Origin of the sequence: Ruegeria sp. HKCCA6837, from assembly GCF_013034475.1 — a bacterium.
GTDB lineage: Bacteria > Pseudomonadota > Alphaproteobacteria > Rhodobacterales > Rhodobacteraceae > Ruegeria.
Window position 1 is genome coordinate 168,699 of the sequence record NZ_WQGD01000005.1, and the last position, 102,734, is coordinate 271,432.

At 57.2% G+C, this 102,734-nt stretch carries 97 protein-coding genes, 1 pseudogene and 1 riboswitch (1 of these 99 only partly in view); of the genes and pseudogenes, 44 read left to right on the top strand and 54 right to left on the bottom strand.

Annotated elements, in window-relative coordinates:
• From GOV91_RS09680 to GOV91_RS09690, 3 genes are all read left to right on the top strand, one after another.
• On the top strand, window positions 1-124 hold the 3' end of the coding sequence (locus tag GOV91_RS09680) for a urate hydroxylase PuuD (RefSeq protein ID WP_171094284.1). It extends 1,100 nt beyond the left edge of the window; only the last 124 of its 1,224 coding nucleotides appear in the window; its start codon lies off the left edge, out of view; its stop codon occupies window positions 122-124.
• A 141-nt stretch (window positions 125-265) separates the two neighbouring features.
• The gene (locus GOV91_RS09685; protein ID WP_171235340.1) at window positions 266-2,071 is read left to right on the top strand and encodes an autotransporter assembly complex family protein; all 1,806 of its coding nucleotides are present in this window, start codon (window positions 266-268) and stop codon (window positions 2,069-2,071) included.
• Window positions 2,068-6,156 carry a translocation/assembly module TamB domain-containing protein gene (locus GOV91_RS09690; protein ID WP_254440639.1) on the top strand — a complete coding sequence of 1,363 codons (4,089 nt, stop codon included), beginning with the start codon at window positions 2,068-2,070 and terminating at the stop codon, window positions 6,154-6,156. Before GOV91_RS09685 ends, GOV91_RS09690 begins: the two co-directional genes overlap by 4 nt.
• A gap of 4 nt (window positions 6,157-6,160) precedes the next feature.
• Here GOV91_RS09690 and GOV91_RS09695 read toward each other — a convergent pair whose 3' ends face one another.
• The 5 genes from GOV91_RS09695 to GOV91_RS09715 form a co-directional block, all read right to left on the bottom strand.
• Window positions 6,161-6,682 carry a thioesterase family protein gene (locus tag GOV91_RS09695; protein ID WP_171235341.1) on the bottom strand — a complete coding sequence of 174 codons (522 nt, stop codon included), beginning with the start codon at window positions 6,680-6,682 and terminating at the stop codon, window positions 6,161-6,163.
• A gap of 13 nt (window positions 6,683-6,695) precedes the next feature.
• Window positions 6,696-7,481, bottom strand: a complete 786-nt coding sequence (locus GOV91_RS09700) for a cyclase family protein (RefSeq protein WP_171235342.1) — start codon at window positions 7,479-7,481, stop codon at window positions 6,696-6,698.
• Window positions 7,482-7,595: 114 nt separating this feature from the next.
• On the bottom strand, window positions 7,596-10,379 hold the full coding sequence (gene fdhF / locus GOV91_RS09705) for a formate dehydrogenase subunit alpha (protein ID WP_171235343.1): 2,784 nt from the start codon (window positions 10,377-10,379) through the stop codon (window positions 7,596-7,598).
• A 13-nt stretch (window positions 10,380-10,392) separates the two neighbouring features.
• On the bottom strand, window positions 10,393-12,096 hold the full coding sequence (locus GOV91_RS09710; RefSeq protein WP_171235344.1) for an NAD(P)H-dependent oxidoreductase subunit E: 1,704 nt from the start codon (window positions 12,094-12,096) through the stop codon (window positions 10,393-10,395).
• 85 nt (window positions 12,097-12,181) lie between these two features.
• Window positions 12,182-13,063, bottom strand: coding sequence for a LysR family transcriptional regulator (locus GOV91_RS09715; protein ID WP_171235345.1), 882 nt, complete (start codon window positions 13,061-13,063; stop codon window positions 12,182-12,184).
• A 144-nt stretch (window positions 13,064-13,207) separates the two neighbouring features.
• Between GOV91_RS09715 and GOV91_RS09720 the strand changes: the two genes are divergently transcribed.
• Window positions 13,208-13,702, top strand: coding sequence for a MaoC family dehydratase (locus tag GOV91_RS09720; RefSeq protein ID WP_174836653.1), 495 nt, complete (start codon window positions 13,208-13,210; stop codon window positions 13,700-13,702).
• The gene (locus GOV91_RS09725; protein ID WP_171235346.1) at window positions 13,699-14,055 is read left to right on the top strand and encodes a DUF4440 domain-containing protein; all 357 of its coding nucleotides are present in this window, start codon (window positions 13,699-13,701) and stop codon (window positions 14,053-14,055) included. The genes GOV91_RS09720 and GOV91_RS09725 overlap by 4 nt, the downstream gene beginning before the upstream one ends.
• A 22-nt stretch (window positions 14,056-14,077) precedes the next feature.
• Here the strand turns inward: GOV91_RS09725 and ychF are convergent, their stop codons facing one another.
• Window positions 14,078-15,175 (bottom strand): redox-regulated ATPase YchF, encoded by a 1,098-nt coding sequence (ychF, locus tag GOV91_RS09730; RefSeq protein ID WP_171235347.1) that lies wholly within the window; start codon window positions 15,173-15,175, stop codon window positions 14,078-14,080.
• Window positions 15,176-15,375: 200 nt separating this feature from the next.
• Between ychF and GOV91_RS09735 the strand changes: the two genes are divergently transcribed.
• The 7 genes from GOV91_RS09735 to GOV91_RS09765 all read left to right on the top strand — a co-directional run bounded on the left by GOV91_RS09735 (window position 15,376) and on the right by GOV91_RS09765 (window position 21,386).
• Window positions 15,376-15,864, top strand: coding sequence for an acyloxyacyl hydrolase (locus GOV91_RS09735; protein ID WP_171235348.1), 489 nt, complete (start codon window positions 15,376-15,378; stop codon window positions 15,862-15,864).
• A gap of 78 nt (window positions 15,865-15,942) precedes the next feature.
• On the top strand, window positions 15,943-16,734 hold the full coding sequence (gene trpA, locus GOV91_RS09740) for a tryptophan synthase subunit alpha (RefSeq protein WP_171235349.1): 792 nt from the start codon (window positions 15,943-15,945) through the stop codon (window positions 16,732-16,734).
• Between the two features lie 146 nt (window positions 16,735-16,880).
• Entirely contained in the window at window positions 16,881-18,047 is a 1,167-nt protein-coding gene (locus GOV91_RS09745) for an alpha-hydroxy acid oxidase (protein ID WP_171235350.1), read from the top strand.
• Between the two features lie 247 nt (window positions 18,048-18,294).
• Window positions 18,295-18,948, top strand: a complete 654-nt coding sequence (locus GOV91_RS09750; protein ID WP_171178062.1) for a 50S ribosomal protein L25/general stress protein Ctc — start codon at window positions 18,295-18,297, stop codon at window positions 18,946-18,948.
• 126 nt (window positions 18,949-19,074) lie between these two features.
• Entirely contained in the window at window positions 19,075-19,755 is a 681-nt protein-coding gene (pth, locus tag GOV91_RS09755; RefSeq protein ID WP_171235351.1) for an aminoacyl-tRNA hydrolase, read from the top strand.
• 83 nt (window positions 19,756-19,838) lie between these two features.
• Window positions 19,839-21,002 (top strand): serine hydrolase, encoded by a 1,164-nt coding sequence (locus tag GOV91_RS09760; RefSeq protein WP_171235352.1) that lies wholly within the window; start codon window positions 19,839-19,841, stop codon window positions 21,000-21,002.
• A gap of 9 nt (window positions 21,003-21,011) precedes the next feature.
• Window positions 21,012-21,386 carry a DUF2237 family protein gene (locus GOV91_RS09765; protein WP_171235353.1) on the top strand — a complete coding sequence of 125 codons (375 nt, stop codon included), beginning with the start codon at window positions 21,012-21,014 and terminating at the stop codon, window positions 21,384-21,386.
• 28 nt (window positions 21,387-21,414) lie between these two features.
• On the opposite strand, the gene GOV91_RS09770 is transcribed toward GOV91_RS09765, so the two are convergent.
• From GOV91_RS09770 to GOV91_RS09815, 10 genes are all read right to left on the bottom strand, one after another.
• On the bottom strand, window positions 21,415-23,064 hold the full coding sequence (locus GOV91_RS09770; RefSeq protein WP_171235354.1) for an Ig-like domain-containing protein: 1,650 nt from the start codon (window positions 23,062-23,064) through the stop codon (window positions 21,415-21,417).
• 521 nt (window positions 23,065-23,585) lie between these two features.
• Window positions 23,586-24,833, bottom strand: coding sequence for a tryptophan synthase subunit beta (gene trpB, locus GOV91_RS09775; protein ID WP_171235355.1), 1,248 nt, complete (start codon window positions 24,831-24,833; stop codon window positions 23,586-23,588).
• Window positions 24,834-24,902: 69 nt separating this feature from the next.
• Window positions 24,903-25,238, bottom strand: a complete 336-nt coding sequence (locus GOV91_RS09780; RefSeq protein ID WP_171235356.1) for a hypothetical protein — start codon at window positions 25,236-25,238, stop codon at window positions 24,903-24,905.
• Window positions 25,239-25,285: 47 nt separating this feature from the next.
• Window positions 25,286-25,927, bottom strand: a complete 642-nt coding sequence (locus tag GOV91_RS09785) for a phosphoribosylanthranilate isomerase (RefSeq protein WP_171235357.1) — start codon at window positions 25,925-25,927, stop codon at window positions 25,286-25,288.
• An 11-nt stretch (window positions 25,928-25,938) separates the two neighbouring features.
• On the bottom strand, window positions 25,939-26,289 hold the full coding sequence (locus tag GOV91_RS09790) for a lipopolysaccharide assembly protein LapA domain-containing protein (protein ID WP_171235358.1): 351 nt from the start codon (window positions 26,287-26,289) through the stop codon (window positions 25,939-25,941).
• Window positions 26,290-26,296: 7 nt separating this feature from the next.
• A complete protein-coding gene (gene ihfB, locus GOV91_RS09795; RefSeq protein WP_050603110.1) occupies window positions 26,297-26,581 on the bottom strand; it encodes an integration host factor subunit beta in 285 nt (94 codons plus the stop codon).
• A 270-nt stretch (window positions 26,582-26,851) separates the two neighbouring features.
• Window positions 26,852-28,528, bottom strand: a complete 1,677-nt coding sequence (gene rpsA / locus GOV91_RS09800; RefSeq protein ID WP_068337749.1) for a 30S ribosomal protein S1 — start codon at window positions 28,526-28,528, stop codon at window positions 26,852-26,854.
• Between the two features lie 263 nt (window positions 28,529-28,791).
• A complete protein-coding gene (locus GOV91_RS09805) occupies window positions 28,792-29,076 on the bottom strand; it encodes a DUF6525 family protein (protein ID WP_256369231.1) in 285 nt (94 codons plus the stop codon).
• A 164-nt stretch (window positions 29,077-29,240) separates the two neighbouring features.
• On the bottom strand, window positions 29,241-30,926 hold the full coding sequence (locus GOV91_RS09810) for a tryptophan halogenase family protein (RefSeq protein ID WP_171235360.1): 1,686 nt from the start codon (window positions 30,924-30,926) through the stop codon (window positions 29,241-29,243).
• Between the two features lie 310 nt (window positions 30,927-31,236).
• Window positions 31,237-31,785 carry a hypothetical protein gene (locus tag GOV91_RS09815; RefSeq protein WP_171181430.1) on the bottom strand — a complete coding sequence of 183 codons (549 nt, stop codon included), beginning with the start codon at window positions 31,783-31,785 and terminating at the stop codon, window positions 31,237-31,239.
• 218 nt (window positions 31,786-32,003) lie between these two features.
• On the opposite strand from GOV91_RS09815, the gene GOV91_RS09820 reads away from it, so the two are divergent.
• Window positions 32,004-32,480: a YHS domain-containing (seleno)protein gene (locus GOV91_RS09820; RefSeq protein WP_171181432.1), complete on the top strand. Its 477-nt coding sequence runs from the start codon at window positions 32,004-32,006 to the stop codon at window positions 32,478-32,480.
• A gap of 24 nt (window positions 32,481-32,504) precedes the next feature.
• Here the strand turns inward: GOV91_RS09820 and cmk are convergent, their stop codons facing one another.
• The 11 genes from cmk to miaB all read right to left on the bottom strand — a co-directional run bounded on the left by cmk (window position 32,505) and on the right by miaB (window position 44,157).
• Window positions 32,505-33,122 carry a (d)CMP kinase gene (gene cmk, locus GOV91_RS09825; protein ID WP_171181433.1) on the bottom strand — a complete coding sequence of 206 codons (618 nt, stop codon included), beginning with the start codon at window positions 33,120-33,122 and terminating at the stop codon, window positions 32,505-32,507.
• Window positions 33,119-34,465: a 3-phosphoshikimate 1-carboxyvinyltransferase gene (gene aroA, locus GOV91_RS09830; RefSeq protein WP_171235361.1), complete on the bottom strand. Its 1,347-nt coding sequence runs from the start codon at window positions 34,463-34,465 to the stop codon at window positions 33,119-33,121. The genes cmk and aroA overlap by 4 nt, the downstream gene beginning before the upstream one ends.
• An 85-nt stretch (window positions 34,466-34,550) precedes the next feature.
• Window positions 34,551-35,624: an amidohydrolase family protein gene (locus GOV91_RS09835; RefSeq protein ID WP_171235362.1), complete on the bottom strand. Its 1,074-nt coding sequence runs from the start codon at window positions 35,622-35,624 to the stop codon at window positions 34,551-34,553.
• 85 nt (window positions 35,625-35,709) lie between these two features.
• Window positions 35,710-36,423 carry a tRNA (guanosine(46)-N7)-methyltransferase TrmB gene (gene trmB, locus GOV91_RS09840; RefSeq protein WP_171235363.1) on the bottom strand — a complete coding sequence of 238 codons (714 nt, stop codon included), beginning with the start codon at window positions 36,421-36,423 and terminating at the stop codon, window positions 35,710-35,712.
• Between the two features lie 97 nt (window positions 36,424-36,520).
• Window positions 36,521-37,702, bottom strand: a complete 1,182-nt coding sequence (gene metK / locus GOV91_RS09845) for a methionine adenosyltransferase (protein ID WP_171181442.1) — start codon at window positions 37,700-37,702, stop codon at window positions 36,521-36,523.
• A 5-nt stretch (window positions 37,703-37,707) separates the two neighbouring features.
• A riboswitch (SAM-SAH riboswitch) is annotated at window positions 37,708-37,756 on the bottom strand.
• Between the two features lie 37 nt (window positions 37,757-37,793).
• On the bottom strand, window positions 37,794-39,302 hold the full coding sequence (lnt, locus tag GOV91_RS09850) for an apolipoprotein N-acyltransferase (protein WP_171235364.1): 1,509 nt from the start codon (window positions 39,300-39,302) through the stop codon (window positions 37,794-37,796).
• Window positions 39,299-40,186, bottom strand: coding sequence for a hemolysin family protein (locus tag GOV91_RS09855; protein WP_171181446.1), 888 nt, complete (start codon window positions 40,184-40,186; stop codon window positions 39,299-39,301). Before GOV91_RS09855 ends, lnt begins: the two co-directional genes overlap by 4 nt.
• 35 nt (window positions 40,187-40,221) lie before the next feature.
• Window positions 40,222-40,716 (bottom strand): rRNA maturation RNase YbeY, encoded by a 495-nt coding sequence (gene ybeY, locus GOV91_RS09860; protein ID WP_171181455.1) that lies wholly within the window; start codon window positions 40,714-40,716, stop codon window positions 40,222-40,224.
• A 36-nt stretch (window positions 40,717-40,752) separates the two neighbouring features.
• Entirely contained in the window at window positions 40,753-41,775 is a 1,023-nt protein-coding gene (locus GOV91_RS09865) for a PhoH family protein (protein ID WP_171181457.1), read from the bottom strand.
• A 124-nt stretch (window positions 41,776-41,899) separates the two neighbouring features.
• Window positions 41,900-42,664: an outer membrane beta-barrel protein gene (locus GOV91_RS09870; protein ID WP_348540065.1), complete on the bottom strand. Its 765-nt coding sequence runs from the start codon at window positions 42,662-42,664 to the stop codon at window positions 41,900-41,902.
• Between the two features lie 173 nt (window positions 42,665-42,837).
• A complete protein-coding gene (miaB, locus tag GOV91_RS09875; RefSeq protein WP_171235365.1) occupies window positions 42,838-44,157 on the bottom strand; it encodes a tRNA (N6-isopentenyl adenosine(37)-C2)-methylthiotransferase MiaB in 1,320 nt (439 codons plus the stop codon).
• A gap of 122 nt (window positions 44,158-44,279) precedes the next feature.
• Here miaB and GOV91_RS09880 point away from each other — a divergent pair, with 122 nt between their 5' ends.
• Window positions 44,280-45,143, top strand: coding sequence for a hypothetical protein (locus GOV91_RS09880; RefSeq protein ID WP_171235366.1), 864 nt, complete (start codon window positions 44,280-44,282; stop codon window positions 45,141-45,143).
• Window positions 45,144-45,149: 6 nt separating this feature from the next.
• On the opposite strand, the gene GOV91_RS09885 is transcribed toward GOV91_RS09880, so the two are convergent.
• On the bottom strand, window positions 45,150-45,947 hold the full coding sequence (locus tag GOV91_RS09885; protein ID WP_171235367.1) for a phytanoyl-CoA dioxygenase family protein: 798 nt from the start codon (window positions 45,945-45,947) through the stop codon (window positions 45,150-45,152).
• Window positions 45,948-46,031: 84 nt separating this feature from the next.
• On the opposite strand from GOV91_RS09885, the gene GOV91_RS09890 reads away from it, so the two are divergent.
• Window positions 46,032-46,928, top strand: coding sequence for a LysR family transcriptional regulator (locus GOV91_RS09890; protein ID WP_171235368.1), 897 nt, complete (start codon window positions 46,032-46,034; stop codon window positions 46,926-46,928).
• A 4-nt stretch (window positions 46,929-46,932) separates the two neighbouring features.
• Here GOV91_RS09890 and irrA read toward each other — a convergent pair whose 3' ends face one another.
• Window positions 46,933-47,349, bottom strand: coding sequence for an iron response transcriptional regulator IrrA (gene irrA, locus GOV91_RS09895; protein ID WP_171235369.1), 417 nt, complete (start codon window positions 47,347-47,349; stop codon window positions 46,933-46,935).
• 188 nt (window positions 47,350-47,537) lie between these two features.
• Between irrA and fabA the strand changes: the two genes are divergently transcribed.
• From fabA to GOV91_RS09915, 4 genes are read left to right on the top strand one after another with little or no spacing between them, the layout of a single operon-like run.
• The gene (gene fabA / locus GOV91_RS09900; protein ID WP_171235370.1) at window positions 47,538-48,047 is read left to right on the top strand and encodes a bifunctional 3-hydroxydecanoyl-ACP dehydratase/trans-2-decenoyl-ACP isomerase; all 510 of its coding nucleotides are present in this window, start codon (window positions 47,538-47,540) and stop codon (window positions 48,045-48,047) included.
• 48 nt (window positions 48,048-48,095) lie between these two features.
• On the top strand, window positions 48,096-49,325 hold the full coding sequence (gene fabB, locus GOV91_RS09905) for a beta-ketoacyl-ACP synthase I (RefSeq protein WP_171181469.1): 1,230 nt from the start codon (window positions 48,096-48,098) through the stop codon (window positions 49,323-49,325).
• A gap of 5 nt (window positions 49,326-49,330) precedes the next feature.
• Window positions 49,331-50,122: an enoyl-ACP reductase gene (locus GOV91_RS09910; RefSeq protein WP_171235371.1), complete on the top strand. Its 792-nt coding sequence runs from the start codon at window positions 49,331-49,333 to the stop codon at window positions 50,120-50,122.
• A 58-nt stretch (window positions 50,123-50,180) separates the two neighbouring features.
• Window positions 50,181-50,360, top strand: a complete 180-nt coding sequence (locus GOV91_RS09915; protein WP_171235372.1) for a hypothetical protein — start codon at window positions 50,181-50,183, stop codon at window positions 50,358-50,360.
• 33 nt (window positions 50,361-50,393) lie between these two features.
• Here the strand turns inward: GOV91_RS09915 and GOV91_RS09920 are convergent, their stop codons facing one another.
• Window positions 50,394-50,822, bottom strand: a complete 429-nt coding sequence (locus tag GOV91_RS09920; protein ID WP_171235373.1) for a peptidylprolyl isomerase — start codon at window positions 50,820-50,822, stop codon at window positions 50,394-50,396.
• Window positions 50,823-50,948: 126 nt separating this feature from the next.
• Here GOV91_RS09920 and GOV91_RS09925 point away from each other — a divergent pair, with 126 nt between their 5' ends.
• From GOV91_RS09925 to GOV91_RS09965, 9 genes are all read left to right on the top strand, one after another.
• Window positions 50,949-51,635, top strand: coding sequence for a haloacid dehalogenase type II (locus GOV91_RS09925; protein WP_171235374.1), 687 nt, complete (start codon window positions 50,949-50,951; stop codon window positions 51,633-51,635).
• Complete coding sequence (locus GOV91_RS09930; protein ID WP_171235375.1) at window positions 51,635-52,465, top strand: alpha/beta fold hydrolase; 831 nt, start codon at window positions 51,635-51,637, stop codon at window positions 52,463-52,465. The genes GOV91_RS09925 and GOV91_RS09930 overlap by 1 nt, the downstream gene beginning before the upstream one ends.
• Window positions 52,462-53,436, top strand: a complete 975-nt coding sequence (locus GOV91_RS09935) for a threonine/serine dehydratase (RefSeq protein ID WP_171235376.1) — start codon at window positions 52,462-52,464, stop codon at window positions 53,434-53,436. Before GOV91_RS09930 ends, GOV91_RS09935 begins: the two co-directional genes overlap by 4 nt.
• A gap of 61 nt (window positions 53,437-53,497) precedes the next feature.
• Window positions 53,498-54,286 (top strand): 3-oxoadipate enol-lactonase, encoded by a 789-nt coding sequence (pcaD, locus tag GOV91_RS09940; protein WP_171235377.1) that lies wholly within the window; start codon window positions 53,498-53,500, stop codon window positions 54,284-54,286.
• Window positions 54,287-54,298: 12 nt separating this feature from the next.
• Window positions 54,299-55,015: an alpha/beta fold hydrolase gene (locus tag GOV91_RS09945; protein WP_171235378.1), complete on the top strand. Its 717-nt coding sequence runs from the start codon at window positions 54,299-54,301 to the stop codon at window positions 55,013-55,015.
• Between the two features lie 96 nt (window positions 55,016-55,111).
• Window positions 55,112-56,311 (top strand): TCR/Tet family MFS transporter, encoded by a 1,200-nt coding sequence (locus GOV91_RS09950; RefSeq protein WP_171235379.1) that lies wholly within the window; start codon window positions 55,112-55,114, stop codon window positions 56,309-56,311.
• Window positions 56,312-56,393: 82 nt separating this feature from the next.
• The gene (locus tag GOV91_RS09955) at window positions 56,394-57,488 is read left to right on the top strand and encodes a Zn-dependent alcohol dehydrogenase (RefSeq protein ID WP_171181489.1); all 1,095 of its coding nucleotides are present in this window, start codon (window positions 56,394-56,396) and stop codon (window positions 57,486-57,488) included.
• A 19-nt stretch (window positions 57,489-57,507) separates the two neighbouring features.
• A complete protein-coding gene (locus tag GOV91_RS09960; RefSeq protein ID WP_171235380.1) occupies window positions 57,508-58,740 on the top strand; it encodes a mandelate racemase/muconate lactonizing enzyme family protein in 1,233 nt (410 codons plus the stop codon).
• 112 nt (window positions 58,741-58,852) lie between these two features.
• A complete protein-coding gene (locus GOV91_RS09965; protein ID WP_171181572.1) occupies window positions 58,853-59,140 on the top strand; it encodes a helix-turn-helix transcriptional regulator in 288 nt (95 codons plus the stop codon).
• Window positions 59,141-59,144: 4 nt separating this feature from the next.
• Here GOV91_RS09965 and GOV91_RS09970 read toward each other — a convergent pair whose 3' ends face one another.
• A complete protein-coding gene (locus GOV91_RS09970; RefSeq protein WP_171235420.1) occupies window positions 59,145-62,141 on the bottom strand; it encodes an ABC transporter transmembrane domain-containing protein in 2,997 nt (998 codons plus the stop codon).
• Window positions 62,142-62,356: 215 nt separating this feature from the next.
• Here GOV91_RS09970 and GOV91_RS09975 point away from each other — a divergent pair, with 215 nt between their 5' ends.
• Window positions 62,357-62,749 (top strand): DUF3307 domain-containing protein, encoded by a 393-nt coding sequence (locus GOV91_RS09975; RefSeq protein ID WP_371732295.1) that lies wholly within the window; start codon window positions 62,357-62,359, stop codon window positions 62,747-62,749.
• A gap of 5 nt (window positions 62,750-62,754) precedes the next feature.
• On the opposite strand, the gene GOV91_RS09980 is transcribed toward GOV91_RS09975, so the two are convergent.
• The 7 genes from GOV91_RS09980 to GOV91_RS10010 form a co-directional block, all read right to left on the bottom strand.
• The gene (locus GOV91_RS09980) at window positions 62,755-63,486 is read right to left on the bottom strand and encodes a hypothetical protein (RefSeq protein ID WP_171235381.1); all 732 of its coding nucleotides are present in this window, start codon (window positions 63,484-63,486) and stop codon (window positions 62,755-62,757) included.
• Window positions 63,487-63,542: 56 nt separating this feature from the next.
• Window positions 63,543-64,847, bottom strand: a complete 1,305-nt coding sequence (locus GOV91_RS09985; RefSeq protein WP_171235382.1) for an FAD-binding oxidoreductase — start codon at window positions 64,845-64,847, stop codon at window positions 63,543-63,545.
• On the bottom strand, window positions 64,844-65,518 hold the full coding sequence (locus GOV91_RS09990; RefSeq protein WP_171235383.1) for a TetR/AcrR family transcriptional regulator: 675 nt from the start codon (window positions 65,516-65,518) through the stop codon (window positions 64,844-64,846). The genes GOV91_RS09985 and GOV91_RS09990 overlap by 4 nt, the downstream gene beginning before the upstream one ends.
• The gene (locus tag GOV91_RS09995; RefSeq protein WP_171235384.1) at window positions 65,519-67,063 is read right to left on the bottom strand and encodes a trimethylamine methyltransferase family protein; all 1,545 of its coding nucleotides are present in this window, start codon (window positions 67,061-67,063) and stop codon (window positions 65,519-65,521) included.
• Between the two features lie 2 nt (window positions 67,064-67,065).
• On the bottom strand, window positions 67,066-69,468 hold the full coding sequence (locus GOV91_RS10000) for an FAD-dependent oxidoreductase (RefSeq protein WP_171235385.1): 2,403 nt from the start codon (window positions 69,466-69,468) through the stop codon (window positions 67,066-67,068).
• Window positions 69,469-69,581: 113 nt separating this feature from the next.
• Window positions 69,582-70,211, bottom strand: coding sequence for a glutathione S-transferase family protein (locus GOV91_RS10005; RefSeq protein WP_171235386.1), 630 nt, complete (start codon window positions 70,209-70,211; stop codon window positions 69,582-69,584).
• Window positions 70,212-70,229: 18 nt separating this feature from the next.
• Complete coding sequence (locus GOV91_RS10010; RefSeq protein ID WP_348540064.1) at window positions 70,230-70,727, bottom strand: class I SAM-dependent methyltransferase; 498 nt, start codon at window positions 70,725-70,727, stop codon at window positions 70,230-70,232.
• A gap of 233 nt (window positions 70,728-70,960) precedes the next feature.
• Here GOV91_RS10010 and GOV91_RS10015 point away from each other — a divergent pair, with 233 nt between their 5' ends.
• Genes GOV91_RS10015 through GOV91_RS10035 form a run of 5 tightly spaced genes read left to right on the top strand, consistent with a single transcriptional unit; the run spans window position 70,961 to window position 78,185 of the window.
• On the top strand, window positions 70,961-72,733 hold the full coding sequence (locus GOV91_RS10015; RefSeq protein WP_171235387.1) for an ABC transporter ATP-binding protein: 1,773 nt from the start codon (window positions 70,961-70,963) through the stop codon (window positions 72,731-72,733).
• Window positions 72,726-74,639 carry an ABC transporter substrate-binding protein gene (locus GOV91_RS10020; RefSeq protein ID WP_171235388.1) on the top strand — a complete coding sequence of 638 codons (1,914 nt, stop codon included), beginning with the start codon at window positions 72,726-72,728 and terminating at the stop codon, window positions 74,637-74,639. Before GOV91_RS10015 ends, GOV91_RS10020 begins: the two co-directional genes overlap by 8 nt.
• Before the next feature lie 14 nt (window positions 74,640-74,653).
• Window positions 74,654-75,682 carry an ABC transporter permease gene (locus GOV91_RS10025; RefSeq protein ID WP_171235389.1) on the top strand — a complete coding sequence of 343 codons (1,029 nt, stop codon included), beginning with the start codon at window positions 74,654-74,656 and terminating at the stop codon, window positions 75,680-75,682.
• Window positions 75,679-76,833, top strand: a complete 1,155-nt coding sequence (locus tag GOV91_RS10030; protein ID WP_171235390.1) for an ABC transporter permease — start codon at window positions 75,679-75,681, stop codon at window positions 76,831-76,833. The genes GOV91_RS10025 and GOV91_RS10030 overlap by 4 nt, the downstream gene beginning before the upstream one ends.
• Window positions 76,830-78,185: a CoA transferase gene (locus tag GOV91_RS10035; RefSeq protein WP_171235391.1), complete on the top strand. Its 1,356-nt coding sequence runs from the start codon at window positions 76,830-76,832 to the stop codon at window positions 78,183-78,185. The genes GOV91_RS10030 and GOV91_RS10035 overlap by 4 nt, the downstream gene beginning before the upstream one ends.
• Before the next feature lie 87 nt (window positions 78,186-78,272).
• Here the strand turns inward: GOV91_RS10035 and GOV91_RS10040 are convergent, their stop codons facing one another.
• Window positions 78,273-80,654 (bottom strand): mechanosensitive ion channel family protein, encoded by a 2,382-nt coding sequence (locus tag GOV91_RS10040; RefSeq protein WP_171235392.1) that lies wholly within the window; start codon window positions 80,652-80,654, stop codon window positions 78,273-78,275.
• 393 nt (window positions 80,655-81,047) lie between these two features.
• Here GOV91_RS10040 and GOV91_RS10045 point away from each other — a divergent pair, with 393 nt between their 5' ends.
• The 7 genes from GOV91_RS10045 to GOV91_RS10075 are packed head-to-tail and all read left to right on the top strand — an operon-like array spanning window position 81,048 to window position 87,541.
• On the top strand, window positions 81,048-82,262 hold the full coding sequence (locus GOV91_RS10045; RefSeq protein ID WP_171181516.1) for a glycosyltransferase family protein: 1,215 nt from the start codon (window positions 81,048-81,050) through the stop codon (window positions 82,260-82,262).
• Window positions 82,259-83,506 carry a glycosyltransferase family 4 protein gene (locus GOV91_RS10050; RefSeq protein ID WP_171181518.1) on the top strand — a complete coding sequence of 416 codons (1,248 nt, stop codon included), beginning with the start codon at window positions 82,259-82,261 and terminating at the stop codon, window positions 83,504-83,506. Before GOV91_RS10045 ends, GOV91_RS10050 begins: the two co-directional genes overlap by 4 nt.
• Complete coding sequence (locus GOV91_RS10055; RefSeq protein WP_171235422.1) at window positions 83,506-84,582, top strand: glycosyltransferase family 4 protein; 1,077 nt, start codon at window positions 83,506-83,508, stop codon at window positions 84,580-84,582. The genes GOV91_RS10050 and GOV91_RS10055 overlap by 1 nt, the downstream gene beginning before the upstream one ends.
• A complete protein-coding gene (locus GOV91_RS10060; RefSeq protein ID WP_171235393.1) occupies window positions 84,579-85,163 on the top strand; it encodes a histidine phosphatase family protein in 585 nt (194 codons plus the stop codon). Before GOV91_RS10055 ends, GOV91_RS10060 begins: the two co-directional genes overlap by 4 nt.
• The gene (locus GOV91_RS10065) at window positions 85,160-86,302 is read left to right on the top strand and encodes a glycosyltransferase family protein (protein WP_171235394.1); all 1,143 of its coding nucleotides are present in this window, start codon (window positions 85,160-85,162) and stop codon (window positions 86,300-86,302) included. The genes GOV91_RS10060 and GOV91_RS10065 overlap by 4 nt, the downstream gene beginning before the upstream one ends.
• Entirely contained in the window at window positions 86,299-87,054 is a 756-nt protein-coding gene (locus tag GOV91_RS10070; RefSeq protein ID WP_171235395.1) for a polysaccharide deacetylase family protein, read from the top strand. Before GOV91_RS10065 ends, GOV91_RS10070 begins: the two co-directional genes overlap by 4 nt.
• A gap of 10 nt (window positions 87,055-87,064) precedes the next feature.
• Window positions 87,065-87,541 (top strand): class I SAM-dependent methyltransferase, encoded by a 477-nt coding sequence (locus GOV91_RS10075; protein WP_171235396.1) that lies wholly within the window; start codon window positions 87,065-87,067, stop codon window positions 87,539-87,541.
• Here GOV91_RS10075 and GOV91_RS10080 read toward each other — a convergent pair whose 3' ends face one another.
• Window positions 87,542-88,684, bottom strand: a complete 1,143-nt coding sequence (locus GOV91_RS10080) for an alpha-D-ribose 1-methylphosphonate 5-triphosphate diphosphatase (protein ID WP_171235397.1) — start codon at window positions 88,682-88,684, stop codon at window positions 87,542-87,544.
• 52 nt (window positions 88,685-88,736) lie between these two features.
• Between GOV91_RS10080 and GOV91_RS10085 the strand changes: the two genes are divergently transcribed.
• Window positions 88,737-89,420, top strand: a complete 684-nt coding sequence (locus GOV91_RS10085) for a DUF1045 domain-containing protein (protein WP_171235398.1) — start codon at window positions 88,737-88,739, stop codon at window positions 89,418-89,420.
• Here GOV91_RS10085 and phnN read toward each other — a convergent pair.
• Genes phnN through phnG form a run of 8 tightly spaced genes read right to left on the bottom strand, consistent with a single transcriptional unit; the run spans window position 89,402 to window position 94,998 of the window.
• Window positions 89,402-89,950 (bottom strand): phosphonate metabolism protein/1,5-bisphosphokinase (PRPP-forming) PhnN, encoded by a 549-nt coding sequence (phnN, locus tag GOV91_RS10090; protein WP_171181533.1) that lies wholly within the window; start codon window positions 89,948-89,950, stop codon window positions 89,402-89,404. The genes GOV91_RS10085 and phnN overlap by 19 nt on opposite strands.
• Entirely contained in the window at window positions 89,947-90,630 is a 684-nt protein-coding gene (phnL, locus tag GOV91_RS10095; protein ID WP_171235399.1) for a phosphonate C-P lyase system protein PhnL, read from the bottom strand. The genes phnN and phnL overlap by 4 nt, the downstream gene beginning before the upstream one ends.
• A 22-nt stretch (window positions 90,631-90,652) precedes the next feature.
• The gene (gene phnK, locus GOV91_RS10100; protein WP_171181538.1) at window positions 90,653-91,423 is read right to left on the bottom strand and encodes a phosphonate C-P lyase system protein PhnK; all 771 of its coding nucleotides are present in this window, start codon (window positions 91,421-91,423) and stop codon (window positions 90,653-90,655) included.
• Entirely contained in the window at window positions 91,420-92,280 is an 861-nt protein-coding gene (locus GOV91_RS10105; RefSeq protein WP_171181540.1) for an alpha-D-ribose 1-methylphosphonate 5-phosphate C-P-lyase PhnJ, read from the bottom strand. Before GOV91_RS10105 ends, phnK begins: the two co-directional genes overlap by 4 nt.
• Window positions 92,277-92,873 (bottom strand): HAD family phosphatase, encoded by a 597-nt coding sequence (locus GOV91_RS10110; RefSeq protein WP_171235400.1) that lies wholly within the window; start codon window positions 92,871-92,873, stop codon window positions 92,277-92,279. The genes GOV91_RS10105 and GOV91_RS10110 overlap by 4 nt, the downstream gene beginning before the upstream one ends.
• Window positions 92,870-93,961, bottom strand: a complete 1,092-nt coding sequence (locus tag GOV91_RS10115) for a carbon-phosphorus lyase complex subunit PhnI (protein ID WP_171181544.1) — start codon at window positions 93,959-93,961, stop codon at window positions 92,870-92,872. Before GOV91_RS10115 ends, GOV91_RS10110 begins: the two co-directional genes overlap by 4 nt.
• 3 nt (window positions 93,962-93,964) lie before the next feature.
• Window positions 93,965-94,540 carry a phosphonate C-P lyase system protein PhnH gene (gene phnH, locus GOV91_RS10120; protein ID WP_171235401.1) on the bottom strand — a complete coding sequence of 192 codons (576 nt, stop codon included), beginning with the start codon at window positions 94,538-94,540 and terminating at the stop codon, window positions 93,965-93,967.
• Window positions 94,540-94,998, bottom strand: a complete 459-nt coding sequence (phnG, locus tag GOV91_RS10125; protein ID WP_171235402.1) for a phosphonate C-P lyase system protein PhnG — start codon at window positions 94,996-94,998, stop codon at window positions 94,540-94,542. Before phnG ends, phnH begins: the two co-directional genes overlap by 1 nt.
• Window positions 94,999-95,101: 103 nt before the next feature.
• Between phnG and phnF the strand changes: the two genes are divergently transcribed.
• Complete coding sequence (phnF, locus tag GOV91_RS10130) at window positions 95,102-95,812, top strand: phosphonate metabolism transcriptional regulator PhnF (protein WP_171235403.1); 711 nt, start codon at window positions 95,102-95,104, stop codon at window positions 95,810-95,812.
• A 44-nt stretch (window positions 95,813-95,856) separates the two neighbouring features.
• Here the strand turns inward: phnF and GOV91_RS10135 are convergent, their stop codons facing one another.
• The 5 genes from GOV91_RS10135 to phnC all read right to left on the bottom strand — a co-directional run bounded on the left by GOV91_RS10135 (window position 95,857) and on the right by phnC (window position 100,594).
• Window positions 95,857-96,471: a chloramphenicol acetyltransferase gene (locus GOV91_RS10135; protein ID WP_171181553.1), complete on the bottom strand. Its 615-nt coding sequence runs from the start codon at window positions 96,469-96,471 to the stop codon at window positions 95,857-95,859.
• 19 nt (window positions 96,472-96,490) lie between these two features.
• Window positions 96,491-97,858, bottom strand: coding sequence for a phosphonate ABC transporter, permease protein PhnE (phnE, locus tag GOV91_RS10140; protein WP_171235404.1), 1,368 nt, complete (start codon window positions 97,856-97,858; stop codon window positions 96,491-96,493).
• Window positions 97,855-98,736 carry a phosphonate ABC transporter, permease protein PhnE gene (gene phnE / locus GOV91_RS10145; RefSeq protein ID WP_171235405.1) on the bottom strand — a complete coding sequence of 294 codons (882 nt, stop codon included), beginning with the start codon at window positions 98,734-98,736 and terminating at the stop codon, window positions 97,855-97,857. Before phnE (GOV91_RS10145) ends, phnE (GOV91_RS10140) begins: the two co-directional genes overlap by 4 nt.
• Window positions 98,737-98,803: 67 nt before the next feature.
• Entirely contained in the window at window positions 98,804-99,706 is a 903-nt protein-coding gene (gene phnD, locus GOV91_RS10150) for a phosphonate ABC transporter substrate-binding protein (protein ID WP_171235406.1), read from the bottom strand.
• A 66-nt stretch (window positions 99,707-99,772) separates the two neighbouring features.
• On the bottom strand, window positions 99,773-100,594 hold the full coding sequence (gene phnC / locus GOV91_RS10155) for a phosphonate ABC transporter ATP-binding protein (RefSeq protein WP_171235407.1): 822 nt from the start codon (window positions 100,592-100,594) through the stop codon (window positions 99,773-99,775).
• 163 nt (window positions 100,595-100,757) lie between these two features.
• On the opposite strand from phnC, the gene rpe reads away from it, so the two are divergent.
• Window positions 100,758-101,447 carry a ribulose-phosphate 3-epimerase gene (rpe, locus tag GOV91_RS10160; RefSeq protein ID WP_171235408.1) on the top strand — a complete coding sequence of 230 codons (690 nt, stop codon included), beginning with the start codon at window positions 100,758-100,760 and terminating at the stop codon, window positions 101,445-101,447.
• Between the two features lie 67 nt (window positions 101,448-101,514).
• Here the strand turns inward: rpe and yghX are convergent.
• A pseudogene (gene yghX / locus GOV91_RS10165) lies at window positions 101,515-102,419 on the bottom strand (YghX family hydrolase).
• Window positions 102,420-102,734 lie beyond the last annotated feature (315 nt).

Below are 102,734 nucleotides of genomic sequence, written 5' to 3' on the forward strand. Positions count from 1 at the left end.
AAACGCGCAGCAAATCTATCTGCAGGCTGGTGTGACGCATGCGATGCCTCCGGCAAACGTAACCTATATGGAACCTGAAGACCGCCAAGCCATCATCAGATGGGTGCGCAACGCCGGACTGTAGCACAAACGCAATTTACCCTAAATTTTCGCGTCAGGCGCATAATCTCTTTCCCAGATCGCATTCAGATGCTCTAACCTGAATGCAAAGGACCGTGGCAAACGCGGTGTATGATATTTGGAACTGGGACATTTGGGGCAACACATGCAAGGGAGCAAGCCGCAAGGCCGTCTGAGGCGCTGGCTGAGTGTCGCTGTTGTGGCGTTGGCCCCAAACATGTCACTGGCATTGGAAACCTCCCTGACAGCACCGGGTGCGTCCAAAGAGTTGGTGGAGCGCCTGAAAGAGACGTCATCCGTCACCACCGCCGAAGAGCGCGGCCTGGATACCCCGCTTGAAATCCTGTCCGCCGCACTGTCGGATTACCGCACGATTGTGCAGATCCTGTATGACGAGGGGTATTTCAGCCCGGTTGTCAGCATCAAACTGGACGGCCAGGAAGCCGCGGAAATGAGTTCGCTGACCGTTCCGGCAAAGATCGACCGGGCAGCGATTAATGTTGAAACCGGGCCCAGCTTTAAATTCGGCACTGCCACTGTACAGCCGTTGGCGCCTGACACCGTTCTGCCGGAAGAGTTCGCAACCGGCAAACTGGCAACAACCGGTGCTATTCAAAAGGCCACGTCAGCTGGTGTGCAGGGGTGGCGGGATGCAGGCCATGCCAAGGCTGCGGTAGAGGGGCAAACCGTCATCGCGCGTCATTCACAGGCGCAGCTGGACGCTCAAGTCACGCTGGAACCTGGGCGCAGGCTGACATTTGGCAAGATGTTCATCAAGGGCGACACAGATGTGCGCCACAGATCCATCGAAAAGATCGCTGGTTTCCCAAGTGGCGAGGTTTATTCGCCTGAAAAGATCCAAAAGGTCGGAACGCGTCTGCGCCGCACCGGCACGTTCAACGTCGTCTCGCTGCAAGAGCGCGAGACACCAAACTCGGATGGAACGCTGGACTTCGACGCCACGTTCGAGGACCTGCCCAAGCGACGGTTGACCTTCGGGGTCGAACTGGCCTCGCGCGATGGCGTTGACGTCACCGCGACCTGGACCCATCGCAACATGTTCAAACGTGCCGAGCGTTTGCGCTTTGAAGCGGCGATACGCAATATCGGCGGGGCCGAGGATATCGATGGCCGGATCGGGTTGCGCCTGGATCAACCGGATCGCCTCGGGCCGGACGACAACACGTTCTGGAGCGCATTGCTGGAACGGCGCAACACGGAAAACTACAACGTATCGGTTGCGTCCTTGGCCTATGGTGCACGCCGCACCTTTTCCGACAATTTGTATGCCGAGGCGTCCGCCGGATTTCAACTTTCAAACGCCGATGACGCCTATGGCAGCGGTCGCAAGTTCAGGTATTTCATCCTGCCCTTCCGATCTGAATGGGACCAACGCGACAGCAAAGTAAGCGCCACGCGGGGGTTTTATCTGGATTCGCAAGTCATGCCCTTTGTCGGAATTTCCGGAACGGACACCGGTATCCGCCTGTTCTTTGATGGCCGGGCTTATACAAGCCTAGGGACCAGCGGTCGGATCGTTCTGGCCGGGCGGGCACAATTGGGCTCAGTCATCGGCCCGCCTGCAGATGGCGTAACGCCCGATTTTCTGTTCTTCTCGGGCGGCGCGGGCACTGTTCGCGGGCAACCCTTCGAAAGCCTTGGCATTCCAGTCGGAACCGGCATCGCAGGCGGCAAGTCGTTTATCGGTTTGTCTGGCGAAATCCGCGGCAAGATCACTGATAGCCTGTCACTGGTCGGGTTTTATGACTACGGTGTTGTCGATACGTCCTCGTTCATTGGCAGCGGTGCAGAAGATCACGCCGGCGCCGGTATCGGCGTAAGATATGATCTGGGCGGATTTGGACCTTTACGACTTGATCTCGCCTATCCGGTGAGTGGCCCCACCGGGGACGGCCTGCAGTTTTACATCGGGATCGGACAGGCATTTTGAAACGGCACCTTTCATACACTCTGCTGATCGGAACGCTGACGTTTGCACCTGTCGCCGGACTGGCGCAGGAGGATGAAGGCGGCAGCATGATCGAAAGGTTCCTGCAGGACACGCTGTCAGGAGACGATCAAAACGTGACGGTCTCGGGTCTGCAAGGCGCTCTGAGTTCGCGGGCTACAATCGACGAGATCACAGTTGCCGATGACGAGGGGGTCTGGCTGACCATCAAAGATGCCGTGCTGGACTGGAACCGACTGGCATTGATCCGTGGCCGGTTTTCCGTCAACGCCTTGACTGCACAGGAAATTGACATCGCCCGCACCCCGGGCACAACCACCAAAGATACGCCGCCCCCAGCAGCCGAAACGCAAGCCTTTCAACTGCCCGAACTTCCCGTCGCCATTGAAATCGGTGAAATCAGCATCAGCGAACTGTCTCTGGGCGAGCCGCTGATCGGCGTTGCGGCAGAGTTGGCAGTGAATGGTAACCTGTCGTTGGCGGATGGCACGCTGGACACCAATCTTGATATCACGCGCCTGGACCGCGCCGGGGACGAAATCAAGCTAAGCGCTGGATTTCAGAACGCCGACAGCCAGATCGACCTTGACCTACAAGTGACCGAGGCGGCGGGCGGCCTGATTTCGACGGCTCTCAATATCCCAGACAGCCCACCCATTGGGTTGACCGCAAAAGGGTCTGGGCCAGTAAGCGACTTCACCGCCGATATTGGTCTCAGCAGCGATGGCCAGCCGCGTGTGACCGGGCAGGTCCGACTCCGTTCAGCCCCGAACGCTGCGGCAAGCGCAGATGAAGGCATTGCCTTTACCGCCGATCTGGGCGGTGATCTAACACCCTTTGTCGCCGACAACATGGATACGTTTTTCGGCACCAAAACACAGTTGTTCGTGGACGGTCGAACCGAGCCGGATGGCGCGCTGAACATCAGTGACCTTGAGCTGACATCGCAAGCGCTGAACCTCGAAGGTGAACTGCAACTCGCTGCTGGTGGCCAACTGCAATTGGCCGCTTTGCAGGGGCGGATCACGCCGCCGGAAGGGCAAAGCGTGGTTTTGCCGGTTTCGGGCGGCGAAACATCTATTGAGGCGGCACAGATTTCAGCGCTGTTTGACGAGAAAAACGGCAATCTTTGGGACCTGAGCCTTACGGCCAACGGAATAAAGACGCCACAGATCGATTTGCAACGCGCGCAAATCTCGGCACAGGGGACGCTGGAACAAGGGACGGCCCCGCAACTGGATGGCGATCTTCAGGCTGTTCTGGACGGGATCGACCTGGCTGACGATGCGCTGAACGCAGCCGTCGGCGAACGCATCACGCTGGATGGTGTGTTCGCCTATGGCAGTGATCAAACGGTCAATCTGTCTGGCGTGGAGCTGGTTGGTTCTGATTATGAACTGGGGCTGTACGCGGTGATCAGCGGCCTGTCCACCGGTTTGGCCGTAGATGGCACAGCCACGTTGCAGGCGACGGACTTGTCACGGTTTTCGGATCTCGCGCAGATGGAGCTTGGCGGTCGAGCCTCTGCCCGGCTTGTCGGGAAAGGCTCTCCTCTGGAGGGCAGCTTTGATGGCAAGCTCGAGGTAGAGGGTAATGACCTGTCCACAGGGCGTGATGACATCGATCCCGTCATTCGCGGCGACACCAAAATCACTGTCGACGCTAAGCGTAGTGCAGATGGGATTACGATCCGGGACTTCATCCTGATCGGCGACACCCTGCGCGCGCAAGCTGATGGCGCAGTGACGACCCCCGGCGGCAATCTGACCATCGACGGGCAGGCCACGGTTAATGCCCAGGATCTTTCCATCTTCTCCGACCTTGCAAATCGCGAGCTTGGCGGTGCCATACAAGCACAGCTGAGCGGTAAAGGCGCAGTTCAGACGCTGGAATTCGACGGCACCGCCAGCGTAACAAGCCGAGACATCAAAACTGGTATGTCCGAGATCGACCCCCTACTTGTTGGTCGGACCGAGATTACCTTTGATGGCGCGCTAAGCCAGGATCAAATCGTGATCCGGGACGCCAAGGTGAACGGAACCGCCCTAACGGCCCAAGCGGCAGCTACGATCGACGATCCGACAAACGCGCTGGCTGTGGATGGACAAGCCAGCCTGAATGTCCCGAACCTGTCTTTGTTCTCGGGCCTTGCCAAACGCGATCTGGCCGGATCGATCAAAACCGACCTTTCGGGCAAAGGTGCTGTAGGCAGCAAGAGCTTTGACGTGAAAGGCAATCTTGATGCGAATGATATCAAAACCGGAATCGACACTGTTGACAAACTGATCCAAGGGCGCACGACCTTGACCGTGGATGCGCAGAATGGCGATGAAGGGCTTGATATCCGCAGCTTCCGATTGAAGGGAACCGCCCTGTCGGCTGAGGCATCCGGCAAACTGGACCGCGAAGCCGGAGGGTTAAGCTTTACAGCCGCCCTGGACGATCTGGGCCGACTGTCTGAAACCGTTACAGGCCCATTGAAACTGGATGGAAACGTTGCGCCCACAAGCACTGGTTTCGAAGGCACTGCCAATTTGCAGGGGCCTGACAGCTCTTATGCCAAAGTCGCGGGTTCAGTTGACACGAATGGCGCAGCGGACCTGGATTTCGACGCAAAGTTCAACCGTATCGAAAGGTTTGTGCCTGAATTCCCGGGCACCATCGCAGCTTCGGGCAACGCAAAGCGGGAAAATGGGCTTTGGACCATCGACGCCAAAGCCGAAGGGCCGGCTGACATCACCAGTACCGTAGCCGGAACCTTTGATGAAACCAGCACCCAGGCGGATCTGACCGCGCAGGGCGGGGTCAATCTTGGGATTGCAAATATCTTTATAACGCCCAACAAGATCGAAGGGTCGGCACGTTTCGACCTGGCCTTGAATGGCGCACCGTCTTTGGCTTCTCTCAGCGGGTCGATCACCACATCTGGCACATCACTTGCCATTCCCGGTGCTGGCCAGACAATCACCGGTATCAGCGGTCAGATCGATCTTGCGCAAAGCCGTGCAACCATCAACCTCAGCGGTGGTGTGCGGGCTGGTGGTGGTTTTACCGTCAGCGGCCCTGTTGACCTCGCGCCACCGTTTAACGCTCAGATCACCACCGCGTTGAACAGTCTCGTGCTAACGGATCAGTTGCTTTACGAAACCACCTTGAACGGCCAGATCGCAATGACCGGGGCCTTGGCCGGAAACAGTTCACTGGCCGGGCAAATCACGTTCGACGAAACAAACATCAATCTTGCAGCCGCCTCAGGCGCGGTCGGCGCAGCCCCAATCCCCGAGATAAAGCATATCAACGAAAGCCGCTCTGCTTTTGTTACGCGTGAACGCGCGGGGCTGGTTGTCACAGAAGAAGCTAGCCAAAGCAATTCCAGAATTGCGCTGGACATCAGCCTGCTGGCCCCCAAAGCCGTGTTTGTTCGTGGGCGGGGCGTGAACGCAGAGCTGGGCGGACGCATTTTCATCGGTGGCACCACCGCTGCTGTCGTTCCATCGGGTCAGATCGAATTGATCCGAGGCAATTTCGACATTCTGGGCCGTAGGCTGGCCCTGACCAAAGGCATCGTCACGCTGCAGGGCGACTTGACGCCTTACATCGAGTTCGAATCCTCGGCCAGCACCTCTGATGGCACCGCAACAATTGAGATTGCGGGACCGTTGGATTCACCTGAAGTGGATGTGTTCTCTGATCCCGAACGCCCGGCTGAAGAGGCGTTGGCAATGCTGCTGTTTGGAAATCGGTTCTCAGAAATATCGCCATTCCTGATCGCACAGATGGCAGCGTCGCTGGCACAACTCAGCGGCGCGGGTGGCGACGCAACCAAGGGTCTGCGTGAATCCACCGGCGTGGATACAATTGATGTCGGCGCATCGGAAAGTGGTGCTGGCCGGTTGGGGGCTGGCGCCTATCTGGGTGAGAACCTGTATACCGACTTTACCGTCAACACCGAAGGTGACACCGAAGTGAACCTGAACTTGGATGTGACTGACAACTTTACCGTCAAAGGCACAGTTGATGGCCGCGGCGAAACCGGCATCGGGGTGTTTTTCGAACGCGATTACTAAGGCGTCATTTTCGGCGAATACCAATCGGCTGCCCAATCTGGGGCGCGGGTGGCAAAGACGCGTGATCCGACACCATCCGTGCCAACCGAGTGACCGCCCAATCCGGATAGGGTTCAGAGCGACCCGTTCTGTGGCTGACATTCATGAACAGCACTTCTTGCGTGGCACATACAGTCTGGTCGGGGGCCGAGATCATCTGACCGAAATAGTGCCCACGTTTGTGATCTGCATCCAACAATCGAAACTGGAAATAGATCGTCATGTCGTCGGTCACCTCACGCAGGAACTGCATGTGGGATTGCAGGACGTACGGCCCCTGCCCCAACGCCTGGACCTGGGGCTCGCCAAGACCCAATTGATCGACAAGCAGCCGTTCGAAGGCCATGTCGAACGCGACGCCATAGTAGCCGACATTCATATGCCCGTTGTAATCGATCCAGTCTGGTTGCAGCGCAAACTCGTGAATTTCAACAGGCGCATCGTACGGGCCATCATGACCACCTAACGGCTGTGTATCTTGTGACATGGCTGAACAGTCCTCACTCGTCCGGATCTTCAAAGATCGCAACGGCGCGGATGAACCCTGCCGAGGCACCTTTGATCTTGAAAGGGAAACAGGAAATTTCAAACCCTGTCGGCGGAAGCGTTTCCAAATTGGTCAGCTTTTCCATGTGGCAATACCCAATCTCCATCGAGGCGCGGTGCCCTTCCCAGATGATCGAGGGGTCTTTGGTATCTGCATATTCCTGCGCGGTCAGCGGGAAGGGTGCGTCCCAACTCCAGGCATCTGTTCCGGTCACCCGCACCCCGCGTTCTGTCAGGTACAAGGTCGCCTCACGTCCCATACCGCAGCCTTTCATCAGATAGTCAGGTTGGCCATACTGTGTCCCTGCAGACGTATTGACCACCACGATATCCAACGAGTTCAGCGTATGACCGATCCGCTTCAGTTCGGCCTCGACATCCGCTGCGGTAACCACATAGCCATCCTCGAAATGACGGAAATCCAGTTTGACACCGGGGTTCATGCACCATTCCAGCGGCACCTCATCAATGGTGATCGCCCTCTCGCCTTTGTTCATTGTGGAATGGTGGTGGTAGGGCGCGTCCAGATGGGTGCCGTTGTGCGTCGCGATTTGCAAACGTTCCAGCGCCCAACCCTCGCCACCTGGCAGGTCTTCTTTCGCAAGGCCGGGGAAAAAGGCCATGACCTGCTCGGCGGTCTGGTCATGGGTCAGGTATTCGATCTCGGGCAGCATGATCGGCGGGTCCGATACAATGCCGGTTTCCAGCGGAACGGACAAATCGACGAAACGGCGAGGCATATGCAACTCCATCAGAAGAACAGCCACAGGGTTGGCCGCGCGTAAGCTGCTGTCAAGACGCGAAAAAGGCGGCCCGCTAAGACCGCCTTTTCGAAAGATTGATTGGCGCAGAGGTTATTCCGCTGCGATGGCGTCTTCGATCTTTTCGACCTTGATCGCCGAGAACTTGAACTCGGGGATCTTGCCATAGGGGTCGATGGCCGAATTGGTCAGCATGTTCGCAGCCGCCTCGACATAGGCAAACGGGATGAACACCATATCCTCGGCGATCGCCCGGTCGGCACGCACCATGATCTCGATGGAACCGCGACGGGTCGTCAGACGGATCATTTCACCCGGTTCGATTTCCATCAGCTTGAGCGTACGCGGGTTCATCGAGCAGTTCGCCTCGGGTTCGACCGCATCCAGAACAGTGGCGCGGCGGGTCATAGAACCCGTATGCCAATGCTCCAACTGGCGACCCGTTGTGGCTATCATCGGATACTCTTCATCCGGAGCTTCATCCGGTGGGATGATACTGGCCGGGGTGAACCTGGCCTTGCCATCAGCCCGTGGGAAACCGTCGCCAAACACGATGGACTGGCCCGGATCGGTTTCGCTGAGCGACGGGTAGGTGATCGTCTCGGTTTCCAGACGCTCCCACGTGATGTTGTCCAGTGACTGCATGGTCAGCTTCATTTCGTTGAAGACCTGAGACACATCTGTGTAATCCCAGTTCAGACCGATACGCTGCGCCAACTCGACAGTGATCGCCCAATCCTCGCGCGCCTCACCCGGAGGTGCCACGGCCGGGCGTACACGCTGTACCTGGCGGTTGGTGTTCGACACCGTCCCGTTCTTTTCATAGAGCGCCGAGGCCGGCAGGATGATGTCGGCATAGTTCGCCGTCTCGGTCAGGAAGATGTCCTGCACGATCATCAGATCCAGCTTGGCCAACGCATCACGGGCGTGGTTTACATCCGGGTCGGACATGGCCGGGTTTTCGCCCAGAATATACATACCCTTGATGTTGCGCGCATAGATCTGATCGATGATCTCGGTAACTGTCAGGCCCTTCTCATTCGAGAAATCATCCGAGCCCCAGACCTCGGTGAACTGAGCCCGGATATTGTCATCCGTGACCGTCTTGTAATCCGGCAGGAACATCGGGATCAGGCCCGCATCAGATGCGCCTTGAACGTTGTTCTGACCACGCAGCGGGTGCAGACCTGCGCCGGGCTTACCGACGTTGCCGGTCATCAGAGCAAGGCTGATCAGGCAGCGCGAGTTGTCGGTGCCGTGGATATGCTGGCTGACGCCCATGCCCCAAAAGATCAGACCGGCCTTGGCCTGCGCAAAGGTGCGCGCGACGCGGCGTAGCTGATCGGGCTCGATGCCACAGATCGGAGCCATTGCCTCTGGCGTGAACTGGCGCAGATGTTCTTTCTCGGCCTCCCAGTTCTCGGTCCAGCGGTGGATGTACTGGCTGTCGTAGAGTTCCTCTTCGACAATCACGTTCATGATCGCGTTGAGCATCGAAACATCAGCACCCGGGCGGAATTGCAGCATTTCGTCAGCGAATTTGCGCATGCCGACACCGCGCGGATCCATCACAATCAGCTTGCCACCGCGTTTGGTGAATTGCTTGAAATAGGTCGCTGCAACGGGATGGTTTTCAATCGGGTTCGCCCCGATGATGATCGCCACATCCGCGTTTTCGATCTCGTTGAAGGTTGCGGTTACAGCACCCGAGCCAACGTTCTCGATCAGAGCCGCAACAGACGATGCGTGGCACAAACGGGTGCAGTGGTCGACATTGTTGTGCTTGAATCCCTGACGGATGAACTTCTGGAACAGATAGGCTTCTTCGTTGGTACACTTGGCCGAGCCAAAGCCCGCAACGCTGCGCGGATCTTCGTCGCGCAAGGCTTTTAGCTTGGTGGCGGCCAAATCCATCGCCTCTTCCCAGGTCGCTTCGCGGAAATGGGTCGACAGGTCCGATGGATCGACGTTCAGGCCCTTTTCAGGGGCGTCTTCGCGCCGGATCAGCGGCTTGGTCAGGCGGTGCGGGTGGTGGATGTAGTCAAAGCCAAAGCGGCCTTTGACACACAAACGGCCTTCGTTAGCGGGGCCGTTGATGCCCTCAACATATTTGACCTTACCGTCTTTAACTTTCAGCGAGACCTTGCAGCCCACACCGCAGAACGGGCAGACGCTTTCGGTTTCGCTGTCGTAGTCTTTGCTATCGCCAAGTTGCTGATCATCCAGCACCGTGGCGGGCATCAGCGCGCCGGTCGGGCAGGCTTGAACACATTCGCCACAGGCCACGCAAGTTGATGCGCCCATTGGGTCATTCTGGTCAAACACCACCTGCGCGGTGTGGCCGCGACCGGCCATGCCGATCACGTCATTCACCTGCACGTCGCGGCAAGCGCGAACGCAGAGGTTGCAGTTGATGCAGGCGTCCAGATTAACGCGCATCGCAACGTGGCTGTCATCCAGCAGCGGGATTTTCTCGGCCTCTTTCGCCGGGAAACGGCTGTCGCTGACATCGTTCAGCTTGGCCATATCCCAGAAATGGCTGGACGCATCGTGCGGCTGCTCGGGCTGATCGGCCACCAACAGTTCCATGACCATAGCGCGGGACTTCTCGGCGCGGTCAGTGTCGGTTTTGACAACCATCCCCTCGGCCGCCGGTCGGATGCACGAAGCGACCAGAGTGCGCTCGCCTTCCACTTCGACCATACAGGCGCGGCAGTTGCCGTCTGGTTTGTAGCCGGGTGCCGGTTTGTGGCACAGGTGCGGGATCACCAGTCCACGGCCATTGGCCGCTTCCCAGATCGTGGTGCCCTCGGGCACAGTGACGTCATCGCCGTTCAGGTTGAAGGTGACGGTCTTGGTTGGGCTTGCGTCAAGCATGGCTCTGTCTCCCTCAGATTTCGTCAGCGAAATGTTTCATGACCAGGCGGATCGGATTCGGAGCCGCCTGCCCCAGACCGCAGATCGAGGCATCTCCCATTACCTGGCACAGATCTTCCAACAGTTCGGTGTCCCATTTGTCGGCCTGCATCAGCTTCACCGCCTTTTCGCAACCTGCACGGCAGGGCGTGCACTGACCGCAGCTTTCATCTTCGAAGAACCGCAGCATGTTCAGCGCAGCGTCGCGGGCGGTGTCCTGATCTGACAGAACCACAACCGCAGCGGAGCCGATGAAGGTGCCCAGCGGTTGCAGAGTATCAAAGTCGAGCGGGACGTCATCGATGCTGGAGGGGAGAAGACCTGACGACGGCCCGCCCGGTTGATACGCCTTGAACACATGGCCTTCGGCCATGCCGCCGGCGGCATCAATCACATCCAGAATGGTCGAACCTGCCGGCAGCAGGTACACACCGGGCTTTGCAACCCGGCCCGAGACCGAATAGCTGCGCAGGCCCTTGCGGCCATTCTTTTCAACAGAATTCAGGATCTGCGGCCCTTCGCGGCAGATCTTCGAGACCCAATACAGCGTCTCGACATTGTGCACCAAGGTCGGACGGTTAAAGACCCCAACCTGCGCCACGAACGGAGGACGGTGACGCGGCAGGCCCTTCTTGCCTTCAATCGACTCGATCATCGCGGATTCTTCACCGCAGATATAGGCACCAGCACCCCGGCGCAGGTCGATGTAACCCTTGGCGACGATCCCGGCCTCTTCCAGCGCGGCGATCTCACGGCGTAGGATTTCCAGCACCGCAGGGTATTCGTCGCGCATATAGATAAAGCAGGTCTCGGCCTCGACCGCCCAGGCGGCGATCAACATGCCCTCAAGGAAGACATGCGGCGTGCGTTCCAGATAGTAACGGTCCTTGAACGTGCCGGGTTCGCCTTCATCCCCGTTTACGGCCAGATAGCGCGGACCTTCGTTCATACGAACAAAGCCCCATTTCTTGCCAGACGGGAAACCGGCGCCACCCAGACCACGCAGGCCCGAGGACAGCACGTCCTCTTGCACCTTTTCCCAATCACCGCCGTCGCGCAGCTCTTTCAGCTTGGCGTAACCGCCATTGGCTTGATAGGCGGCGAAGGCTTCATAGTCGGGCAGATGGGCATGGGTGTCGCCCGCAGCAATCGCAGCCTGTACCTTTTCGGGTGTCGCATGATCGATATGGTTGTGACCGATCTCCAACACCGGAGCGGTATCACAACGGCCCATGCACGGCGCACGAACAACGCGGACCTCAGCCGGATCCAAGCCATCTTCCAGAGCTTTCTGCAACTGCTGGGCACCAGCCATTTCACAAGACAGGGAATCACAGACCCGGATCGTCAGCGCGGGCGGAGGCGCCTCGTCTTCTTTGACCACATCGAAATGGGCATAGAAGGTGGCGGTCTCGTAGATTTCCGCCTGACCGATGCGCATCTCAACCGCCAAAGCTGCAATGTGGTCGGCACTGATATGACCGTGCGCGTCCTGGATCAAATGCAGGAATTCAATCAGCAAATCGCGGCGGCGCGGGCGATCGCCCAGCAGGCGGTGAATCTCAGCCTGCGCCTCATCCGTGAACTGACGGCCCTTGGGCGTATGCCGCCCCTTGCCTTTACCTGACTTCCAGACGCCCTTGGGTGCGCCTGATGGCTTGGTGTCTAATGGTGCCATGATGCCCTCCGATTGAGGCCCCGTGTCTCATCAGATCAGCATATCGTCAAATCGCATTTGGCAATCGCACGATAACGACAGTTTATCACCGTAAAGACGCCACCACGCTGCGCAACGCGCCGACCGTTGGCAGTTCTGGGTCGCGACTGAGGGTGGCCAGGCAAATGGGTTTGCTGACAATGGGATCGACCAGCGGCAACACACGGGTCCCCTTCAAATCGCCCAGCGCGCGCACAAGGACCCGAGGCACGACAGTGGCCGCCAGCCCCTCTCTCGCCATGACCATTGAAGCGGTGAAGCCGCTGGTTTCGGCCACGACGTCAGGATGCAGGCCCTGCTCCGCAAAAATCCGGTCCAGGATACGGCGATTCTGCATCTGCGGCTCAAGCAGGCTCAACGGGAAATCGGCGACTTGAGCCCAGGGAATCGGGCCAGTTTCCTCGGTCATGTTGGATGGTACCAACAGGACATAGGTTTCCTCGTACAAGGGCTGCACCTGCCGCAGGTCCGTGCCGATACTGTCGCCATAAGTTATCCCTGCATCCAGGCTGCCTTCGTCCAGTCGGTGCTGAATCGCGGTGGCGGACATGGTTTCAATCCGGGTCACGATCCGGGGATGGGCCATACGCAGACGTTTAATCAGGCGGCCGGTGAACGCGATCGCTGTGGGGATCACGCCCAAAATCAACGTCCCTGTGATCTCACCCTTGGCTGCTAGCACCTGCTGCTCCAGCGCCTTGGTGTCATCGAGGATACGTCGCGCCCGTTGGACAATCATCTCGCCCTCTTCCGTGAGACCGTGAAACCGGTTTGCGCGGCGGACTATGGATAGGCCAAGCCGATCCTCGAGATTGCGGATACGCATCGAGAACGCGGGCTGCGAAATCCCGCATTCCTCGGCCGCTTTGGCAAAATGGCGATGACGCGCCAAAGCGCTGAGCAATTGCAGGTCGCGGATTTCGATCATTTCTAGTCGGTCCAACTTGAGAGCAAACGGCAGATTAACGCGTTTTTACCTGCATAGAAATGCGCTTCATCCACGAACTTCAGAGAGTTTCTTTTTGAACCTGTCAGCGATACTATAAAAGACGCGGTTGATGCGAGTATTGGGATGATTAAGGGCAAATATCTCGATGATCTGATGCTTGGAGACTCCTTCGAGACCGGAGGCGTAACTCTTACAGAGGGCGCGATCGTGGATTTTGCCCTCGTGCACGATCCGCAACCATTCCACATAGACAAGATCGCTGCGGCAGAGTCCATTTTTGGCGGCCTTATCGCAAGCGGCTTTCAAACCATCGCGCTTACCTTCCGGCTATTTCGCGACACTGGTGTGCTTAACGGTACAAATCTTGGCGGCCACGGCATGGACGAAGTGCGCTGGCTCGCACCGGTTTTCGCGGGGGATACTATCTGCGTGCGCGTAACGGTCGAGGCGATCACGCCGTCACATTCAAAGCCTGACAGAGGTACGGTGCGTTTCCGGTATCGTACATACAACCAAAAAGGCATCGAAGTACTCAGCTTCATCATTGACCATGTGATGGCACGGCGGGGACAAGCAGACTCAGCAAGACCGACGAGAGAAGCGAAGCGCACAAAATGACTGTGACCCTAGAATTTCAGAAACTGTTTGATGGCTATGTCGAATGTTATCGATCCAAGGACCCAGCGGGATGCGCGACCTATTTCACAGACAATGCAGAACTCTTCTCACCGTATGGGCCTGCGGCAAAGGGTCGGAAGGCGATCGAAGCGGCGCATGCCGCGTGGATAGAAGAAGATGCCAAGTCCAAAGCTATCGAGGTCGTACAAGCCGATATCAACGGCCATATTGGCTGGTGCCTTGCGCGTTTCAGCGAAGGCGAAGCCGATCATGGGACATCGCTCAACGTGTTATACAAGCAGCCGGACGGCAGGTGGCTGATCACCCACTGCAGTCTGAACGAAACGCCCTGAAATACGCGTTTACCAAGCGACCTCAAGTATTAAACAAGAAATGCATCACATCGCCGTCCTTGACGATGTAGCCCTTACCCTCTGCCCGCATCTTGCCCGCCTCTTTCGCGCCCTGCTCGCCATTGGCGGCGATATAGTCGTCATAGGCGATTGTCTCGGCGCGGATGAAGCCGTTCTCGAAGTCACCGTGGATCACGCCAGCGGCCTGTGGCGCGGCGGTGCCGGTGCGGATCGTCCAGGCGCGGGCCTCTTTCGGGCCGACGGTGAAATAGGTTTCCAGCTTCAGCAGGTCGTAACCAGCGCGGATCAGACGGTCGAGGCCGGGTTCTTCCAGACCCATCTCTTCCAGGAACATCTGGGCTTCGTCTTCTTCCAGCAGGCTGATCTCTTCTTCGATCTTAGCGCTGATAATGACGTGGGAATTGCCCTGCGCCGCAGCCATCTCGGCCACTTTCGCTGAATACTCGTTGCCCTCAGCAGCTTCTTCTTCGGACACGTTGCATACATAAAGCACCGGTTTGGTGGTCAGCAGTTGCAGCATCTTCCATGCCTTTGCGTCTTCGTCGCTCACTTCGACCAACCGCGCCGGCTTACCGTTTTCCAGCACAGCTTGCGCCTCGGCCAACAGGCGATCCTGCTGCTGCGCTTCTTTGTCGTTGCCCTTGAGCTTGCGCACCAGGTTCGCGCGGCGCTTTTCGATGCTTTCCAGATCGGCCAGCATAAGCTCGGTCTCAATCGTATCAGCATCGGCCACCGGATCGACACGGCCATCCACGTGGGTCACGTCGCCGTCTTCGAAACAACGCAGCACATGCGCAATGGCGTCAGTCTCGCGGATGTTGGCCAGAAACTGGTTACCCAGACCCTCACCCTTTGAGGCGCCTTTGACTAGGCCGGCAATATCCACGAACGTCATCCGCGTTGGGATGATCTGCTTGGACGACGCTATCGCGGCCAGCTTGTCCAGTCGATCATCTGGCACAGCCACGTCGCCCACGTTGGGCTCGATGGTGCAAAACGGGAAGTTCGCCGCCTGCGCGGCTGCGGTTTTGGTCAACGCGTTGAACAGGGTCGACTTGCCTACATTCGGCAGACCCACGATTCCCATTTTAAAGCCCATCACGGCCTCCTGCATAGAATACGAACGCAGCTTCTATGCAGGTCAGCCTAAATGCGCAAGCCATTGCTGGGCTTGCCACGGCTGAGTCCAAATCGTCACATCACAAAAACGTTCCAAAAACGTGTTCTTGGCTGAATTGAAAAAATGCCCCTACGATAACCAACTAGCATTGAACGACGAGAATTCACTGGCAGAATAAAATGAAACAGCTCTTACTTGCGACCGCGTTGACAGTATCCGCATATGCGACAGCCCAAGCCCAACAAGTCATATTTGGCGCTGGATATGCAAACTTCTCTGACAATGCATCCGAGGACCAAGCGCTTTTCTCCCTTGAATACCACCATAAGCCGTTTCATCAGGCGACCCGGTTCAGCGTAGGTTGGGGAACAGCATTGTCTCTTCATGAGAATGGCGATTTTCACATCGGCTTGGGGGTGGTCGGACTGTATGCGCTGAACGAACGCTGGTTTGTGGAAGGCAGCGTCATGCCAGGGTATTTTAACCCAAGTATTGATCTGAACGACTTGGGGGGTGACTTTCAGATCCGCAGTCTCCTTGGCCTGGGCTATGCACTGGACAACGGAAACAGCGTGTCGCTCGCGATCACACATAAATCCAACGCCAGCACAAACGACGATAACCCTGGCGTAAACGCGGTGCTTCTGCGCTATCATCTGGGCTTCTGATCTATTCCTGCCCTGGCGGGATTGATTTTCGGTCAAAGTTTCTGCACACGGGTCGAAACCCGAGTGCAAGGACATCCGATGACCCGTATCGACGCCAAGTTCGCCGCCCTGAAAGCCGAAGGTAAAAAGGCTTTTGTCGCCTATATCATGGCCGGAGACCCGGACTATGACACTTCGTTAGAGGTAGTCAAAGGCTTGCCGGGTGCTGGAGTGGACATCATCGAACTGGGTTTGCCCTTCACCGACCCGATGGCAGATGGCCCCACGATTCAAGCCGCGGGGCAACGCGCGCTGGATGGTGGAATGACTTTGCAACGCACATTGGATTTGGCACGTGCGTTCCGGGAAACCGACGATACGACTCCGATTGTCCTGATGGGGTATTACAACCCGATTTACAGCCGGGGCGTTGACGCATTTCTGGCGGATGCCAAAGAAGCCGGAATCGACGGTCTGATCGTTGTCGACCTTCCCCCCGAGGAAGACGAAGAACTGTGCCTGCCCGCACAGGCAGCAGGTTTGAATTTCATCCGTCTGGCAACCCCCACCACAGATGACAAACGTCTGCCACGCGTTCTGCAAAATACATCGGGCTTCGTATATTACGTCTCGATCACCGGGATCACCGGCGCAGCCGAGGCTCAGGCGACAGACGTCGGCCCCGAGGTCGCCCGCATAAAGGCCGCAACAGATTTGCCCGTGATCGTAGGCTTTGGCATCAACACGCCCGAGAAGTCCCGCAATATCGCATCAGTGTCCGACGGTGCTGTAGTCGGATCCGCCATTGTCAGCCAAATCGCCGCGGGCAAGCCTGTCGCTGAAGTCTTGGATTTCGTAAAATCCCTGTCGGACGGGGCACACAGCGTCTGATCTCAGCGATACATCTCAAAGCTCAAAAAACCCGCCGCAGTGCCTTGTGCGGCGGGTTTTTGACACCCAGGCACAGGGTCAATCCGTTGCAGGCGGCGCGCTGGATTGGTAAGAAAAAATAACCAGACAGCCCGGAGGTCCGCCGCATGCCCGTAATAACCAATATCGAAGACCTCAGGCGCATATACGAACGCCGTGTACCCCGGATGTTCTATGATTACGCTGAAAGTGGCAGTTGGACAGAACAAACCTTCCGCGAAAACAGCAGCGATTTTGAACAGATCCGCCTGCGCCAGCGGGTTGCGGTCGATATGTCCGGGCGCTCGACGGCCTCACATATGATTGGCGAGGATGTCTCGATGCCGGTCGCGCTGGCTCCGGTCGGGTTGACAGGAATGCAACACGCGGACGGAGAGATGAAGGCCGCAAAAGCGGCCGAGGAATTTGGCGTACCCTTCACGCTTTCGACCATGTCAATCAACTCGATCGAAGACGTGGCTGAACACACCAACAAGCCATTCTGGTTTCAGCTTTATACGATGAAGGACACGGATTACGTCAGCCGACTGATCCAGCGCGCCAAAGACGCCAAATGTTCAGCGCTGGTGATCACTCTGGATCTGCAGATTCTGGGCCAACGTCATAAGGATCTGAAAAACGGCCTTTCCGCCCCGCCGAAGCTGACTGCCAAAACCATTGCAAACCTGATGACAAAATGGGCTTGGGGAATAGAAATGCTGGGTGCCCAAAGGCGTGAGTTCGGCAATATCGTCGGCCATGTCGACGGGATATCGGATGCGTCTTCCCTTGGTGCCTGGACCGCAGAACAGTTCGATCCCAGCCTGGATTGGGCCAAGGTCGAAAAACTGATGGAACAATGGGGCGGCAAAGTAATCCTGAAAGGTATCCTGGACGCAGAGGATGCAAAAATGGCGGCCAAGCTGGGCGCAGAAGCCATAGTCGTATCAAACCACGGCGGTCGTCAGCTTGACGGCGCACTCAGCTCGATCCGCGTCCTGCCCGAGATCATGGACGCCGTTGGCAGTGATATCGAGGTTCATCTCGACAGTGGTATCCGATCTGGTCAGGACGTGCTTAAGGCTTTGGCGCTTGGGGCCAAAGGTACCTATATCGGCCGTGCTTTTGTCTATGGCCTTGGCGCAATGGGTCAGAAAGGCGTGACCACCGCGCTTGAGGTGATCCAGAAGGAATTGGACACGACAATGGCGCTCTGCGGTGAAAAAACTATCGAAGGGCTGGGGCGTCACAACCTGCTTGTCCCCGAAGACTTCGGAGGCCGTTGGCAAGGCTGAACCGGCTGGACATTGGGGGCTCTGCCCCCGTCGCCCTAAGGGCGCCTCCCCCGAGGTATTTTCCGCCAGATGAAGTAGGGATCCTGTATTCATCTGGCTAAAAATACCTCGGAGCGCGAGGCAGAGCCTCGCAAAACAAAAAACGGACTAAAACCCCCTTTCCAAACCAATTGAATCAAGCTAAGGACGCGGCTTCACGCGGGCATACAGCCTTGGAGGATGCCCGCCCTAACATTGGAGAATTATCATGGCTGGAGAGATTCCTGATCTCGTAGCTCTGGAACGGACGGGGACAGGCAAGGGCGCCGCTCGTCAGGCACGCCGCGACGGCATGGTTCCGGGCATTGTTTTTGGTGGCGATAAAGAGCCGCTTCCGATTCAGATCCCGTTCAACGAGTTGTTCAAGCGCCTGAAAGCGGGCCGCTTCAAGTCGACACTGTGGAACCTGAAGGTTGACGGTCACGAAGATGTCCGCGTCATCTGCCGCGATGTCCAGCGTGATATCGTCAAAGATCTGCCGACCCACCTGGACCTGATGCGTCTGCGCCGGACCACCAAAATCGCGCTGTTCATCCCCGTTGAGTTCATCAACGAAGACGAAGCGCCCGGCATCAAGAAGGGCGGCGTTCTGACTGTTGTCCGCCCTGAAGTCGAACTGGTCTGCACCGCGGGTGATATCCCTGAGAAGATCACCGTTGATGTGACCGGTCTGAACATCAACGACGTTGTCACCATTTCGTCGGTTGACCTGCCCGCAGGCACCAAGCCGACCATCGACCGTGATTTCGTGATTGCCAACATCTCGGCACCCACAGGTCTGTCCACAAGCGACGACGAAGAAGGTGAAGAAGTGGCAGCTGACGAGGTTGAAGTCGTCGGTCAGGACGCTGCAGAAGAATAAGCTCGAACTTCAAGAGTTCGGATTTGTAAACGGGGCCCTGTTGGGTCCCGTTTTCTTTTGCCGCTCGGGCTGGAAACAGGTGGCATTCCGTGCCATCAACCACCTGCATCGCACAAGGATGAGACTATGAAACTGTTTGTCGGATTGGGGAACCCAGGGTCGAAATACGCCCGCAACCGGCACAATATTGGCTTCATGGCCGTGGAGCGGATCGCCGAGGATCACGGCTTTGGCCCATGGAAATCCAAATTCCAGGCCGAAATCGCTGAGGGGCGTTTGGGCGATGAAAAAGTTCTGCTGATCAAACCACAGACCTTCATGAACCGGTCGGGTCAGTCGGTGGGAGAAGCGATGCGGTTCTACAAACTGGATTCGACCGATGTGACCATCTTTCACGACGAGCTGGACCTCGCCCCTGGCAAAGTCCGTGTGAAGGCGGGTGGCGGCCATGCCGGACATAATGGCCTGCGCTCGATCCACGATCATATCAGCCCGGCCTATGACCGCGTTCGGTTGGGGATCGGGCATCCAGGGCGGAAAGAGATGGTCTCACCCTATGTTCTGGGTGATTTCGCCAAGGCGGATGCCGACTGGCTGGATGATGTTCTACGCGGGGTTTCAGACGGCGCTGCATATTTGGCAAACGGAGATGGAGGCAAATTCATGAACGCAGTCGCGCTGCGCACTGCTCCGCCGCGATCTTCAAAGACCCCGACTCCGAAATCCCAAAAAAAGCCTGATACACCAACCGAACCCGAAGTAGATTACCGTTCTGCCATGCAGAAGCTGTTGGACAAATTCAAATAGCAGATCCAAAACGTTCCGTTACGTAGCCATTGCAGAATGAAGGCGTCCGCGATCCAATACCCAAGAATAAGGGAGGCTATGCGATGAGATCCATCTTGAAATGGGTGCTGCGCATCGTTTTGGCGCTGGCTCTGGCTGGTGTTGTCGTTGGGCTGTGGAAACGTGAAGAATTGCAGCGTCTGATGGCTGTGAACTCTCTGTTTTCAGCAGAAAAGATCGTTCATAATTTTTCGCATATGGACGAGGCTTTTTTAACCGTTGACCTGCCTCGTGGCGACGCCCCTACTTGGGAGTTGCCTTATGGGGATGGGTTCGATCCGCCGGACGGCACTGACGCCTGGATCGAAGAGCGCTCTGTAACCTCGTTGTTGGTGATGCAGGGAGGAAGTATCCGGTTCGAGGAGTACTATCTGGGAACAGGCCCGGATGATCGTCGAATCTCCTGGTCGGTGGCAAAAAGCTATTTGTCAGCTCTGTTTGGGATTTTACTGGATGAGGGCGCAATCGAGTCGCTTGATGACCCGGTGGTAAAATACGCGCCAAAACTCAAGGGCAGCGCCTATGATGCCGCGACAATCCGCAATGTGTTGAACATGGCCAGCGGGGTCACGTTTGACGAGGATTACCTGGACCCAAACTCTGACATCAACCGCATGGGTCGCGTGATCGCCTTGGGCGGTGAACTGGACGATTTTGCGGCATCTTTGAAAGACAGCTTTGCGACACCGGGCGAAACCTGGCAATACGTCTCGATCGATACGCATGTGTTGGGCATGGTGATACGCGGCGCGACAGGACGAGGCGTGGCAGAGTTGTTGATTGAAAAAGTCATTCAGCCCTTGGGCCTGGAACGCGACGGATACTATGTTACCGACGGTGCCGGCGTTGCTTTTGTGTTGGGCGGCCTGAACTTCACCACGCGCGATTTCGCTCGGTTTGGGCAAATGATCCTACAGGACGGTAAAGTGAATGGGCTACAACTGGTCCCCGCCGAATGGATATTTGAGGCCACGCAACCCAGCGCCCCCACAGCACAGGGCAAGATCGGGTATGGCTATCAATGGTGGATACCCCGCGGCGCACATGAGGGTGAGTTTCTGGCACGTGGCGTTTACGGTCAGTATATCTATTTCAATCAGCCCCGCGGCGTTTTGATTGTCTCAACCGGTGCAGACCGACTGTTCCGTGAACCTGGCGTGAATGATCAGAACATCGAAATGTTCCGCAAGATCGCAGAAAGCCTGTAAGGTAGCCTCATGCAAAAGCAAGACACTATCAATGTGCTGGGTGGCGTCCTCGCCCCCTGCTCAAGAAACCCCTTAACCGGCTTTTTCCGCGACGGCGCGTGCAACACCTGCCCCGAAGATCAGGGCAGCCACACCGTCTGTGCAGTGATGACGGCCGAGTTTCTGGCGTTTTCAAAATATGTCGGCAATGATCTGAGCACGGCTCGGCCCGAATTCGACTTTCCGGGTCTCAAACCCGGTGACAGCTGGTGCCTGTGTGCCAGCCGCTTTATGCAAGCGCATGACGAAGGATGTGCGCCGCAGGTCCATCTGGAGGCCACACATCAGCGCGCGTTAGAGATTGTGCCATTGGATGTTCTGCAACAGTACATAGCCGAAGAGTAGCGATTCTCTGCGGCGCACCTAAGTTGGTTCAGAAGGACATTTGCCAGATCAGGCTGAGGCTGTAGTTTTCGAACCCGCTTTCACCAATGCCGTCATAGAACACATTGGCCGCAAGCAAGCTGTTGTTTTCCAAGAGGTAGTCAAAGCCCAGATCCGCACGCGCACGCGCCGTGTCGCCAATCGGCGTTACGCCGGGGACAGTGCCCGTGCCCGAAGTCGTGCTCCATATGCCTGACAGGCCACCCGTCAGCATAAAGTCACCGCGCGAAACCTGAACGGGGTGTGTGAAATCCATACCCAACCGCGCCGTGGTTAGACTGAAGTCCTGCTGCGGTATCAGGTTCCCCAGACTGTCGGTGTAGCTTTCTTGATCATCGCTGGCATAGCTGACGTCCAGCAGTGGCATCAGCGTCAGTGCACCGCGTTTGATTTCGCCGGTCACACGTGATTGCACCAACCAACGCTCGCTGTCGAAACTGTCAGTATAGGTCCCAAGTGGAGAGATGTCGTTGTCAGCCTGTCCATACAGAGCGCGCCCTTCAAAAAACACCGGCTGGCTGGGCAACTTGGCGACCACGTAAGGGCCAATCAGCCACCCTGTACCGTCCACACTGGCCGGTCCGTTATCCGTTTCTGCATAGTCGAGTTGCAGCATGGCCCCGACCAACAGGTTCGCGTTGATCTGACGATGTGCCCCCAAAACAGCCAACGCATAGGAGCTGTCGAAATCGCCCTGAGAGCTCCAGTTACCGGTCAAATTGAACCAGACCGGGTTGGATGGATCTGAAGCAAAATTCAGATAACCCGAACCTTGCGTCACTGACGTGTCCAACACGCCGGAACCCGACCGCTGCAAGAACCGGGTCAATCCCGGCTGGTTGGTTGCAAGGCTGGTAGCCCGCGCGTTCTGAAACGCCTGTATCAGACGCTGCGTATTTGTCACCGCCTGAACCGACGTCACTGTGTTAGATGCAAGGTTTAGGTTGCCTGCTGCGTCAGTGAATACACCGGCTGGAATGAACAGTTCGATGGTGCCGTTATTCTGCGGTGTCAGCGTTGCGACATAGTTGGTCCCTGACCCTGCTAGGGTAGCCGTTGCGTTCGTCACCGACAGGTCCCCCACCGTGAAATCGGTGCTGGGTTCGCTCAGTGTGATAGACGCTTGAAACGTACCGTTTCCGGTGGCTGTCAGTGCACCGATTGTGGCCGTCGGTTGGGTTGTGTCCACAAGCGTTCGTGTGTTGATTGGAACCGTGTTCGTCACACCGGACAGCGCGAATTCGTACCGATAAAGCGGCCCGCCTGCGGTTTCCTGCGCTGTGAATACAAACCCCATGTATCCATCTGCTGCATAAGTCGAATCCGCCCCATCCTGGCTGATAATAGTCGGGTTGATCCAACCAAGCCCTGTCAGCGTGGCAGGCGTGATTGCTGGCAGCGCAGTAGATACGGATCCGAAGTTGTAAAACGTGCCTGCCGGGACAGCACCTCCAGCAGAAACGAAGGCCAAGGACAGTGCCGGATTATTGGAAATCACCACATTGCCGCCGCTGGGCGTCGGGTTGTTCTGCGTTATAAAATTGGTGCCAAATGCTGCACCCTGTTTCGTTCCACCAAGCAAAAGCGCTGCAACCAGAAGCACGAGGCTCAAAAACCTCAACATAGCAGACCTTACCATTTTACCTCCTACAGCATTCCATGGGCGCCAAACAAAGAGTGGCTTGAGTCAAAACAGCAACCCAAGCGTGTCACCTCTTGTTCCAACAAGTAGAGACATCCCCAAAAAACCGGCCGCATAAGCCGATTATCAAAACGTTAAAACAATTCTTATAAGTTGTATAGAATTTGAAGTCGCTCGACTGAACACTTAGTGCAGCGAATGTGTTTTGCTTGTTTTGCAGTACACAAGCGCCACGCAATACAAATGGCCATAATTGATTGATTTGGGATTAAAACCACCGCGTAGCAACGTACACAGAAGCGCCTACAAAAGTACAATCGAACCCGGCAAAAACTAGCAAAATTGCAACAGTTGAAGGGATTGCGTCAGTCTTTGTCCGATCAGGAAACACGCGTGTTCATGCCAACTGCTAGCTGAGAACCACGCGCTTCCGGGCTTCAGACGACTCAATCAAAAGAAGAGTTCCACAGTGCAGCTGCCCGGAAATGAAAAACCGTGGCAACATCTGCGGCTTTACTTTAGTCAGCCGTGCGGCCTTCGGTGTCAGACATGTCGAAATTCAGATATTTCGCCACTGTCTGAACGTCTTTGTCGCCTCGACCGCACATGTTCATGCAGATCAGGTGATCCTTGGGCAGATCCGGCGCAATCTTCATCACATGAGCCAGCGCGTGGCTGGGCTCCAGCGCGGGGATGATGCCTTCGGTCGCACAACACAACTGGAACGCCTCAAGCGCCTCTTTGTCGGTGATCGAGACATAATTGGCGCGACCAATGTCATTCAACCAGGAATGCTCGGGCCCGATTCCCGGATAATCCAGACCAGCCGAAATCGAATAGCCCTCAAGTATCTGACCATCATCATCCTGCAGCAGATAGGTGCGGTTACCGTGCAGCACGCCCGGACGGCCTCCGGTCAGCGAAGCGCAATGCTCCATCTTCTCGTTCACACCTTTGCCACCAGCTTCAACACCGATGATGTTCACCTCTTTGTCGTCGAGGAAGGGGTAGAACAGACCCATCGCATTCGACCCACCACCGATGGCAGCGATGATCGTATCGGGCAGACGGCCTTCGGCCTTCATCATCTGCTCTTTCGCTTCTTTTCCGATGATCGACTGAAAATCGCGGACCATCGCCGGATAGGGATGCGGACCGGCCACGGTACCAATGCAGTAGAACGTGTCGCGCACATTGGTCACCCAATCACGCAGAGCGTCGTTCATCGCATCTTTCAGCGTACCACGACCCGAGGTTACTGGAATCACCTCGGCCCCCAGCAGACGCATGCGGAACACGTTCGGGGCCTGACGCTGAACGTCATGCGCACCCATGTACACGATGCATTTCAGACCAAACTTGGCGCAAACGGTTGCAGTTGCCACGCCGTGCTGCCCTGCCCCAGTTTCAGCTATGATCCGGGTTTTGCCCATGCGCCGCGCCAGAATGATCTGGCCCAACACGTTGTTAATCTTGTGCGCGCCGGTATGGTTCAGCTCGTCACGCTTCAGGTAGATCTTTGCGCCACCCAGATGCTCGGTCAGGCGTTCCGCAAAATACAGCGGCGAAGGGCGACCAACGTAATTCGCCCAAAGATCATCCATCTCGGCCCAGAAGGTGGGGTCATCCTTGGCTTTGTTGTATTCCTCTTCCAGCGACAGGATCAGCGGCATCAGCGTTTCGCTGACAAATCGCCCGCCGAAGATGCCAAAGCGGCCTTGCTCGTCAGGGCCGGACATGAAGGAATTGAAAAGATCGTTGGCCATGGGTGTCTCCACTCGTCGTACCCGTTGTTCATAGGTTGTGGCGACAAGATTTGCCATGGGCAAAACGCATCATTCCGCAACCCGTATGTTTTGTCGCCAGACCTGAATTGCCTGTTCCGCAGAGGGCACGCCTATGCACGGAAAGTGGTAGAACCGGTTCACATCCGCCAGCCGATCGGCTGCCAGCATGACACGTCGATGAGGACCCGATTGTGCAAACGTCAGCATCGCCTCGATATCGTGCCAAACGCTCAGCGAAAAATAGAGCCCATCCTGCCGGAACACAGCTGCGTGCAGACACAACGGGTCGCCTTTTGCTTGCCTGTACGCCTGACCCGCGCGCCAGAAAAATTCGGGCGCGTTGTACCAGTGTCTCAGGGAAACACCACCTATTGCCGCCAACATACTGTCTTCCTCCCCAAACGGGGATACGCGGCAACTAAAGGATCAGATCACTGCAAAGCGGCTGCAAATTCGCCGATCAGGGTTGCGTCCTTTACACCCGGCGCGCTTTCCACGCCCGAAGAGACATCGACCTGCCGCGCGCCGGTCATCCTGGCAGCTTCAGCAACGTTCTGCGGCGTCAGACCACCGGCCAGCATCCAAGGACGCCGCCAGTATTTCCGACCGGCCAGCAAGCGCCAGTCAAACGCCAGCCCGTTGCCTCCTGGCAGTTCCGCGCCCCGAGGCGGCTTTGCGTCGATCAACAATTGATCGGCCACTTCGGAATACAGATCTATTGCGTCCAGATCCTCGGCCTCGGCAACACCTATCGCCTTCATCACAGGCAAACCGAACCGGTCCCGGACCTCAGAAACCCGTTCAGGACTCTCTTTACCGTGTAACTGCAGCATATCCAGCGGAACCGCAGACACGATGCTGTCCAGCTCTTCGTCAGTGGCGTTTACCACCAACGCCACCTTGGCGACGCCGGGCGGAACCATTTGGGCCAGTTCCGCAGCCTGCGCAACGTCCAAATGGCGAGGTGATTTCGGAAAGAAAACAAAACCGACATAGCCTGCCCCGGCCTCAACGGCTGCACGCACGTGATCAGATGCGGTCAAGCCGCAGATTTTGAACCTAACATCGGACATGGGAATTGGGCTCAGCTTGCCTCATCCAGAAGGGCCAGAACGTCATCTTTGCCCTCGTTTTGCTTTTTCTTGAGCTTGTTGACCTCTCGCTCGAGCTTGCGCACTTCGCTTTTCTTCGCGGTCGCGTCACGGCGATGCTTGTGTTCACGCATCCATTCCCAAATGAAGCCAATGATCAGACCGGCCACAACACCACCCAGAACCACCAGGAACAACGGAAGCGAAGCGGTCAGATTGAATCCCAACAACTCAGCCAGCGGATCCGGCATCAGCTTGAGTTCAACCGACTCAACATTGGCCAGAGACACCGAAATCAGGATGATCCCAAGCGTCCCAAGAAAAGCATATCGAATGTAGCGCATCATACGGTCAGGCTTTACCGTTCAATCGGTCCCTAAGCAACTTACCAGTTTTGAAAAACGGTACACATTTTTCCTCGACCTGCACCGTCTCTCCTGTGCGTGGGTTACGCCCCACACGCGCATCGCGCTTTTTGACCGAAAACGCGCCGAAACCACGCAGTTCAACACGATCGCCGCGGGCCATGGCGTCGGTGACTTCTTCGAACACGGTATTCACAATCCGCTCAACATCACGCTGATAGAGATGTGGGTTTTCGTCAGCGATTTTCTGAATCAATTCTGAACGGATCATGCGTGATACCCTCCCAGGCAGCCGGTGTGTCAGGTCTACTGATTTGACAGTATAGGAAAAAATCCGGTTTGGGGGAACGCATACTCTGCGCGCTGAGGCTTTATTTTGCCATATTCTCACGCGATTTTTTGCCGGACAGGGGTTTTTCCGCACTTAAAGCGCAAACATTACCGAAATTAACACGGCCGATTGGAACACCTTGATTCGCAACAAAAACGGCCCCGCGCTGAAGCGCGAGGCCGAAAAGCTTGTTTGGGATGTGTCCCGGAATTAGTCGCCCGACTTCAGCGCTGCACCCAGGATATCGCCCAGCGACGCGCCCGAATCGGAAGAACCGTACTGTTCCACGGCCTCTTTCTCTTCGGCGATCTCGCGTGCCTTGATCGACAGGCCCAGACGGCGGGTCTTGCTGTCAACGTTGGTGACGCGGACGTCGACCTTGTCACCGACCGAGAAACGCTCGGGGCGCTGTTCGGCACGGTCACGCGACAGGTCGGAACGACGGATGAACGACTTCATGCCTTCGTACTCGACCTCGATGCCGCCATCTTCGATTGCGGTCACTTCGACAGTGATAACCGAGCCACGTTTCACGCCGCCCACGGCTTCGGCGAACTTGTCACCGCCCAGGGCTTTGATCGACAGCGAAATACGCTCTTTCTCGACATCCACTTCCGAGACAACCGCCTGAACGACGTCGCCTTTGCGGTAGTTCTGGATCGCATCCTCGCCACGCTCGTCCCAGGACAGATCCGACAGGTGAACCATGCCGTCGATGTCGCCTTCGAGGCCAATGAACAGACCGAATTCGGTGATGTTCTTGACTTCGCCTTCGACCTCGGTGCCCTCGGGGTGAGTTTCTGCAAACACTTCCCATGGGTTGCGCTGAGTCTGCTTCAGGCCCAGAGACACGCGACGCTTGGCGCCGTCGATTTCCAGAACCATGACGTCGACTTCCTGGCTGGTCGAAACGATCTTGCCGGGGTGGACGTTTTTCTTGGTCCAGGACATCTCGGAGACGTGCACCAGACCTTCGACACCGGCTTCCAGCTCGACGAACGCGCCGTAGTCGGTGATGTTGGTGACGCGACCCTGATGAACAGAGCCCAGCGGGTATTTCGCAGCAACCAGATCCCACGGATCTTCCTGCAGCTGCTTCATGCCCAGGCTGATGCGGTGGGTTTCTTTGTTGATCTTGATGACCTGAACCTTGATGGTTTCGCCGATCGTCAGGATCTCGGACGGGTGGTTCACACGACGCCATGCCATGTCGGTGACGTGCAGCAGGCCGTCAACGCCGCCCAGGTCAACGAATGCACCGTATTCGGTGATGTTCTTGACAACACCCTCGACGGTCTGACCTTCGGACAGGTTGCCGATGACTTCGGCGCGCTGTTCGGCACGCGATTCTTCCAGGATTGCGCGGCGCGAAACAACGATGTTGCCACGGCGGCGGTCCATTTTCAGAATCTGGAACGGCTGCTTCAGACCCATCAGCGGGCCAGCATCGCGCACAGGGCGAACATCAACCTGCGAACCGGGCAGGAACGCAACTGCGCCACCCAGATCGACAGTGAAGCCACCTTTGACGCGGCCAAAGATTGCACCTTCGACGCGCTGGTCGTCGGCATATGCTTTTTCCAGACGGTCCCATGCCTCTTCACGGCGGGCCATCTCACGCGAGATGACGGCTTCGCCACGGGCGTTTTCTGCGGCGCGCAGGTAGACTTCGACCTCGTCACCAACAGCGATTTCAGGGGCTTCGCCGGGATTTGCGAATTCTTTCAGATCAACGCGGCCTTCCATTTTGTAGCCTACGTCGATGATGGCCTGGCCGGCTTCGATCGCCAGAACCTTGCCTTTGACAACAGAACCCTCTTCGGGTGTGTCCATTTCGAAGCTTTCGTTAAGGAGGGCTTCGAATTCCTCCATGGATGCGTTAGCCATGTGGCGTTGTTTTCCTTTACAGTACGTTTTTGCTGGCCGAGCGGTTGTCTCCGCCGGTCTTGTTTCATGATGCCGTCTGGCGTGACCCGGTGCGCCCCTGAGCAAACAAACACAAAGGGCCGAGGTAACCCGGCCCTGCTCAGAAACGTCATCCGGACGTTGACCGCCCTTGTATCGACAGCGCGCGTATAGGCGGATTCCTCGACATGTGCAAGGGTAAAGCCCATGTTTTCAAGGTTCGGCAGGTCTTTGCAGAGGGCTGTTCAGCGTTTGGCGCTCCAAACCCCGGCATCGCGCTGCAACATCGCCTGTTCTATCTCATCCAAGCGCATCAACGCGGCAGACGGATCGCGTGCACCTCCGGCCCGGTTCCATACTTTCTGAGCGGACACCGGACTCCACGGCAAACTGGCAGCAGCCAACCATTGCCGCAACCCCGGCGGCAGCGAGTCATAAACCTGCATCGGTGCAGTTTCTCTTTGCCGACGTTTGAGGCCGCTCCGCAGATTTCGGCGGAATTTGCAGCCGTGATCTGACTGTCTTTGCAATGCACATATCCTTCACATCCATTATGTAATTACATAACGATAATAGGCTGCGCAAGTGCCTACTAGGCTGCTTTTTCGCCCACCCAAGACGAGCTTGAGGCAGGGGCGTTCACCCCAACCTTCATTTTTGCCAAAGTGGGTTCTGCCCCGGGCTCAAAGGGCCTCTAGAACAACTGCAGATCTTTTGCACCGCTTTGGATTTCTGCAAAGTTCGGCATGTTCTGAATCCTAACAGGCGCTGGCGTGGTGCCGGGCATCGCAACAGTCGGTTGCGCTACCTTCGCCTTGCCAAAGGCAGGGCGCTCCAGCTCGCCGCGGATATCGCGCAGCAGCGTTTTGTGGTCAGGCATTGATCTGATGATCTGAGCAAGATCTTCCTTCGCGCGCTGCATACCCTGATACCAGATCACCTTCTTCAATGGTCGCACTCGATCCCGGATGCCTGGCCCATACCCCGTATCATAGACCTGCTTGCCCAACAGAACCGTCTGATACACGCGGTGGTCAAAAAGCGTGGCGAATTCCACATCGTGATCCATTGGCAGGCGGTGCTGCCATAGCTCCAAATTCTCGGCCAACCGGTCCGGCACCTTCATCTGTGTCCGCGCATCGATCCAATAGGGATCGTCCGTGCGATTGCCCAAACGGTAGTGCAGGCAGATAAACTCCAGCACCTCGTTGTACATCTTGTCCATCTGCCGATTGTATCTTGCCCGCAGCGATGGCTCGATGGCGCGCGTTGGCAAATGCTCGGCGAACCAGCGCACCGCATGATCAATCATGTGGATCGCGGTACTTTCCAGCGGTTCGATGAACCCGCCAGACAGACCAATAGCGACACAGTTCTTGACCCAGGCATTGCGCACACGTCCAACGCGCATCGGAATGACACGCGGCGTCAAACCCTTGCCGCTGTCCCCAAGCCATTCGAGGTACTCATCCGCCGCATGATCATCGGTTCGATGCGCCGATGAGAACACATACCCTGTACCCACACGGTTGTAGAGCGGCACCCGCCATGTCCAGCCCGCGCCAAGTGCGGTGGATCGTGTCAGGCTCTCGATCTTTTTCGGATTCGGATGCTCGATCTGCAACGCCATGGCGCGATCATTGGGCAGGTAATCCGAGTAATCCAAAAACGGCTCGCCCAGCGCCTTGTTGATGATCAATCCGCGGAAACCGGTGCAGTCAATAACCATCTCGATCTCATGGCGACCCCTACGCTCGAGCGTCAGATGGCTGACATTGCCCTGTTCATCCAGTTCAACTGATTGCACCTCATCCCGGATATGTTCAACACCTCGATCTGTGCAGACCTTGGTCAGCATCCCGGCAAATTTCACTGCATCCAGATGGTAAGCGTAACCAAACCGCTGCTCAAACTCAGGCTGGCCCAACTGTCTTGCGCCCTTGCACAGCCGACCCAGATCGTCGTGCGGCGAGATTGACTGGGTAAAGTCCCGATCCCCATTGCCGAACCGCAGGAAATACTCGGCAGCATCCAAACCTTCCAACATCTGGCCGTGTGCAAAGGGATTCACATAGTCGATACGATTACCCTTGCGGTCCTTGTTCCAATTGCAGAACTTCACGCCCAGCTTGAAGGATGCGTTGGTTTCGCGGAAAAAATCCCGCTCTGTAATGCCTGCCTGGCGCAGCGTCACAGGCATGCGGGGCACCGTGGCCTCGCCCACCCCGACGGTCGATATATTGGGGCTTTCAATCAGGCAGATCCGTGGGCGATCTTTTTGCGACGACGTTCGGGAAAACACCATGTCCAGGATCAGCGCGGTCATCCATCCCGCCGTGCCGCCGCCCACGATGGTGATTTGGTTCAGACGATTATTCATGTGGTTTTGTCCCTGTTGGCTCGGGGGATTTTGCAGCTGCTTCCCCCTTTTTTGGGGTTATTTGGCAGCTTTCCCTTTTTTGCTTGAGGGAAACTATAACAGCTTTCCAGCGTCCATCTAGGGCTTATCGCGGCATATTGCGCACGCATATGCGACCGGCTTGAACCGTATCTGCGGGTAAGCGACTTTTCTTGGCGGGCACGACGCGATCTGTGGCATGTGGAATCTTTCCTGGCCGCGCAAATAACGCAGCAGAGCGGTACGAATGAAGCGGATTAAGATAAGGACATGCGCTGGGTTCAGGCGCCGGTCAGATTTCTTCACCCTTCTTCAAAAGCTCTTCGATCAGGGCACGTTGCAGATCCGTACTGTCACCCCCACCAAATTCCGCAGCCCCGCCGGAATAAAGCGTGCCATACGTCTTCGCGATATTCACCGTCTGCGCCAACCCCGAGATTAGCTGATCCTTTTCCAGCAACGACAAAGGGTGGATAAACGCAGCCCACAATATGCCATTTGCAATCGCATAACGCGCGTCCAAAGTGCTGTCGAAATTGGCCTGCATCACCCGGATCAAGTCTTCTTCGGACAGATCTGCGGCATTGCCGACCGCAACCATGGCTCGCATCCGATCTGCATTGATGTCAGTGATGACCAAAACCTGAACACCGGCCACTGTCATCTGAAATCCAGGCCCATGGGGCTGTGCTTCGGGGTCCAGTGCAAAAAGGATATTACCCAGCCGCTCGTATGTCATTGGAGGCTCGGCATTTAAGCCATCAGGCGAGGCTTCGGGCGCGACCTCCTGCGCAGCAAGGCTTCCGGCGGCGAAAATCAGAAAGATGGCTATGCGAAACATGAGGTCACTCCTGCAGACATGCTTTGACAATAAGTAGTGAAGCTCAAACTGGCCAAACAAAGCTTAGTGATCTGCGAAGCCCAATAATTCTGTCAATTGTACGATCTGCAAAATAACGCGTTCTTTCTGAGATTACACGTTCAGAAGCTTAACCTTAACTGTTTTTCATCGGTCGACACACCGGTCGGTCCGAAACTGAAATCAAAAGGAAAACCACTATGAAATCGCTCATCCTGCCCGTTCTTGCGGCTGCTGTCGCCCTATCCACACCGGCCTTTGCCGCTGACGAGATCAACGTCTCCAACGGCATCTCGGCCGCAGGTGCGCCGCTGGCCGCGCACGGCGTTGATCTGGTTGCACTGGTCAATGACGGCAATCCCGTGGAAGGCTTCGCAACCCACTCAGCAACTTATGACGGTGCTTCTTACTACTTCACGACCGCAGCTAACCGGGAAGCGTTTGAGGCGAACCCGGCGGCTTTCTTGCCGCAGCATGGCGGCTTCTGCTCGTTCGGCGTATCAGTTGGTAAGAAATTTGACGGCGATCCGGATCAGTACCTGGTGGCAGACGGCAAACTGTACCTTTTCCTGAATGCTGAAACCCGCGCAGCCTTTCTGAAAGACGTTGTCAATACGGCAAAAACTGCTGACGATCAGTGGGCAAACATCAAAAGCGTTGCCGTGGGCGAGCTGTAAGCTCTGTCCCCTTTGCCTGCGGTGTTAACGCGCCGCAGGCAGTTTAGCGTTGATGACCTCAAGCGCTTTTGCCAATGCCGCGTCGATGCTCAGTTCGGTTGTGTCCAAGTGAACCGCATCTTCCGCAGGTTTCATCGGAGCAGTGCTGCGCTCAGCATCGCGCGCGTCGCGTTCTTTGACATCTGCCAGAACCCGTCCGCGCGTCACGTCAGCACCCTTGGCGCTGAGCTCAAGATACCGGCGTTCGGCACGCACTTCGGCGCTGGCCGTCACAAACAACTTCACCTCGGCATTAGGACAAATCACCGTCCCGATATCACGCCCATCCAAAACAGCCCCCCCAGCCCTACGGGCAAAGGCGCGTTGAAAATCCACCAACGCGGCGCGGACCTCGGGAATGACTGCCACTTTGGACGCGGCTTGTGCGATTTCGGCAGTGCGCAGATCGCCTTGCGACAATTCTTCGGCGGTCAAAGCCTTTGCCGCGTCGACAGGATCGACACCCTTCAAAACGCGTCGACCCACCGCACGATAGAGCAGCCCTGTGTCCAGATGGGCAAACCCAAAATGCGCTGCAACGGCCTTTGAGATTGTGCCCTTGCCCGCTGCCGCAGGCCCGTCAATCGCGACTGTGAAGCTCACGAGCGTTCGACCTTAGCACCCAGCGATGCCATCAACGGTTCAAAAATCGGGAAAGACGTTGCAATCGGGCCGCCATCGTCCACGCTAACTGGCTTCTGCGCGCCCATGCCCATCACCATGAAAGACATGGCAATGCGGTGATCCAGAAAGCTTTCGCAGGTGCCGGCCCCGGGAACGTTGCCGATACCCAGCCCTTCGACCGACCACCAATCGTCACCCTCGTGTACCGTCACACCGTTTGCGCGCAGGCCGCGCGCCATGGCGTCGATGCGGTCGCTTTCTTTCACCCGCAACTCTCTTACACCGCCCATCATCGTGGTACCGGTGGCGTTTGCCGCAACCACGGAAAGAATCGGGTATTCATCGATCATCGAGGCCGCGCGCTCGGGCGGCACGGTGATCCCCTTCATGTTCGGCGAAAATTTTGCGCGCAGATCGGCAACAGGCTCGCCACCCTCTTCACGCTCATTCTCGTAAGTCAGGTCTGCACCCATCTCACGCAATGTGGTGAACAAGCCAGCGCGGGTCGGGTTCAGGCCAATGCCGGGCACCAGCACATCCGAGCCAGGTGTGACCAGCGCAGCGCACACCGGGAAGGCTGCGCTGGACGGGTCGCGTGGTACCGCAATGACCTGCGGCTTCAATTCAGGGCGTCCTGTCAGGGTAATGACACGACCTTCATCGGTATCTTCAACCGTGATCTCAGCGCCGAAGCCAGCCAGCATACGCTCAGAATGGTCGCGGGTCGCTTCTTTCTCGATCACAACGGTTTTGCCGGGGGCATTCAATCCCGCCAGCAACACAGCAGATTTGACCTGAGCCGAGGGTACGGGCACTTCATACCGCACCGGGGTCGGGTCCGCTGCGCCCACGATGGTCATTGGCAGACGCCCCCCGGACCGACCAACCGATTGCGCACCAAACAGGGCCAGAGGGTCAGTCACCCGCGCCATCGGACGTTTGTTCAGGCTGGCGTCGCCCGTAAAGGTCGCCGTGATCGGAGAGGTTGCCATAGCGCCCATGATCAGTCGCACGCCGGTGCCTGAGTTGCCGCAATCGATCACCTGATCCGGTTCGGCAAATCCGCCAACGCCCACCCCATGCACGGTCCATTCCCCGCCACCGTGATCCGTAACCTCAGCCCCAAAGGCCCGCATCGCCTTGGCCGTGTCCAAAACGTCTTCGCCCTCCAGCAGGCCCGAGATTTTGGTCTCACCCACTGCCATCGCGCCAAGGATCAGCGATCGGTGCGAGATCGACTTGTCACCCGGCACCTCGGCCGTGCCGGTCAGCGGGCCGCAGGGATGCGAAGTCATCGGGATGGGCGTACCGTGTCCGGACATGGGGGCTCCTTTTGCGCTATCAGTTCAAGGCGGATTAGCGAATTGGAGCGGCTTGGTCCAGCGGCAATGAGTGCAAAGCGGTCTCTCAGGCTTCACCCAGCCATTTCGCCGGGTTTTCTTCAGCGATCTGCCGGAAAATCTCCTCGCCCAAGATGTTGCGCAGCCGGAAACAGACCGCCTTTTCTGACAGCGCTTCTTGCCGGGTCATGTAGTAATCTGATCCAAACAGGACACGCGACCTGAGGCGCTCACCTTCTTCATCCTCGCCGGTTAGAAAAATGCGCAAGAAGGGGGCGTAATCCTCGAACTGGAACAATGTGTAAGAGATATCCGTCCAGAGGCCCGGGTAACTTCCGCTGCCGATCATCTGCCGGATCGCCACCTGCCAGTTCCTGTTGAAGGCGTCGTCCAGCAGGTTCTTGCGATCCGGATTGACATAGGCGTCCCAGTCCCGCTGCCCGCCAAAATGCGCCAGGCAAATCCGTAGCTTGGGATGAGCGCGCATTACGGGAATAAATGCCTCTGGCTCGGTATAGCGGTCGGCCCAATAGTTCGAAAGAAAGCGCCCCTGAACGCCGCCGCGTGAGCAATGCGACATGACCGGCAGGTTCAACTCTTCCAACCGTGGGTAAACATGCTGCATTAGAACCGGATCGTCCGGTGCGAATCCAAGACGCGGATAGAGTTTTAGGCCGCGAAACTTCAGACCATCTATGGCCCGCCAGAGTTCTGTGGCCTGTGGATCCGCCCGCGGGTCAATCGTTGCAAAGGGTATCACTGATCGGCCGACCTCTGGGTCGCCAGACAGCTTCGCCAACTCGTCATGTTGCGCGCTCAAGGAAACCTCTGGCGTCCCAAAGCCAAAGGCTGACATCTCCATTGGCAGGACGACAAAGCGGGTATCGCTCGGATAGTGTCGCCTCAGGTTGTCCAGAATATCACGCTGGCTGCCCGCGTCTGTTTCCTGCTGAAAGCGATAGAGCCTGTCCAGTTTCTCGGCGGCTGTATGCTGACCAACCAGACGGGCACCAAATGCCAGGGCTTTGATCAGCCAAGGCATCTTCTTGAATGGCCTGAGCGCCGGATAAGGGTAATCCTCGGGCACATGGCGCGCGTGAAACAGGTGCGTGTGGCAGTTCGTGATCCGTATGTCAGACATGGCAATCCTGAAAAAAACAATGCTGAAATGCGTACTCCGCACACAGACTAACATAGTGTTCAGGATTACAGAAATTTGAAACTGATCAGGAATCAATCCGACGGAAGGTCAGGTAATGTGGCACCCGCCCTTCCCGCAGGGCCTTTTGTTCGTATCGGGTTGAAATCCAATCGTCCCAAGGCTCACGCCAGTCGGCCGGGCGTTCCGCCAACCATTCAAATCCTGCGCGTGGAACTTCTTCCAGCGTTTGGCGCACATAGTCGGGAATGTCGGTGGCAACGCGAAAGATCGCACCCGGCTTCAACACCTTTGCCAAAGGCTCCAGATGTTCAGGCGTCACAAAACGGCGGCGATGATGGCGAGTCTTTGGCCAAGGGTCCGGATAGAGCAGGAAGGCGCGCGAGATGCTGGCTTCGGGCAACACATCGAACAGATCGCGCGCATCGCCGGGATGTACGGCCAGGTTCTCGACCCCCGCTTGCCGGATTTTACCCAGCAGCATCGCAACACCGTTGATATAAGGTTCTGCCCCGATGATGCCGATATCCGGGTTGCTTTGCGCCTGATGCACCAGATGTTCACCGCCGCCAAAGCCAATTTCAAGCCAAACAGGCTTGCCTCCGAACAGCCCATCCAAGTCCAATGGGTTGCGTTCGGGATTAGTTTCCCAATCCACCGCTCCGGGCGACAGCGCGGCCAAGTCTTCATTCAGATAAGTCTTTTGGCTGGGCTTCAGGGTCTTACCCTTTAAGCGGCCATAGAAATTTCTGCGCGGGCGTTGTGGGGTCTCGGTGCTCATGGCGGTGGCCATACTGCGCGGGCCTTGGCGTTGCAAGTGCGCGACGTGCCCGCAACAAAAAAGCGCGCCCGACAGGCGCGCTTTCTTTCTGTTTGGATCAGACTGCGGCTTTCAGCGCGTCAACCAGGTCAGTGCGTTCCCAGCTAAAGCCGCCATCTGCATCAGGTTCACGCCCAAAATGGCCGTAAGCTGCAGTGCGCTGATAGATCGGCTTGTTCATTTGCAGATGCTCACGAATGCCGCGCGGTGTCAGATCCATGACCTGCCCAACGGCCTTTTCGATAACTTCATCTGAAACGTGACCTGTTCCATACGTGTCAGCATAAATCGACAGCGGCTTGGAAACGCCAATCGCATAGCTCAGCTGGATCGTGCAACGCTCTGCCATGCCAGCAGCGACAACGTTCTTAGCCAGGTAACGTGCGGCATAAGCAGCGGAACGGTCCACCTTGGTCGGGTCTTTGCCCGAGAACGCGCCGCCGCCATGCGGGGCCGCGCCACCATATGTGTCAACAATGATCTTGCGACCGGTCAGACCTGCGTCGCCATCCGGGCCACCAATCACGAATTTGCCCGTTGGATTCACATGCCATTCAGTATCAGCAGACAACCAGCCTTCGGGCAGAGTTTCGCGAATATAGGGTTCAACGATTTCGCGGATGTCGTCGGATGTCAGCGCTTCATCCAGATGCTGCGTCGACAAAACGACCGAGCTTACGCCGACCGGCTTGCCATCATTATAGATGACGGACAATTGTGACTTGGCATCGGGGCCCAGCGCAGGTTCGGCACCGCTTTTGCGCACTTCGGCTAGACGACGCAGGATAGCGTGCGAGTACTGGATCGGTGCGGGCATAAGCGCGGGGGTTTCGGTTGTGGCGTAACCAAACATGATGCCCTGGTCGCCTGCACCTTCGTCTTTGTTATCCGCAGCATCAACACCTTGTGCAATGTGAGCGGATTGTTCGTGCAGCAGGTTTGTTACCTCGACGGTTTCGTGGTGAAACTTGTCCTGCTCATAGCCAATATCTTTGATACAATCGCGGGCAATCTCTTCTATACGACCCATGTAGTCGTGCAGCTTGTCTTTATCCGACAGGCCGACTTCGCCGCCAATAACGACACGGTTGGTCGTGGCAAAGGTCTCGCAGGCCACACGTGCTTCGGGTTCTTCATTCAGAAATGCGTCAAGGACGGCATCCGAAATGCGGTCACAGACCTTGTCAGGGTGCCCTTCGGAAACGGACTCCGAAGTAAAAGTATAGTTCTGTCGGGACATAAATGTGCTCCATTAGGGTTTCTCTGCCACGCCAGGAAGCCGTTGTGACAGGTCAAAGACGCATACGCCCACGTGCAGGTGCGGTCAATCTCTAATATTTCTCGCGCAAGCGAGCACTAAATAGGATGATGGCGCCAAGAAACAAAAGGATCACAAGAACAGCACTGTCTCCTGTCCGCGAATAAATAGTCGACTGTTGCGGCAATGGAAGGACGGCATCGAGATATCCGGCCTCGCCCAAAGACAAAGAGGCCGTGACACGGCCCAGAGGGTCGATCATGGCCGATATACCAGTATTCGCTGAACGGACCATCGGCAGGCCCTGTTCGATCGCCCTCATCCGAGCTTGAACCATATGCTGATACGGGCCAGATCGGGTTCCGAACCAGGCATCATTGGTGATCTGCAAAAGGAAATCCGCCCGCCCCGATGCACCGTTTACATCTTGTGGAAAAACGGCTTCGTAGCAGATCAGCGGCAGAGCATTCCCCAGCTCTCCCATATCCATCAATTCGGGGCCAGGGCCCGCGCTGAATCCATGGCCCGTCGTTGCTGCCATTCCGTGAATGCCAAAACGCCCCAACAGGTCGCCGAAAGGAACATATTCTCCGAAAGGGGCCAAATGGTGTTTGTCATAGAGTCCTGCCTGCTGCCCGTTGGCATCAAGTTGGATCATCGAGTTGAAAATCCTCGGCCCGTCTCCGCGCTGTATGCCCAGTACAACCGGGGTTCCCTGCGCGGCATCTGCAATCGCGGCTAAAAACGGTTGTGCACTGCCAAGCCAAGCGGGCACAGCAGTTTCAGGCCAAACGATCAGATCAGGCTCTGGCCGGGCAGCGGTGTACTCAATCTGCCTTGAAAAGAACAAAGGGGCGTATGCCGGATCCCATTTTTGATGCTGAGGCGCATTTGGTTGCACAACCCGAACGACGTGCGGGCCGTCGTGAACCGTTGGCCGTATCGCGGCATAGCTTAACGCGACGACGGCCAATCCGGCTGTAAATACCAGTGACTGCACCAGCCCTCGAAAAGGTCTGGGGTGCATCATTGCCGAACCGATTGGGAAGGTCGCGGCGAACGTCAGGGCGTTTAACCCAAACGGCCCGAACAAAGACAACAATTGCGCTACTGGTGTATCGATCCAGACCTGCGAAACCCCTGCCCAAGGGAAACCGGTTAGCACGTAGCCTCGGGCCAGTTCAGCCAAGGACAGGGTAACGATCAAGAGCAAGCTTTGGCGAAAAGGTGACGCGCCCGGGCGGCGAGACATCCAAAAAGAAACGGCCCAGAACAGGGCGAGGCCACCTGCCATAAACAACAGCGCAAACGGTGCCATCCAGGCGTGGCGCTCCGCGTCCACCTGAAACGGCTCGATGATCCAACTAAGCGCATGCGCGAAATAGCCCGTCGCAAAGACCCAACCTATCCAGCCAGCCCGCGCGCGGGTTTCACTAGCCAGAAAAATCGGTACGATCAGGATCAGAGACAGGATAGTAAGTGCCCAATAGCCATAAGGCGCCAAACCAAACCCCGCCACTCCGCCCAGCATGGCGACGGCCAGTAACCTCAGCGGGAAAGGCCAGCCCCGCGTGGGGGTCATGCAGCGATATCCGGCAGCATGACGCGAAGCCTTTTTATACGTCGCGGATCGGCGTCGATGACTTCAAATTCCGGTCCTTCAGGGTGGATCACAACCTCTCCCCGTGCGGGCACACGGCCCGACAGCATGAACACCAAGCCGCCCAGAGTATCGATTTCTTCTTCATCCACGTCTTCATGGCTGGTCAACGAGCGGCCAATCTCGGCCTCGAAATCCTCAAGAGGGACACGGGCCTGAACGACATAACAACCGGGCTTCTCTTGCACCCAAAGCTGATCTTCATCTGCATCATGTTCGTCTGCGATTTCACCTACGACCTGCTCGATCAGGTCCTCGATGGTCAACAGGCCATCAACGCCACCGTACTCATCGATCACCAACGCCATATGGCGTCGCTCCGTCTGCATTTTGGTCAGCAGGACGCCGATCGGCATTGAAGGCGGCACGAAAAGCAGCGTGCGCAGCATCGAAACGAGATCAAAGTTGCTACCTCCGCCATTGAACCCATGAGTCAAGGCAAAGTCTTTGAGGTGGACGAACCCCAGCGGCGTATCCAGGGTACCTTCATAGACCGGGATTCTGGAAAGCCCGCTTTCGCGAAAGACATCCGCCAGCTCGTCCTTGGAGATCGTCGAAGGGACGGAAATGATTTCTGCCGTAGGAATGGCGACATCTTCCACGCGCATCCGACGCAGGTTAATCATCCCTCGGGATTGGGGTACCGTTGCATCCTGCCCGTTCAACACCGGTTGCGGTTGGGACTCATCACCCGAAAACGCATCTATGATCCTTGAAAAGAAACCGCTTTTCTCTTCGGTCGCATTGCTGCTGTCCTGTGGTTGCGCGCTGTGCGCCGCCCTAGAACTGCCGTCTGTCTCGCCCATTATCCTGTTCCAACTGATCGGGTCATCTGACCCCTTCATACCTTATATGGGTCATCGATACCTAATTTGCCAAGTATCTCGACCTCAATCCCTTCCATCAGGGTGGCATCAGGATCACGAATGTGATCATACCCCAGTAAATGCAACGTTCCGTGAACAAGCAAATGGATCACGTGATCGTCCATCGCCTTCCCAGCCTCCGCCGCCTCACGCGCGCAGGTGTCGAAAGAAATCGCGATATCACCTAAGGGGATTTCACCTGTAAAGTCCGGCTCCGGTGAAACCGGCTCCTGACCCGGCTCTTCCGGGGCCAGATCCTCGGCTGGCCAACTCAGAACATTGGTGGCACTTGGCTTGCCGCGAAACTCTGTATTCAGGTCTGCGATCCGCGCATCGTCGCAGCCCAGAACGCTAACTTCACAGACCTCAGAGTCCAGCTCGACAAACGTCAAAACAGCAGAAATCGCCTTATGCGACAAAGCCTCAAGACCTTGCCACCGATTGTCTTCGACAGTGAGTTCCAGCTTCATCTTACCGCACATCAGCCCTTGCAAAGGGCCTTGCACTCAACTGGTATCGCGGCCCGCATCGGCCTCATACGCTTCGATGATGGCGGCGACAAGCGGGTGACGAACGACGTCTTTTGAGGTGAAGTAGTTGAAGCTGATATTTGGTATCGTTTTCAACAACCTTTCAGCATCCGCCAAGCCTGACTGCACCCCGCGCGGCAGATCAACTTGCGACCTGTCGCCGGTAATCACCATACGACTACCCTCACCCAAACGGGTCAGGAACATCTTCATCTGCATGGTCGTCGCATTCTGCGCCTCGTCCAGAACCACAAAGGCGTTCGCCAGCGTTCGACCGCGCATGAATGCCAGCGGAGCGATTTCGATTCGTTTTTCCTCAATCAGCTTGGCCAGTTGCTTGCCCGGCAGGAAGTCGTTCAGCGCATCATAGAGCGGCTGCATATACGGATCGACCTTGTCCTTCATGTCACCGGGCAAGTAGCCCAGCTTTTCACCCGCTTCGACCGCTGGGCGGCTCAGGATGATTCGATCCACGTGGCCGCCGATGAACATCGAAACACCCACAGCCACCGCCAGATACGTTTTCCCCGTTCCCGCAGGACCAATGCCAAAGGCCAACTCGTTCTGGAAGAGCGACTGAACATAGGCCTTTTGGGCATCCGTGCGCGGTTCAACCAGTTTCTTGCGGGTCTTGATCTCGACCGATCCGCCCTTGAACATTTCAAGCTGATCGCCGTCGCGGGAGCCAGTGCCTTGTTCCGAGGCCCCCATGCGGAGCTCGCGATCTACATCCGCAGCCTCTACCTCGCGCCCACCTTCCAGGCGAGTATAGAGCGACTGCAGAACCTCCACGGCGTGTTTCTGAGCATCTTCATCCCCCATGACAACAAGCTGATTGCCACGACGTACAATCTGGACGGAAAGCTTGCTTTCAATATCCGTCAGATTGCGGTCATATTCACCACACAGGTCAATCAACAATCGGTTGTCGGGAAATTCTACAAACGCCTCGCGCTGGGGCATTTCATCTTGCGGTGGGGTCAGGGCACCGATGGCCAATCCGTTCTCCTGTCTTGGCTGTTCACCCTGAGCGTAGACAACAAAACTCGGTGGGCGCAAGCCACAGTTTCAAAAATTAGTGCTTGGATGACAAAACAGCCGAAATATGCCGTTCGGGTCTACATCAAAAGGTGTAGTTCAGCCCAAATCTCAGGCCGCCATATTTAGGTGTCGACTTAGTGGAAAACCCCGAGCTGAACGCAATGGTTTTCGAGTCGAATTGGACGTATTCGTATTCACCGGTAATCGACCAGCTGTCGCTCAGTTTATGTTCGGCCCCGATGCTGGCCGAGTATCCGTTCCGCCGATCAGTAACCGCGAAATTCTGCGTCGAACTGCCTGATGTGATGCTGTTGGTCGTGTCAACGTCACCCCACAAATAGCCGATGCTGACAAAGTACAGGATTCGTCCGCTGCGGTTGGTCAGACCATTTCTAAACCGGATCGCCAGCACATCTGACACCTCGGTCCCACCCTGAACATCGAAACCTCCAATCCGGGCACCGACACTGTCATCGAAGGATCCGAGCTGATACCCGATTTCAAAGCCATATACGTAATCACGGCCACCTCTGGCGGGCAGGATGCCGCGCCAGCCTCCACGAATCTCTCCGTAAGAGCCGGACAAATCCTGTTCGCCGATATCGAACAATCCGGCGGGTGTCCTGAGGCCGAAACGATCATCGCCACCCGCGCCATACCCACCGGCCAAACCCAGATAGAATGCGCTGACGTCGCTGCCGAATCTGGACGGGCTGATCACTTCGGGTTCCGTCACAGTTTCCTTCAGATCACCTGCTATTGTCGCACTGGCAAGAAGAGTGGCAACCGATGCCGCAGGCAATGTTCTGCCAAGTTTTGAAATCCTGAAGTTCGTAAGGGTCGTCACTCGTGCCTCCATAACTCCGGCCGCAAGATTGGCCTAAAACCGTTTTTTGCACGCAAAACTTCACGCCCGGAAAAACTTGGCCCTTCTCCGAACATAGTTCCCAGCGATAAATCAAGGGTAAATTTTGGAAACAAACACCAATTATGGTGGCTGGCTGGTGGATATTTGACGATCTACAGCAACTCACCTGCCAGTGAATTTGCACCCGACTTGGTGATCCGAACTTCTTTCAAATCTCCAATCGCGATCTCGGGACCTTTTACGTGAACCGAATGAAGATACTCGGATTTTCCGACCATCTGTCCGGGCAGGCGGCCCGGCTTTTCGAACAGAACACGCACAGTACGGCCCACCATGGCATCCTGAATTTCCCGCTGATGCCGAGTGATCAGTGCTTGAAGCCTTTGCAACCGTTCATCCGCCGCCGCGGGGTCCACTTGCGACCGTTCGGCAGCTGGCGTTCCGGGGCGGGTCGAGTATTTGAACGAATATGCGTAGCCGTATTTGACCTCTTCGACCAAATCCATGGTCGCCTGGAAATCCTCTTCCGTCTCTTCGGGGAAACCGACGATAAAGTCGCCGGACATCACAATATCCGGGCGCGCCGCGCGAATTCTTTCGATCAGACGCAAATAGCTTTCGGCCGTGTGGCTGCGATTCATCCGCTTGAGAATGCGGTCCGAGCCCGACTGCACCGGCAAGTGCAGGTAAGGCATCAGCTTGTCGCAGGTGCCATGTGCCTCGATCAGATCATCGGCCATGTCGTTGGGGTGTGAGGTAGTAAAGCGAATCCTCTCTAACCCGTCGACCTTGTTCAACTCCCAGATCAGACCGGCCAAAGTCATGTCCCCGTTCGGGCCCGCGCCGTGATAGGCATTCACATTCTGCCCCAGCAGAGTGATCTCTCGCACGCCGCGCTCGACCAGATCATGCGCTTCGCGAATAATGCGATCAGCCGGGCGGCTGACCTCAGCACCACGTGTATAGGGCACGACGCAGAAGGCGCAGAACTTGTCACAACCTTCCTGAACAGTCAGAAACGCCGTCGGGCCTCGCTTGGCCTTGGGGCGGTTCTTTAGCTTCTCGAACTTGTCCTCTTCGGGAAAATCCGTATCCAGCGCCTTTTCGCCGGCGCGTGTCTTGGCCTCCATCTCTGGCAAGCGATGATAGCTTTGCGGGCCAACGACCAGATCGACCAGAGGCTGGCGGCGCATGATCTCTTCACCCTCGGCCTGCGCGACACATCCCGCAACGCCGATTTTCAGATTCGGCTTCTCGGCCTTCAGACCCTTGAACCGACCCAGTTCGGAATACACCTTTTCCGCGGCCTTTTCGCGAATGTGGCAGGTGTTCAGAAGGATCATGTCCGCATCATCGGGCGTTTTGGTTTCAACATAGCCCTGCCCGCCCAAAGCCTCGGACATGCGTTCGCTGTCATAGACATTCATCTGACAGCCATAGGTCTTGATAAACAGCTTCTTCGGTTCAGACATGGATCGGGCCTTTGCATTCGCGGGACCGGCGTCGTCTATATGCTTCGAACGCCGCTTGCAATGCGGGCGCAATTACCCGAATTTGGCGGGACTTTCCAGCAAGGCAAAACCGAAAACACGCGATGAAGTACGAATCCCCGGACCATTTTCTGAAATCGGGTCAGACTGCATTGGCCAAAGGGCCCATCGCATTGATTTTTGCAGAAGACGAAGTCGAGCTGGACAGCACCGTGCGGCATCAACTGAGGTTGGGGTTCAAGTCGGTGCTAGTGTTTATGCCTCAGGACCTCGCTCTCGACCCGGAACTGGCCGATCACGTGCATCGGATCACGCTGAAATGCACGCCCCGAACCGTGGTGTTTGACACCATAAACAGGATTATACAGGCCGCGCCCGGCCTTTGGATGTATTACTGTTACAACGCCGAATACTTATTCTTTCCCTTCTGCGAAACACGTAGCGTCGGCGAAATGCTGGCCTTTCACAGCGAAGAACGGCGCCATGCCATGCTCAGCTATGTCATCGACCTTTATGCTGATGATCTGAGCGCTTTTCCCAACGGAGTCGCTCCCGATCAGGCACTGTTCGACAGCACGGGCTATTATGCCCATACCCGCCACGACCCAAGCGGCCAACCGTTGGATCGCCAGGTGGATATCTCGGGCGGTTTGCGCTGGCGCTTTGAAGAGCACATTCCATACGAGCGCCGCCGTATCGATCGGATTGCCCTGTTCAAATCGCAAAAAGGTTTGGTGCTACAGCCTGACCACACGTTCAATGAACCGGAATACAACACCTATTCCTGCCCCTGGCATCACAACATGACTGCGGCCATATGCTCTTTTCGGGCGGCAAAAGCCTTGAAGAAAAATGCAGGCTCCACATTCGATATTCCCAGTTTTCGCTGGCGAAACTCGGTGCCGTTTGAATGGCAGTCCCGCCAACTGCTGGATCTGGGTTTGATCGAATCAGGTCAGTGGTTCTGAGGCTCTTCAGCGTTGTAACAGCATAGGGAACCAATCCTCGCGCAAGCGCTGACCCGGCGTCATGTCGTGACCGGGGAACGGGGGCGAGGTGCGGCCCGGGCGTTCAACGTAACGCGCGTCATCCCCGACTAGGCGCAGCGAGAATGCACGGCGACGGCTGTCCGACTGGTTGCCTCGCGCGCCGTGCAACGTGCGATAGTTGAACGCCACGGCATCACCAGGCTCCATTTCGAATTCAACAACCCTCATGCCTTCGGCATTTGGGTCCGGGACCGGAATGTACTGGCCTTCATCCGGGAAGAACCCCTCCTCTGACACCCAACGGGTCGGCAGAACTTCTTTCTCCCATCGATGCGATCCGGCGACACAGCGCAGCGTTGCCTGCCGCACCGTATCCAGTGGAGACCAGAAGCTGATGGTCTGTTGGCCCTCAACAAAGTAATACGGCCCGTCCTGATGCCAGGGGGTGGCCATCGATGTGCCTGGCTCTTTGACCAGCACGTGATCGTGGAACATCTGAACGCTTTGCGATTGCATCAGATCAGCTGCGACCTCGGCGGCGGGCGACTTTTCGATGACCTCACGGAACTGGGGAATCCGGGTCCAATTGCAATAATCATCAAAGAAACGCCCTGTTTCGCCGGACTTCTTGTTTTCAGACGCATAAGGGCCGGGCTCAGCCATATTTGCCGCCACGCCGTCGCGCAGTTGATCGACATAATCAGCGAACAATCCCTTGATCAGGACAACGCCATCTTGCTGATAGGTATCGATCATCGCTTGAGAAACAAGTGGGTGAGGCATCCGGGTCTCCTTTGGCTATGTCCCGGTTTTGATCCGAACATGCATTCTGTTCAAATCATATCTTTCGAAGTTATAAATAACTCCATGTTATATATTTCACTTCGCCAATATGAATACGTCTGCGCTATCGGGCGCCATGGCAGCCTCTCGGCGGCGGCGCAGCACTTGAATGTGTCGCAACCCGCCCTGTCTACTGCGCTGACACGTGTTGAAGAACATATTGGCCATCCGCTGTTCTCCCGCCGCCGGGGTGCAGCCATGGCTCTGACCCCACAGGGGCGCAGGTTTATCGAACAGGCCGAAGCATTGTTGAATGACGCAGCCCGAATCGAAACGTCTGAGACCCCCACACCGGGGATGACTCAATTGCGGTTGGGGTGTTTCACGGATCTCGCCCCGTTTCTGCTGGCCCCAGCCCTGCATCAATTGCGCGTTGCTTTTCCAAATCTCGCGATCAGCTATGTCGCCGCGTCCTTCCAAGGATTGTTGAATGGCATGATCGCCGGACAGATCGACATTTCGATCACATATGATCTGACCATGGATGCCGGGTTCGCCCGTGCAAAACTATTTGACAGCAGACCAAAAGCTTTGATGTCCCCGGACTATCCGCTGGCATCAACGAATGGTGTTACCCTGGCAGACGTCGCGACCCACCCCTTGATCCTGTCAACCGAAGGGCTTTCGGCGCAACATATCCTCGGCCTGTTTCGTCGCAAAGGTCTGCGCCCAACAGTCGCGCACCGTGCAGCGTCACTGGAAATTCAGCGCAGCCTTGCTGCTCATGGAGAAGGAATCGGAATCAGCTATGCCAGCCCGCCTAGTCCTGTCAGCTATGACAACCGGCATCTAATCGGCATTCCAATCACCGACCCGGAAGCCGCAGAGTCTGTTGTACTGGCGCGCCACGGCACAGGACCCGCCGACCCGGTTATTGATCAGGTCGAACGCGTTCTAACAGATCGTTTGAAGCAGGATTGAAGCCCTATTTCCTGCGCAGTCGGATCACTACGTCGACTGACGCGATCTCGACCCCTTCGGGCGCCTCGGGCAAGCGATGAATCACCAGCTGATCCGAGGGCGCATCACTCAGACGGGCCTCGTCTTCCCAATAAAAATGGGGGTGATCGTGGGTATTGGTGTCGAAATAGCTTTTCGATCCATCCACGGTAATTTCCTGCAGAACACCTGCATCGCAAAAGGCACGAAGGGTGTTGTAGACCGTTGCAAGGGAAACGGCATCACCGTTTGCTTTAGCGGATTCAAACAGGCTTTCTGCAGTCACATGGCGATGACGGCCATCGCCCACCAAAAGCTCAGCAAGCGCCACACGCTGACGCGTCGGCCGCAAGCCGGCATTCACCAGCCAACCCGTTGCTATTTCCTGGCTCTGAGGTGTCATCTGTCCGATTACCCATAGTTGCTGCTTTTATATATAGGGGCGCATAGTTGGGAATTTCAAATGAAATTCATTCGCAAAGATGGGTATACGCACAATATGATGTGGCGCACTACTCTTGCAGGACCTTGCAAACGGGTGATAGACGAGGCCAGATATAAAGACAGACCCTCGGCAGGAAAGGCGGCAGAATGGCCCAGTTCCCTAGCAGTTTTGACAAAGATGATCTGCTGAAATGCGCCCGCGGCGAATTATTCGGCCCCGGCAACGCACAATTACCCGCCCCGCCGATGCTGATGATGGATCGGATCACCGACATCTCGGGCGATGGTGGCGCGCATGGCAAAGGCCATGTGGTGGCCGAGTTTGATATTACGCCGGATCTTTGGTTCTTTGACTGTCACTTCCCCGGCAACCCGATCATGCCGGGCTGTCTGGGTCTGGACGGCCTGTGGCAGCTCACCGGTTTCAATCTGGGGTGGCGCGGCTGGCAAGGACGTGGGTATGCGCTGGGCGTAGGCGAAGTTAAATTGACCGGAATGGTCCGCCCCGACCGCAAAATGCTGACATATTACGTCAACTTCACCAAAGCCGTTCAGACCCGTCGTCTGACCATGGGTGTGGCGGATGGCCGGGTCGAAGCCGATGGCGAAGTGATTTATCAGGTTAAAGACATGAAGGTTGCACTGTCGGAAAGCTGACCCCAGCTCTCGGACACGTCACAGAAAACGAAATACAGGAGTACGCTTATGCGTCGCGTCGTCGTCACCGGTCTGGGGGTTGTCTCCTCCATCGGGAACAATGCCGAAGAGGTTCTGGCCTCGCTTAAATCAGGCAAATCCGGGATCGAGGCCAACGAGCAGATGGTCGAACATGGTTTTCGCAGCCAGATCGCCGGGACGCTCAAAATCGACGTGGCCGAGCATGTAGACAAACGCACCCTGCGCTTTATGGGCCCTGGCGCGGCCTATGCCCATATCGCCATGAGCCAGGCGATTGCTGATTCCGGCCTGGGTGAAGATCAGGTGGTGAACCCACGCACCGGTCTGGTGGCGGGCTCTGGCGGGCCATCCACCAGCGCCATGCTGACGGCACATCAGACGGTTCTGAAAAACGGCGCGACCAAGAGGATCGGGCCGTTTGCCGTGCCGAAATGCATGTGCTCGACAATATCAGCAAACTTGGCAACGGCGTTCAAGATCAAGGGCATCAACTACTCGATCACATCCGCCTGCTCGACCTCGCTGCATTGCATCGGCAACGCTGCAGAACAAATCATGCTTGGCAAACAGGACGTGATGTTTGCAGGCGGCGGCGAGGAACTGGACTGGACACTCTCCTGCCTATTCGACGCCATGGGCGCAATGTCCTCGAAATACAATGACACACCCGAGAAAGCCTCGCGCGCGTTTGACGAAAACCGCGACGGTTTCGTGATTTCCGGCGGCGGTGGCATCGTTGTTCTGGAAGAGCTGGAGCACGCGCTGGCGCGCGGTGCAAAGATTTATGCCGAAGTCACCGGATACGCGGCCACTTCGGATGGCCATGACATGGTGGCTCCGTCCGGCGAAGGCGGCGAACGCGCCATGCGACTGGCTCTGGGCACCCTGCCCGAGGGCCGCAAAGTGGACTACATCAACGCCCATGGCACCTCTACCCCAGTTGGTGATGTGGGTGAGGTTGAGGCCGTGCGCCGTATCTTTGGCGAAGGCAACGTTCCACCGATTTCGTCGACCAAGTCGATGACCGGGCACGCCCAAGGTGCAGCAGGCGCTCTTGAAGCGATCTTCTGCCTGCTGATGCTGGACAATGATTTCATAACGCCGTCGATCAACGTCGACACGCTTGCCGAGGGCATCCTGCCCGGTGAAATTGCGACCGAAGTGGTTGAAAACGCAGGATTGGACAGTGTCATGACCAACAGCTTCGGCTTTGGCGGCACCAACGGGTCCATGATTCTGTCAAAGTATAATGGGTGAAAGTGATGTCGGATCTTCTAAAAGGTAAACGCGGCCTGATCATGGGCGTGGCCAATGACCGCTCAATCGCGTGGGGCATTGCCAAAGCCATGCACGAGGCTGGTGCCGAACTGGCATTCACCTACCAGGGCGAAGCGTTCGGCAAGCGGCTGGAGCCCTTAGCCCAAAGCCTCGGCAGCGATTTTATGGTCGATGCGGATGTTACCGATGACGAATCGCTGGACCGCGCATTTGATGAACTGGCCCAGCGCTGGCCAACCATCGACTTTGTCGTCCACGCCATCGCCTATTCGGACAAATCCGAACTGACGGGCCGTTTCCTGAACACCACGCGGGCAAATTTCAAACACTCGATGGATGTGTCGGCCTATTCCTTCATCGAAGTGGCGCGGCGCGCCTACCCGCTGATGAAGGACAATGGCGGTTCACTTTTGACCCTGACCTATCAGGGATCAAACCGTGTTGTTCCGAATTACAACGTCATGGGTGTAGCCAAGGCGGCTTTGGAATCAGCAACCCGCTATCTGGCCAATGACCTTGGGCCAGACGGCATTCGCGTGAACGCGGTTTCACCTGGGCCGATGAAAACCCTCGCCGGTGCGGCCATTGGCGGTGCGCGCAAGACCTACAAGTTCTGCGACCAAAACGCTCCGATGCGGGCAAATGCAACACTTGAGGCTGTGGGTGGAACCGCTGTCTACCTGACTTCGGATGCAGGGTCCTGCACCTCGGGCGAGATTATCCGCGTTGATGGTGGCTTCCACGTTCTGGGCATGCCACAGCCTGACTTTATGTGACCATATCTTTCCCTGCCGCCGCCAAGTTTTCACCATCTTTGGGCGGCAGGAAACTAATATGAGCAAGCTAGATCAAATCATTGCGAACAATGCGCGCACAACAGCCGGACGAAGAAAGCCCGGTTTCCTCAGCCAAAGGGCCCGAGCCCTTTTGTTGACGCTGACATGTATGCTGTTGGCGTTTATCTTCTTTACTCAACCGCAAGTCCGTACGGCGATCGAAACGTTGATCGGGTAAGTCCCGGGCCGGAAAACCGGCCCGAACTGAACATCAGTTGATCGAGACGACCTCAATTTCAAAAACCAGATCCTGACCTGCCAGAGGATGGTTGGCGTCCAGCGTCACGGTCGCCTCGTCTGCGCCCACCACTGTCACCGGCACGGCCTGGCCATCCGGAGCTTGCATTTGCAACTGCGTTCCGGGCTCAAGCGGGATGTCATCGGGAATGCCTTCGCGAGGAATTTCCTGACGCATCGCCGGATTAATGGGGCCATAGGCATCCACACAGGCAATCTCGACCCGCTTTTTGTCCCCTAAAGACAGGCCGGGCATGGCGCTGTCCAAGCCGGGAATAATCTGGCCAGATCCGACCACAAACTCCAAAGGATCACGCCCCTCTGAGCTGTCAAAGGTTTGGCCGTCCAGCAGCGTCCCGGTGTAGTGGATGCGAACCGTGTCGCCTTGTTTGATTTCGGTCATCGTGGCCTCCGGCCGTTTTACAGGATTGAGCGGCCAACCCTAGGGCCTGACACAATCTTGTAAACCCTTGGCTCTTTCACCCCCCTCATTGTTGTGCCAACCTGCGCGCGATCAGAGGAGGATCATATGCCGATCACCACCTGTGTCTTCGACGCTTACGGAACACTTTTCGACGTTACAGCAGCGGCGCGCCAAGCTGCCGACGGACCGGGATTTGAAGCCCTCAAGGACAAATGGCCCACAGTCGCCGGGCATTGGCGTCTTAAGCAGTTGCAATACACTTGGCTTCGCGCCGTGGCCGACGCACATGCCGATTTCTGGGACGTCACTCAGGACGGGCTGGATTGGGCGCTTGACGCAGCTGGACTGCAAGGCGACCAGAAACTACGCCAACGCCTGCTTGATCTTTACTGGGAGTTACAGGCCTATCCCGAAGTGCCCGACATGTTGAAGGCCCTCAAGGAGGGGGGGATGCAAACGGCAATCCTGTCAAACGGATCGCCGCCAATGCTGAATGGCGCGGTGCAATCTGCCGGGATCGGCGATGTGCTGGACGATGTTCTGTCGGTCGAAAGCGTTGGTGTTTTCAAACCTCATGCCCGGGTCTACGATCTGGTACCGGAACGGTTCAACTGCGCGCGTAATGAGGTGTTGTTCGTCAGTTCAAACGGTTGGGACGCCGCCGGTGCCAGCGGGTACGGCTTTGTCACCGCCTGGGTCAATCGGGCTGGCGAACCGATGGACCGCCTGCCGTGGACACCTGCGCATGTGCTTTCCGATTTGACTTCGATCCCAAAACTGGTGGGGCTTTGATGTCAGACTTCACAACCACTGACGGCATGCGAATCTATTTCGAAGACGTCGGCACGGGCACGCCGCTTTTGTGTTTGGCTGGCCTGACCCGAAATAGCCGCGACTTTTCGTTTTTTGCGCCCCATGCGGCTGACTTGCGCATGATCGCAATGGATTACAGGGGGCGTGGTCGGTCGGACTATGATCCCGACTTCATGAACTACAACATCTTTCGTGAATCGCATGACGCGATCGAACTGCTGGATGTACTGGGGATCGAGAAGACTTTCGTTCTGGGCACCTCGCGGGGTGGTCTGATCGCCATGGCCCTAGCCGCAAGCCATCCCGAGCGGCTAGCCGGGGTGATCCTGAATGATGTTGGACCTGTCGTTGAAACGTCTGGTATCGCCAAGATCATGGCCTATGTGGGTGCACAGCCGACTGCGCAAACCTATGATGAGGCCGCTTTGACTCTGCAAAAGGTAATGGAACCTCAATTCCCCGGCGTTTCCCTGGAAACCTGGCGCATGCAGGCCGAAATTCAGTACGAAAAACGCGACGATGGGTTGGCGCTACGCTACGATCCCGCACTACGCAAGGCGCTGATTGAGCAGGCTGCAAGCGGCGCCACACCTGATCTGTGGATGTTCTTTGAAGCCCTGCGCGATATTCCGACTGGTGTAATACGGGGGGCAAATTCCGACGTTCTGAGTGCCGACACAGTTGCCGAAATGCACGACCGCCATCCGGGCCTAATCTCAACCGAAGTTCCTGATCGTGGGCATGTTCCGTTTCTGAACGAACCCCAATCCTTGGATCTGATACAAAAGGTATTGAAGAGCGCCGCATGAGCACAATTGAGATGATCGAGGCCGCAGCAGAACGGCTAAACGGACACATCCGAAAGACACCAATTCTGTCTTCGCCCTTTCTGGACAAGCTTGCCGGTCGTCGGGTCTTGGTCAAACCAGAATGTTTGCAACATACCGGCAGCTTCAAGTTTCGGGGGGCCTGGTCTGCTATTTCGGCACTGGAAGAAGCCGAACGCCAGCGCGGTGTAATTGCGTATTCCTCGGGCAACCACGCACAAGGCGTTGCAATGGCGGCATCAAAGCACGGCATTTCTTCGGTCATCGTTATGCCGTCGGACGCACCGCGACTGAAGATCGAAAACACCCGTGCGCTTGGGGCAGAGGTCGTTCTGTATGACCGAGCAAACGAAAAGCGGGAAGAGATTGGCGAGACCATTGCGGCCGAGCGCGGACTGACCCTGATCCGACCTTATGACGAACCGCTGGTTATTGCAGGCCAAGGCACCACCGGCCTTGAAATCGCCGGTCAGGCCGCGGATTTAGGTATCACTCAGGCAGACGTACTGGTCTGTTGCGGCGGGGGCGGCCTGACCTCGGGCATCACCCTGGCCTTAGAGAAACATGCGCCGAACCTGCGCGCGCGCCCTTGTGAGCCAGAGGGGTTCGATGACGTCAAACGCTCGCTGGCCTCGGGACGGATTGAAAATAACAACGCAGCTTCGGGTAACATCTGCGACGCCATTCTGACGCCACAACCCGGAGATATCACGTTTCCGATTCTAAACCGCCTGTGCGGTCCGGGCTTATCCGTCACGGAAGAAGAAGCTTTGCGCGCCATGGCACTGGCCTTTCTGCGCCTCAAGATCGTTCTGGAACCCGGCGGCGCGGTGGCTCTGGCCTCGGCCCTGTTCCGAGGCGACCAGATCGAAGGCGATGACGTGATCGTTGTTGCATCTGGCGGCAATGTCGATCCGGTAGTATTTTCCAGGGCGTTGGAATTCCTGACCTGACAGGGCTGCACAAGATGTGCATGTTGCACCCCAAAAGGTCATGGCGACAAGGAAGCCAGTCATGAAGATCGCTGATCTGGGCGACGTGAAATTGAATTACCGCATCGACGGCCCAACAGACGGTGCACCCTTGGTCTTTGCCAATTCCCTAGGAACCAACCTGCACTTGTGGGACGCTGTACTGCCACATCTGCCAGCAGAGCTGCGCATCATCCGATACGACAAACGTGGTCACGGGCGGTCCTCGGTGCCGCCTGCGCCGTATTCGATGGGCGCATTGATACGCGATGCAGAGGCATTGCTGGATCACCTGCAGGTCCGCGATTGCGTCTTCGTTGGTCTGTCCATTGGCGGGATGATTGCACAAGGGCTTGCCGTCAAACGCATGGACCAGATTCGTGGTCTGGTTCTATCAAACACTGCCGCCAAAATTGCCACCCCTTCGGTCTGGCAGGATCGGATCAAGGCCGTGCGCAAGGACGGGATCGAAGCATTGGCCGACGCAACGATGGAACGTTGGTTTTCGCGTGATTTCCGCGCCGCACAAAACCACCTGCCTTGGCGCGACATGATGGTGGGCCAACCGGCTGAAGGGTATCTGGGCTGCTGCTCGGCCATTGCAGGCACCGATTTCTATACCCCAACGAGTGGGCTGCGCCTCCCGACCTTGGGCATTGCAGGCAGCGAAGACGGATCGACGCCCCCCGATCTGGTGCGAGAGACCGTCGATCTGATCCCGGGATCCCGGTTCCGGCTGATCCGCCGGGCAGGGCATTTGCCCTGCGTTGAAAAGCCAGCGGAATATGCAGAGATCCTGACTGATTTTCTGACCGAAATCGGACATATCTGAAGGAGAACGGCAATGGCGTCTTTCCTGTTGGTCCACGGTTCTTGCCACGGTGCATGGTGCTGGCGCGACCTGATACCCGCGCTTGAAACTCTGGGGCATTCTGCCAAAGCCATCGACATGCCCAGCCATGGTGCGGACCCCACGCCCGTAGCCGAGGTCACGCTGGACAGTTGCCGCGACGCCGTGCTGCATGCCAGCACATCAGATACAATCCTCGTTGGCCATTCCTGGGGCGGCTACCCGATCAGCGCCGCCGCCGAAGCGCAACCCGATGCCATGCGCGCGCTGATCTATCTGTGCGCCTATGTGCCCAAAGACGGCCTGGCCATGGCCGACATGCGCAGGCTTGGCCCAAGGCAGACCATCGCCCATGCGGTCGAAAAATCCACCGACGGGCTGTCATACACTGTGTCTGCCGAGGCTATTCCCCAGCTATTCTACCATGATTGCTCCGACGACATCCTGCCTTACGCCTATGCGCGCCTTTGCCCTCAGGCCATTCGCCCACAAGAAACGCCCCTTCCGACCGGTGCGAATTTCGACAATGTGCCCAAGGCGTATATCCGCACCACGGACGATCACACTATACCACCCGAATACCAAGCAACGATGAGCGCCCTTATCCCCGAAGATATGCGCCGCACCATCGACAGTTCGCATTCCCCGTTCTTCTCGCACCCGCGCGAGCTTGCGCAAATCCTGTCAGAACTGGCAGACAAACTGCCCTGACCTGTCGCAACGGCAATTCGACCCGCAATCAACTCTCGCTTTTCTCGGTTATCATCTGTGCTTAGGGTGCGTTGAACAGATCACTTGCCGGGTCCTATGCGTCTGCCGTTTTTCTTCATCCTCAGCATTGTCATGATCGACGCCATGGGCATCGGTCTGGTGATGCCGATCATGCCGGAACTGATCGTCGAGGTTCAGGGCGGCTCGCTCGCCAATGCAGCGATCTGGGGCGGTGTTCTGAGCACAGCCTTTGCCGCGATGCAGTTTATCTTTGGGCCCATACTTGGAAACCTGTCAGACGCGTACGGACGCAGAACCGTCCTTCTGGTGTCCCTGTTTGTTATGGCGCTGGACTATGTCGTGATGGCTGTTGCGGGCAGCATTTGGCTGTTGCTGATCGGTCGGATCGTAGGCGGTATAACCGCAGCCACGCATGCCACCGCTGCGGCGTTTATGGCGGATGTGTCCGAGCCCAAGGATAAGGCTGCAAACTTTGGCCTGCTGGGTGCCGCTTTTGGCATGGGCTTCGTCCTTGGGCCCGTCATTGGCGGATTGCTCAGTGAATATGGCACGCGCGCACCGTTTTGGGCCGCTGCCGGTTTGGCGGCGTTGACCTTTTGCATCGGTTACTTCGTGATGCCCGAGACCGTAACCGACAAGACCCGACGAGCCTTCAGCCTGAAACGCGCAAACCCTCTCAATTCGCTGAACGCCATCGCTTCTTTGCCCGGTATCCGGCCGCTGCTTTGGGTGTATTTCCTGTATTCAGTATCCATCTACGTCTACCCCGCCATCTGGTCCTATTTCACGACCGAGCGATTCGGATGGTCGCCACAGATGATTGGCCTGTCCCTGGGTGTCTACGGTATAGGCATGGCCATTGTGCAGGGCGGATTGATCCGGCCTGCCATCCGGTTTCTGGGCGAGAGGGGCACAATCATCTACGGAATGGGTTTTGAGATCATTAGCTTCGCATTTCTGGCCTTCCTCACCAACGGCCTCATCGCGCTGCTTCTCATTCCAATAACTGCCATCGGGGCGGTCATCACACCTGCTCTTCAGGCCATGATGTCCAAGGCCACGCCCGATTCGCAGCAAGGCGAATTGCAGGGCGTTCTGACGGCGCTGCACGCGCTGTCGATGGTGATCTCGCCTTTGCTTATGACTTCGATTTTCGCGCAGTTCATCCGGCCCGACACGCCACTCTACCTGCCCGGCGCACCGTTTCTATTAGCGCTGGTACTAATGCTGGCAGGTTTCTTGTTGTTTCGCCGGTCCCGCCCTGTCGTTGCGTAACAACGACATCCAAATGGCGGTTTCCGCCTTGCGAGACGTCATTTCCCGCGCCACCGTGAACCCAACGGGAGAGAGTGACAACATGCAAACAATCAAAGCCGCAGTCTGCCGAGCTTTTGGCGAACCCTTGGTGATCGAAGAAGTTCAACTTGCGCCCCCCGGCACGGGCGAAGTCGAGGTTACACTGGACGCCGTGGCCATCTGCCATTCGGACATATCCTACGCCGAAGGGGCATGGGGTGGGTTCCTGCCAGCCGTTTATGGCCACGAAGCCGCAGGCGTTATCAGCGCCGTTGGTGAAGCCGCCGGGGATTTCAAAATCGGCGACCCTGTGGTTGTAACGCTGATCCGTGCCTGTGGAACGTGCCCCAGCTGTGCGGGCGGAAAACCGACAATCTGCGAAACACCATACGATACGGTCAAAGGTCCGTTGAAGACCGGTGATGGCGGTCCACTCGAACAGGCCATGGCCTGTGGTGCCTTTGCCGAAAAGGTTGTGGTGAGCCACCGTCAGATCGTCAAAATTCCAGAAACTCTGCCCAAGGATCTGGCCAGCCTGCTCTCATGCGGGGTCATCACCGGGGTTGGAGCTGCTGTGAACGCAGCTGATTTGCGCCCCGGTCGGGATGTCGTGGTGATCGGCGCAGGCGGCGTTGGTCTGAACGCCATTCAGGGCGCGCGGATTGCAGGCGCGCGGCGAATCGTGGCCGTGGATATGACCGAAGAAAAGCTTGAGATCGCCAAGGAATTCGGCGCAACCCACGGCGTGTTGGCCAGTTTGGACCAGCCGTGGAAGGCCGCTTACAAGGCGTTAGGCGGGCGTGGTGCGGATGCGGTTCTGATCACGGTTGGTGCGATTCCCGCCTATGATCAGGCACCGCGCTATCTTGGACGTGGTGGCAAGGCGATCATGATCGGAATGCCGCATTCGGGTGACATGGCCAGTTATGAGCCCGTCGTTCTGGCGGCTCTGGGTCAGGGCGTTGTTGGGTCGAAGATGGGCGACGTGGTGATCCAGCGCGATATTCCGTGGATGGTGGATCTGTACGAACAAGGGCGGCTGAAGCTAGACGAGTTGATCTCGGGTCGTTGGTCCCTTGATCAGATCAACGAAGCCATCGCCGACACCAAAACCGGATCAGCCAAGCGCAATGTGATCCTGTTCGACAGGACCTGACCCACCGAGAGGATTTGGGATGAAACTGCAGGATCTCGACATTATCGTCACCGCCCCACCGGCGCCGGGTTGGGGTGGGCGATATTGGATATTGGTTAAGGTGACGACCGATACTGGCATCACCGGCTGGGGCGAATGCTATGCCTCCTCCGTCGGGCCAGAGGCGATGCGCCATGTCATTCATGACGTGTTCGAACGGCATATGCAGGGTGAAAACCCCGAAAACATCGAGCTGATGTTCCGCCGTGCATATTCCAGCGGCTTCACCCAGCGACCAGACCTGACCGTAATGGGCGCGTTTTCAGGGTTGGAGATCGCCTGCTGGGATATTCTGGGCAAGGATCGCGACCGCCCCGTCTATGCTTTGCTGGGTGGAAAAATGAACGACCGAATCCGTGCCTATACGTATCTTTACCCCCTGCCCCAGCATAATCTGACTGATTTCTGGACTTCTCCTGAACAGGCCGGCGAAACGGCTGCTGCAATGGTGCAGCGTGGTTATACTGCCGTCAAATTCGACCCGGCGGGCCCTTATACGATCCGGGGCGGCCACATGCCCGCGATGAGTGACATTTCCATGTCGGTCGCTTTCTGCAAGGCGATCCGCGAAGCCGTGGGCGACAAGGCCGATCTGCTATTCGGCACGCATGGTCAATTCAACACCGCCGGGGCCATTCGGCTGGGGCAAGCGTTGGAACCTTATCAACCGCTTTGGTTCGAAGAACCCACGCCGCCGGACATGATCGAAGACATGGCTCGCGTCGCCCGCAATGTCCGCATCCCCGTCGCCACCGGAGAACGCATGACGACCAAGGCCGAATTCGGTGCCGTTTTGCGCGCCGGGGCCGCGGAAATCCTGCAACCGGCGTTGGGACGCGCGGGCGGGATCTGGGAGATGAAGAAAGTTGCCGCAATGGCTGAGGTCTTCAACGCTCAGATGGCACCGCATCTCTATGCAGGGCCGGTGGAATGGGCGGCTAATATCCATCTGGCTGCGTCGATCCCTAATTTGCTGTTGCTGGAAAGCATCGAAACACCGTTCCATGACCAACTGATCAAAGGGTCTATTCGGGTCGAGGACGGGTTCGTAACCGCGCCAACAGCGCCGGGCCTAGGTATTGATGTCGACGAAGCCCTGGCCCGCGCGCATCCCTATGAGGGCCGCGACCTGCACTTGCAAATGCAAGAAGACCCCTGCGATTACGCCAACGGCAACGCTTTTCAAGGCGGCGCACCGGCAACCGAGGGGTGACAACAGCTGCGTGTTTAGGGCATATTAGCCCGATAAAAAGCGGAACAACGGTCACAACGTGGAACTCAAAGAAACCGATCCTCAGGCACGCAGCACGGACACTCTGCCGGACATGAAAGACAATGCCGCCCGCGCGGCTGCTTACCTCAAAACGCTGGCCCATGAAGGGCGGCTGATGATCCTGTGCCACCTTGGGGATGGAGAGAAATCCGTGGGTCAGCTTGAGAATCTGCTTGAGCTGCGTCAAGCCGCTGTTAGCCAGATGCTGGCCCGCCTGCGCGAAGAAGGGCTTGTCTCAACCCGCAGAGAGGGCAAGACGGTCTACTATTCCTTGCGTGATGGGAACACGGAACAAGTGATTGGTCTCTTGTACAAACTGTTCTGCGCAGAAGACACCTGATCCCCTAGCTTGAAACGTAGCCTGCAATCACCTGAAGCAGCTTGAAGGCAGTTGCAGCGTCATTCTCGACGACGGCAAGGAATTCCTCTTCACCAATCCGCAGACAAGACAGCTGAGTTTCTGCCACCATGCTCAACGCGCGCGGCTCTTTGCGGATCAGGCCCAGCTCTCCGACCAAAGCGCCCGGTCCAACGGTGGTGATCAACTGATCCGGCCCTTGCTCCTGCGGCAGGTACAATCCGGCCTCACCCTCAAGCACAACATAGGCACCATCGGTTGGCTGGTCGTCTTTTAAGAAAACCACTTGCCTGGGCTCGGCGTCAAACCAGCGTGCACCAAAGGCCAACAGGCGCAACTGCCGTCGGTCCAGACCAGAGAACAACGGGGTCTGTTCCAGAGCACGCAATTTCCGCGCCAGATCTGCCGATGCTGCGCTGTCTTCCTCCACGTCTACCGGCCCTCCGTCCGAGACCACACGACCTTGCCTGATTTCAACGAACATGTCGAATACATCGGGGTTTTCAAACTGATCGTTCAAGTAGATGACAGTAGTCTCCGGCAGCAACTCACGCAGCTTTTTGTAGACGGCCACCTGCGTTTTCATGTCGTAACTGGCCAAGGCGTTTTCCAGGATCAGGACGTCCGGTTTCTTGATCGTTGCGCGCGTAAACGCCAGTGGCTCTGCAAACACCGCGGGCAGGTTCTGACCACCCAAGGCCACCGGCACGTCATAAATCAGTTCCGTCACCAATGGCCGCGCGCCGTTTTCGGCCAACACATCGACAATCAGCTTGCGCGCCTCATCGGAACGGGCACCGCCAATCTGACTGACTTTGCCAAAAAGCGCGTTTTCCATGACTGTCAAACCAGGTGCGTATACCTCCGGGTCCAGCGGAACAAAAACATCTTTCAGACGTTCCATCAGCTTCTCAGAGTGGCTGTGTCGAAGTTCGAGAATCCGGTCCTTCAGCTCATCGGTGAACGCTGGGCCGATCTGTTCCGCCGAAATAACAAACGGCACGGCCAGCAAATTTGCCAACTGTGCATCGTCCAACCCGGCCGAGCCTTCTTTACGGGTCTGCTCAACCAGTTCGACCGCAGCCTCATAGGTCTTTGCATCCAACCCGAGCTTGCGAAACAACGGGTGATCCGTACCGTCCAAACCAAAAATCTGGCGCAACATCTCGATCACGTCGCGGGTCAATGCGATCAGCGTTTCATCCAGCCCCAACTCTCGCAGCTGGCCCAGAAAGACCGTCTGTTCTACCAGCAAAGCGTGTGTCACCGGAACGCAGGGCGTGGCAAACAGAAGATTCTCGGCAACAGGCAGGGCGGGGTTGTACAGATTGCGGTCGAAGATCAACGCCTGTTGTTCCAGACCCGCGTCCTGAACGGCTTTGCGCACAATTGGACGCAATTCGACCAGTTTCTGAGCCAGTTCGCAATGCTCAGCGGCGTTAAAGCTTTGTTCTGCACCACGCTGGAACAGGGCCGCACCAGACCCCATCCCGTCGATCAGCTGCAACCACCAATCGCGCAAGGCCGCCGCGTCCGGAAGCCCTGCCAAAGACGGATCAAGCCAATCCACCTTGAACGGGTCGGAACTGTTTCCTGCCCGCAGGGTTTCGCGAAAATCGGGGTCATCTGCGCTCTCTGACAACGGTCTGAACCGCATAGGCATCATTACGTTGTCGCCCAAAGTGCCCTGAAACATGACAGGGCGGGACGTAGCATAACCTATACGTGAGGCCACAACGCCCTGATGCAGTTCGGCCAGGTTCACATCCCCGATACGCACCTTGCCACCACTGGGCAAGATTTCACGCGTCAAAAGTTCGGCGATGGCACGGCGGTCTTCCTCGCTGGGGGCGGAAATGCCGATCGTCTTGCCGCCCGGAAAGCTGAGGTTCAGATCGTCCAACACCTGATTGCCGTCCATGTCCCGAACCGAAACATGATCCAGCACAATATCATCGTTCAGATTGGGGCGTGCGTCAGCTTCGCCCTCAAACAAGGCTTCGTCCTGCATTCCGCTGGGCGCAAAGCGGTCAATCACCACGTCCCAACGCAAAGACATGTCCTGTGTCTGGTTGTAGTAGGTCAAAAGCTCTTTCCAGGGCGAGCTCAGGTCCTTGTAAGCCGCAAGCGCTGCAACCAGCGCCCCCAGCGAGACCGAGCCTTGCAGCACCAGCAGACCGCCGATCAGATAGAACATGAATGGCGTCAATTGAGAGATGAAGTTGTTTATGAATTTCATAAAAAACTTCTTCTGGTAGATCTCGAACCGGATGCCGAACAACCGCCCCAACTGATCCGAGATCATCGCCCGGCGATAACGCCAGCCACCATTGGCGCGCAGCGTCGAAGCCCCTGCAGCGTTTTCACCGATTTGGGCCGCAAGCACCCGCACTTCTTGAATACGCTTTTTGTTCAGCAGGTTGATTTGGCGTTGCAGCTTGGGGATCAGCCAGGCTTGTACCGGAATCAGTGCCACCGCGGCCAAGCCGAACCAAAAGCTTTGCAGGAACAAAAAGGCAAGGATCGTGATCATCTGACCCGCCTGCAATACAGGCTGGCTGATCGCATCCCCCATCAACCCGCCCATCGGCTCGCTTTCGGCGGTGATCATCGACACCATCTCGCCCTGGCTGACGCGTTCGAAATAGGGTTGCGGAAATCGCAACGCACGGCTGATCAACTGATACCGAAAGCGCCGCAGCATCCGCTCGCTCAGCACACCTTTCATGGTGTTGATGCGCATTTTCATCAGGCCATGCCCCAATACAGCCGCTAAAAACGCAAAGCATAGAATAACCAGAAAATTCGTCTGCGACATCGTATAGCCCCAGATGGTTACTTCTGGGTTGGGTGCACCAATCGCATCATTGATAATGCGCTTAGGCAGTTCCAACGTCAGGTAAAGCAGCGGGAACAATGTCGCTGTCACAGCCAGCAAGATCAGCTGGTCGCGTTTGGAGTACTTCCAGATAAAGCGGAAAATCGTGCGTTCTATGGAACCTGCCCCTGCTGCTGACCGACGACGCGGTTCAGATGTTATCCACGCAAATTCAACAGCATGACTCTAATGCCATCCAGACATAATTGGCAATTTTTTTCCCGATTGTGCGAATTCTTAAGCTTATGTGAACTAGTTCATTTACGTATGCCCATCTAATTGCCTAGAGTGGTCAGCAGGACGAGATCGGGAGGGTTCTTTTGGCTGCCAGTTTTGGCGCAGTGTTCGTTATGCTTTGCTTATTGCTTGTAAAGCACATGTTCGCTGACTTTTACCTCCAGACACCGAAAATGCTCTCTGGACGCGGTGAGTATTTTCATTGGGGACGTGCACAGCATGCAGCAGTACATGTTGCAGGCTCTATTATTGTGTTCGTGGTTTTTGGCGCACCTTTGGCGTTTATTCTGATTGTCGCAGCGCTTGAATGGATAATCCATTTCAACATCGATTTCGTCAAAGCCAGCTATTCTGACAAAAACCAGCTGGAACCTTCGCAAGCCGCCTTTTGGCGCGCGGCCGGGTTGGACCAGTTGATGCACAACCTGACATATGTGGCGATGGTCTGGGCGTGGGTTAGCTTTGCAGCAGCCTGAATAGGTTACGCCGCCTCTTTCAACGCACCCATTCTGTACGACCGAAGCCACATTCGATCCAATGCGTCGATCTTTTCGGGATCGAATCTTTCTTCGACCTCCCAATACCGACCTGAGTCGACGTAATAGCCCAGATCGTGTTCTATTTGGCGTGCTGGACCCATTCCTAATGTGTCAATAAGTGGTGACGCGGACAGATTAGACCGGCTGGTTGAGGAAAAGACCAATCGGCTGGGCCCGTTGGACAACCGAACTGCTCTGCACCCCTGTTTGGCTGCAAAAAGAGCCAGACGCGCAGATTTAGCTTCGAGCGATCGCAGAGTCACATCGTCCCGCAACGGGTCCGCGGCCCCGGTTCCGTAAAAATGGGTCTTGCCAGAACCCGAATACATCATGTCGCATCCAAAAAACGCCAATACATCCGGTTTCAGAGCCGCCAGCGCCCAATACCCGGCTGTAAAAGCCATCGTGCCGCCTGCGTAGACGAACCCGCCATATTCGTTCTGCTTGGGCACATAATCTCGCGCAGTGACGATGCTTTGCGCTTTGTTAACGTACTTCGGGCGTCTGTCAGTCGGAAAATCTTCGGGGTGGATTAAGTAATCCCAATCCCCTCGAATGCGCCACGCGTTGTTGATGGCGACAATATGCGTGAAGGGCTGGCGCGACCAAGCCCTCGCTTCTAAGGCCGAAGGAGCACTGCCCAGAATCAGAACTTTGGTTTGTCGGTCGGTCATAGCAGGGCCACCCTCTTTGCCAGCCCCGCAAGACGTAGATCGTTTACAGGCCGTGACTAGCCCAGCACCGAGAAACTGCTTTCTTCGTTGATCGGACGTTTGCGCGAATAAAAGCCGACATCGATGCTCCGTTTGATATAGGGCAGTTCGAACTGCAACGGTTCTGCGTCATGGTCGGCACCACCCTCGCAATACGAGATCAGAGCCGTCATCATCTTACCCGCAATCGGCGCGTTTTTGTATTGGTTCCCGCTGGAACCGCAGGCCATGTAGAACCCCGGCAGGCTGGATTTGTCATAGATCGGAATCCAGTCGGTGGACGCATCATACAGGTCAACAACGCCCCGCGTTTTCGACGGGATGCCAAGACTGGGGACACGTTGCGCATAGCGCATCGCCTGCGTGGTCCACTGGTCGGTGAACTCTCGGTTATAGTTCACATCGTCCTCGCACCACTGATGCGGATCACATTCCGGGTCTTCTGATCCGACGAGGATATGGTTTCCATGTTCCGGGCGACAATAACAGGCGATGTCGCTGTCCGACACAATGGTTCCATCATTTTCAAAATCGAACCCTTCAGGCGCAGGAACATGAACCACCTCTTGCCGCAAGGGCCGGGTTTTGATGGTCATGTCGCCCAGGACACCCGCCATCTCGTTGATGATCGCCGAACCCGGTCCCGCAACGTTGACCACGACCTTGGCGTGGATTTCCTCGCCCGACGCCAGTTTGACGCCGGAAACGCGCCCGCCCTCGGTCAGGATTTCAGTGACTTCAGCGCCGGTGCGCACCTCGGCCCCATTCTGTTTCGCGGCATCCATCAGGTTCTGTGCAGACAAGGCCGGGTCGGTGACGTACCCCGCTTGCGGCCAATACACACCGCCGGTCATCTTGCGTCCGTTGGACTGACCGAATTCCGGATCATCCATACGGCGCGCGGGGGCAAAACTGTCCAGCGAATAAACCGGCAGGCGCTCCACCACTTTCTCAGCCGACCATTCCTCGAAGGGGCAGTCCAAATCCGACGAATTGCGCATGTGCTTTTCCAACATACCGTTCGCCTCGGTCTTCATGACCAGACAACCGGTTTCCCGGAACTGGGCCAGATTGGCATCCTCTGGCAGCCCCAGATAGTCGGCCCAGTCGCGCCAGTAATGGTAGCCTTCCCAGGCAAAGGCCGTTCCGTCAAAGGTCGAATAATGCATTCGGATTATCGCACAAGACCCGGCGGTTGAGCCGTGACCAACCTGAGAATTGCGGTCTAAAGACAGGGTTTTCCACCCCGCCTTCGACATCTCGAACGCAATGGCCGCGCCGATCACACCCGTGCCAATGATGATTGCGTCTGGTTGACTCATTTCAAGTCTCCTTTCCAATAACGCATTGTATATGCGCTGAATTCTTCAACTTCTTCTGGCTTTGGCTCAACGCCGGTAAACGTGTAGAGGTAGTGCGCCAATAGCGAGATCCGCATCTCAATTGGTTCGTTCATTTGCGCCAGGTCATAGCCAATCTGCATGTAATACAGTACCCGCGCTCGAGTTTCGGCCTCGATCTCGGAATAGCCGTAGCGGGCAAACATTGCGTGCAGTGCTGCAAGGCGACGCGCGTCGGATTGGTCCAGCGCACGCCGCACCTTGCCGGATTTACGCGCCCAGTCACGTACGGCAAAGTCCAGCGCGGTGTCGAACAACTCGCTGTTTACCACACAACGATGCACGTTGCAGACAGCTGCTGTGATTGTCTCAGCCGGGGCCTCCGCCTGCTTGATCAATGCTGCCGTATTGGTGGCTTGCCAGCGGGAAAGCAGCGCATCCATCAGTTCTTGCCGAGATTTGAAGTACCAATAAAAGGATGAGCGCGATACAGCCATCCGCTCGGCAAGATTCAGAACCTTAATTTGATCTATCCCATCCGAAATCAGCACGTCCATTGCCACATTCAACCAATCGTCACGCGTGACCTTGACGTTGCCGATCAAGGGTTCAGCCTTGGGATCATCGCGGTGAAGGACAGGTTTTGTATTCATTCAACTCTCCGGCGGCGCGCCGCCCTCGGCAGTCCGACGCGCAATAAAGTCGTGCATGGCACCCAAACTGTCACTGTCAATACTTGGTGCTTTGAAGTCGCTCAGGATACCTTTCCAAACGTCAGTAGCCCGATTATTCGCATCAACCGCCCCACGTTCGGTCCAGGTGCCAAAGTTGGCGTAGTCATGAAGATGCGGTTGATAGAACTCGGTATTGTACCGCTCCATCGTCTGGCTTGAGGCAAAGAAATGTCCACTGGGTTCGACCTCACGCAAGGCTGTATCATATCCGATCTCTGCCGCGCCTGCCTGTGCACCCGCGCAAAGTTCGGCCACCATGTTCAGGACCTCGGCATCGCAGACCAGTTTTTCGAAGGATACGGTCAGGCCACCCTCCAGCCAACCTGCGGAATGGATGATCACGGTTGCCCCGGCCATCAGGCAGCCCCAAAGGCCAAACTGGTTCTCGTTCGCGGCCTGCACATCGTTGATGTTTGACGCTGATCCTGCTGCCGACCGCCAAGGCAGGCCAAGTTGGCGCGCCAATTGACCCGCAGCCAGAGACGCCTGGAAATGGGAAGGCGTCCCGAATGCAGGGGCACCAGATTTCATATCCACGTTGCTTGTAAACGTTCCATAACAGACCGGAGCACCAGGTTTGGCAAGCTGCGTCAGTGTCAAAGCGGCAAGCGCTTCGGCATGGGACAAGGTGATCGCCCCGGCCACAGTAATCGGAGCCATCGCGCCCATCAGGGTAAACGGCGTGATGATCGACATCTGACCATGCCGCGCGAAGTCGATCAGACCTTGCGCCATCGGAATATCCAAAGTGCGCGGGCTATTGGTGTTGATGATCGTGTAACAATGCGCATTGCCCTGGAATTCATCACTCGAAAGGCCACGGGCCGTGGACAGCATCTCAAAGCAATCCATCACCTGCGGCGTGCCGCGCGAGAAAAAGAACGGGAACTTGTCTGTAAGCTCCATCTGCGCTTGCGTGGTAAAATAGTGGCGCAAATGGGTTGGTACGTCCTGCGGCTCGACCTGAGGCGAGATCATCTGGAATACATCGAAATGGTGCGTGAGCTTCAGAAACTCCAGATAATCCTGCCCTGTCGCGGGGCGACGTCCACGTTCAAGGTCGGTCGCATTCGGAGCCCCGGCACCGGGTTGAAAGACCAAAGAGCCCAGTTCAAGCGTGAAATCCCGCCGCCGCGAACCGGCTCGACAATCAATAGACTTTGGGGCTGAAGCCACTGCGGCCCCAACCATCTCGCGCCCGATGAAGACCATTTCACTGTCTTCGTCCACGCGCGCACCACCTTGTTTGAAAAGCTTGCGCGCCTCGGGTAGCAGACATTTTACGCCCAATTCTTCCAACGTACGCAATGCAGTCTCATGCATGTCGGCGATCTGATCCGCCGGAAACACCTCCATTTGCGGGAAAGGGTTCTTGAGCTGGCGATAGTTCACATCGCGACTGGGTTGCGGGGCGGCTTCGGCCCCCCGCCCGCGCCGCCTGCGTCCTCGGTCCTGAGCGGTCATGATCAGCCTCGCATCGCTTTGCCTTGCGGGTCATAAGGCGACGGCGCAACCACGCGTGCCGACCGTTCCACGCCAACCACATGGACTGACAGTTCAGTACCCGGTTCAGCTTTGTCGCGGTCAATCAGGGCCATCGCCAGCGATTTGCCGGTGTAATGCCCATAGCCGCCCGAGGTCACGAAACCAACGCGTTCACCATTGGCCCAAATCGGCTCGTACCCGCTGGCATCCGCGTCAGCTGCATCGATCTCCAACGTCGCCTGTACTTGTGCCGGACCATTGCCATTGCGTTCGGCAAGCGCGGCCTCTTTGCCGACAAACTCTTTTTCCCAATCGATCCAGCGATCCATTCCGGTCATGCCAGGTGTATAGGCTTGCGTGAACTCCGCAGACCAAATCCCAAAGCTCTTTTCCAACCGGGTCGACCCCATCGCGTTGAAACCAACCTCGCGAATGCCTTCTTCGGCACCGGCCTCCAACAAGATACGGCGCAGTTTGATGTGGTCGCCATAGCGGCAGTTGATCTCGTACCCCTTTTCGCCGGTCACGGACATGCGCGCCACGCGAGCACGAACAAGGCCGATGTCGAAATCGCCGCAGCCCATGAATTTCAAGCCCGAGATATCCTGCTCTGCCAGCTTTTCGACCACAGCCTGCGATTTCGGCCCAACCACGGCAAAGCCGCAATATTCCTCGCCCAGATCACGCAGCTCGACACCCTCAATCATGTGATCGTCAAACCAGCGCTTGTGCCAGGCACGCAGATAGTAGCTGCCCATGATCCACCAGGTGCCGTCGCCCCAGTTCAAAACGGTCAAATCGCCCTTAAGCCGCCCATCCTCGCCCAGCATCGGGGCCAGTTTCGCGCGCCCCGGGGCAGGCAGTTTCGAGGCCATCACCCTATCGAGCCACACTTGAGCATTCGGACCGGTCACTTCAAACCGAGAAAAGCCCGAGATATCCATCAGGCCCACGCCTTCACGGATGGCCTTGCATTCTTCAGTCACGATGTCATGTGCATTGGACCGCTTAAGCGTTGGTGTTTCCTCGAAACCCTTTGGTGCGAAATACAGCGGCACCTCCAGATCCCAGCTGACGCCCCATTTGCAGCCAGCCTCGGTCATCGCGTCATGCGCAGGAGCCATCTTCAGCGGACGGCCTGCAGGCAGTTGTTCGTTTGGATAGGTCATCACAAAACGGCGGGAATAGAACTGACCCGTGGTCTCGCGGATATAGCGCTTGTTCTGCGCATAGTCGCCGTAGCGGGCCACATCCATTGACCAGGCATCAGCCTCGGGCTCGCCATGGATCATCCATTCGGCCAAGGTCTTACCCACGCCTCCACCTTGAAGGAAGCCCGCCATCACCGCACAGGCAGACCAATAGCCACGTTTGCCCGGCACCGGACCGACCAAAGGGTTACCGTCGGGCGAAAAGGTAAATGCGCCGTTCACCCATGTCTTGATGCCGACATTCTGAATCGAAGGATAACGTTCAAAGCCCAGCGTCAATTCGTTCTCGATCCGGTCAAGCTGTTCCTGAAACAGCTCTTCGCCATAGTTCCACGGCGCGCCGTCCATGGCCCAATGCTCGTGATCTACTTCATAAATGCCGACCAGAACGCCCTTTTGGTCCTGCCGCATATAGGTGAATCCTTCCAGGTCCACGGTCATCGGCATCTCAAAATCGGCGGCTGCGACTTCGGGCACTGTGTCAGTGATCAGATAGTGGTGCTTAAGCGGTGATACCGGTAATTCGACGCCAGCCATGCGCCCGACCTGCTTGGCCCACAGGCCCGCCGCATTGACCACATGTTCGCAAGTGATCGTGCCCTTGTCGGTCACAACCTTCCAACCTTCATCGGTTTGGATCAGTTCCTCGACTTTGGTTTCTTCGTAATACTCAGCACCGCGTTTTCGGGCCGCTGTTGCATAAGCCTGCACTGTTCCGGTTGTGTCGATATACCCTTCACGATCCGCCCACATAGCACCCAGCACGCCCTCGGAGGACATGATCGGACAACGTTTCTGGGCCTCTTGCGGGGTCAGCAACTCGCAATCGTCAATCCCGATGGACTGAAAAATTCGGTAGTTGGCCTGCAACCACTCCCACCGTTCGGGCGTTCCGGCAAGAGTCAGACCGCCGGTCATGTGCAAACCGATATTCTGACCCGATTCCTTTTCGATTTCACTGAGCAGGTCGATAGTATACGCCTGCAGTGACGCCATATTCGGGTCGGCATTCAACGCGTGGATACCGCCAGCCGCGTGCCACGAAGAGCCCGACGCAAGCCGCCGCCGTTCAAGCATCACGACATCCGACCAGCCAAACTTGGCCAGATGATACAGAACCGAGGCCCCGACGACCCCGCCCCCAATGACAACAACGCGATACTGAGATTTCATCTGAACCTCCCCAAAACAAAATCTGGGAAAACGCTAGTGGCACTGTTCATTTCTGTCTAGACATTTCTGTACAGTGTAGACCAGCAGTGATGGGCGCCTTGAAACAGTGGTCGCTAAAGCTTGGCGCTAGGGCGTGACTGGATGCTTTCAAACCACGCGACCGTCGCAGTATTGCCTTCAGGGATTCGCGTTTTAATCACTCGCGCAAAATCGACAAAAACAAAGGTCGAGATGTCAGCTAGAGTGAAGTCGTCACCCGCGATGAATCTGCTTTCGGTCAACCGCGCCTCGAGCAGATCAAAAAACTGAATCACACGGTCCTTTCCGCGCTGCGCCAGTTCCGGGATTTGGGCATAGTTGGACGGACCAGGAATAGCGCGGTCCCGAAAAGCCGGATGACTGTTGCGCAGCGTTTCGGCGATGGGCAAACCACCCTGCTGTTCGGCGATCGCATTCCACATCAGAACCAGACCTTTTTCATCGGGGGTCCGACCCATCAAAGGCGGTTCGGGAAAACGTGCCTCAAGATAAGCGGCAATACCCATGTTCTCGGTGAGAACTGTACCATCATCGGTTACCAGGACAGGCACGGTGGCGCGCGGATTGACGGCGCGGAATTTATCGCTCAGTTGCGCGCCTTCGGCGATCGAGACTTCTCGGGTCTCGATCTCAAGCCCTTTTTCCGCAATGAACATGCGGGCTCGCCTGGGGTTGGGGGCTGTTGAGCAGTCGTAGAAAATCATGCTGGTGCCCCTTTCAGATCAACGGCGGTAAATGAAACAGCGCCCTTCAACGGCACCTTCGGGCAGCGGCATTTCTGTCAGCCCGTCGAAATACATGCGATCACTGGACACCATCAGACCGCCCTGCGCCAGCAAAGGTTCAATCAGCGGCGAGACGAACCGAGCAAATTTATCGTTCTTCTCACGGTTATGCCCGCCCAAGTCTGCGTGGATAAGGCTCGCTGTTGCGCCAAACCGGTCAACGGATGCAGGCAACGTATCGCGCACATCCCCCAGAATCACCCGATCCTCGGGTGGGGTTGAGTCTGGGTGAGAAGCCACCGCGCGTTCGAACACATAAACCGGGCGGTCATCCATATGCTGCACAAGATGGTGATAGGTACGGCCATTGCCCAAACCCAACTCGAAAACCGGGCCTTTCATGCCCGCCGTATGCGCAATCGCAAAATCCAGACAGGCGCGTTGCGACACCATGCGGTCGATGAACAGATCCAGGCGGCTTTGATTCTCGGACACCAGCACATATCTCCTTGATACTATTCGGAAGCATAGATGCGCCCGATGCGGCCCTAGATGACAAATTCTCAAGACTTTGTGTAGCGATGAAGCCCAAAGTTTCACAATTCCGCGACATTTCAGCCCAAGAACGGGTTTGACTAGTCGGGCGGAACCGCGCGACACTAAGCAAAAAATCACGGGGAGTTGAATTAACCGATGTCACCTTTTGGTCAAACGGGTAGAAAACCCGCATGAACGCGTTGTTGTCCGTCAGAAACCTGAGCATTGGCTTTGGTACGGGCAATTCCGTGGTCACGGATGTGAACTTCGACGTCGAGGCCGGTCAGACACTTGCACTAGTGGGTGAATCCGGATCGGGCAAAACAATCACATGTCGGGCCGCTTTGCGCATTCTACCCCGCTCTGCACAGATCCGCAGCGGCACTATTACCCTGAACGATTCCAAAGGTACGTGCGAGCTTACATCGGTCTCGGAACGCGAGATGCGCAACATACGCGGCAACCGGGTTTCGATGATCTTTCAAGAACCTATGCGTTCACTGTCGCCCCTGCACAAGATCGGCAATCAGGTCAGCGAAGTCTTGTGGCTGCATCGTGGTCTTTCAGAAGCCGAGGCCCGCAAAGAAGTTCTGAGCCAGTTTGATCGCGTGGGTTTCCCCGACCCCCAGCGCGCTTATGACTCGTACCCGTTTGAATTGTCTGGCGGGATGCGTCAGCGCGCCATGATCGCAATGGCGATGGTATCCAAGCCCGAACTGCTGATAGCAGACGAACCAACCACTGCGCTGGATGTGACCACACAGGCGCAGGTGCTGGGGCTGATCAAGGAATTGCAGCGCGAGACCGGCATGGCGCTGATCCTTGTCACCCATGACCTGGGTGTCGTCGCCAATATGGCCGAACAGGTCGTGGTCATGCACAAGGGTCGCATCATGGAGTCGGGCCCGGCCGCGCCAATCCTGACCGCTCCGGCTCATCCTTATACGAAACAGTTGTTCGATGCCGCGCCGGAAATTCCGGACCAGGATGCCGTAGGTATTCCGATGCCGGACGAAGATCTGATCCTTCAGATGAAGGACGTGTCCAAGACCTACACCATGCGGTCCAGCAAGGGGTGGCAAGCCGACACCGCAATCTACGCCTGTCGCGGCGTCGACCTGAACCTTGCACGCGGCAAAACGCTGGCTATTGTTGGCGAAAGCGGATCGGGAAAGACGACAGCAGCCCGGATCGCATTGGGTGCCGAATTGCCCGACCCTGGTGGCGAAGTTCTGTTCCGCACTGCACCTGACGTCGACCCAATCACGGTGCACAGCATGACGCGCGCCCAGCGCACGGCGTTTCAGCGAAAGGCACAAATGGTCTTTCAGGACCCCTATAGCTCGCTCAGTCCGCGTATGCGCATTCAGGACGCGATGACCGAACCGTTGGAAATCCACAAGATCGGCACCTCAGCGGAACAGCGCGACAAAGCAGCCGAGATGCTGCAACGTGTCGGTTTGACAGAAGACATGCTGAAACGCTATCCCCACGCGTTTTCCGGCGGGCAGCGGCAGCGCCTTTCTGTGGCCCGTGCCATGATGTTGGACCCGCAACTGATTGTCTGTGACGAACCCACATCGGCTCTGGATGTCTCGGTTCAGGAACAAATCCTGACCTTGCTGGAGAACCTTCAGGACAGCCTGAACCTGTCCTATCTGTTTATCTCGCACGATCTGGCCGTTGTCGCCCGGATTGCCGACGAAGTTGCCGTTATGCGGCGCGGCCTGATTGTCGAACAGGCACCGCCCGAAACGCTTTTCTACAATCCGCGTCACCCTTACACCAAGGCGCTGATTGCCGCTCAACCCGAACCCGACATCAACCGTCCAATTGACCTGCAAATGGTTTCATTGGGCGCCGGCGCACCGGACAGTTGGGAAGAAGCCTTCCGTTTCTCGGACACCGTGATACCTTCATTGGTGGAATTGGAACCGGGCCATAAGGTACGTTGCCATGTTTAAGACCACTCGCCCCCTGATCCTGGCCGCAATGCTGGCCCTGACGGGAATGCTGCCCGCCACGGCAGAAACCTTTCCTACTCCTCAGGAAAGCGCCTTCTGGAGCGCTGAAGTAGAGGCAGGCAACCTTCCGCCGATCGAAGAACGCATTCCCAAGGAACCGCTGATCGTTGATCTGGCCGCTAAAGGCCGTGAATTTGGCACCCAAGGTGGTACGCTGCGTACGATGGTGACACGGTCGAAAGATATCCGCCAAATGGTCGTCTACGGCTATGCCCGCCTTGTTGGGTTTAACCAGGACTATGAAATTGTGCCCGATCTGCTGGCCTCGTTCGAGAACGAAGACAATCGCAAGTTTACGCTGAAACTGCGGGAAGGGCACAAATGGTCAGACGGCTCGCCCTTCACCTCGGAAGATTTCCGCTATTGGTGGGAAGAGGTTGCCAATAACGAACTGCTCAGCCCTTCGGGTCCGCTTGAGTTTCTGATCGTCGAAGGCAAATCACCAACGGTTACATTTCCTGATGAAACCACGGTGATCTTCGAATGGGAGGATCCAAACCCGGACTTCCTGCAAACGCTTGCCAATGCGCGACCGCCATTTATTTACCGTCCGTCCGCCTTCCTCAAACAGTACCACGAGAAATACGCCGATCCCGAGGAGCTGGCCTTTCTGGTTGAAGATGCAAGGGTCAAAAGCTGGGCCGCGTTGCACAACAAGCTGGACAACCTTTACAAGTTCGACAACCACGAACTGCCGACTTTGCAACCTTGGCTAAACGCAAGCTCGGGCAAGAAGATCAGGCATAACTTTGTGCGCAACCCCTACTACCACCGTATCGACAGCAACGGGGTACAGTTGCCCTATATCGACGTGGTTGAGATGGAGATTGTTGCCCCCGGCCTTGTCGCAGCCAAGACCAACGCAGGTGAAAGCGATCTGCAAGGTCGCGGGTTGGCCTTCCGGGACGCGTCGATCCTTAAAAAAGGTGAGGCCCAAGGCGGCTACAAAACACTGCTGTGGAAAACCGGCGTAGCGTCCCAGGTTGCGATCTATCCGAACCTTAACTTTGCGGATGACGTCTGGCGCGACGTGTTGCGCGACGTTCGTGTGCGACGTGCCTTGTCGCTTGGGATCGACCGCAAGACCATCAATCAGGCTCTGTATTTCAAACTGGCGCGCCCCGCAGCGATGTCAGTGCTGCCCGCTTCGCCGTTCTACAATGAAGAGAACGCCGAGGCCTGGGCGCAATACGATATTGATCAGGCCAATGCCCTGCTGGACGAAGCCGGTCTGACGCAACGCGACAAAAACGGCATCCGTTTGCTGCCTGATGGCCGCCCGATGGAGTTGATCATCGAAACCGCAGGTGAACGGCAAGAGGTCGAGAATGCCCTGCAAATCGTCACCGACAACTGGCGCGAGATCGGGGTCAAACTGGTGATGCGTCCACTGGACCGCGACATTCTGCGCAACCGGGTGTTTGCGGGCAACTCGATGGCGTCAGTTTGGTTTGGATGGGATGATGGTATCCCGCAGGCACACACTTCACCAGCTTATCTGGCACCCACTGATCAAGTGTTCCTCGCTTGGCCCAAATGGGGTCAATATTACCAGACAAAGGGTGAAGTTGGCGAAGCCCCTGACATGCCTGAAGCCGAACGTCTGATGGAACTGGCCCATGATTGGGAAATCGCCACAAGCGATGAAGAACGCACGGCAGCCTGGACAGAAATGCTGAAAATTCACGCGGACCAACTGTATGCAATTGGCATCCTGAACGGCGCGCCGCAGCCGGTGGTTGTCTCGAATCGTCTGCGCAACGTACCGGAACAGGCTATGTGGGCATGGGAACCAGGCGCGCATTTCGGCATCCATCGCCCGGATGAGTTCTTTTTCGCTGACTGAGCAGGAGCAGCAAAATGGTCATGCTGCGCTATGCGGTCTATCGGTTCTTTACGATGCTGCTGACTTTGTTGGTAGTTTCGGTCCTGATTTTCACAATCATCAACCTGCCGCCCGGTGATTACCTGAGCAACCAGATCGCCGAGCTTCAGGCCTCGGGGCAATCTGCCGGTGTCGCCAAGGCCGAGTTTCTGCGCACGGAATACGCTTTGGATCGTCCCATCTGGGAGCAATACCTGATCTGGATGGGGTTCTGGCCCGGACCGCACGGGTTTTCCGGTCTAACTCAAGGAAACTATGGCTGGTCCTTTGAATTTGACCGTCCCGTATCAGAAATTGTTGGCGATACGCTTTGGTTGACGGTGGTCGTCAATCTGGCTGCGATCCTGTTTGTCTATGCCGTGGCTTTGCCCCTTGGTGTTATCGCCGCGGCGCGGTCGCGAACGTGGATCGATTATACCTCGGCTTTTGTTGGATATTTGGGTCTGGCCACACCGAACTTCCTTTTGGCTTTGATCTTGTTCTACTATGGGCACCAGTATTTCAACCTGCCCATCGGTGGCCTTATGGACCCCAAGTTCGAAGGCGAGCCGATGAGCTGGGACAAGCTGAAATCCATCCTCATTCATTTGATCGTGCCAACCTTCGTGATCGGTACCTCTGGGGCCTCGGCCATGATGCAGCGCCTGCGGGCAAATATGCTGGATGAGCTTGGCAAGCCTTATGTCGAAACTGCGATTGCCAAAGGTATGGCCCCGTCGCGGATGCTGACCAAATACCCACTGCGTGTGGCCTTTAACCCTTTCGTGGCCGATATCGGCAACCTGCTTCCGTCAATGGTATCAGGCTCAGTTCTGGTTTCCGTCGTTCTGGGCCTGCAAACAATTGGCCCGACCCTGCTGACGGCTTTGAAAACGCAGGATCAGTTCCTGTCGGCCTTCATCCTGATGTTCGTCGCTTTGCTCACGCTGATCGGAACGATGATCTCGGATATTCTGCTGGTGATGCTGGATCCGCGCATCCGTTATGAGGGGCGCGAAGCATGACTGATCGTCCCGATAACCGCTTTGTCGATGACGCGCCATTTGATCCGCAAGCGTCTGTTCAGCAACTGGAACGCGCCGATCTGGACGCACCAAATTGGGTGCTGGTCTGGCGCAAATTCCGCACTCACAAGCTTGGCCTGATCTCTGGCATTTTCTTGCTGTTTTGTTATCTGATGTTGCCCTTTGCCGGGTTTATCGCACCCTATGGGCCGAACGAGCGAAATGGCGAACACCTCTATGCCCCGCCGCAATCTGTAAATTGGTTCCATGAGGGTGAGTTCATCGGGCCCCATGTGTATCCGATCGTCGCCGAAGCGGATCTTGAGACATTCCAGTGGAAATTTGTGCCCGACACAGACGACCCTCGTCCCATCAGGTTCTTTTGCGAAGGGTCAGAGTACCGTTTGGCCGGGTTCATACCGTCCGACACTCATCTGTTCTGCGCCCCCGAAGGCGCCACCCTGTTCCTGTGGGGATCTGACCGACTGGGGCGCGACATCTTCAGTCGTATCCTTTATGGCGCTCAGCTTTCGTTGACGGTGGGCCTGATCGGTATCTCTGTGTCGTTCTTTCTGGGCATCTTGTTCGGCTCGATGGCGGGCTATTTCGGCGGGCGCATCGACTGGACGATCAACCGAGTCATCGAAATTCTGCGCTCGTTGCCGGAACTGCCACTCTGGCTGGCGCTGTCCGCCGCCGTACCATCGAACTGGAGCCCTGTGGCGGTTTTCTTCATCATTTCGATTATCCTGGGCATACTCGACTGGCCTGGCCTTGCGCGTTCAGTTAGGGCCAAGTTCCTGTCACTGCGTGAGGAAGAATATGTGCGCGCGGCTGAAATGATGGGCGCGAGCTCGGGCCGGGTGATCCGCAAACACCTGCTACCCAACTTCATGTCGCACCTGATCGCATCAGCCACCTTGTCGATACCGGCCATGATCCTGGGGGAAACAGCGCTTAGTTTCCTTGGGTTGGGTCTGCGGGCACCTGCGGTCAGTTGGGGTGTCATGCTGAATGATGCACAGAACCTCGCCTCGATCGAGATCTACCCGTGGACGGCCATCCCGATGCTGCCGATCATCGTGGTCGTGCTGGCGTTCAACTTCCTCGGTGATGGGCTGCGCGACAGTCTGGACCCCTATCAGCAATGAGCCTTCTGGCCACCCTTCCTGCTGCGGACAGCTATCGCAGAACGGGTGAAGGAGCGCTGCCCAGCGCTTTTGCCGTTTCTGAATTGGCCACAGCCAGCTTTGCAGCGGTAGGTCACGAAATGGCCCGGTTGATGCAAGCGCTCAACCTGTTCTCCGTTAAACCTGAAATCACGGTCGATCACCGGCTGGCGTCCCTTTGGTTCGGCTATTCTTTCAAACCAGACGGTTGGGACATGCCAAGCCTGTGGGATGCGGTCGCAGGCGACTATAAAGCCTCGGACGGCTGGATCAGGTTGCACACCAACTTAACTCGCCACCGGGCGGCTGCGCTGAAGGTTCTTGGTACTCCGCCTGATCGCGATGCCGTAGCAACTGCCGTTAAGTCATTGTCCATAGCGGATCTGGAAACTGCCGTCGTGGCGGAAGGCGGCGTTGCCGCTGCCATGCGCAGTCGAGCCGAGTGGCTGGAACATCCGCAAGGCCGCGCCGTGTCACGCGATCCGCTGATCGGTTGGCAGGGGCCGCGTTATGTCAAGCTGCGCGACCGACCGGAAGCAACTGCCAAGCGTCCTTTGGCGGGATTACGCGTGCTCGATCTAACCCGCGTTCTCGCCGGTCCGGTCTCGACCCGCACGCTGGCCGGTTTCGGCGCCGAGGTTCTGCGCATCGACCCGCCTGATTGGGATGAACCGGGGGTGATCCCTGACATCTCACTGGGAAAGCACTGCGCCTATATGGACCTGAAAACAAACGATGGCATGAAGCGGCTGCAAGAGCTGCTGTCACAAGCGGATGTGTTTGTGCACGGGTATCGACCGGGCGCATTGGATGCTTTGGGCCTGACGCGCGCCAAACGTGACGAATTGGCTCCGAACCGGATCGAGGTCACTCTGGATGCCTATGGCTGGCAGGGGCCATGGTCCACCCGGCGCGGTTTTGACAGCCTTGTGCAGATGAGCGCGGGCATCGCCCATACCGGAATGGGCTGGGCGCAGGCGGACAAACCTACCCCCCTGCCGGTTCAGGCCCTTGATCACGCAACAGGGTATTTGATGGCGGCCGCTGTTCTGTCCGCCCTGTCAGAGGCCGCATCGGGCAGTTCCATCATGCACGCCCACCTGTCCCTTGCCCGCACAGCTGAACTTCTGGCTGTCCTTGGCAAGGACGATACCGAAGCAGCACCGATCAATCCGACACCCAAAGACTACAACACGGAAACCGAAGCATCTGGCTGGGGGCCCGGTCATCGGCTCAAACCTGCGCTTAAAGTCGGCGAGGCATCAATGCACTGGGATTTGCCTGCATCGAAATTGGGCACATCACAGCCCATTTGGCCCTTGAACGCCAATTGACCCAACCGCCGCGCGGAACGCGCGGCTGGGCCCAACATATTGACGGGATCTCGTCAGAGATGTCCCTCAAAATGGCGGGAGCACGCCCTAGCGGTCGTCGCCTCCGGGGCCGATATCGTCCAGGTATTCTTCGTCAATTGCGGCCTGAACTGCACCAGTTACAGCATCACGCTGTTTCGGGGTCAGATCCTCGGCTTCTTTTCCATCCGCCAGCCTCACCGTGACCTCGCGGTGGGCAAACTTGATACCCTCACGCGCAAAGAGTTCGCGAATTTCCTGATAAACCTTCTTTCGTACCAGCCACTGGTCACCCGGTTTGGTCATGAACTTAACCCGGATGATCATCGCGGAATCCTGCATCTCGATCACACCCTGAGATTTCAGCGGCTGGATGAAATTGTCGCCAATCACAGGATCGGTCAGCAGCTGTTGTCCCAGCTTCTTGATCAGCTTGCGCACCTTCTCGACATCTGTGTCATAGGTCACGCGCAAGGGCAGTTTCATGATGACCCAATCGCGCGAATAGTTGGTCAGCACCTTGATCTCACCAAAGGGAATGGTGTTCAGTGCACCCAGGTGATGACGCAGTTGCATGGACCGGACCGAGATCTTCTCGACCGTGCCCTTTACATCCCCGATGTCGATATATTCGCCTTTGCGGAACGCATCATCCAACAGGAAAAAGGCGCCCGAAAAGATATCACGCACAAGTGTTTGCGACCCAAAACCAACGGCCAAACCTACTACACCAGCGCCAGCAAACAGCGGGCTGACATTGATGCCCAGCTCCATCAGAACAATCAGAACAATCGTGACGACGACGACAGCCAGAATTGCACCCCGGAACAGGGGCAGCAATGTTGCCAGACGGCTTTGCCCACCCTCGCCGCCTTCATCGCCCAGTTCCGCTTCTGTACCGTCATCGACCTCTTCGGCAATCTTGCTGTCTATCCAGATTCGGAAGAAGTGGAACAGGATATAGCCGATGAAGATGATGACCATCACATCCAGCGCACGTTCGACCGGCAGGTCCTGGCTCCAGTCCGCGTCCGGGTACCAGATGACCACAAGCGCATAAGCTCCGATCACAAAGGCCAGAATTCCGGCCACCCGACGGGCCAGATCTTCGTAGGTGAGAAGGTATTGCTTTCTCTGCTCGGCCTCAGGTGTTTCCAACGGCACGATGTCGTCTTCGCCAGCCGCAGCTTCTTCGTTTATTTCGTCGATCTTGCGGGTTCGATCAAAGTACCGTTCCAGCAGATAGTTCATCGCGCCATAGGCGATGACGACGGACATGAAGATCAGGTAACTGCTTGCAATCAGCGGAAGTGGCGTCGGATTCTCGAGCGCCAAATCAACGGCCAAACGGAACCAACTGAACACGACATAAACGATAAGAGCAGGCGCCCAGCCAAAGGACACGAAACGCAAGAGAAACGATACCTGATCTGATGCGCGCCCTCCCCGGATCGCATTCGAAATGGCCCGGGCATTGAACAAGATCATCAGAACATTGCCCAACGCACCAAGCATCGTGAGCCCGCCATAAACCATAGCATAAACGTTATAATTCAGGCCAAAATCCGCGACCCATGTTGCAAACAAAACAACCGAGATGTCGTAGGTCGCCAAAGCCGACGCCCAGATGTACAGCCTGCGCGCGTTCTTGTCGGAAAACGGCGGCAGGCGGTATTGGCTCAGATAGGGAGACAGAACCATCCGCCACAGATCGGATACAGTACGCGCCAAGAAGAACGCGGTGAAAATGGCTGTAACCGTAAACTGGATCGAGATGTCCTCGGCCTCGCCGAAGAACAGATACCCAACAATCAGCGCCATAAGCATGGCAAAGATCGTGCCACCAATCCCCATCAAAAAGCGGAAGACAAGGAACGGCATCTTTTCGCGGTATCCAACAGGGTCATCTTTGACCCGGGCCACAACCCAACGCCGAGCAAAGCGTTTGCCGTAAATCTCGATCGACAGCCAACGCCCCAACAGCAGGAAGAGGATGTTCCAGCCCAAGACCTCGACATAAGTCTGGATACGCCCGTCAGGGCTGGTCTGACGCAGAATATACTGCACTTCGAACACCGAATAAGGCAGCGCCTCGAGCCGTGATTGCATGGACTCACGGAACTTCGAGAACCGCTCCTGCGCCTTCATCAGTTGCGATCCGTCGCTCATAGGGTTGTTCGACCCACCGCCGTTTTGGGTGGGGCTTGCCTCGGCGTCGCCTGCTGTAGTTACGACCTGGCCGGTGCTGTCGATGACAATCACACTTGCGCCCGCCTCGCTGGCGGCGCGTATCGCAGCGGCAAGATCGCTTTCAGGTGCGGGCTCGGACGCGCTGCCCGTTCCGGCACCGTAACCTGGAATCAAGGATGATTGCGCCGAGACGCTGACCGGAAATGCCAGAACGAAAGACCACAAAGCCCATACGAGCGCGGCCAGAAAGGTATGTTTCATAGGGTCTTGTTTCCAGTTTTTCCGATGCAGTGCAGAATAAAGAAGCGTCGCGGGCAGTTCAAACACTCGCACGCCCCCGTTTCAAGAACATGTTCTGGCGTGTTCTCGGCGCACAAGCGATTTGCGCCTGTTTCCAATCCAGTGGAAATTGAATATGACGTTAGCAAAGGTTGCGGGCGTCCCATATGTTGGTGATTTCTTTGGTCCTTTTGCGATCCTTTCCAAGCTTTGGTGCGATATGTCTCTAATTCTTCAATATGATGTTGCCAAATCGCAATGCTTGGAACATTTGCGGGGTCGCATTTCTGCCTTTGGCAAGCACAACAAAAAAATATACGATAACGCTTGCGAACGCGCGGATTTCGCATCGAGATCAAGAAGACGGGCAATTCTATGAGCCTTGGCACCACCAACTCAAAACCGGACCGCGCGCCGCGTATCCTGTTTTACAGCCACGACACGTTTGGACTGGGCCATTTGCGCCGGTCGCGGGCTTTGGCTGCTGCGATCACCCAAGCCGACCCAAGTGCGTCAGCGCTTATCCTGACCGGATCTCCGGTGGCGGGTCGTTTTACGTTTCCGCGCCGCGTCGATCACGTGCGTCTGCCCGGTGTGACCAAACGCGCCGATGGATCCTACGCCGCACGCACGATTGGAATGGGTATCGACGAAGTGACTGAGCTGCGATCGGGCCTGATACAGACGGCGGTTCAGCAATTCGACCCCGATGTGCTGATCGTCGATAAGGAACCAACCGGGTTCCGGGGCGAACTATTGCCGACGTTGAACTATCTCGAACGAAACTGCGGCACGAAACTGGTGCTTGGGCTGCGTGACGTTCTGGACGAGCCCGAAGTGTTGGCCGCCGAATGGGCCCGCAAAGAGGCCGTTGAAGCGACCGAACGGTTCTATCACGAAATCTGGGTCTATGGGTTAAAGTCGATCTATGACCCCACCCAGGGCTTACCGCTGAGCCCTGCCGCACAATCCCGCATTCATTGGACGGGATACCTGCGTCGGGATCTTGGCCCTGTAGGCGAGTCACCCGAACAGCCTTATATCCTGATCACCCCCGGTGGTGGCGGCGATGGCAAGGCGATGGTGAACCTTGTTCTATCCGCTTACGAGAAAGACCCAAATTTGTCGCCGCGCGCTGTTCTGGTATACGGCCCCTTCCTGTCCGGCGAATTGCGCGAGGATTTCGAAGCGCGCGTTGCGGCACTGAACGGTCGAGTAACCGCAGTTGGGTTCGAATCCCAGATCGAAACGCTGTTTGCAGGGGCTGAAGGCGTTGTTTGCATGGGCGGCTACAACACCTTTTGCGAGGTTCTGTCCTTCGACAAACGCGCCGTCATCGTCCCACGTACCACGCCCCGGCTGGAGCAGTGGATTCGCGCCTCTCGCGCGGAAGAGCTGGGCTTGGTCAAAATGCTGGACGAACACCGTGACGGCCTGACCCCCGAGGCGATGATCGCCGCGATCCAAAACCTGCCCAAACAATCCTTGCCATCGCAGGCCATCCAGACCGGTTTGTTGGACGGGTTGGATTACGTCACCGATCGCATCGACGATCTGCTGGCCTGGGAACAGGAACGAGCCACCGGATGACTTCAGATTCCCCTAATTTGGCAGTTGTGGTCAAAGGCTGGCCGCGACTGTCCGAAACGTTTATTGCGCAGGAACTTGTCGCCTTGCAGGACGCGGGTCACCAGTTCGACATCTGGTCGTTGCGGCACCCGACAGATACCAAACGCCATCCCTTGCACGACCGCTTCGCCGGACAAGTCCACTATTTGCCTGAATACCTTTATCAGGAACCACAGCGTGTGTGGGCAGCGCGGGCGATTGCGCAAACCCTGCCCGGCTATGCCGAGGCTTACCGGATCTGGCGGCAGGACTTGCGTCGCGACCCAACACCAAATCGCATCCGGCGCTTTGGGCAAGCCTGTGTTCTGGCCGCCGAACTACCCCCGGAAGTTCTGGGGCTTTATGCGCATTTCATGCACACGCCGTCCTCGGTTGCCCGATATGCGGCCATTATGCGTGGACTGCCATGGAGTTTCTCTGCCCACGCTAAAGACATCTGGACCTCACCGGAATGGGAAAAGCGTGAAAAGCTGCAGGCTGCGACCCATGGCGCCACATTCGGTGCCACCTGCACAGCCATTGGGGCCGAGCATTTGCGGGGCCTGGCAGACGATCCAAATCGTATGGACCTGATCTATCATGGTCTTGACCTGTCACGGTTTCCAGACCCGCCGACGCGTACTTTGCGCTCCGCAAACGGTCCCTTCCATATGATCTCTGTCGGGCGACTGGTTGAGAAAAAGGGGTTCGATCGGCTGATCGCTGCTTTTGCCTTACTGCCGGAAACTCTGGACTGGCATTGGACCCATATCGGCGGTGGCGGTTTGGGCGATGCCTTGCGGGCTCAGGCCCGCGTGGCTGGTATCGCGGATCACATCACCTGGAAAGGCGCCTGTGATCAGCCCGAAGTGATCGAGGCGATGCGAAAGGCAGACCTGTTTGTGCTCCCCAGCCGCATTGCGGCAGATGGCGACCGTGACGGGCTGCCGAATGTTTTGATGGAGGCTGCATCTCAGCGTTTGCCGATCCTTTCCACCCCGGTCTCGGCAATCCCGGAATTCATCGAAACCGGAACGCACGGCATCCTGTCCAGCGACGACCCGAGCGCGCTGGCAGCAGCCATTGAATCACTGGCCAACAATCCGCAACAAGCAGCCCAAATGGCGCTTGCGGCTTATGATCGCCTTATAGCCGAGTTTCGGATGGACCCGGGCATCGTCCAGCTCTCGAAGCGACTAAACGCCATGTGCATGGAAACCGCATGATGGCACAGGTCGCATTTTATGCACCGATGAAACCCCCCAATAGCCCGACTCCTTCGGGCGACCGCGAAATGGCGCGGAACCTGATCAAGGCCCTTGCTGCCGAAGGCGACACGGTTGATCTGGTTTCAGACCTCAGGATTTACGACAAGCGCGGTGATATGGACCTGCAACATGCCTTGCAGCGTGCGGCAGACAAGGAAGCACAGAGATTAGTCACCGACCTGCCCTCGGACACGGCTCTGTGGGTGACATATCACAATTACTACAAAGCCCCCGATTTGTTGGGTCCGAAGGTCTGCAAGGCGCGCGGCATCCCTTATGTACAGTTGGAAAGTACCCGCGCATCCAGCCGGTTGACCGGACCCTGGGCTGAGTTTGCCGCCGCAGCACATCGGGCCTGCGATGCTGCCGATGTCATCTTTTACCACACCGCCAACGACCTGATCACATTGGAACGGGACCGCTATGGAGATCAGGACTTGATCGAATTGCCGCCCTTTTTGCCGCAACCCGAGCTACCCCCTGCAACCGTTGGCAACGGCCCGATGCTGACCGTTGGCATGATGCGCCACGGGGACAAGCTGGCCTCTTACCAAATCTTGGCAGACGCGCTTACGTTTCTGACAGGTGAGTGGCATCTGAACATTGCCGGGGATGGTCCCGCACGACCAGAAGTCGAGGCATTGATGGCCCCGTTCGGAGAAAAGGTCAGCTTTTTGGGTCTACTCGACCGCGATGCGCTGCAAGCGGCCTATGAACACGCCTCTGTGCTGGTTTGGCCCGGTGTGAACGAAGCTTATGGGATGATTTACCTTGAAGCACAGGCTGCGAGCGTACCGGTGCTTGCACAAGATCGACCAGGTGTGCGGGATGTGCTGGCCCCTGCAACTTACCCGTCGGTCGACGCCGGGGCGCAAGGCTTTGCAGACCGTCTGCAAACTCTGCTGGAGGACGCATCGCTGCGCCGCTCCCTCGGCGCGGCTGCTCAGGCGTACGTGGCTGACCGTCATCTTATGCCACAAGCCACTGCCCGCCTTTGGGCAACTCTCCGCCCGTTACTGAAGGATTTGCCATGACCAGGCTTGCGCTGCTTCGCCACGGGCACACACATTGGAACCGCGCCGGTCAGATACAGGGCCGCAGCGACATTCCCCTGGACGATGACGCGCGCTCAGAACTGTCAGGCTACTGCCTGCCACACGAATGGGCACAGGCTGACATCTGGTCCAGCCCGCTGCAACGGGCCAATGAGACCGCCCAAATCGTCTCGGGTCGCAGCCCGCAAATGTCAGACGCGCTGACCGAGATGAACTGGGGCGATTGGGAGGGTCAGCGCGGCGTTGATCTGATCGCTGACACAACAAGCGGTTACAAGCATATCGAAGATTGGGGTTGGGATTTCCGCCCGCCAAACGGTGAAAGTCCGGCTGACGTTCGTGACCGGTTGCGCCCCTGGCTGTCCGCGCTGCAAAACGATGCGGTGGCTGTCTGCCATATCGGCATCATGCGGGTCATACTGGCCCAAGCTTGGGGTTGGAATTTCGAAGGTCCTGCCCCCTTCAAGATCAAACGCAATCGGCTGTATATCGTCGATATGAACACCATGACCGCTGACCCCGATCCCATACGCCTGCCAACACGCGAGACCTTGTCATGAAGGTGATGATCATTGTCACCCACCTGCTGGGAACAGGGCATCTCAGCCGCGCTTTGACCCTTGGTCGTGCATTTCGGGATGACGGTCACGAGGTCATGGTGGTGACGGGTGGAATGCCTGCACCGCAGCTGGATAGCCGCGGGATGACGTTGTTTGGGCTGCCCCCTTTAAGGTCGGACGGCACCAATTTCACCCGCTTGCTGACCGAAACCGGCGAAGAGGCTGATGCCGCCTATCGTGAGGCGCGGATGACGGCTCTTGTACAGGCTGTAAAAACGTTCCAGCCACAGGTGCTGATCACCGAGCTTTATCCCTTTGGCCGTCGATCGCTGGCCGCCGAATTCGGCGCAGCGTTGGAAACGGCAACAGAGCTGCCGGTACGTCCGGTTGTTCTGGGGTCGATCCGAGATATTCTGGCCCCGCCCTCGAAACCAGCGAAAGCAGAACGCGCGGACGACATCGTAAAGCGTTACTATGACGGCGTACTGGTTCATTCGACCGAAAGCGTAACGCCCTTATCCGTCAGCTGGCCAGTATCAGATCAACTGGCGGGCCGGTTACACTATACCGGTTTTGTCGCACCTACGTTGCCCCAACCCCACCCGGATTTGGTGGGTGAAGATGAAATTTTGGTCAGCGCAGGCGGCGGGTCCGTAGGACAGCCGATCTTTTGTGCGGCCATCGAGGCAGCCCGCCAGATGCCCAACACGCGTTGGCGCCTGTTGGTCGGAGGGACGGATGCAAAGGCGCGGATTGCCGAACTGTCGGAACAGGCCAAAGGCACCTCGGTCATCCTTGAACCTGTGCGGCCCGATTTTCGTCAGATGCTGCCGCTTGCGGCAGCGTCGGTCAGCATGTGCGGCTACAACACCGCTATGGATATTCTGCAAAGCGGTACACCAGCGGTATTTATCCCCTTCGATGATGGCAAAGAGGTTGAACAAGGTCTGCGCGGGCAGAGCTTGTCGGGATTGTCAGCAATCGAAGTGCTGGAAAGTCAGTCTCTGAGCGGGGCCGCACTTGCGCAAGCGGTCGAACGCATCATTGCTGATGGACCCCGCGCAAAACAAGATCTCGGCTTTGACGGCGCCGCCCAAAGCGTGCGCATCGCCAAGCGCCTGTTGGAGCAGCGCGCATGACCCCCGACTGGCACCCTCTGGACACCGAGCTGGACCTCTGGCGGGTTTCGGGTTTGTCGTTTCCGCTCTGGTGGCGTGACGATGACGCCATCGCTCCGACGCCGCAGCTCGACCGGTTGGCTGATCTGTCTTCGCAATTGGATGTGCCCTTGCATCTGGCCGTGATTCCCAACGGCGCAACCCCGGCGTTGGCCGAATATATTGCGGACCGACCCTCTTTGATCCCTGTGGTTCACGGCTGGGCACATGTGAACCACGCACCAGAGGGAGAGAAGAAGGCTGAGTTTCAACTGCATCGACCGCTGGACCAAATGGTTGATGATGCAAAGGCAGGAATGGCCCGTCTTGGTGATCTGTTCGGGGACGACATGCGGCCTATGTTCGTCCCCCCTTGGAACCGCATCGCGCCCGAGATAGCTGCGCAGCTGCCCGATCTGGGCTTCCGCATTCTATCCACTGCAACACCGCGCAAAACACCTTTTCCCGCACCGGGGCTGGAACAAATCAACACCCATCTTGACCCGATTGACTGGCGCGGCACACGCAGTCTGATCAACCCCGACATCCTGATCAAGCAGACAGTTGATCTGTTGCGCGATCGGCGCGAAGGACGTGCTGACAACGCTGAACCATTTGGCATATTGACCCACCATCTGGTCCATGATCAGGACATCTGGACCTTTACCGAGGCCCTGCTGCGCAAATTGTTGAACGGCCCGGCCACGGTGTGGGTCGCACCCAGGAACGAATAAGGACACAACCATGAGCCGACTGGATTCCATGCTGCGCCGGCTGACGGCTCAACGCGACGGTTTGAACTGGGCAGCCCAGCGTATCAGCGGCCAGCCAGGCGATGTGCTGGATATGGGTTTGGGAAATGGCCGGACCTATGACCACCTGCGTGAAATCCTGCCAGAGCGCCGGATCTGGGTGATGGACCGGGTCCTGCAATGCCACCCGGACAGCACCCCTCCGGCCGAAGATTTCCTGCAAGGCGAGGCCGAGCCGATGCTTAAGAAACTGGCAGAGAACGGGCACAGGGTCGCACTGGCACACTACGATTTCGGACGCGGGATCAAGCACGAGGATGTCGCCGAAGCCGCGCGGCTCAGCCCATTGATTGCGCAAGTCATGCAGCCCGGCGGTTTGCTGATCTCGGGGCAGCCCCTCGTCGGCTTCAACCAGATCAAAGGGCCCGAGACGATCGCCCCGGACCGATACCTGTTCTATACCGCCTGATCACGCCACGCGCCGACCGCGCGCCCAGACCGAGCTCAGGGCCGGTACTCCAGCCCGCATCCGAAAACGGATGACATCGGCTCGCGCATTGGCGCGCAACTCCCCCCGATCTTCTAGCCCCGCGGCCAGCGCGGGGGCCAGAGTGACCGTTTTCATACCGCGGGCCATATCATCCCACATCTCGCCCAGCATGGCCGCCGACAACAACAGGGCCGACGGCACATAGTCCGACGACATGATGTCCAAATGCCCAAGTTCGGCCAACTCGCGGGCTGCGACGTTGCCCGAATGCGAGCCACCGCGAATGATGTTCGGTGCCCCCATCATGACCTTGATATCGTGATCGTGACAGGCACGCGCTGCCTCAACCGTGGTCGGAAACTCAGCCAGTCGGATACCGTGACCTGCCGAGACTTTCACCTGATCTTCGGTCGTATCGTCATGGCTCGCCAGAACCGCCCCAAAGCGGCGCGCGGCCTTGACGGTCTCAACCTCATGCACATCGCCATTACGGTCGCGAAGGCCCTTTAGCTGGGCCACATGCTGCAGGAATGTATCATCGTCCATCGCATGTTTGCCCTTCATATACGCCTCAAGCTTGATCATGTCGCGGAACTGCCGCTGTCCGGGTGTGTGATCCATGATGGACACAAGACCAACCCGGTCCTCTGGCCCGAACTCATCCAGCTCTTCGACCAACGTCTCGGAACACACCTCGGCCCGCAAATGCAGGAAATGACTGATCTTCAGCGCATCCTGTTCCCGCAAATCCCACAATTCCTGCGACAGGCCACGTGCATACTTTCCATATCGCGCTGCTCCTGACGGGATCGATCCGACCCGCATGGCGTCAAACACGGTCGTGATCCCGGTACTGGCCAACTCCGCGTCATGCGCAAGGATCGCAGCGGCATGAGGCCAGTCTACCTTTGGACGGGGTTGAATGTGACGCTCCAGGTTATCTGTGTGCAACTCGACCAGACCAGGGCTGACAAAGTCGCCTTCGCAGTCGATGGCTCCAGACGGAACCGCGTTTCCAGTGTCGATCTCGGCTATGGTCTCGCCCACAATCCGAACGCTGCCGGTTACGGTTTCATTCGGCAACACAAGCGTGGCATTGGCAAGGATCAAGTCTTCTGTCATCTGAACTTCACACAGTTTGAGGTAGTGGAAGGCCACGCAATAGGAGGCCAATGTGACATTCACGCGATACGCGATTTATTTTGCGCCACCCGCAGCGGCGGAGTGGACGAAATTCGCAACCAGCTGGCTGGGTTGGGACATGGAAACCGGCACGTTGGTAGCCCACCCGATTGTCGGGGAGATCGACGTTGCCGCCGTCACGAACGTACCGCGCAAATACGGGCTGCACGCGACGCTGAAACCACCCTTCCGACTGCGTGAAGGCCAGACCTTCGACGCCCTGCACGCAGCTTGTGGATCGCTCGCTTCCAACCAGCCCAATGTCACGCTGGATGGCCTCGAGATCGCCCGGCTTGGCCGGTTTCTGGCACTGCTCCCGATGGGTGATACGCAAGCGTTGAACTCCCTGGCCGCCACGTGCGTTCAGACGTTGGACGGTTTTCGGGCACCCCCATCCGAGGTTGAACTGGCCCGCCGCCGCGCCGCCGGTTTGACCCCAGAGCAGGACGCCAATCTGGTTCAATGGGGCTATCCTCATGTGCTGGACGCGTTTCGCTTTCACATCACGCTGAGCGGCAAGCTGGATAAACCGACCCTTCGGGCCACCCAAGTGGCGCTGCAAACCCATTTGGCCCCGTTGCTGCCGCAGCCTTTCCAGATCACCGATCTGGCCCTGATGGGCGAGGCTGAGGATGGGCGGTTTCACCTGATCCATCGCTACGCGCTTTCCGGTTGAAGTTGCGCGAGGATCTCGGCGACGGTGTCTTCCAGTGCGCCGGAGTTGTCGACTTCGATGACGCGGTTCAATCCGTCGGGTAAAGGCGCTTTGGCACGGCCCAACCGCCGCGCCTGTTCCGTCGCGCTTTCCCGCCCCCTTGCGGACAAGCGCTGCGCCAGAACATCAGCTTCGGCAGTCAGGGAAATCACGATCAGATCGCCGAAAACCTCCTGCGCCTGAACCAATACCTTTCTTGATAGGTTGACCAGAACAGCATCTGCCTCGTTTCGCTGTCGTGTGATCTCGGTCGGAACACCGTAAAACAAGCCATGCGCAGGCCAGCTCAACGCAAAAGCCCCGGCCCGTTCCATCTGCTGAAACGTCGCGACGGAAACCCGGTCGAAATCCTCGCCCTCTTCCCCTTCAGGACGGGTAATCACGCGCCTCAGGCGTTGGATGCCCGATGCTTGGGCCACCAACGCTTGCATGACGCTGTCTTTACCGACACCCGAGGGGCCGACAACCGCTATGACCGGAGCAAGCGTCATGCAGCCAGCCCCGGTGTAAAATCCGAAACATTGACCTCGCGGTCACAAACCCGCTTACGCGCTTCAATGTCGTGGAAAATCCCAACAATCGCCGCACCACGATGCTTTGCCTCTTCAATCAGAGACAACACGGTTTCCCGGTTCTGCGCATCCAGGCTCGCCGTCGGCTCATCCAAAAGCATCGCGGGATACTCATGTGCAAAGCCGCGCGCAATGTTCACCCGCTGCTGTTCACCGCCAGAAAAGGTCGTGGGGCTCAGGGTCCACAAACGCTCGGGGATGTTCAGCCGTTTCAGCAACCCGGCCGCCTTGTCCAGCGCAATTTGCTTGTCCGCACCTATGGCCAGCAGCGGCTCTGCCACCACTTCCAGCGTCGGCACCCGAGGCACAACCCGCAGAAACTGGCTGACATAACCCAACGTATCGCGACGCAGCGACAGGATCTGGCGCGGTTCGGCTTTCGCGACGTCCAGCCCTCCGACCAGCACCTGACCAGAAGCGGCCAGATAGTTGCCATAGATCACCCGCATGAGCGTGGACTTACCAGCACCGGACGCCCCCGTCAGAGCAATACATTCCCCCGGCTCAACCTTCAGCGACGCACCTTGCATCACCGGGATCACAGCACTGCCCTGATTATGCAGGGTAAAGCTTTTGCTTACATCGATCAGTTCAATCATCGCTTCATCTTTTCCCAAATACTCAAACCTGAAGGACGCTGGACACAAGCAGCTGCGTATAGGCGTGCTGAGGGTCGTCCAGCACCTGGTCGGTCAACCCAGCTTCGACCACATGACCGCTTTTCATCACCATCAGCCGGTCCGCCAACAGACGCACCACGGCCAAATCATGCGTCACGATGATGGCGCTCAGCCCCATCTCACGCACCAGACCACGCAACAAATCCAGCAAGCGCGCCTGAACGGATACGTCCAGACCACCGGTCGGTTCATCCATGAACACCAGCCGAGGGCCCGTCACCAGATTGCGCGCGATCTGCAGACGTTGCTGCATCCCGCCAGAAAACGCGCTGGGGCGATCGTCCACACGGGCTGCTTCAATCTCGACGCGGCCAAGCCAGTCGATAGCCTTGTCCCGAATATCGCCATAGTGCCGATCACCGACGGCCATCAGCCGCTCACCAATATTGCCGCCCGCGCTGACAGACATCCGCAGCCCGTCGCGTGCGTGTTGATGCACAAAGGCCCAGTCAGTGCGGCCGAGCATTCGGCGTTCCGGTTCGGACATGGTGACTGTGTCTACCGGTCCGTCCACGCGGGTATCAAAGATCACCTGCCCAGCGTCCGGTTCCAGGTGCCCGGCCAGACAGTTGAGCAAGGTCGATTTGCCGGACCCACTTTCGCCGACGATCCCCATCACTTCTCCGGGGTAGAGATCGAAGTTCACATCTGTGCATCCGATCCGCGCGCCATAGCGTTTTTCGATGCCCTTGACTTGCAACAGGGGGGTCATGCTGCGTTCTCCTCAGCCAGTCGGCCCACGTGGCCTGTTTCGCGGCGCGACCGACAATAATCGGTGTCGGAACAGACAAACATCCGGTTCCCTGCATCATCCATGATGACCTCGTCCAGATAGCTGTCCTCGGCCCCGCACAGATCGCAGAGATGGTTGGCTTTGGTGGCCTCAAACGGGTAATCCTCGAAATCGAGGCTCACGACCTTGGTATGCGGAGGCACTGCATAGATACGCTGTTCCCGCCCTGCACCAAACAATTGGATCGCGTCCATCTCGAGCTTTGGGTTGTCGAATTTCGGGATCGGAGACGGATCCATCACATACCGCCCGGATACTTTGACCGGATAGGCATAAGCGGTTGAGATCGCACCGTGCTGGCTGATGTCCTCATACAATTTGACATGCATCAGCCCGTATTCTTCAAGGCTGTGCATTTTGCGCGTCTCGGTCTCGCGCGGCTCCAAAAAGCGCAGAGGTTCCGGGATCGGCACCTGATAGACGATGATCTGGTCTTCACGCAGCTTCGCTTCGGGGATGCGGTGGCGGGTCTGGATGACAGTGGCTTTTTCCGTCTCTTCCGTGGTGGAGACGCCAGCGGTGTTCTCAAAGAACTTGCGGATCGACACTGCGTTGGTGGTGTCGTCTGCGCCTTGGTCGATCACCTTGAACGTATCCTCGGGCGTCAGCGTCGCGGCCGAGACCTGAACGCCACCCGTCCCCCAGCCATACGGCATCGGCATCTCGCGGCTGGCGAACGGCACCTGATACCCAGGCACAGCCAGACCCTTCAGGATCGCCCGACGGATCATCCGTTTGGTTTGTTCGTCCAGGTAGGCGAAATTATACTCGCTCATAGGAAACCTCTTTCAGTCAACGCGCTTTCCAGCGCTTGAGGCGTCGTAAAGTGGATGCCATCCATGCCAACGGCGCGCGCGCCGTCGACGTTGTGCAGCCCGTCGTCGATGAAAATGCAGTTTTTAGGCGCAAGCCCGGCTCGCTCACACAAGCGATGAAAAATCTCGGGTTGCGGCTTCAAAAGCTTTTCCTGACCAGAGACTACCGTCACGCCGAAGACGTCGCCCAACTCGGGATGCGCGCCAACACCAACCGGCCATGTTTCCGCCGACCAGTTTGTAATCGCGTGAACCTGCGTGCCCTGTTCTTTCAATCGATAGAGCAGCTGCCAGGTTCCTTCGATCTTTTGCGGAACGGTCATGGCATAGCGCTCAACATACACACTCAGGCGCCGTTGGTCTTCGACGTCATCCAGTTCTGACGCCAGATCGGCGAAGTTCTCGCCGCCATCCGCCCTCAGATTGCGATCCTGAAAATCGATGCGGGTCAGGAACTCTGCCACGGCCTCGCGGCTGCCCATCTCGTGCAACCATGCCAGATGCGGATCCCATCGGATCAGCACATTCCCGATATCAAAAACGACGGCCTTCATTCTGCGGCCTCCTTTGGCGTAATGCGTTCTTCAGCCTCGCGACGCAGTTTGCGGACCAGCTCCAGCTCAGACTGGAAGTCGACGTAATGCGGCAGTTTGATATGCTCGAGAAAGCCAGTGGCCTGAATGTTATCCGCATGGCTCAGGACAAATTCTTCGTCCTGCGCGGGTGCACCCAGATTGTCTTCGCCCAGTTCTTCCCAACGCAGCGCGCGATCGACCAAAGCCATCGCGATGGATTTTCGTTCGGACTGACCAAAGACAAGACCATAGCCACGTGTGAACTGTGGTGGTTCTGTCTTCGAGCCCGTGAACTGGTTGACCGTCTCACATTCGGTTAGTTCAACCTCACCGATATCAATGGCGAAACCCAGCTCGGGGATCTCCATTTCCACCGCGACCTTGCCGATCCGAAGCTCTCCGACAAACGCATGGTTGCGGGCGTAGCCGCGCTGGGTGGAATAGGCCATGCCCAGTACAAAGCCCTCGTCCCCACGGGTCAGTGATTGCAAGCGCAGCGGTCGGTTTGACGGAAACTCCATCGGCTCGCGGGTCAGGTCGCCCGGGGTGTCATCGCTGGCGGGTTCATCCTGAATGATGTCCTCACCTTTCAGGAACTCGGTGATATGGGGCGTCGGTTCCTGACGTGCCGTGCCTTCGGGTGCCTTAGGGGCTTCACCATCAGCAGCCAGCTTGAAATCCAGCAAACGGTGCGTGTAGTCGAAAGTTGGCCCCAGAACCTGCCCCCCCGGCGCATCCTTGAACGTGGCCGAGATCCGACGGTCACACGCCATCTCAGAGGTCTCGACCGGGTTGGAATAGCCAAAGCGCGGCAGAGTCGTACGGTAAGCACGGACCAGAAAGATCGCTTCGATCAGATCGCCACGCGCCTGTTTGATCGCCAGCGCTGCAAGGTTGGGGTCGAATAATGACCCCTCGGCCATCACCCGGTTCACGGCAAGGCTCAGTTGTTCGCGGATCTGCGCAAGGCTCAGTTCCGCCACATCAGTCGCGCCCCGGCGTTCTTCGGCCAGCCACGTATGGGCGTTCTCGATGGCTTTTTCGCCCCCTTTGACAGCTACATACATCGCTTAGCCCTCTGTCCTGATCTGCGTGCTGCGCGGCAGGGCCGCGATCTTGTCACCGCAGGTAAAGAAGAAATCGCACCCCAGCGGATACAGCATCGCATTGTATTGAAGCGCTGGAACATCCGGCAGAGACAACCGCGCGGTGTCCTTGATCCCAGGGCCGCTCAGAATGGCACCGCTTTGCTCAAGCTGGTCGCATTCTACAATTAGGGTCGCAGACCGGTCCGGGTATTCCGGCGTGCCAATACGATAGGCGTTCAAGGGACCTAGTGCGCCCCACGTACCAACGGCGAAATCAGCGTTGCCCGCAGACACAATCGGCGCGCCCGTGTGGAAGGTCAGCCATTTGCACACCGCATCGGTGTCAGCATCACCCGCCAAATAGACCTTTGTTTCGGGATCGCACAGCGTCAGCAAGAGCGTGCCTGCTGCCATGGACAAAGGCGCAGGGGGTTCAGTGCCCATGAGGGTGTGGATTTCACCCGGGCGCGCCATGACGGTCATGGCCGCACGAAACGCGTGGGCGGCCTGGACAGGTGCGTTTTGAAAGCCCCCGGAAAACTGTGTTTGCGCGGCCATCAGTCTTCCCCCCGGACCAGCGTGAAAAACTCGACCTTGGTGGCAGCTGCCTTGGCGGCGCGTGTCATCTTGGCCGCTTGAATTTGTTGCTGCAATGGGTCGAGCAATCGGGCCTGCAGATCATCCGCCGCCGGTGTCTGCATCATGGCATCAATCAACGCTGCGGCTTCGGCCTTAGGCTTGGATCTGCCCTGCACATATCCGTGACCAACCGTGCCATCCTGCAGCACGACCGAACAGCGCGTGACGGTCATTTCACCCAGATTGAACGGCGCTCCGGTAGCTCCGGTGCGACCTCTCACCATGACGCCACCCACTTCGGGGCTGCGCAGCCACTCAAAGCTTGGGCGGTCCTGAATGCCATCCCATAGCGTCATCAACGCATCGTCCGGCGCACGGGCCAGCAGACCCATCCATTCCTTCCGCGCCTGCGTCGCGATTTCTGTCTGATTTGTCATCAAAGCCTCTTGGCCGGGTTGTCTACATGAACTATACAACTAGACAAATATTACCCTTTAGGCATCCGAGTCGCAATCCGCGATGGTGTGAAGATTTGATGACATGAGCAAAACGCCGATCTGGAAAAGCATCGCCCTGCGCCTGACCTCGGACATCGCCGAAGGGCGCTATCAAACCGGAGATCGCCTGCCGACCGAAGCACAATTGGCTGCCACTCATGGCGTAAATCGCCACACTGTGCGGCGCGCGTTGGCAGACATGTCGGAACAAGGTCTGGTCCACGCCAGGCGCGGCGCAGGCGTGTTCGTGGCAGCACGACCAACGGACTATCCAATCGGCAAAAGGGTGCGATACCACAAAAACATCTCGGCCAGCGGTAAGATGCCGGGCAAGAAAATCCTCGCGCTGACCACACGCGCAGCAGATGAAGCCGAAGCCGAAGCCTTGGGTTTGGACAAAGGTGATCCGGTGCATGTCTATGACGGCCTGTCATTGGCGGACGGGCAGCCTGTGGCCGTGTTTCAAAGCGTTTTTCCAGCCGCACGTTTTCCCGACCTGTTACAGACACTGACTGAAACGCAATCGGTCACAAAAGCTCTGCAAGCTAGCGGCATCGCGGATTACACACGCATCTCGACCCGTTTGACAGCGCGCGGGGCAACGGCGACACAAGCCTTACAGCTCCAGCTGTCCGAAGGGGCCCCGGTTCTGTTCTCGGTTGGCGTGAACGCGGACCCAGATGGCCAGCCCGTTGAATATGGGCGAACCGTTTTCGCGGGTGAGCGGGTCACACTGACCCTGAACGAAGACTAGACCCCCACAGGGGGTTTTCGGTTTTTGGATCTGCAGGAACAGGGTTACGCGTATTTTTCCAGAAACGCCTCGGCACTTAGCGTGCGAAAGTCGGGCAAAGCCGCACGAAGTTTCGGGTTGTCCCAATCCCACCATGCAAGCTGTTCCATGCGATCGGCCACGATCTCGGGGAACCTTCTGCGCAACATCTGCGCCGTCACACCCGCGACAATCGTGTAGGGCGGTACGTCTTTGGTAACCACTGCACCCGAGGCAACCACGGCACCATTGCCGATCGTGACCTCGGGCTTGATAATCGCAGCGTGTCCGATCCAGGTGTCATGCCCGATCCGGGCGGTGCGACTGGCGCGATGAGCGAACCAATCCGCATCATCTTCGGCATCGTCCCAATAGTCGGCGGAACGATAGTGAAAATGATGCAGCGAGGCCTTGTCCATCGGATGATCTGTCGCCCCGATACGAGTAAAGCTTGCTATATTTGCGAACTTTCCAATTTCGGCATTGGCAATATCGCAGGTCCGGTCGCAATAGGAATAATCGCCCCAAACCGAGTTCGCCACTCGGCTGCCAGCACCAATCTCGACATATGCGCCAAAGCTGCTGTTGGTGATCTGACAATCATTATGAATATACGGCTGATCAGCGCGCAGTCGTGCCATTGAATGTCCCCATCTTTGTTCAGGGCAACAGGAATGTCTTGCGTGCAGCATCACGCGGCTTGCGTTTTTTACCCGCTTCGCCCTGGATCAACCGTTTGCGCAACCAACCCGAGAACCAGTCCATCAACATGACCATCAGGATGATCAGGATGATGTAGTAGGCGACCTCTTCCCAATCCTTTTGCGTGATGATTGCCTGCGTCAGTAGAAGGCCAATACCGCCGCCTGTGATTGCGCCAATCACCGTCGCGCTGCGGGTGTTGGATTCCAGAAAATACAACAACTGGCTCAACAAAACGGGCGTGACTTGCGGAATGACCCCAAATCGGTATCTCTGCGGCGCATTTGCTCCTGTGGACTGAACGCCCTCTATCTGCTTCTGGTCCACATTCTCCAACGCTTCCGAGAAGATCTTGCCAAAGGTCCCGGTGTCGGTCACCAGTATGGCCAGCGCGCCTGTCAAAGGTCCGGGACCAAAGGCGCGGGCCAGCACCACGGTCCAGATCAAGGCATCCACACCGCGCACAAAGTCGAACACGCGACGCGTTGCAAAGCGGATGGATTTCATCGGATTGAAATTGCGCGTCGCAAGGAAGGCCAGTGGCAACGCGACCATGGCCGCGCCCAGCGTGCCCAGAAACGCCATCAGGATCGTCTCGAATATCGCCCAGGCCACATCCTGATGCCGCCACATCTTGTTGGTCCAGAAGTCATTAAAAATTGCACCCGCCTCACCCGACGCAGCGCGTCCGACCAGTTCGGGGACCGACTTGCCATAATAGGGGCTGTCGAGCGTGAACCAGAACAGCTCCCACCCGGTGAAATAGCGAAACACTTCCGACCGATTGCGTGTGACGGTCAGACGGCCCGCATCCGTCTTGATTGCCAAGCGGTTCTTGGAGACATTGATCCACTCTGGCACGTCACCCGCAGGCAACTCGGCCTGTACACCAGCCGAGCGGCTGGGTGTTGCCCGAATAGTTCCATAACCGGGGATGTCATATTCGATCGTTTCCGGCCCGAACCGCACCACGTGGCCGTCTTCCAGATCGATCACGGTTGTCTCGCCCAGCGTCACCCAATCCGGGGCCTGACCTTCAGGATACGCGCCCTTGCGTTCGCCCTCGATCGCGGCCGAAACCTCGCCGGTGCGGTTGTCACGCTCGATATGCGTCTTGTAGCTATAGCTGTCTGACACAAGCGTCTTGCCGTTTTCCCAATTCGCACGCGCTGCAAGGCCCGGAACGTCAAAAGCAAAGAAGACGTAGACCAGATAGACAAGCACCAGCGCGGGCAGCCCGAAATTCATCAGTCTTTTGCGACTGAACAGACGGTCTGCTTCGGCTTTGAGCTCATCGACGGTCAGATTGGTTGCGAAGGTGCTCATACCGAGGCTCCTTTTTCCGACCCATGAGTCAGACGGTCGCGCAGGACACCGGACAGCTGGTCCACGACGACGATTGTTGCAAAAAGCAGAAGGAAAATGGCTGCGGCCTCATCGTACCGCCCCTGTCCCCAGGACATGGCGTTGCGCAGCTCATAACCCAGACCGCCAGCGCCAACAAAACCCAGGATGGCCGAGGCGCGAATATTGATTTCGAACCGCAGCAACGCATAGCTGACATAGTTGGGACCGACCTGTGGGATCACGCCCAGATACATGCGTTGCGACCAGTTCGCACCCACCGAATGCAGGCCCTCGACCGGCTTGAGCGAGGCGTTTTCGTTGACTTCGGAGAACAGCTTGCCCAGCGCACCCGCTGTGTGAATAGCAATGGCGATCATTGCCGGCACCGGACCACCGCCCAAGATGAAAATCAGTACAAGTGCGATCACAATCTCGGGGACGGCACGGCACACATCTGCAATTCGGCGAAACAAAGGGATCAAGGCGGGCCAAAGTGCCATGCCGCGCGTCGACATCAGGGCCAGAAACGTACCTGCAATCGCACCGATCAAGGTCGAAGCGGCCGCGATATTCAGTGTTTCGATCAGTGCGGGGAAAAAATTGGCCAGGTTTTCCGGCAGCGCGCCGATTTTTTCCCACGCCTCGGCCAAAACCTCAGCGGGGTAGTCGAAAATACGCGTCCAGCCATCGCGGAAACTGCCAGCGTTGCGGTCGTCAGCAACACGAAAGCCCGAGGCCATAACGGCAACGAACAGGATCAGGAGGATACCACCATAGACCCTTTTGCGGCGCGTCATCGCCGTATAGTCATCGCGGATCTGGTCGACGGTTGGGGACCCAGCGGTCAGGTCTGTCATGGCATGCTCCTGGGTGGAAAAACGGGGCCCGGATTTTCTCCGGACCCCGATCATTGGGTATGCAGGCTTAGTTGGACTTCAGCTTACGGGCTTCGATGATGACTTCGTAGGCATCATGCGTGATCGGCTCGAACGCTTTCGCCTCACCTGCGGCAACGCCGTAGAAGCAGTCGCGGTCTTTCTCGTGCAGGCCAGCCATCAGGGCTGTCATCTTTTCTTTTACATCCGCAGGCAGCGCTGTACGCAGAACAACCGGACCTTCAGGGATCGGCTTGGATTTCCAGATTTCAACCATGTCGTTCATGTCGACCAGACCGGCATCAACTGCACGGCGCAGCGCGCCCGAGTTGTATCCGTCTTCCCAGTTGCCAAGACCATCGGCCCAGGTAACACCACCATCAACATCACCATTGTTGACCGCGACGATGGTCTGCTCGTGACCTCCGGTGAACTTCACTTCACCAAAGTAGTCGCCTGAGTCCATGGTGGCACCGGTGGCCTGCGGGATTTCGATGGACGGAATCAGGTAGCCCGAGGTCGAGTTCGGATCACCAAAGCCAAAGGTCTTGCCTTTCATGTCTTCCAACGAGGTGATGCCGCTGTCCTTGCGGGCAAAACCAACCGAGTAATACCCGTAACCGCCGTCGACGTTCACCTTAACCAGAACCGGCTCAACCGCTTCGGGATCGCTCAGGTAAGTTTTGGCGTACCCCGACGCGCCCAACCATGCCATGTCGATGGTGCCGCCCAGCAGACCCTGGATCACACCGTTATAATCGGCAGGCGCAAACAGCTTGGTCTCAACACCCAGCGTTTCTTCGGTGTATTCACGCAGGCATTCGTTGTTGTTCAGACGGTCCTGAGCGTTCTCACCGCCCAGAATGCCAATGCGGAATTCGCTGATGTCCTGTGCCATGGCCGGTGCGGCCAACGCAGTTGTCGCCGCAAGGGCAGCAATCAGTTTTTTCATCTGTCTCTCTCCAGTTTGATTGCCCCGGCCTTTCATCGGGCCGGGCGATGAAAGGGGGTTGGTGGCTCAGATGGTCGCTTCCGCTTCCATCAGGGCCTTCTGGGTGGCATCCAGAGTTTCGATCTCGGTCGATGTCGCCTCTTCCGAGAAGCTGGCATCGGCACCATAGATTTCACGGGCAACACCGGTTGTCAGTTGTTCAGGTAGCCCGTCAAAGACGATGCGCCCGTCGCGCATTCCGACCACGCGATCACAATAACGGCGTGCTGTATCCAGCGTGTGCAGGTTGGCGATGACGGTGCGGCCATCCTCTTCGTGGATACGCCGCAGAGCCTGCATCACCACCTGCGCGTTCATCGGGTCCAGCGAGGCGATGGGCTCGTCCGCCAAAATAATCTTGGGGTCCTGCATCAAGGCGCGTGCGATAGCGACGCGCTGTTGCTGCCCACCAGACAAAGCTTCGGCGCGTTTGGGCGCGTGTTCGGCGATTCCCAGACGATCCAGAATATCAATTGCGCGATGGATGTCTTCCATTGGGAACAGGTTGAACATGGTGGCCAGGGTTGAATGGTGGTTCAGCGTGCCATGCAAGACGTTCGAGACAACATCCATACGAGGCACCAGGTTGAACTGCTGAAAGATCATGGCGCAGTCAGCTTGCCAGGCACGCTTTTCGCGGCCCTTCAGCTGGGTAACGTCACGACCTTCAAACAGGATCTGACCGTCGCTGGAATCCGTCAGCCGGTTAACCATCCGCAGCAGGGTCGACTTGCCTGCACCCGACCGTCCGATGATCCCAATCATGCATGGCTTGTCTACATCCAGCGTCGCGGCGTCCACCGCAACGTTATCGCCAAATCGCTTGGTCAGTTTCTTGATATGCAGCACGAGCCACCCCCAAATGATGTTGGCGGTCAGCTACAGATGCCATTCAACGGATATGTGTCAGCGTGGTGAAAGTTTTGTAACGGACCAGCCGTCGCAGGGGCTATCTATCCCCCTGCCCCGCAGGTATACGCTTCGGCGACTCTTTTTCTGATACGAGGCCGTCATGAGCTTTGACCGCACCATCAAGATCGCTCCGTCGATCCTGTCCGCCGATTTCGCCAATTTCGGAGCAGAGATTCAGGCCATCGAGGCACAAGGCGCAGATTGGGTTCATGTGGATGTCATGGATGGCCATTTCGTTCCGAACCTGACCTTTGGCCCACCTGCGGTTAAAGCCTTTCGGCCGCACGTGAAAACCGTGATGGATGTGCACCTGATGATCACCCCGGTTGATCCTTACATCCAGGCGTATGCCGATGCCGGAGCGGACATTCTGACTGCACATGTCGAGGCTGGTCCGCATACACATCGCACCTTACAAGCGATCCGCGCCGCTGGCATGAAAGCCGGTGTCGCGCTGAACCCTGGCACCCCTGCCGAGGCGGTCGAGCATCTGCTGGACCTTACCGATCTGGTCTGTGTGATGACCGTAAACCCGGGCTTCGGTGGTCAGAAATTCATCGACATGACCGGTAAGGTGCGCAAACTGCGCCAGATGATCGGCGACCGCCCTGTGCATATCGAGATCGACGGAGGCGTCGACCCAAATACCGCCCCGCTGGTTGCAGCAGCAGGAGCGGACGTGCTGGTCGCCGGGTCGGCGGTATTCAAGGGCGGATCGGTAGACGCGCCTGATGTCTACGGTGAAAATATCCGTGCCGTTCGTGCAGCGGCCGAGGGTGGGTTCTCCTAAGCACTACATTTCCGATCGAGGGTTCTGGTACTGACCTCGGTACCGGAACCCTGCGACCCAACGTCTTTCAGCGCAAGTTTGCGTTGAAGAATTCGATGGTCCGTGACCAGGCCAGTTCGGCGGCGTCTTCATCATAGCGCGGCGTTGAATCGTTGTGAAACCCGTGATTTACGCCCGGATAGATATGCGCAGTGAAGTTTTTGCCGTGCTCCTTCAAAGCCGCTTCGTAATCCGGCCACCCGGCATTCACACGTTCGTCAAGCTCGGCATATTGCAGAAGCAGAGGCGCCTGGATCTTCGGCACGTCCGCAGCACTGACCTGACGACCATAAAACGGCACAGAGGCTGCCAGTTCGGGATAAGCCACTGCCATCGCGTTGCAAACGCCTCCGCCGTAGCAGAACCCGACGCACCCGACACGGCCCGTTGTTTCCGGATTGTCAGCAAGAAATTCGTATGCGGCAAAGAAATCGTTCATCAACTTTTCACGGTCGACCGTACGCTGCAGTTCTCTGCCGTCTGCGTCGTTGCCCGGATACCCCCCACCGTGGTCAACCCGTCAGGCGCAAGGGCAATGAAACCAGCTTTGGCCACACGCCGCGCAACATCTTCGATGTAAGGGTTCAAGCCCCGGTTTTCGTGCACAACAACAACCGCAGGTACTGATCCCTCGGTATTTGAGGGCCGAACCAGATAGCCGCGCACCTCGCCATGCCCGTTTGGCGAAGGGTACCTGATGTACTCAGGCAAGATATTGGGATCGGTAAAACTGACTTGCTGAGCGTGCGCATAGTTGGGTGACAACATCTGCAACAACGTGGCCGCCGTTAGCCAGCCCACTGCGAATTTGGCGGCACTGTCCAGAAACTCCCGCTTGGTGATCCGTCCATGCGCGTAATAGTCGTAGAGATCCAATAGCTCTTGATCGAAATCGGCGGCGGTCATACGCCGAGATGGACTCTGGTCATTCATGGCGTTCTCCCTGTTGAAACTCACATTGTCCGATTGCCTAAGTAGCGTAGCACAAATCCAGCGATCTTAGCCGGTGAAAGGATGTGAATGTTCAAATTGTCGAGAGCTTGGCAAGGGTACCAAAAAACTGAGCCTTTCCGAAAAAGAAAAAAGCCGCCCCTTAGTGGGACGGCCTTCTTTAGTTTTTCACCGAGTTGCTCCTGGCAGATTTTCTTCTGGAAAATCGCCAGCCGCAACCAGGCGCGACAAGCGCGCCTTACTCAATGATTTTCGACACAACGCCGGCGCCGACGGTGCGGCCGCCTTCGCGGATCG

Bases quoted from the DNA above. Each gene is read 5' to 3' on its own strand.
- phnL (WP_171235399.1), bottom strand. From the start codon at position 90,630: ATGATTGAACTGATCGATGTAAGCAAAAGCTTTACCCTGCATAATCAG.
- GOV91_RS10055 (WP_171235422.1), top strand. From the start codon at position 83,506: ATGGCACAGGTCGCATTTTATGCACCGATGAAACCCCCCAATAGCCCG.
- GOV91_RS10030 (WP_171235390.1), top strand. From the start codon at position 75,679: ATGACTGATCGTCCCGATAACCGCTTTGTCGATGACGCGCCATTTGAT.
- phnE (WP_171235404.1), bottom strand. From the start codon at position 97,858: ATGAGCACCTTCGCAACCAATCTGACCGTCGATGAGCTCAAAGCCGAA.
- GOV91_RS10020 (WP_171235388.1), top strand. From the start codon at position 72,726: ATGTTTAAGACCACTCGCCCCCTGATCCTGGCCGCAATGCTGGCCCTG.
- GOV91_RS10105 (WP_171181540.1), bottom strand. From the start codon at position 92,280: ATGAGCGAGTATAATTTCGCCTACCTGGACGAACAAACCAAACGGATG.
- GOV91_RS09745 (WP_171235350.1), top strand. From the start codon at position 16,881: ATGCCCGTAATAACCAATATCGAAGACCTCAGGCGCATATACGAACGC.
- GOV91_RS09885 (WP_171235367.1), bottom strand. From the start codon at position 45,947: ATGCCTCACCCACTTGTTTCTCAAGCGATGATCGATACCTATCAGCAA.
- GOV91_RS10045 (WP_171181516.1), top strand. From the start codon at position 81,048: ATGAGCCTTGGCACCACCAACTCAAAACCGGACCGCGCGCCGCGTATC.
- phnN (WP_171181533.1), bottom strand. From the start codon at position 89,950: ATGACGCTTGCTCCGGTCATAGCGGTTGTCGGCCCCTCGGGTGTCGGT.
- GOV91_RS09780 (WP_171235356.1), bottom strand. From the start codon at position 25,238: ATGTTGGCGGCAATAGGTGGTGTTTCCCTGAGACACTGGTACAACGCG.
- GOV91_RS09810 (WP_171235360.1), bottom strand. From the start codon at position 30,926: ATGAATAATCGTCTGAACCAAATCACCATCGTGGGCGGCGGCACGGCG.
- GOV91_RS09960 (WP_171235380.1), top strand. From the start codon at position 57,508: ATGAAACTGCAGGATCTCGACATTATCGTCACCGCCCCACCGGCGCCG.
- GOV91_RS10015 (WP_171235387.1), top strand. From the start codon at position 70,961: ATGAACGCGTTGTTGTCCGTCAGAAACCTGAGCATTGGCTTTGGTACG.
- GOV91_RS09815 (WP_171181430.1), bottom strand. From the start codon at position 31,785: ATGTTTCGCATAGCCATCTTTCTGATTTTCGCCGCCGGAAGCCTTGCT.
- GOV91_RS10005 (WP_171235386.1), bottom strand. From the start codon at position 70,211: ATGATTTTCTACGACTGCTCAACAGCCCCCAACCCCAGGCGAGCCCGC.
- GOV91_RS09770 (WP_171235354.1), bottom strand. From the start codon at position 23,064: ATGGTAAGGTCTGCTATGTTGAGGTTTTTGAGCCTCGTGCTTCTGGTT.
- GOV91_RS09925 (WP_171235374.1), top strand. From the start codon at position 50,949: ATGCCGATCACCACCTGTGTCTTCGACGCTTACGGAACACTTTTCGAC.
- GOV91_RS09715 (WP_171235345.1), bottom strand. From the start codon at position 13,063: ATGATCGAAATCCGCGACCTGCAATTGCTCAGCGCTTTGGCGCGTCAT.
- phnK (WP_171181538.1), bottom strand. From the start codon at position 91,423: ATGACCCCCCTGTTGCAAGTCAAGGGCATCGAAAAACGCTATGGCGCG.
- GOV91_RS09720 (WP_174836653.1), top strand. From the start codon at position 13,208: ATGATTAAGGGCAAATATCTCGATGATCTGATGCTTGGAGACTCCTTC.
- GOV91_RS09910 (WP_171235371.1), top strand. From the start codon at position 49,331: ATGTCGGATCTTCTAAAAGGTAAACGCGGCCTGATCATGGGCGTGGCC.
- GOV91_RS09855 (WP_171181446.1), bottom strand. From the start codon at position 40,186: ATGGGCGAGACAGACGGCAGTTCTAGGGCGGCGCACAGCGCGCAACCA.
- GOV91_RS09760 (WP_171235352.1), top strand. From the start codon at position 19,839: ATGAGATCCATCTTGAAATGGGTGCTGCGCATCGTTTTGGCGCTGGCT.
- metK (WP_171181442.1), bottom strand. From the start codon at position 37,702: ATGTCCCGACAGAACTATACTTTTACTTCGGAGTCCGTTTCCGAAGGG.
- trpA (WP_171235349.1), top strand. From the start codon at position 15,943: ATGACCCGTATCGACGCCAAGTTCGCCGCCCTGAAAGCCGAAGGTAAA.
- phnE (WP_171235405.1), bottom strand. From the start codon at position 98,736: ATGACAGACCTGACCGCTGGGTCCCCAACCGTCGACCAGATCCGCGAT.
- GOV91_RS09750 (WP_171178062.1), top strand. From the start codon at position 18,295: ATGGCTGGAGAGATTCCTGATCTCGTAGCTCTGGAACGGACGGGGACA.
- GOV91_RS10000 (WP_171235385.1), bottom strand. From the start codon at position 69,468: ATGAAATCTCAGTATCGCGTTGTTGTCATTGGGGGCGGGGTCGTCGGG.
- aroA (WP_171235361.1), bottom strand. From the start codon at position 34,465: ATGTCCGGACACGGTACGCCCATCCCGATGACTTCGCATCCCTGCGGC.
- GOV91_RS09765 (WP_171235353.1), top strand. From the start codon at position 21,012: ATGCAAAAGCAAGACACTATCAATGTGCTGGGTGGCGTCCTCGCCCCC.
- GOV91_RS09955 (WP_171181489.1), top strand. From the start codon at position 56,394: ATGCAAACAATCAAAGCCGCAGTCTGCCGAGCTTTTGGCGAACCCTTG.
- GOV91_RS09685 (WP_171235340.1), top strand. From the start codon at position 266: ATGCAAGGGAGCAAGCCGCAAGGCCGTCTGAGGCGCTGGCTGAGTGTC.
- GOV91_RS10065 (WP_171235394.1), top strand. From the start codon at position 85,160: ATGAAGGTGATGATCATTGTCACCCACCTGCTGGGAACAGGGCATCTC.
- GOV91_RS09880 (WP_171235366.1), top strand. From the start codon at position 44,280: ATGAAGTACGAATCCCCGGACCATTTTCTGAAATCGGGTCAGACTGCA.
- GOV91_RS10070 (WP_171235395.1), top strand. From the start codon at position 86,299: ATGACCCCCGACTGGCACCCTCTGGACACCGAGCTGGACCTCTGGCGG.
- phnF (WP_171235403.1), top strand. From the start codon at position 95,102: ATGAGCAAAACGCCGATCTGGAAAAGCATCGCCCTGCGCCTGACCTCG.
- ychF (WP_171235347.1), bottom strand. From the start codon at position 15,175: ATGGGCTTTAAAATGGGAATCGTGGGTCTGCCGAATGTAGGCAAGTCG.
- GOV91_RS09890 (WP_171235368.1), top strand. From the start codon at position 46,032: ATGTTATATATTTCACTTCGCCAATATGAATACGTCTGCGCTATCGGG.
- GOV91_RS09695 (WP_171235341.1), bottom strand. From the start codon at position 6,682: ATGTCACAAGATACACAGCCGTTAGGTGGTCATGATGGCCCGTACGAT.
- GOV91_RS09945 (WP_171235378.1), top strand. From the start codon at position 54,299: ATGGCGTCTTTCCTGTTGGTCCACGGTTCTTGCCACGGTGCATGGTGC.
- GOV91_RS09725 (WP_171235346.1), top strand. From the start codon at position 13,699: ATGACTGTGACCCTAGAATTTCAGAAACTGTTTGATGGCTATGTCGAA.
- phnD (WP_171235406.1), bottom strand. From the start codon at position 99,706: ATGAAAAAACTGATTGCTGCCCTTGCGGCGACAACTGCGTTGGCCGCA.
- lnt (WP_171235364.1), bottom strand. From the start codon at position 39,302: ATGACCCCCACGCGGGGCTGGCCTTTCCCGCTGAGGTTACTGGCCGTC.
- GOV91_RS10115 (WP_171181544.1), bottom strand. From the start codon at position 93,961: ATGTATGTAGCTGTCAAAGGGGGCGAAAAAGCCATCGAGAACGCCCAT.
- GOV91_RS09950 (WP_171235379.1), top strand. From the start codon at position 55,112: ATGCGTCTGCCGTTTTTCTTCATCCTCAGCATTGTCATGATCGACGCC.
- GOV91_RS09990 (WP_171235383.1), bottom strand. From the start codon at position 65,518: ATGAATACAAAACCTGTCCTTCACCGCGATGATCCCAAGGCTGAACCC.
- GOV91_RS09995 (WP_171235384.1), bottom strand. From the start codon at position 67,063: ATGACCGCTCAGGACCGAGGACGCAGGCGGCGCGGGCGGGGGGCCGAA.
- rpsA (WP_068337749.1), bottom strand. From the start codon at position 28,528: ATGGCTAACGCATCCATGGAGGAATTCGAAGCCCTCCTTAACGAAAGC.
- trpB (WP_171235355.1), bottom strand. From the start codon at position 24,833: ATGGCCAACGATCTTTTCAATTCCTTCATGTCCGGCCCTGACGAGCAA.
- irrA (WP_171235369.1), bottom strand. From the start codon at position 47,349: ATGACACCTCAGAGCCAGGAAATAGCAACGGGTTGGCTGGTGAATGCC.
- GOV91_RS10035 (WP_171235391.1), top strand. From the start codon at position 76,830: ATGAGCCTTCTGGCCACCCTTCCTGCTGCGGACAGCTATCGCAGAACG.
- rpe (WP_171235408.1), top strand. From the start codon at position 100,758: ATGAGCTTTGACCGCACCATCAAGATCGCTCCGTCGATCCTGTCCGCC.
- fabA (WP_171235370.1), top strand. From the start codon at position 47,538: ATGGCCCAGTTCCCTAGCAGTTTTGACAAAGATGATCTGCTGAAATGC.
- GOV91_RS10135 (WP_171181553.1), bottom strand. From the start codon at position 96,471: ATGGCACGACTGCGCGCTGATCAGCCGTATATTCATAATGATTGTCAG.
- pth (WP_171235351.1), top strand. From the start codon at position 19,075: ATGAAACTGTTTGTCGGATTGGGGAACCCAGGGTCGAAATACGCCCGC.
- GOV91_RS09735 (WP_171235348.1), top strand. From the start codon at position 15,376: ATGAAACAGCTCTTACTTGCGACCGCGTTGACAGTATCCGCATATGCG.
- GOV91_RS09790 (WP_171235358.1), bottom strand. From the start codon at position 26,289: ATGCGCTACATTCGATATGCTTTTCTTGGGACGCTTGGGATCATCCTG.
- ihfB (WP_050603110.1), bottom strand. From the start codon at position 26,581: ATGATCCGTTCAGAATTGATTCAGAAAATCGCTGACGAAAACCCACAT.
- GOV91_RS09985 (WP_171235382.1), bottom strand. From the start codon at position 64,847: ATGAGTCAACCAGACGCAATCATCATTGGCACGGGTGTGATCGGCGCG.
- GOV91_RS09820 (WP_171181432.1), top strand. From the start codon at position 32,004: ATGAAATCGCTCATCCTGCCCGTTCTTGCGGCTGCTGTCGCCCTATCC.
- GOV91_RS09920 (WP_171235373.1), bottom strand. From the start codon at position 50,822: ATGACCGAAATCAAACAAGGCGACACGGTTCGCATCCACTACACCGGG.
- GOV91_RS10080 (WP_171235397.1), bottom strand. From the start codon at position 88,684: ATGACAGAAGACTTGATCCTTGCCAATGCCACGCTTGTGTTGCCGAAT.
- fabB (WP_171181469.1), top strand. From the start codon at position 48,096: ATGCGTCGCGTCGTCGTCACCGGTCTGGGGGTTGTCTCCTCCATCGGG.
- GOV91_RS09785 (WP_171235357.1), bottom strand. From the start codon at position 25,927: ATGTCCGATGTTAGGTTCAAAATCTGCGGCTTGACCGCATCTGATCAC.
- phnH (WP_171235401.1), bottom strand. From the start codon at position 94,540: ATGGCCGCGCAAACACAGTTTTCCGGGGGCTTTCAAAACGCACCTGTC.
- GOV91_RS09915 (WP_171235372.1), top strand. From the start codon at position 50,181: ATGAGCAAGCTAGATCAAATCATTGCGAACAATGCGCGCACAACAGCC.
- GOV91_RS10075 (WP_171235396.1), top strand. From the start codon at position 87,065: ATGAGCCGACTGGATTCCATGCTGCGCCGGCTGACGGCTCAACGCGAC.
- GOV91_RS09935 (WP_171235376.1), top strand. From the start codon at position 52,462: ATGAGCACAATTGAGATGATCGAGGCCGCAGCAGAACGGCTAAACGGA.
- GOV91_RS09930 (WP_171235375.1), top strand. From the start codon at position 51,635: ATGTCAGACTTCACAACCACTGACGGCATGCGAATCTATTTCGAAGAC.
- GOV91_RS09965 (WP_171181572.1), top strand. From the start codon at position 58,853: ATGAAAGACAATGCCGCCCGCGCGGCTGCTTACCTCAAAACGCTGGCC.
- fdhF (WP_171235343.1), bottom strand. From the start codon at position 10,379: ATGCTTGACGCAAGCCCAACCAAGACCGTCACCTTCAACCTGAACGGC.
- GOV91_RS10060 (WP_171235393.1), top strand. From the start codon at position 84,579: ATGACCAGGCTTGCGCTGCTTCGCCACGGGCACACACATTGGAACCGC.
- GOV91_RS10025 (WP_171235389.1), top strand. From the start codon at position 74,654: ATGGTCATGCTGCGCTATGCGGTCTATCGGTTCTTTACGATGCTGCTG.
- pcaD (WP_171235377.1), top strand. From the start codon at position 53,498: ATGAAGATCGCTGATCTGGGCGACGTGAAATTGAATTACCGCATCGAC.
- phnG (WP_171235402.1), bottom strand. From the start codon at position 94,998: ATGACAAATCAGACAGAAATCGCGACGCAGGCGCGGAAGGAATGGATG.
- GOV91_RS09980 (WP_171235381.1), bottom strand. From the start codon at position 63,486: ATGACCGACCGACAAACCAAAGTTCTGATTCTGGGCAGTGCTCCTTCG.
- miaB (WP_171235365.1), bottom strand. From the start codon at position 44,157: ATGTCTGAACCGAAGAAGCTGTTTATCAAGACCTATGGCTGTCAGATG.
- GOV91_RS09700 (WP_171235342.1), bottom strand. From the start codon at position 7,481: ATGCCTCGCCGTTTCGTCGATTTGTCCGTTCCGCTGGAAACCGGCATT.
- trmB (WP_171235363.1), bottom strand. From the start codon at position 36,423: ATGAGCACCGAGACCCCACAACGCCCGCGCAGAAATTTCTATGGCCGC.
- ybeY (WP_171181455.1), bottom strand. From the start codon at position 40,716: ATGAAGCTGGAACTCACTGTCGAAGACAATCGGTGGCAAGGTCTTGAG.
- GOV91_RS09835 (WP_171235362.1), bottom strand. From the start codon at position 35,624: ATGTCTGACATACGGATCACGAACTGCCACACGCACCTGTTTCACGCG.
- GOV91_RS10110 (WP_171235400.1), bottom strand. From the start codon at position 92,873: ATGAAGGCCGTCGTTTTTGATATCGGGAATGTGCTGATCCGATGGGAT.
- GOV91_RS09710 (WP_171235344.1), bottom strand. From the start codon at position 12,096: ATGGCACCATTAGACACCAAGCCATCAGGCGCACCCAAGGGCGTCTGG.
- GOV91_RS10040 (WP_171235392.1), bottom strand. From the start codon at position 80,654: ATGAAACATACCTTTCTGGCCGCGCTCGTATGGGCTTTGTGGTCTTTC.
- GOV91_RS10050 (WP_171181518.1), top strand. From the start codon at position 82,259: ATGACTTCAGATTCCCCTAATTTGGCAGTTGTGGTCAAAGGCTGGCCG.